The 115,343-nt window shown below is 53.6% G+C and carries 95 protein-coding genes and 1 tRNA gene (1 of these 96 running past the window's edge); 79 read left to right on the top strand and 17 right to left on the bottom strand.

The window, feature by feature from the left end; translation table 11 throughout:
• From pcrA to rlmD, 8 genes are all read left to right on the top strand, one after another.
• Positions 1-2,120: the 3' portion of a DNA helicase PcrA gene (gene pcrA / locus V8I28_RS10090; RefSeq protein WP_341779997.1), read on the top strand. 133 nt of this gene lie to the left of the window's left edge; only the last 2,120 of its 2,253 coding nucleotides appear in the window; its start codon lies beyond the left edge, outside the window; the stop codon is at positions 2,118-2,120.
• A 23-nt stretch (positions 2,121-2,143) separates the two neighbouring features.
• Positions 2,144-4,177 carry an NAD-dependent DNA ligase LigA gene (gene ligA, locus V8I28_RS10085; protein ID WP_341779996.1) on the top strand — a complete coding sequence of 678 codons (2,034 nt, stop codon included), beginning with the start codon at positions 2,144-2,146 and terminating at the stop codon, positions 4,175-4,177.
• A complete protein-coding gene (locus tag V8I28_RS10080; protein WP_341779995.1) occupies positions 4,177-5,346 on the top strand; it encodes a CamS family sex pheromone protein in 1,170 nt (389 codons plus the stop codon). Before ligA ends, V8I28_RS10080 begins: the two co-directional genes overlap by 1 nt.
• A 363-nt stretch (positions 5,347-5,709) precedes the next feature.
• Positions 5,710-6,018 (top strand): Asp-tRNA(Asn)/Glu-tRNA(Gln) amidotransferase subunit GatC, encoded by a 309-nt coding sequence (gene gatC / locus V8I28_RS10075; protein ID WP_341779994.1) that lies wholly within the window; start codon positions 5,710-5,712, stop codon positions 6,016-6,018.
• 3 nt (positions 6,019-6,021) lie between these two features.
• Positions 6,022-7,491: an Asp-tRNA(Asn)/Glu-tRNA(Gln) amidotransferase subunit GatA gene (gatA, locus tag V8I28_RS10070; RefSeq protein ID WP_341779993.1), complete on the top strand. Its 1,470-nt coding sequence runs from the start codon at positions 6,022-6,024 to the stop codon at positions 7,489-7,491.
• The gene (gene gatB, locus V8I28_RS10065) at positions 7,491-8,912 is read left to right on the top strand and encodes an Asp-tRNA(Asn)/Glu-tRNA(Gln) amidotransferase subunit GatB (protein WP_341779992.1); all 1,422 of its coding nucleotides are present in this window, start codon (positions 7,491-7,493) and stop codon (positions 8,910-8,912) included. Before gatA ends, gatB begins: the two co-directional genes overlap by 1 nt.
• Before the next feature lie 17 nt (positions 8,913-8,929).
• The gene (locus tag V8I28_RS10060; protein ID WP_341779991.1) at positions 8,930-9,943 is read left to right on the top strand and encodes a diacylglycerol kinase; all 1,014 of its coding nucleotides are present in this window, start codon (positions 8,930-8,932) and stop codon (positions 9,941-9,943) included.
• 63 nt (positions 9,944-10,006) lie between these two features.
• The gene (gene rlmD, locus V8I28_RS10055; protein ID WP_341779990.1) at positions 10,007-11,380 is read left to right on the top strand and encodes a 23S rRNA (uracil(1939)-C(5))-methyltransferase RlmD; all 1,374 of its coding nucleotides are present in this window, start codon (positions 10,007-10,009) and stop codon (positions 11,378-11,380) included.
• A gap of 309 nt (positions 11,381-11,689) precedes the next feature.
• On the opposite strand, the gene V8I28_RS10050 is transcribed toward rlmD, so the two are convergent.
• Both V8I28_RS10050 and V8I28_RS10045 read right to left on the bottom strand, forming a co-directional pair.
• Positions 11,690-13,402, bottom strand: coding sequence for an MFS transporter (locus V8I28_RS10050; RefSeq protein ID WP_341779989.1), 1,713 nt, complete (start codon positions 13,400-13,402; stop codon positions 11,690-11,692).
• A 153-nt stretch (positions 13,403-13,555) separates the two neighbouring features.
• Positions 13,556-14,617 carry an IS30 family transposase gene (locus tag V8I28_RS10045; protein WP_445928204.1) on the bottom strand — a complete coding sequence of 354 codons (1,062 nt, stop codon included), beginning with the start codon at positions 14,615-14,617 and terminating at the stop codon, positions 13,556-13,558.
• Positions 14,618-14,780: 163 nt separating this feature from the next.
• Between V8I28_RS10045 and V8I28_RS10040 the strand changes: the two genes are divergently transcribed.
• The 4 genes from V8I28_RS10040 (at position 14,781) to V8I28_RS10025 (ending at position 21,399) form a co-directional block, all read left to right on the top strand.
• Positions 14,781-15,332, top strand: a complete 552-nt coding sequence (locus V8I28_RS10040; RefSeq protein WP_341779988.1) for a PadR family transcriptional regulator — start codon at positions 14,781-14,783, stop codon at positions 15,330-15,332.
• Between the two features lie 390 nt (positions 15,333-15,722).
• Positions 15,723-17,933: a lectin-like domain-containing protein gene (locus V8I28_RS10035; RefSeq protein ID WP_341779987.1), complete on the top strand. Its 2,211-nt coding sequence runs from the start codon at positions 15,723-15,725 to the stop codon at positions 17,931-17,933.
• Between the two features lie 616 nt (positions 17,934-18,549).
• The gene (gene nrdJ, locus V8I28_RS10030; protein WP_341780100.1) at positions 18,550-20,796 is read left to right on the top strand and encodes a ribonucleoside-triphosphate reductase, adenosylcobalamin-dependent; all 2,247 of its coding nucleotides are present in this window, start codon (positions 18,550-18,552) and stop codon (positions 20,794-20,796) included.
• A gap of 36 nt (positions 20,797-20,832) precedes the next feature.
• Positions 20,833-21,399: a cob(I)yrinic acid a,c-diamide adenosyltransferase gene (locus V8I28_RS10025; protein WP_341779986.1), complete on the top strand. Its 567-nt coding sequence runs from the start codon at positions 20,833-20,835 to the stop codon at positions 21,397-21,399.
• Positions 21,400-21,404: 5 nt separating this feature from the next.
• Here V8I28_RS10025 and V8I28_RS10020 read toward each other — a convergent pair whose 3' ends face one another.
• A complete protein-coding gene (locus V8I28_RS10020; protein ID WP_341779985.1) occupies positions 21,405-21,551 on the bottom strand; it encodes a hypothetical protein in 147 nt (48 codons plus the stop codon).
• A 337-nt stretch (positions 21,552-21,888) separates the two neighbouring features.
• Between V8I28_RS10020 and V8I28_RS10015 the strand changes: the two genes are divergently transcribed.
• From V8I28_RS10015 to V8I28_RS09985, 7 genes are all read left to right on the top strand, one after another.
• Positions 21,889-22,782, top strand: coding sequence for an energy-coupling factor transporter transmembrane component T (locus V8I28_RS10015; RefSeq protein ID WP_341779984.1), 894 nt, complete (start codon positions 21,889-21,891; stop codon positions 22,780-22,782).
• Positions 22,770-24,458 (top strand): ABC transporter ATP-binding protein, encoded by a 1,689-nt coding sequence (locus V8I28_RS10010; protein ID WP_341779983.1) that lies wholly within the window; start codon positions 22,770-22,772, stop codon positions 24,456-24,458. Before V8I28_RS10015 ends, V8I28_RS10010 begins: the two co-directional genes overlap by 13 nt.
• Positions 24,459-24,475: 17 nt before the next feature.
• On the top strand, positions 24,476-25,123 hold the full coding sequence (locus V8I28_RS10005; RefSeq protein WP_341780099.1) for an ECF transporter S component: 648 nt from the start codon (positions 24,476-24,478) through the stop codon (positions 25,121-25,123).
• A gap of 7 nt (positions 25,124-25,130) precedes the next feature.
• A complete protein-coding gene (locus V8I28_RS10000) occupies positions 25,131-26,183 on the top strand; it encodes a fucose-binding lectin II (RefSeq protein WP_341779982.1) in 1,053 nt (350 codons plus the stop codon).
• Between the two features lie 25 nt (positions 26,184-26,208).
• The gene (locus V8I28_RS09995; RefSeq protein WP_341779981.1) at positions 26,209-26,934 is read left to right on the top strand and encodes a DUF4430 domain-containing protein; all 726 of its coding nucleotides are present in this window, start codon (positions 26,209-26,211) and stop codon (positions 26,932-26,934) included.
• A 3-nt stretch (positions 26,935-26,937) separates the two neighbouring features.
• On the top strand, positions 26,938-27,387 hold the full coding sequence (locus tag V8I28_RS09990; RefSeq protein ID WP_341779980.1) for a EutP/PduV family microcompartment system protein: 450 nt from the start codon (positions 26,938-26,940) through the stop codon (positions 27,385-27,387).
• A gap of 851 nt (positions 27,388-28,238) precedes the next feature.
• Positions 28,239-28,946, top strand: coding sequence for an MIP/aquaporin family protein (locus tag V8I28_RS09985; RefSeq protein ID WP_341779979.1), 708 nt, complete (start codon positions 28,239-28,241; stop codon positions 28,944-28,946).
• A gap of 631 nt (positions 28,947-29,577) precedes the next feature.
• On the opposite strand, the gene V8I28_RS09980 is transcribed toward V8I28_RS09985, so the two are convergent.
• Positions 29,578-30,672, bottom strand: a complete 1,095-nt coding sequence (locus tag V8I28_RS09980) for a helix-turn-helix domain-containing protein (RefSeq protein WP_341779978.1) — start codon at positions 30,670-30,672, stop codon at positions 29,578-29,580.
• A 309-nt stretch (positions 30,673-30,981) separates the two neighbouring features.
• Between V8I28_RS09980 and V8I28_RS09975 the strand changes: the two genes are divergently transcribed.
• The 28 genes from V8I28_RS09975 to fucP all read left to right on the top strand — a co-directional run bounded on the left by V8I28_RS09975 (position 30,982) and on the right by fucP (position 57,023).
• Complete coding sequence (locus tag V8I28_RS09975; protein ID WP_208908458.1) at positions 30,982-31,260, top strand: BMC domain-containing protein; 279 nt, start codon at positions 30,982-30,984, stop codon at positions 31,258-31,260.
• A 22-nt stretch (positions 31,261-31,282) separates the two neighbouring features.
• Entirely contained in the window at positions 31,283-32,095 is an 813-nt protein-coding gene (gene pduB, locus V8I28_RS09970; RefSeq protein ID WP_341779977.1) for a propanediol utilization microcompartment protein PduB, read from the top strand.
• A gap of 17 nt (positions 32,096-32,112) precedes the next feature.
• Entirely contained in the window at positions 32,113-33,789 is a 1,677-nt protein-coding gene (locus V8I28_RS09965; protein WP_341779976.1) for a propanediol/glycerol family dehydratase large subunit, read from the top strand.
• Between the two features lie 21 nt (positions 33,790-33,810).
• Positions 33,811-34,506 carry a propanediol/glycerol family dehydratase medium subunit gene (locus V8I28_RS09960; RefSeq protein ID WP_341779975.1) on the top strand — a complete coding sequence of 232 codons (696 nt, stop codon included), beginning with the start codon at positions 33,811-33,813 and terminating at the stop codon, positions 34,504-34,506.
• Between the two features lie 11 nt (positions 34,507-34,517).
• The gene (locus V8I28_RS09955; protein WP_341779974.1) at positions 34,518-35,030 is read left to right on the top strand and encodes a diol dehydratase small subunit; all 513 of its coding nucleotides are present in this window, start codon (positions 34,518-34,520) and stop codon (positions 35,028-35,030) included.
• Between the two features lie 14 nt (positions 35,031-35,044).
• Complete coding sequence (locus tag V8I28_RS09950) at positions 35,045-36,883, top strand: diol dehydratase reactivase subunit alpha (RefSeq protein ID WP_341779973.1); 1,839 nt, start codon at positions 35,045-35,047, stop codon at positions 36,881-36,883.
• The gene (locus tag V8I28_RS09945; protein WP_341779972.1) at positions 36,876-37,232 is read left to right on the top strand and encodes a glycerol dehydratase reactivase beta/small subunit family protein; all 357 of its coding nucleotides are present in this window, start codon (positions 36,876-36,878) and stop codon (positions 37,230-37,232) included. The genes V8I28_RS09950 and V8I28_RS09945 overlap by 8 nt, the downstream gene beginning before the upstream one ends.
• 10 nt (positions 37,233-37,242) lie before the next feature.
• Positions 37,243-37,827: a BMC domain-containing protein gene (locus tag V8I28_RS09940; protein ID WP_341779971.1), complete on the top strand. Its 585-nt coding sequence runs from the start codon at positions 37,243-37,245 to the stop codon at positions 37,825-37,827.
• A 49-nt stretch (positions 37,828-37,876) separates the two neighbouring features.
• A complete protein-coding gene (locus tag V8I28_RS09935) occupies positions 37,877-38,167 on the top strand; it encodes a BMC domain-containing protein (protein ID WP_341779970.1) in 291 nt (96 codons plus the stop codon).
• A 29-nt stretch (positions 38,168-38,196) separates the two neighbouring features.
• Positions 38,197-38,826 carry a phosphate propanoyltransferase gene (locus V8I28_RS09930; protein ID WP_341779969.1) on the top strand — a complete coding sequence of 210 codons (630 nt, stop codon included), beginning with the start codon at positions 38,197-38,199 and terminating at the stop codon, positions 38,824-38,826.
• 23 nt (positions 38,827-38,849) lie between these two features.
• On the top strand, positions 38,850-39,362 hold the full coding sequence (gene pduM, locus V8I28_RS09925; RefSeq protein ID WP_341779968.1) for a PduM family microcompartment protein: 513 nt from the start codon (positions 38,850-38,852) through the stop codon (positions 39,360-39,362).
• Positions 39,344-39,616 (top strand): EutN/CcmL family microcompartment protein, encoded by a 273-nt coding sequence (locus V8I28_RS09920; protein ID WP_341779967.1) that lies wholly within the window; start codon positions 39,344-39,346, stop codon positions 39,614-39,616. Before pduM ends, V8I28_RS09920 begins: the two co-directional genes overlap by 19 nt.
• A gap of 18 nt (positions 39,617-39,634) precedes the next feature.
• The gene (locus V8I28_RS09915) at positions 39,635-40,216 is read left to right on the top strand and encodes a cob(I)yrinic acid a,c-diamide adenosyltransferase (protein ID WP_341779966.1); all 582 of its coding nucleotides are present in this window, start codon (positions 39,635-39,637) and stop codon (positions 40,214-40,216) included.
• Entirely contained in the window at positions 40,213-40,692 is a 480-nt protein-coding gene (locus V8I28_RS09910) for a GlcG/HbpS family heme-binding protein (RefSeq protein ID WP_341779965.1), read from the top strand. The genes V8I28_RS09915 and V8I28_RS09910 overlap by 4 nt, the downstream gene beginning before the upstream one ends.
• Before the next feature lies 1 nt (position 40,693).
• A complete protein-coding gene (locus tag V8I28_RS09905; protein WP_341779964.1) occupies positions 40,694-42,121 on the top strand; it encodes an aldehyde dehydrogenase family protein in 1,428 nt (475 codons plus the stop codon).
• A 3-nt stretch (positions 42,122-42,124) separates the two neighbouring features.
• Positions 42,125-43,246, top strand: a complete 1,122-nt coding sequence (locus tag V8I28_RS09900) for a 1-propanol dehydrogenase PduQ (RefSeq protein WP_341779963.1) — start codon at positions 42,125-42,127, stop codon at positions 43,244-43,246.
• Between the two features lie 58 nt (positions 43,247-43,304).
• A complete protein-coding gene (locus V8I28_RS09895; protein WP_341779962.1) occupies positions 43,305-44,495 on the top strand; it encodes an acetate/propionate family kinase in 1,191 nt (396 codons plus the stop codon).
• A 14-nt stretch (positions 44,496-44,509) separates the two neighbouring features.
• A complete protein-coding gene (locus V8I28_RS09890; protein WP_341779961.1) occupies positions 44,510-44,854 on the top strand; it encodes a BMC domain-containing protein in 345 nt (114 codons plus the stop codon).
• 14 nt (positions 44,855-44,868) lie between these two features.
• Positions 44,869-45,933: an oxidoreductase gene (locus V8I28_RS09885; protein ID WP_341779960.1), complete on the top strand. Its 1,065-nt coding sequence runs from the start codon at positions 44,869-44,871 to the stop codon at positions 45,931-45,933.
• A gap of 11 nt (positions 45,934-45,944) precedes the next feature.
• Positions 45,945-46,742, top strand: coding sequence for a tyrosine-protein phosphatase (locus V8I28_RS09880; protein ID WP_341779959.1), 798 nt, complete (start codon positions 45,945-45,947; stop codon positions 46,740-46,742).
• Between the two features lie 849 nt (positions 46,743-47,591).
• Positions 47,592-48,281, top strand: coding sequence for a deoxyribose-phosphate aldolase (gene deoC, locus V8I28_RS09875; RefSeq protein WP_341779958.1), 690 nt, complete (start codon positions 47,592-47,594; stop codon positions 48,279-48,281).
• A gap of 30 nt (positions 48,282-48,311) precedes the next feature.
• On the top strand, positions 48,312-49,499 hold the full coding sequence (locus tag V8I28_RS09870; RefSeq protein ID WP_341779957.1) for a phosphopentomutase: 1,188 nt from the start codon (positions 48,312-48,314) through the stop codon (positions 49,497-49,499).
• 23 nt (positions 49,500-49,522) lie between these two features.
• Complete coding sequence (gene deoD / locus V8I28_RS09865) at positions 49,523-50,230, top strand: purine-nucleoside phosphorylase (RefSeq protein WP_341779956.1); 708 nt, start codon at positions 49,523-49,525, stop codon at positions 50,228-50,230.
• 157 nt (positions 50,231-50,387) lie between these two features.
• A complete protein-coding gene (locus V8I28_RS09860) occupies positions 50,388-51,353 on the top strand; it encodes a sugar-binding transcriptional regulator (protein ID WP_341779955.1) in 966 nt (321 codons plus the stop codon).
• 32 nt (positions 51,354-51,385) lie between these two features.
• Positions 51,386-52,684 carry a pyrimidine-nucleoside phosphorylase gene (locus V8I28_RS09855; protein ID WP_341779954.1) on the top strand — a complete coding sequence of 433 codons (1,299 nt, stop codon included), beginning with the start codon at positions 51,386-51,388 and terminating at the stop codon, positions 52,682-52,684.
• A 651-nt stretch (positions 52,685-53,335) separates the two neighbouring features.
• Positions 53,336-54,868 carry a gamma-glutamylcysteine synthetase gene (locus V8I28_RS09850; protein WP_341779953.1) on the top strand — a complete coding sequence of 511 codons (1,533 nt, stop codon included), beginning with the start codon at positions 53,336-53,338 and terminating at the stop codon, positions 54,866-54,868.
• A gap of 344 nt (positions 54,869-55,212) precedes the next feature.
• Complete coding sequence (gene rbsD / locus V8I28_RS09845; protein ID WP_341779952.1) at positions 55,213-55,608, top strand: D-ribose pyranase; 396 nt, start codon at positions 55,213-55,215, stop codon at positions 55,606-55,608.
• 59 nt (positions 55,609-55,667) lie between these two features.
• Entirely contained in the window at positions 55,668-57,023 is a 1,356-nt protein-coding gene (fucP, locus tag V8I28_RS09840; protein ID WP_341779951.1) for an L-fucose:H+ symporter permease, read from the top strand.
• A gap of 253 nt (positions 57,024-57,276) precedes the next feature.
• Here the strand turns inward: fucP and V8I28_RS09835 are convergent, their stop codons facing one another.
• From V8I28_RS09835 to gntK, 3 genes are all read right to left on the bottom strand, one after another.
• Positions 57,277-58,551 carry an APC family permease gene (locus tag V8I28_RS09835; protein WP_445928207.1) on the bottom strand — a complete coding sequence of 425 codons (1,275 nt, stop codon included), beginning with the start codon at positions 58,549-58,551 and terminating at the stop codon, positions 57,277-57,279.
• A 583-nt stretch (positions 58,552-59,134) separates the two neighbouring features.
• On the bottom strand, positions 59,135-60,493 hold the full coding sequence (locus V8I28_RS09830; RefSeq protein WP_341779949.1) for a gluconate:H+ symporter: 1,359 nt from the start codon (positions 60,491-60,493) through the stop codon (positions 59,135-59,137).
• 166 nt (positions 60,494-60,659) lie between these two features.
• Entirely contained in the window at positions 60,660-62,210 is a 1,551-nt protein-coding gene (gene gntK, locus V8I28_RS09825) for a gluconokinase (protein ID WP_341779948.1), read from the bottom strand.
• A gap of 304 nt (positions 62,211-62,514) precedes the next feature.
• Here gntK and V8I28_RS09820 point away from each other — a divergent pair, with 304 nt between their 5' ends.
• Together V8I28_RS09820 and V8I28_RS09815 are read left to right on the top strand one after the other, a co-directional pair.
• On the top strand, positions 62,515-63,327 hold the full coding sequence (locus V8I28_RS09820) for a MurR/RpiR family transcriptional regulator (RefSeq protein WP_341779947.1): 813 nt from the start codon (positions 62,515-62,517) through the stop codon (positions 63,325-63,327).
• Positions 63,328-63,423: 96 nt separating this feature from the next.
• Positions 63,424-64,185 (top strand): GH25 family lysozyme, encoded by a 762-nt coding sequence (locus tag V8I28_RS09815; RefSeq protein WP_341779946.1) that lies wholly within the window; start codon positions 63,424-63,426, stop codon positions 64,183-64,185.
• A 146-nt stretch (positions 64,186-64,331) separates the two neighbouring features.
• On the opposite strand, the gene V8I28_RS09810 is transcribed toward V8I28_RS09815, so the two are convergent.
• Positions 64,332-64,700, bottom strand: coding sequence for a DUF4828 domain-containing protein (locus tag V8I28_RS09810; protein ID WP_341779945.1), 369 nt, complete (start codon positions 64,698-64,700; stop codon positions 64,332-64,334).
• Positions 64,701-64,866: 166 nt separating this feature from the next.
• On the opposite strand from V8I28_RS09810, the gene V8I28_RS09805 reads away from it, so the two are divergent.
• The 3 genes from V8I28_RS09805 (at position 64,867) to V8I28_RS09795 (ending at position 67,355) form a co-directional block, all read left to right on the top strand.
• Entirely contained in the window at positions 64,867-65,868 is a 1,002-nt protein-coding gene (locus tag V8I28_RS09805; RefSeq protein WP_341779944.1) for a Gfo/Idh/MocA family protein, read from the top strand.
• A gap of 14 nt (positions 65,869-65,882) precedes the next feature.
• A complete protein-coding gene (locus V8I28_RS09800; RefSeq protein ID WP_341779943.1) occupies positions 65,883-67,226 on the top strand; it encodes a DEAD/DEAH box helicase in 1,344 nt (447 codons plus the stop codon).
• Between the two features lie 56 nt (positions 67,227-67,282).
• Positions 67,283-67,355, top strand: a tRNA-Arg gene (locus V8I28_RS09795).
• Positions 67,356-67,563: 208 nt separating this feature from the next.
• On the opposite strand, the gene V8I28_RS09790 is transcribed toward V8I28_RS09795, so the two are convergent.
• Positions 67,564-68,100 carry a hypothetical protein gene (locus V8I28_RS09790; protein ID WP_341779942.1) on the bottom strand — a complete coding sequence of 179 codons (537 nt, stop codon included), beginning with the start codon at positions 68,098-68,100 and terminating at the stop codon, positions 67,564-67,566.
• A gap of 318 nt (positions 68,101-68,418) precedes the next feature.
• Between V8I28_RS09790 and V8I28_RS09785 the strand changes: the two genes are divergently transcribed.
• From V8I28_RS09785 to V8I28_RS09775, 3 genes are all read left to right on the top strand, one after another.
• Complete coding sequence (locus V8I28_RS09785; protein ID WP_341779941.1) at positions 68,419-68,643, top strand: hypothetical protein; 225 nt, start codon at positions 68,419-68,421, stop codon at positions 68,641-68,643.
• 125 nt (positions 68,644-68,768) lie between these two features.
• The gene (locus tag V8I28_RS09780; protein ID WP_233670355.1) at positions 68,769-69,221 is read left to right on the top strand and encodes a universal stress protein; all 453 of its coding nucleotides are present in this window, start codon (positions 68,769-68,771) and stop codon (positions 69,219-69,221) included.
• A 164-nt stretch (positions 69,222-69,385) separates the two neighbouring features.
• On the top strand, positions 69,386-70,741 hold the full coding sequence (locus V8I28_RS09775; RefSeq protein ID WP_341779940.1) for a gluconate:H+ symporter: 1,356 nt from the start codon (positions 69,386-69,388) through the stop codon (positions 70,739-70,741).
• Positions 70,742-71,460: 719 nt separating this feature from the next.
• On the opposite strand, the gene V8I28_RS09770 is transcribed toward V8I28_RS09775, so the two are convergent.
• Positions 71,461-72,402 carry a glycosyltransferase family 2 protein gene (locus tag V8I28_RS09770; RefSeq protein ID WP_341779939.1) on the bottom strand — a complete coding sequence of 314 codons (942 nt, stop codon included), beginning with the start codon at positions 72,400-72,402 and terminating at the stop codon, positions 71,461-71,463.
• 504 nt (positions 72,403-72,906) lie between these two features.
• Here V8I28_RS09770 and wecB point away from each other — a divergent pair.
• Genes wecB through V8I28_RS09755 form a run of 3 tightly spaced genes read left to right on the top strand, consistent with a single transcriptional unit; the run spans position 72,907 to position 75,820 of the window.
• Positions 72,907-74,040 carry a non-hydrolyzing UDP-N-acetylglucosamine 2-epimerase gene (gene wecB / locus V8I28_RS09765; RefSeq protein ID WP_341779938.1) on the top strand — a complete coding sequence of 378 codons (1,134 nt, stop codon included), beginning with the start codon at positions 72,907-72,909 and terminating at the stop codon, positions 74,038-74,040.
• Positions 74,033-74,884: a nuclease-related domain-containing protein gene (locus tag V8I28_RS09760; RefSeq protein WP_341779937.1), complete on the top strand. Its 852-nt coding sequence runs from the start codon at positions 74,033-74,035 to the stop codon at positions 74,882-74,884. The genes wecB and V8I28_RS09760 overlap by 8 nt, the downstream gene beginning before the upstream one ends.
• Positions 74,885-74,908: 24 nt before the next feature.
• Positions 74,909-75,820 carry a YihY/virulence factor BrkB family protein gene (locus V8I28_RS09755; protein ID WP_341779936.1) on the top strand — a complete coding sequence of 304 codons (912 nt, stop codon included), beginning with the start codon at positions 74,909-74,911 and terminating at the stop codon, positions 75,818-75,820.
• Between the two features lie 662 nt (positions 75,821-76,482).
• Here V8I28_RS09755 and V8I28_RS09750 read toward each other — a convergent pair.
• Positions 76,483-76,932 (bottom strand): flavodoxin, encoded by a 450-nt coding sequence (locus V8I28_RS09750; protein ID WP_341779935.1) that lies wholly within the window; start codon positions 76,930-76,932, stop codon positions 76,483-76,485.
• Between the two features lie 195 nt (positions 76,933-77,127).
• On the opposite strand from V8I28_RS09750, the gene recX reads away from it, so the two are divergent.
• Complete coding sequence (recX, locus tag V8I28_RS09745; protein ID WP_341779934.1) at positions 77,128-77,928, top strand: recombination regulator RecX; 801 nt, start codon at positions 77,128-77,130, stop codon at positions 77,926-77,928.
• A gap of 35 nt (positions 77,929-77,963) precedes the next feature.
• Positions 77,964-79,145, top strand: coding sequence for a serine hydrolase domain-containing protein (locus tag V8I28_RS09740; protein WP_341779933.1), 1,182 nt, complete (start codon positions 77,964-77,966; stop codon positions 79,143-79,145).
• A gap of 614 nt (positions 79,146-79,759) precedes the next feature.
• On the opposite strand, the gene V8I28_RS09735 is transcribed toward V8I28_RS09740, so the two are convergent.
• Positions 79,760-80,005: a YdeI/OmpD-associated family protein gene (locus V8I28_RS09735; RefSeq protein ID WP_341779932.1), complete on the bottom strand. Its 246-nt coding sequence runs from the start codon at positions 80,003-80,005 to the stop codon at positions 79,760-79,762.
• Between the two features lie 168 nt (positions 80,006-80,173).
• Here V8I28_RS09735 and ntdP point away from each other — a divergent pair, with 168 nt between their 5' ends.
• The 5 genes from ntdP (at position 80,174) to V8I28_RS09710 (ending at position 85,582) form a co-directional block, all read left to right on the top strand.
• Positions 80,174-80,725: a nucleoside tri-diphosphate phosphatase gene (gene ntdP, locus V8I28_RS09730; protein WP_020089703.1), complete on the top strand. Its 552-nt coding sequence runs from the start codon at positions 80,174-80,176 to the stop codon at positions 80,723-80,725.
• Between the two features lie 107 nt (positions 80,726-80,832).
• The gene (locus tag V8I28_RS09725) at positions 80,833-81,945 is read left to right on the top strand and encodes an AI-2E family transporter (RefSeq protein ID WP_341779931.1); all 1,113 of its coding nucleotides are present in this window, start codon (positions 80,833-80,835) and stop codon (positions 81,943-81,945) included.
• Positions 81,946-82,169: 224 nt separating this feature from the next.
• Positions 82,170-82,589 (top strand): glycerol-3-phosphate cytidylyltransferase, encoded by a 420-nt coding sequence (tagD, locus tag V8I28_RS09720; protein ID WP_341779930.1) that lies wholly within the window; start codon positions 82,170-82,172, stop codon positions 82,587-82,589.
• Positions 82,590-82,658: 69 nt separating this feature from the next.
• Positions 82,659-83,543, top strand: coding sequence for a hypothetical protein (locus V8I28_RS09715; RefSeq protein ID WP_341779929.1), 885 nt, complete (start codon positions 82,659-82,661; stop codon positions 83,541-83,543).
• Positions 83,544-83,557: 14 nt separating this feature from the next.
• Entirely contained in the window at positions 83,558-85,582 is a 2,025-nt protein-coding gene (locus V8I28_RS09710) for a CDP-glycerol glycerophosphotransferase family protein (RefSeq protein ID WP_341779928.1), read from the top strand.
• 663 nt (positions 85,583-86,245) lie between these two features.
• Here the strand turns inward: V8I28_RS09710 and V8I28_RS09705 are convergent.
• Positions 86,246-86,800, bottom strand: a complete 555-nt coding sequence (locus V8I28_RS09705; RefSeq protein ID WP_341779927.1) for a hypothetical protein — start codon at positions 86,798-86,800, stop codon at positions 86,246-86,248.
• 179 nt (positions 86,801-86,979) lie between these two features.
• Here V8I28_RS09705 and V8I28_RS09700 point away from each other — a divergent pair, with 179 nt between their 5' ends.
• The 3 genes from V8I28_RS09700 to V8I28_RS09690 all read left to right on the top strand — a co-directional run bounded on the left by V8I28_RS09700 (position 86,980) and on the right by V8I28_RS09690 (position 92,857).
• Positions 86,980-88,557, top strand: coding sequence for a peptide chain release factor 3 (locus V8I28_RS09700; RefSeq protein WP_341779926.1), 1,578 nt, complete (start codon positions 86,980-86,982; stop codon positions 88,555-88,557).
• A gap of 202 nt (positions 88,558-88,759) precedes the next feature.
• Positions 88,760-90,250 (top strand): glutamate/gamma-aminobutyrate family transporter YjeM, encoded by a 1,491-nt coding sequence (gene yjeM / locus V8I28_RS09695; protein WP_445928203.1) that lies wholly within the window; start codon positions 88,760-88,762, stop codon positions 90,248-90,250.
• Between the two features lie 498 nt (positions 90,251-90,748).
• Complete coding sequence (locus V8I28_RS09690) at positions 90,749-92,857, top strand: lectin-like domain-containing protein (protein ID WP_341779925.1); 2,109 nt, start codon at positions 90,749-90,751, stop codon at positions 92,855-92,857.
• 263 nt (positions 92,858-93,120) lie between these two features.
• Here the strand turns inward: V8I28_RS09690 and V8I28_RS09685 are convergent, their stop codons facing one another.
• Positions 93,121-94,479 carry an FAD-dependent oxidoreductase gene (locus tag V8I28_RS09685; RefSeq protein WP_341779924.1) on the bottom strand — a complete coding sequence of 453 codons (1,359 nt, stop codon included), beginning with the start codon at positions 94,477-94,479 and terminating at the stop codon, positions 93,121-93,123.
• A 230-nt stretch (positions 94,480-94,709) separates the two neighbouring features.
• Between V8I28_RS09685 and V8I28_RS09680 the strand changes: the two genes are divergently transcribed.
• Positions 94,710-96,143 (top strand): C69 family dipeptidase, encoded by a 1,434-nt coding sequence (locus V8I28_RS09680; RefSeq protein ID WP_341779923.1) that lies wholly within the window; start codon positions 94,710-94,712, stop codon positions 96,141-96,143.
• Positions 96,144-96,357: 214 nt separating this feature from the next.
• On the opposite strand, the gene V8I28_RS09675 is transcribed toward V8I28_RS09680, so the two are convergent.
• Entirely contained in the window at positions 96,358-97,062 is a 705-nt protein-coding gene (locus V8I28_RS09675; RefSeq protein ID WP_341779922.1) for a matrixin family metalloprotease, read from the bottom strand.
• Between the two features lie 317 nt (positions 97,063-97,379).
• Here V8I28_RS09675 and V8I28_RS09670 point away from each other — a divergent pair, with 317 nt between their 5' ends.
• Both V8I28_RS09670 and asnS read left to right on the top strand, forming a co-directional pair.
• Entirely contained in the window at positions 97,380-99,989 is a 2,610-nt protein-coding gene (locus tag V8I28_RS09670; protein ID WP_445928206.1) for a cation-translocating P-type ATPase, read from the top strand.
• 664 nt (positions 99,990-100,653) lie between these two features.
• Positions 100,654-102,045 carry an asparagine--tRNA ligase gene (gene asnS, locus V8I28_RS09665; protein ID WP_341779921.1) on the top strand — a complete coding sequence of 464 codons (1,392 nt, stop codon included), beginning with the start codon at positions 100,654-100,656 and terminating at the stop codon, positions 102,043-102,045.
• A 401-nt stretch (positions 102,046-102,446) separates the two neighbouring features.
• On the opposite strand, the gene V8I28_RS09660 is transcribed toward asnS, so the two are convergent.
• Together V8I28_RS09660 and V8I28_RS09655 are read right to left on the bottom strand one after the other, a co-directional pair.
• Complete coding sequence (locus V8I28_RS09660; RefSeq protein ID WP_341779920.1) at positions 102,447-103,550, bottom strand: MucBP domain-containing protein; 1,104 nt, start codon at positions 103,548-103,550, stop codon at positions 102,447-102,449.
• 202 nt (positions 103,551-103,752) lie between these two features.
• Positions 103,753-105,981, bottom strand: coding sequence for an ATP-dependent Clp protease ATP-binding subunit (locus tag V8I28_RS09655; RefSeq protein WP_341779919.1), 2,229 nt, complete (start codon positions 105,979-105,981; stop codon positions 103,753-103,755).
• Positions 105,982-106,294: 313 nt separating this feature from the next.
• On the opposite strand from V8I28_RS09655, the gene V8I28_RS09650 reads away from it, so the two are divergent.
• The 8 genes from V8I28_RS09650 to V8I28_RS09615 all read left to right on the top strand — a co-directional run bounded on the left by V8I28_RS09650 (position 106,295) and on the right by V8I28_RS09615 (position 114,788).
• On the top strand, positions 106,295-106,495 hold the full coding sequence (locus tag V8I28_RS09650) for a hypothetical protein (protein WP_341779918.1): 201 nt from the start codon (positions 106,295-106,297) through the stop codon (positions 106,493-106,495).
• 168 nt (positions 106,496-106,663) lie between these two features.
• A complete protein-coding gene (locus tag V8I28_RS09645) occupies positions 106,664-106,930 on the top strand; it encodes a phosphocarrier protein HPr (RefSeq protein ID WP_168900605.1) in 267 nt (88 codons plus the stop codon).
• Positions 106,930-108,660: a phosphoenolpyruvate--protein phosphotransferase gene (ptsP, locus tag V8I28_RS09640; protein WP_341779917.1), complete on the top strand. Its 1,731-nt coding sequence runs from the start codon at positions 106,930-106,932 to the stop codon at positions 108,658-108,660. The genes V8I28_RS09645 and ptsP overlap by 1 nt, the downstream gene beginning before the upstream one ends.
• A 353-nt stretch (positions 108,661-109,013) precedes the next feature.
• Complete coding sequence (locus V8I28_RS09635; protein ID WP_341779916.1) at positions 109,014-110,192, top strand: glycosyltransferase family 4 protein; 1,179 nt, start codon at positions 109,014-109,016, stop codon at positions 110,190-110,192.
• 12 nt (positions 110,193-110,204) lie between these two features.
• Complete coding sequence (locus V8I28_RS09630) at positions 110,205-111,227, top strand: glycosyltransferase family 4 protein (protein ID WP_341779915.1); 1,023 nt, start codon at positions 110,205-110,207, stop codon at positions 111,225-111,227.
• Positions 111,228-111,232: 5 nt separating this feature from the next.
• Positions 111,233-112,258 (top strand): lysylphosphatidylglycerol synthase transmembrane domain-containing protein, encoded by a 1,026-nt coding sequence (locus V8I28_RS09625; RefSeq protein ID WP_341779914.1) that lies wholly within the window; start codon positions 111,233-111,235, stop codon positions 112,256-112,258.
• Between the two features lie 86 nt (positions 112,259-112,344).
• On the top strand, positions 112,345-112,581 hold the full coding sequence (locus tag V8I28_RS09620; protein WP_341779913.1) for a YkuJ family protein: 237 nt from the start codon (positions 112,345-112,347) through the stop codon (positions 112,579-112,581).
• Between the two features lie 143 nt (positions 112,582-112,724).
• Positions 112,725-114,788 (top strand): LTA synthase family protein, encoded by a 2,064-nt coding sequence (locus V8I28_RS09615; RefSeq protein ID WP_341779912.1) that lies wholly within the window; start codon positions 112,725-112,727, stop codon positions 114,786-114,788.
• The last annotated feature ends 555 nt before the right edge of the window (positions 114,789-115,343 follow it).

Raw genomic sequence — 115,343 nt, 5'->3', positions numbered from 1 at the left:
ACCTCATTGAGCACAACAACGTGATGCCGTGGCGGATTCTGGCGATTACCTTTACCAATAAGGCCGCCAAGGAAATGCGAGAACGGGTGGCCAAGCTGCTGGGACCGGACGGCAATGACGTCTGGGTCTCCACGTTCCACGCCCTGTGTGTCCGGATTTTACGGCGCGATGCCGACAGATTGGGGTACAACCGGGCCTTCACCATTGCCGATACCGGCGAGCAACGGACGCTAATTAAGCGGGTCTTACAGGAGCTGAACCTGGACGTCAAGAAGTTTGACCCCCGTTCGGTGCTGGGAGCTATTTCAAATGCCAAGAACGCGTTGCAGACGCCAGCCATGATGCGTGAGACCGCGGGGAATCCTTTTGAGACCACGGTCGCCGACGTTTACGAAAACTATCAGCGGCAATTACAGGCCAATCAGGCGATGGACTTTGACGACCTGATCATGCTGACGATTAAATTATTTAACGACAATCAAGACGTCTTGGCCCACTACCAGGACAAGTTCCAATACATCCACGTGGACGAATACCAGGATACCAACGATGCCCAGTACATGCTGGTTAACATGCTGGCCAAGAAGTACCAGAACCTCTGCGTTGTGGGGGATGGCGACCAAAGTATTTACGGTTGGCGGGGGGCCAACATGGAAAATATTTTGAACTTTGAGCACGACTATCCGGACGCTCACGTCACCTTGCTGGAACAGAATTACCGGTCCACCAAGACCATCTTAAAGGCGGCTAACGACGTCATTCAACGCAACGTGAACCGGAAGAAAAAGGACCTCTGGACGGAGAATCCGGAGGGCGAACCCATCTCGTATTACCGGGGGCAAAATGAAAACGATGAGGCCCATTACGTGGTGGCCAAGATTCAGGAAGAACGGGAGAAGAACCATCACGATTACGGTGACTTCGCCATCCTGTACCGGACCAACGCCCAGTCTCGGGTGATTGAAGAAACGCTGGTCAAGGCCAACATTCCGTACACCATGGTCGGGGGCCACAAGTTCTACGACCGCAAGGAAATTCGGGACGTCTTGGCCTACCTGACGTTGATTGCCAACCCGGCGGACTCCATGAGCCTGGAACGGATTATCAACGAACCTAAGCGGGGGATCGGTGCCACCAGCCTGACCAAGCTCCGTGACTTCGCCGACTTTAACGGCTGGAGCGAGCTGGAGGCTACGCAAAACATCAGTTTGGCCACGAACCTGGGCGCCCGGATTCGCAATGCCATGGAAAAGTTCGGTTTGACCATCAAGGCGGTGCAGGACCAAGCGGCCACGGCCAGCGTGTCGGACATCACCAGTCAATTACTGGACCAAACCGGCTACATGGCGGCCTTGAAGGCGTCCAAGTCGTTGGAAGCCGAGACACGTATCGAAAACATTCAAGAATTCCTGTCCGTCACGCAAAAGTTCGATGACAGTTGGGATAACGAGGATCACGATGAAAATGACGACCGTTTGGTAGAATTCCTCGCCGATTTGGCGTTGGTTTCGGCCCAAGACGACGTCGACGAAGAACCCGCCGAAGTGACCTTGATGACGTTGCACGCCGCCAAGGGGCTGGAATTCCCGGTCATCTTCCTGATGGGACTGGAAGAGGGCATCTTCCCGCTGTCACGAGCCCTGCTCGAAGACGACCAATTGGAGGAAGAACGGCGGTTGGCCTACGTGGGGATCACGCGTGCCCAACAGAAACTGTACCTGACCAACGCTTATTCACGGATGCTCTACGGTCGGCGGCAGAATAACCCTGAGTCGCGGTTCGTGACCGAAATCGCGCCGGAATTGTTGCATCTGGACTACAGCGAAAGCAAGTCGGGCCTGACGCCAAGCCGGCGAGATGTGCCATTTGCTCGGCGAACTGCCAGTGCCGTGGCACAACCGTACCATGGCAAGACCGGTCGGATCACGGAACCCACCGGCACCGGTGCCGGCAAGGTTGCCTGGAACATTGGCGACAAGGCCAGCCACAAGAAGTGGGGCGTTGGGACCGTGGTCAAGGTCAGTGGGACTGGCGAAGACGCGGAATTAGACATTGCCTTTCCAGAACAAGGCGTTAAGCGGCTGTTGGCCGCCTTTGCGCCCATCAAGCGGGTTGACTAACTAAGTTAACGTGGGAGGATAACATGACTGATAAGCCCATTAATACTTTAACGGAACAACAGGCTGCCGAGGAAGCAACCGATTTACGCCCCCAACTACTCAAGTGGGGGAAACAATACTACGATGCCGATGCGCCGGCCGTGGAAGACGACGTCTATGACCGCGTCTATGCCCGGCTGGTCGCCTTGGAGACGGCCTTTCCTAACATTGTGACGCCGGATTCTCCGACCCAACGTGTGGGAGGGACGACGCGCGGCGACCTGCCCAAGGTCACCCACGAGATTCCCATGCTGTCGCTTGGCGATGTCTTTTCACTAGAAGAGCTGGGCGAATTTGACGAGCGCCTGCGAGCCAACGTCGACGAGGACTTCGACTATAATTGTGAGCTGAAGATCGACGGCCTGGCCATTTCGTTACGTTACGAAAACGGTGAATTCGTGCAGGGCTCCACGCGGGGCAACGGGCAGATTGGTGAGGACATTACCGCTAATCTGAAGACGATTAAGTCGATTCCCCAGACGCTGAGTCGACCGCTCACCATCGACGTACGGGGCGAATGTTACATGCCCAAGGCGGCCTTTCTGGCGTTAAACGAACGCCGCGAAGCCGCGGGGAAGGCACCGTTTGCCAATCCGCGGAACGCCGCGGCCGGTTCGCTACGGCAACTGGACGTTCAGGTGACGGCCGACCGGCAACTCGCCACGTTCATGTACAACATCGCCGACTACGAGCCACTCAACACCCGAACCCAGAGTGGGTTGTTGGATGAACTGGCCGAGCTGGGCTTTACGACCAACCCAACCTATCAGGTGGCCCACAATATGACCGAAGTGGGGGCCTACATCGACCAGTATCAGGCCAAACGGGCCGACCTGCCTTATGGAATCGACGGGATCGTCATCAAGGCCAATCCGTTGCCGCTCCAGCGGTCGTTGGGGGCCACGGTAAAAGTCCCACGGTGGGCGATTGCCTATAAGTTCCCACCGGAAGAGGTTCAGACCAAGGTTCTCGACATCGAATGGACCGTGGGCCGCACGGGGATCGTGACGCCCACGGCCGTAATGGAGCCCGTGGCGTTGGCCGGTAGTACGGTGGCCCGTGCCTCACTGCACAATCCGGATTATCTGGAAGCCAAGGATATTCGCCTGGGCGATACTGTCCTGCTTCACAAGGCCGGCGACATCATTCCGGAAATCTCGCAGTACGTGCCGGACAAGCGCCCGGCCGATGCGCAAGCCTATCCGATTCCAACGGTCTGCCCGTCCTGTGGCGCCAAGCTGGTTCACCTGGACGAGGAAGTCGCCCTCCGGTGTATCAACCCGAACTGTCCGGCACAACTGGCCGAGGGGATGAATCACTTTGCCTCGCGGAATGCGATGAACATCGCCGGGCTGGGACCGCAGATCGTGGCCCAGTTGTTCGACCGCAAATTAGTGACCAACGTGGCCAGTTTGTATCGATTGACGGCCGATCAATTATTAACTTTAGATAAATTTGGGGAGAAGTCAGCCCAAAACCTCTTGACAGCAATCGATAATAGTCGCAATAATTCATTAGAACGTTTGCTATTTGGTTTGGGGATTCGTCACGTGGGGGCCAAGGCCGCCCGGTCGATTGCCGCGAAATTCGGCGACCTGGACAGTCTGATGGCTGCTGACAGCGAGACGATTGCGGCCATCGACACCATCGGCGGGATTATTGCCGACAGCGTGGTGACCTACTTCAGCAGTGATCAGGTCCGCGACTTGGTTCAAGAGCTCGCCGATTTAGGCGTGAACTTGACCTATACCAGCGGTCCCAGCACCCCGGTTGATCCCGAGGGCCAGTTTGCCGGTCAACGCATTGTGTTAACCGGTAAGCTTCAGGAGTTGACACGGCCGGCGGCAACGGCCTGGCTGGAACAGCACGGCGCCACGGTTACTGGGTCCGTTTCCAAGAAGACGGACCTCCTGATCGCTGGGGAAGCGGCCGGTAGCAAGCTCACCAAAGCCCAGAGCCTCAACATTCCGATCTGGAACGAGGCCCAGTTGACGGCGGCAATGAATGAGAACAAATGATGACCTTTAGGAGGAAACAAGTCGTGAAACGGTTACGAACTTTTATCGCGTTGGCCGCGGTACCATTATTTCTGGCTGCGTGTGGTAATTTAAGTAGTTCCAGCATGTCTTCCGGTTCCGGGAGCAGCAAGTCCGGGGGTACCCAGCTGACTGGGCAGACCACGGACGGGGACTACGAAGGGGTCATTAAGAGTGGCCACTATCAGACCAGCAAGTCGCGGGGGGTCACGAACAGTCAGGACTCCGGTAACACTTATAATTTAAAGAGTTTTGAGAACGGAATGCTGAGCGTTTCCAAGAAGGTCTTCTCAACCAAGAAGTACGTCTTCCAGGAAGGCCAGTACCTGAGTAGTTCCACCGTGCAGAACTGGCTAGACCGCAAGTCCAAGTCCAATCCAGACGGCTTGAACCCAACCAGTAACGGGTCCACGTCGCCAACCAAGCGGAACCCCGTTTACATTCAGGCCTTAGAAGAACAGGACTACATGACCCAAAAGAACAATAAGTTGTCGCTAGGCGGCGTCACGATTGGGATTGCCGTGAACTCGGTCGACTACTACAAGAAGACCCAGTACGGGGCCACCTATGAGACCAAGATTGACAAGGCGACCGGCGAGGCTTACGCGAAGAAGGCCGCTAACACGGTCTTACAACGGCTCCGGAAGAAGTCAGCCTTGAAGAACGTGCCGATTGTGATTGCGGTTTACCGCCAGGCCTCTAACGATAGCTTGGTCGGGGGAACCTTCCTGGCCTACTCGAATAACAAGGCTGGGACTACCAGCGTGAAGAGCTGGACGGCCTTGGGCGATAAGAACTACGTCTTCCCAATCGAGAGTGGCTCCAGTAGCCCGAACAGTAACGACGAAAGTTCCTTTACGAACTTCAAGACGCAGGTGGAGAACTTCTTCCCTAACCTGAGTGGCGTGACCGCGCAAGCCCGATACAACGGGAAAACCTTGCAAGGGATGCACGTCAACATCACGATTCAATTCTACAGTCAGACCGAAATCATCAGCTTCACGCAGTACCTGCAAACGGCGGCCCAGAAGTATCTGCCGTCCGGGGTGCCGATTGATATCACGGTCTCCTCGACGGATGGGGTCCAAAGCTTCCTGTCGCGGTCGACCGGCGCGAAGAAATTCACGAGTCACGTCTTTAATAGCTACTAAAATTGAACAAGTTGGTTTATCAAGTTGTGGGTTATTTGTGTCGGTGGGATACAAATGACCCACAACTTTTCGCTAACGCACCCATTGTGACCGCGAGTTATTCGGCAGAAAATGAGTTGTCAGCCTCGAGTTGAACTGGTATGATAGGCTCTCAGCAGTCCACCATTGCCGCCTCTTTACCGCTGAAAACCACGACCACTTCGCGTTTGACCACTGGGTGAGCGCCGATCCACGAAAAAGCCGTCATTTTCTTGTCAGAATCTTTGGTGGCTCGCGGATATATGGTAGAATGTTATTGTGTGTTTATCTTCTGAATTGCGAGGGTAAACGGTAAATGCGGATAACTTAGAAAGAGGGATATTGATGGCTAATCGAATTAATCGAGACCAAGTTCAACACGTTGCTAGCTTAGCAAAGCTTGAATTTACGGATGCCCAATTGGATGCTTTTACGCCCCAACTGGATGACATCATTGGCCTTTTTGAAACGCTCAGCGAAGTTGATACCGACGGCGTTGAAGCAACAAGCAGTGTTTCTGATCAATTAAACGTAATGCGCGAAGATGTCGCCGACAATTGGGGACAGAGTCAAGCGCTCCTTAAAAATGCACCGGATGCCGCTCGCGGCTTCGTTAAGGTACCAGCCATCATTGATGAAAGCGAGGATAACTAACAGATGAATTACTTCAAACAAGATCTCGCCAGTCTCCACGCCGATTTGGTGGCTAAAAAGTACAGCGCCAAGGAACTGACCCAGGCGACCTTTGACAACATCAAGGCGACCGACCCTAAGATCGATGCCTTCTTGGCCTTAAACGAAGATGCTGCCCTGGACCAGGCCGCTAAGATTGACGCGGCCGGCATTCAAGACGACCAGCCCTTAGCCGGGATTCCAGTCGCCATCAAGGACAACATCGTTACCAAGGACTTAACCACCACGGCGGCTTCGAAGATCTTAGCGAACTTTAAGCCCGTTTACGACGCCACGGTCTCAACCAAGTTGACCAACGCGCAGATGGTGACGATTGGGAAGACCAACTTAGATGAGTTCGCCATGGGGGGCTCGACCGAAACGTCAGCCTTCAAGCAGACCAAGAACGCCTGGGACCAAACCAAGGTTCCCGGTGGGTCTTCGGGTGGTTCCGCCGCGGCCGTTGCTTCCGGGCAAGTCGTCGCAGCCTTGGGAACCGATACCGGGGGTTCCATTCGTCAACCAGCGGCCTTTAACGGTGTCGTGGGGATGAAGCCCACGTACGGTCGGGTTTCCCGGTGGGGCCTGATTGCCTTTGGGTCTAGCCTGGACCAAATCGGCCCGTTGACGCGTGGTGTCAAGGATAACGCCACCGTCTTGAGTGCCATTGCCGGTCACGACGATCACGACCTTACCAGCTCTACTCAAGCCGTGCCAAGCTTTGCTAGCGACCTGACCGACGCTGCCAGCGTGAAGGGTCTGCGGATTGGTCTGCCTAAGGAATTCCTAGGCGAAGGGGTCGATGAAGACGTCAAGAACGCCATCCTGGCCGCTGCGGACACTTACCGCCAGCTGGGGGCCACGGTCGATGAGGTCTCCTTACCACACAACAAGTACGGGGTCGCCGCTTACTACATCATCGCGTCCTCCGAAGCCTCATCTAACTTACAACGTTACGATGGAATTCGTTACGGTTACCGGGCCCAAGACGTTCAGAACCTGGAAGACGTCTACGTGAAGTCCCGTTCCGAAGGCTTTGGCGACGAAGTCAAGCGGCGGATCATGTTGGGGACATTCTCCTTATCCGCTGGGTTCTACGACGCCTACTTCTTAAAGGCGGCCAAGGTGCGGACGGTCATCATCAATGACTTCAAGGCCGTCTTGAAGGACCACGACTTCATCATGGGGCCGGTTGCGCCAACACCAGCCTTCGATTTGGGTGCCGAAATCAAGGACCCAATCACCATGTACATGAACGATATCCTGACGATTCCGGTCAACTTAGCTGGCTTACCCGGTCTGTCCTTACCAGCCGGATTCAGTAAAAACCTGCCAGTCGGTATGCAGCTGATTGGGCGGCCATTTGACGAAAGCACGCTGTACAAGGCGGGCTACGTCTTCGAACAAAACACCGACTTTCATTTACAAGTCCCAACGTTAGGAGGTCAAAACTAATGAACTTTGAAACGACAATTGGACTAGAAGTCCACATTGAGTTAAAGACCAATTCAAAGATCTTTAGCCCATCTCCCGTGGCGTACGGGGCCGATCCTAACGCCAACACCAACGTGATCGATTGGGGGTACCCTGGGGTCTTACCAACGACCAACAAGGGCGTGGTGGCCGACGGCATTATCGCGGCTTTAGCCCTACACGCGACCGTTGAACAACACACCCACTTCGACCGGAAGAACTACTTCTATCCGGATAACCCGAAGGCCTACCAGATCACCCAATCCGACAAGCCAATTGGCCACGACGGCTGGGTTGAAATTGACGTGGATGGCGTGAAGAAGAAGATCGGGATTTCTGAAATGCACATTGAAGAAGATGCCGGGAAGAACACCCACGAACGGGACTACTCCTATGTTGATTTGAACCGGCAGGGGACGCCACTTATCGAAATCGTGTCCAAGCCAGACATCGCTTCACCCGCTGAAGCCTACGCCTACTTGGAAGCTCTCCGGCAACGGATTCAATTCACCGGGATTTCCGATGTGAAGATGGAAGAAGGGTCCATGCGGGTCGACGTCAACATTTCCGTGCGTCCCGTGGGCCAAGAGAAATTCGGGACCAAGACCGAGCTGAAGAACTTGAACTCCTTTAACTACGTGCAACGCGGGTTGGAGTACGAAGAAAAGCGGCAACAACAGGTCTTGATGTCCGGCGGTTCCGTTCAACAGGAAACGCGGCGGTTCGACGAAAAGACCGGCGAAACGATTCTGATGCGGGTCAAGGCCGGCGCCGATGATTACCGGTACTTCCCAGAACCAGACCTGCCAGCCTTGAACATCAGCGATGACTGGATCAAGGAATTGGGCGATGCCATGCCAGAAATGCCAACCAAGCGGCGCGAACGTTACGTTAACGACTTGGGCTTGACGGATTACGACGCCATGGTCATCACCCAGACCAAGGAAATGTCCGACTTCTTCGACGCCACGGTGGCCTTAAAGGCCGATCCGAAGATGGCCGCTAACTACCTGCAAGGGGACGTTAACGCCTACCTGAACGATAACCACGTTGATTTACAAGCCACGAAGTTAACACCAGCCAACCTGGCCGGGATGATTAACTTGATTTCCGATGGCACGATTTCCAGTAAGATGGCTAAGAAGGTCTTCAAGGCGATTACCAAGGGCGAGGAACCTAAGGCCTTCGTTGAGAAGAACGGCTTGGTTCAACTGTCCGATCCAGCCAAGTTACAACCCATCATCGATGATGTTTTGCAGGCAAACCCGCAATCCATCGAGGACTTTAACAACGGGAAAAAACGGGCCGTTGGGTACCTGGTTGGTCAGATTATGAAGCAAACACACGGGCAAGCTAACCCGCAAGTCGTTAACAAGCTGTTAATGACGGCACTACAGCAATAGAGCAATGGAGGCACATCATGCGTAAACGGGCACGGGTCATTTATAATCCAACTTCAGGTCGTGAAGCCCTGAAGAAAGACCTGATTGACATTCTAGCGGTGTTTGAACAAGCGGGGTACGAGACCAGTGCCTTCGCGACCACGGCCGACCCTAATTCGGCACAAAACGAAGCGACTCGCGTGGCGAAAGCCGGGTTCGAGCTGATCGTGGCGGCCGGGGGCGATGGGACGATCAATCAAGTCGTGAACGGGATTGCTGGATTACCACATCGTCCTAAAATGGCCATTATTCCTGCCGGTACCACGAATGATTATGCCCGGGCTTTACACATCCCGCGCGAAGATCCGTTGGCGGCAGCGAAGGTGGTCTTAAAGGACCAGACCATTAAGATGGATATTGGCCAGGCGGGCGATTCATACTTCATCAACATCGCCGGTGGGGGACTGCTGACGGAGTTGACCTATGACGTTCCGTCCAACCTGAAATCCATCTTTGGCTACTTGGCTTACCTGTTGAAGGGGGCCGAGTTGTTGCCACGAATCAAGCCAATCGATATGGATTTAACCTACGATGGCGGGCATTTCCGTGGTAAGGCGTCCATGTTCCTACTGGCGCTGACCAATTCCATCGGAGGCTTCGAGCAGATTGTGCCCGATGCCGCCTTGGATGACGGGAAATTCACCATGATTATCGTCAAGACCGCCAGCATGCCGGAGATTCTCCGGTTAATGGGCTTGGTCTTAAACGGCGGTAAGCACATCAACGATCCGCACATCATTTACAAGAAGACCAGCAAGGTGGTTGCCAAGCCGGTCGAGGAGCGGATGATGATTAATCTGGATGGGGAATACGGTGGGGATGCCCCCATGAAGTTCCGCAATCTGGCGCAGCATATCGAGATGTATGCGAACCTGGATGCCATTCCGGATTCGGCGGTCACCAGTGAATCGCCAGAGGTTCTGGAAGCAGAGCAACGGTTCGTCAAACAGGTCGAAAGCTTACCTGATGGCGACCAATCAACGGAAGACTAAGATACTGAAGGGATTTTGCGCGAAACTTGAGGGGCAAAATCCCTTTCTCATTAAGGAGTACACATGAAAATTAAAGCACCAGTAACGAAGAATGAACGGCTTGACGTGACGATTGCCGACCTGACTTATCAAGGCATGGGCGTGGCAAAAGTTGACGATTTTCCATTGTTCATCGAAAACGCCTTACCCGGCGAAAAATTAACGATTCAGGTCACCAAGGTTCAGAGCCACTACGGCTTTGCCCGGGCCATTTCCTGGCAGACGGAATCGCCCGACCGGGTCAAGGACGTGGACAAGACGTATCGCCAAACGGGGATTGCGCCCCTGCAGCACTTGGCTTACCCAGCCCAACTGAAGTTCAAGCAACACCAGATTGCCGAACTCTTCAGTAAGGCCCACCAAGACGTTGAGGTCGCCCCAACCTTGGGGATGGCCAATCCGACCCAATACCGGAACAAGGCGCAGGTCCCCGTTCGGATGATTAAGGGCCAGCTGGAAACCGGCTTCTACCGGCAACACAGCCATGACCTGATTCCCTTGACCGACTTTTACATTCAAGATCCCGCTATTGACGCGGCCATCGTGAAGGTCCGTGACTTACTCCGTCAATTTGAGATTCCGGCTTACAACGAAATCAATGATAAGGGCGTCATCCGCAACATCATGGTGCGGCGCGGGTACTACAGCCATGAAATGATGATTGTGCTGATTAGCCGAACTCAAAAGTTGCCGAGTCAGGCACAACTGGTTGAGCAGATTCACGAGGCCTTGCCGGAAGTGACCAGCATCGTGTTGAACGTCAACGCTAAGAAGACCAACGTGATCATGGGGAACGTGACGCGGACGCTGTACGGCAAGCCAACGATCGAGGACAGCCTGTTAGGCTTGACCTTCGCAATTTCGGCGCGGTCCTTCTATCAGGTGAACCCACAACAGACCGAAAAGCTCTACCAGATGGCCATCGACAAGGCCGGCCTGACCGGCGAGGAGACCGTCATCGATGCCTACTGTGGGATCGGGACGATTTCGCTGGCGTTGGCTAAGCATGCCAAGCAGGTCTACGGGGTCGATATCGTTCCCGAAGCCATTGAGGATGCCAAGGTGAACGCGCAGAAGAACCATTTGACCAACGTGACCTTCGAAGTCGACAAGGCCGAAGACCAGATGGCCAAGTGGCAAGAGGCCGGCATCAAGCCCGACGTCGTCGTGGTTGACCCACCACGCAAGGGCCTGGCTGAAAGCCTGATTGATTCCACGGCGAAGATGGGCCCGCAGAAGGTCGTCTACGTCAGCTGCAACCCGGCCACGCTGGTCCGCGATGTCGCCCGGTTCCAAGAACTCGGTTACGCCATCGACGGCCCCATCCAACCCGTTGACCAATTCCCACAGACGCCACATGTTGAGTCAGTTACGGTGCTTGAACGTACAGACAAATAGGTCATAAACGCCGGTATTAAGGCATTCATCAGTGATTTAAAGTGTACTTTTTCCTTTCTGAATGATTGGAATTAGTACGCTTTTTATTTTTGGAGCCAGCGGTTCGAGTGTTCAATGTCCTATTTCGCTAGTCGAGTATGCGAATGTCCAGTATGGCAGGTCGAGTTGATTAGAGTGCTAATACAAGATTTAACAATTTTGCCCAAACAAAAAAACATGATCATCAATAAGATGAGCATGCAGTATATTAATAATCACGATGCTTCTTTCAATGTTTAGCCATTTGATTCTGCTAACGAAGCTCTTGTACTAAGCGTTTTCAGCAGAATGCAGTTTTCTTTTACTTTTAACTTTTTTCTTTGGGAAAAGGAAACTTACAAATGTGGAAAGAAAGACAAAGATAATTGAGTTTCTATATAGTTTGGTAAATGCTTTTCCATATTCGTTAACGGCAAAGCTTTTTATTTTTGCAATGGCAGCATTGGTATTCTGATTTATAGTTTTCAGTTTTGAATTTACCTTTATTGAGACTTGAGCATGAATTTGGCGTTTTTCGACATCTGAAATTGAACTAGGTTGCTCTTTCAATACCTGATAATAATTTTCTTGAATAATACGTTTCTTTTCCACTGAGGTAAAATGATTTTTTGGTGTACTAGTAGAAGTGTTTGACAGTGAATGAATAGCTTTTTGGATAACAGTCGTTTTCTTTTCTTCTGGAATATTTAATGCTATTACTTCATTTTTAATGTATTGTATAGAATGATTCTTCGCAGTAACCAAATTACCATATAAACCTGTAACGTAGACTGCAATTGCTAATGAAATCCCAATTTGACGAAGAACACCAGCCACACTCTGAGAAGCATTTAACAATGACCCCTTAAAATCTGAAGCGGCTAGCACAGTAATTGGACCAGTTATAATTCCATAACCTGTTCCTAAGATCATGCAGGTAATGACAACGAGAAATAGATTTTTCATATTGATTATGGAAAAAAGGATAAAACTCATTGTCATCAATATAAAACCGGTGGAAATAACTATTCGAGCTCCCAATTTATCAATAAGGATGGCGGCCAAGGGTGAAAAAATAAAAATCATTCCGGTAATAGGGGTAATTAATAAAGCAGCCTCTAGTTCAGTTTTACCTTGGATCTTCACAAAATAGGTTGGTAAAACCACAGTCACAGCGACAAGAAAGAGATTGCTGAGGAGAATAGTAATAGCGGAACCGGTAAATTCTCGGTTTTTAAATAGTACTAATGGCATCATTGGATGGGATGATTTGTATTCGCAAATGATAAATAAAAGTAGTGATATTCCTGATAACATAAATAAGCAAATAATAACTGAACTATGCCATCCCCATACCCTTCCTTGTACTAGGCCTAAAGTTAACGAAAAAAGAGTTATCATGCTTAGCAGAGAACCAACAAAGTCGATGGCTTCTGGTTGAGTAGGTTCATTCAATTTAAGTGTATATAAGCAAATAATAACAGAAATGATGCCTAGCGGTATGTTAATGATGAAAATCCATCGCCAAGAAAGGAAATTAGTTAAGCAACCACCGATAATCGGTCCTAATGCCGCAGCTAATCCCTGCGTGATTCCTAAAACTGCGATAACTTGTTTTCTAACACTTAGATCAACGCTATTGATACCAATAGACATTGATAAGGGAAATACGAGTGCGGCTCCAATACTTTGAACTGCACGTCCAATAATTAACATGGTCAGGTTATGAGCGAAGCTAGAAATAGCAGATCCGCTAATAAAAACAATAAAACCTAGAATATAGGATTTATGGGTACCGAAATGTTCAGCAATTTTGCCAAGTGGAATAGTTAACGAGGCAAATAAAATTGTGTAAATGTTCAATGCCCAAGATATATTGTTTAACTGAATTCTTAAACTGGATTGAATTGCCGGTAAAGCAACATTCATTACGGTAGTATCCAGCATACACAGAAAAATACCAATTGACATAGCGATAATGATCATGACTTGTTTAAATTTCATTATTTATAGCCGCCTCCTATATTGATGACATTAATATAAATTAAATTAGTATAGATGTCAATTATATAAAAGCGCAAATTGCAAGAACAAGTTAGCCACCCGATAGAATGCCACTACCAAGCGGTTCTTTCTGTCATTGGAGCTGATTAATGTTTAGCGCTGAGCCAAGTCAGCGGCGACGGCGAAGCGTTCGGCAGGAGTTTCGTAACCAAATGCCCGCCTAGGCAGTTTATTAAGACGGTCAGACACGCTAGTCACTTGGGCTGGACTGATGGTATCAAAGGACATTCCTTTGGGAAGATCCTGTCGAATCATACGGTTATGAACTTCATTAGTGCCACGCTCATTAGAGGTATATGGATGTGCGAAATACACCGGTGCCGTGTCAGCCATAACAGCCGTAAGCGTGGTGAACTCAGGGCCATTATCCGAAGTGATTGATTTAATGACGGAGCCGTACTGACGCTTAATATCACGCATTGCGTAAGCCACCGAATCGGCTTCGCGGCTATCAATCAAGCGCATGATTTCAAAACGTGATTGGCGTTCAATCATTGTGAGAATTACGTTTTCTTGACCATTACGGTGACCAACAACCGTATCGATTTCGAAGTGACCGAACTCTTTACGATCAGCGACATTTGCCGGGCGTTCATCAATGCTACGTCCACGCAGTCGATGGTGTTTGATCGACTTATGAACCGGCCGTCGCCGACTAGTTTTCTCCGTCAATTCGATGTTACGAACTTCCAGTCGTTGTTCATCAATGTAACGGTATAAAGTCTTCGTGCAGACCATCTCATCAGCTTGAAATTTTTTCAAATAGCGAGCGCGACCTACCGCGGCATCTGGCGACCACTTGTCAGTACGAAAATGGTTAATAAAATAGGCCAAGAAGTCTTTGACCTGACCGAACTTAGAAGGACGGTGACAAGACTTACGACAAGCTTCATACCGGGCTTGAGCGGCTTCCGGAAAGTACTTAGTAGTGAATTTACGCTTTCCATTAGCCTTCTTAACTTGGGACACAGAGCCACGCTTGAGCTCATTGTTAATAGTTTGCGGACACACACCAATTTCAGCGGCAATTTTGCGATTTGAAAGTCCCAAATGATGGAGTTCATCAATTTTTCCGCGTTCCATCTCAGTTAAATGGTGACCTTTAACATGTGGTGTGGTAGGCTGTTCTTGCATCAAGACGAAAACCTCTTTCATTGTTTGTGTAGGAACTTCAATGATGCCTGAGATTTACGTCTTGGTGTTTTTATTTTGTCATTTTTTCAAAGTGGCTAAGTTGATTTTACAACGCGCGAATTATATAAAAGATGAAAATAATAGAGGTAAATGATATTATTAGAGAAAAAGGCGGGAAATAGTGATGAAGGGGAAAGATGTTATTCTTGGCATTCTACAAAAGAAGCCACGTACAGGTTATGAGATTAATGATATTCTGCAAAATCAAATTTCGTATTTCTATGATGGAACTTATGGGATGATTTATCCGACGCTTAAAAAGCTGAAAAAAGAAGGTAAAGTTGAGAAAAAAACTATCATTCAGAGTGATAAACCTAATAAGAATGTTTTTTCTATTACCGATAAGGGTGAAGATGAGTTAAACAAATATTTAAACTCCGATAGTGTAAGCGAAGTATTTAAATCTGATTTCTTAATGAAACTCTTTTTTGGCGAGAATTTAAAAAAACAACAGGTTATAAAATTAATTAATAACGAAATTGAAAATAAAGAAAAACAAATAAGAAAGTTAACAATTAGTTTAGAACAATGGGAAGACCAAGGAATCAGTAAGTTACAAAAGATGACGGTTGGTTATGGACTTACTGAATATAGGGCTGTAGTTGAGTACTTGAAAGAACAGTTAAAATTCTTGGAAGATGATAATAAAACAACGGCACCCAGCCAAAATAGCTGAGTACCGTATATATAAATTACACTTACATATTAATCGGTTCTATGATATTTGGTGTTGATGGAGAAATCCATCGACACCATTTTTGCATAAAAAAGAGGCCCAATTCGTAAATGAATTGAACCTCTCAAATTCTCCCCATCAACACCGGTTGACAAAGAGCCGTTTTTTTACGCGAAATTGCAGTCTCACACTATTTAACGGGTGGATAATAATTAGCCGGTATAATTATTGCAGGTACGCTGACACAGCTGAGAGTAACCGACATACATGATTCATCAACGTTTTCTCCCATAAACTGTTCTAATCATAATCGTTTAGTAGTATAATATTACCTGGACCTGGTTGTTTAACGGGCGACACGAATGTGAGACTGGAATTGAGGGATTGCGAATGAAACGACGAATAGGATGGTTAGCCGTTGGGGTGACGGCACTGCTGTTAGGGCTGAGCGGCATTCAGCCGGGGTATGCGGCTTCAGATAAATTGGACTTGGAGAGCGGCTTGAATACAGTTCCGCAAGGCTTGTCGCTTAGCGGTTATTTTAAGGCTGGGACTTCCTCGAATAACGATGCGCAAGTCGTTGATGGAACGAACAGTGACTCGCCCAACACGCAGGTGGTTGAGTTGACAACGGGTGGGAGTCAGGTGGGATCGATTTGGTCGCAACCGGATTTTAAATTTAACTTAGGAGAAAAGCAGGTCGCTTCCATGTGGCTTAACTTTGGGTCGAAAGGGTATATCGGGACAACCAATCAAAATGATCTTCCCGGCGATGGCATGGCGCTGGTCTTACAAAACGCCAGTGATGCGATGGCGGCCACACCCAATTTTGGAACGAATTCACCATACGGGGAGACGCTAGGGGTCTGGGGGGTCGCCAACACCGGCGGGACCGATGCTTCGGCGATCGCCAAGACGGCTATTCAAAATAGTTGGGCGTTGGAGTTTGATTCGTATTTGAATCAGTCGACCGCGCTGGCTGACGCCAAGAATGCGGCGTCATTTGATGCGGATACCACGGGTGGTAAGTTGACCGCTCCCCACCTCGCGGCCAATTATCCAGGACAGCCGTCAACGTATACGCCCGTGACGAAGACCGAAGGCGGAATAGATATCTTTGGGCATAACGTTGGTGGGACCACGGGGACTTACATACAGATGGTCCACAAGGGCGTCATCCAAGGGAGCAATTTCAAATTCCTCTCCGACGGTGCCTGGCATCATTTAACGCTGACCTACACGCCCAAGTCTGGGACAACCTCCGCGAAGATGACCTACACCTTTAACGACAAGGACCCGGCCACCGGTGCCAGCCAACCTGGGCAGACCAACAGCATGGACGTGGACCCCAGCATTATCGATCCGGATAACACCGGCAAGGCCACGTGGGGCTTCACCGGCGCCACCGGGACCTACAGCGAGGCCAACATGGTGGCCTTCGAGCAGATTCCCAACCTGGTTAACGCCACGGCCACCGCGGATCTGACGGCCAACGGCCAGGCCGTCAGCGATGGCGATACCGTTAAGGCCAACGCCCCGGTCAATCTGACCTACAACGCCACCTATGACAGCGGGACGGCGGATTGGCAGGACATTCAAGCCGACCTCAAGATTCCCGCTCACCTGACGATCACCAAGGGCGTCGTGACCTATGGCAACGGCGAGTCGACCACCTTGGGGGCGGCCGACCTTACCGCCATCAATCAGGGTAACGGCGTTGGTCTAAAAGATCTGAGCAAGACCAATCCGACCGCTAAGATTTCGCTGACCGGGACGGTGGACAGCGTGACCAGTACCACCACGGTTCCGGCCACCGTGAGCGAATTCAAGGGGAGCAACGCCATTGTCCAGGCCACATTGCCAGGGTTTTCCATCACGCCATCGACCCTGCATCTGGCCACGGATCAGACGACCCTCACAGCCGATGGCACCACCGCTGTGCCGGTGACCGGGACCGTTACGGATTCCGTGGGCGCTGTGACCAACAGTCACCTGACGATTCACGGGACGTTGAATGACGCGAAGTTAGCCGATACGGCGCTGTCCACCAGCGATGCGGCGGGGAAATTCACCGTTTCCGTGCCCGCCGATAAACTACAACCGGGCGCCAACGTCCTGGACCTTACCGCCGAGGATCAGACCACGGGGGCGCTGTCCAACGTGGGCGAGGTGGTCATCACGGTCGGCGAGTTGAAATTTCAATCGGTGAGTGGCACGGCCGCCTATCAGGCCCGGCTCACCGGTTCGCGGCAATTGGTCGCGCGCGACAGTGCTAGCGACCTCAGCATCGTGATTCAGGATACCCGCGCCAAGGGCAACCACTGGCAGCTGACGGCCGCGGCCACGCCGCTAATGGCCGGCAGCGACCCACTCGCGGGCCGACTGGTCTACGTCGATGGGAGCCAACAGACCACGCTGTCCACCGCGGCGGCTCCGGTGATGACCCACACCGACGACGGCGATTCCGCCACCACCGATGTCACCGGGGACTGGACGGCCAACCAGGGCCTACTGCTGGACCTGGACGGTGACGCCCGTCAATCCACGGCGACCTACAGTAGTCAGGTTACCTGGGCGCTGATTAATTCCGTGGCGTCTTAAGATTTTGGCCAAATGAGTACGGTCTTTAGTCGTTCACCGTTGAACGGCCGATTGGGGATTTTTAAATAAAGTGGGTAAGCCGGGAGAAATTTCCCGGCTTTTTTGCGTCACCTTTACATAGCTGAAACGTGCGCAAAAAGGCAGCTGGTTCCGCTTAAAACTGATAACCAAACAATCCAAACCCGGGATTATTCGGTTATCAGCCTTAATGCTCGCCGGCTAATCGCTTTTTGTCACACTCTCTTTTTTCGTTCGCTGCCCCCAACATCTAGGGGGGGATTTTCGACCAATGCGAGGGCGGCCAAAATAATTAAAATTTTTCCGAGGGGTGATTGAAATTATGACCAATTGAACGATCTCAGCGGTCGGTGGTTTACTGGTTAGGGGACTTCCCATTGCCGATGGCGTGAGCTGGCCGGTTAAATGGATTTAGCCATTTTTACCCACTTACAATTAAGCGCTCGGAAAGAAAACTTGAGTCGCACCCGTTAACTATGTTACATAGCGGCTGGATTTGAAATGTCTAGGGACAATCCTAAAATTCTACATATTGTATTTTACTTGGCAACCTGATACCATATGTAGTGCATTCTTGATGACGGGAGCGATGAACATGATGGAAACAAAAACAGCCGCAACGATTTCGTTGTCGGCGGACTTTATTGATCAAGTAACTCGGGAGGTGACACCGCACTGGGGCGAGCTGGGTTGGGTAACCTACAAGCGGACCTACGCACGGTGGCTACCGGACCAGCAACGGACCGAGGAATGGCCCGAAACGGTGAAGCGAGTGGTTGAGGGTAACATTAACCTCGACCCCCGGCTACACGAGGCGCCCGTGGACGCCCAGGTGGTCGCGGACCTAACGCAGGAGGCCCAGCGCCTCTTCAAGTTGATCTATGGCTTGGCCGCCACGCCGTCCGGTCGGAACCTCTGGATTTCCGGAACCGACTATCAGCACCGCAACGGCGATGCCCTGAACAACTGCTGGTTCGTGGCGATTCGGCCGCAAGCCTACGGGGACAGCCACATCGTCCCCGGTTACCTAGCGCCCGACCAGCCGGCGGTTTCCATGCCTTTTTCCTTCATGTTCGATCAACTCATGAAGGGCGGCGGGGTCGGCTTCTCCGTGACCCCTGACAACGTCCGGCAGATGCCGCGCGTCGACCAACGAGTGGACCTGACCATCCTGATTGACCCGGACAGCGTCTCCTACGACGCGTCCGTGGCCCTGGGTGCCGAGGACCGGACCCAATGGCTGGCCCGCCATTCCCTGGCGGATACGCGCTACTACCGCCTGCCAGACACCCGCGAAGGCTGGGTTTTGGCCAACGCCAATTTAATCGACGCCCATTTCACCGGCAGTAATCCCACCCGGCAAACGCAGGTGGTCCTAGATATCAGCGACATCCGGCCCAAGGATGCGCCGATTCACGGGTTTGGCGGGACCGCCTCCGGTCCCATGCCGTTGGTCGAGATGCTCTTTGACATCAACGGGATTCTAAATGCCGCGGTCGGCCGCGACCTGACCGCCGTGGACTGCACCGACATGGGCAATCTAATCGGCAAGACCGTGGTGGCCGGCAACGTCCGCCGCTCGGCCGAACTGGCCCTGGGTGGTGCCGAGGACCAGGACTTTATTACCATGAAACAAGACAAGGACAAGCTCTACCATCACCGCTGGGCCTCCAACAACAGTGTTGCCGTGGACCAGCAATTTAACGACTACCAGCCCGTGGCCGACGCCATTCAGCGCAACGGGGAGCCGGGGATCGTTAACCTCGAGTTGTCCCGCAATTACGGCCGGTTAGTCGATGGTTACCAGCCCGGCATCGATGCCGCCGTTGAGGGAACCAATCCCTGCGGCGAAATCTCATTGAGTAACGGTGAACCCTGCAACCTCTTCGAAGTCTTTCCCAGTGTGGCCGAAGACCAGGGCTGGGCGCTCGAGGACGCCTTCGGACTGGGTGCGCGGTACACGAAACGCGTGACGTTTAGCCACTACGATTGGGAAGTTTCCCGCCGCGCCATTCAGAAGAATCGCCGGATCGGCGTCTCCATGTCGGGGATTCAGGACTGGATTCTCAAGACCTTCAAGCAACGCGTCGTCACCGGTTTTACGCCGCGACGGCTAGCCGACGGGACCACCGTGAACCAGCCTGTTTACAATCAAGCGGCGGTCAACCGGGTGAACGCGCTGTATCAGGCGGTCGTGGACGCCGACCGAACCTACTCGCAAACGCTGGGGTGCCAGCCGTCCATCAAGCACACGACGGTCAAGCCCTCCGGTACCGTGGCTAAATTGGCCGGTGTTTCCGAGGGGATGCACTTCCACTACGCGCGCTACCTGATTCAGCGGATTCGTTTCCAGGACAGCGACCCCTTACTGCCAGCCTTGAAGGCCTGCGGATACACGGTCGAACCGGACGTGTACAGTCAAAACACCATGTGCGTCGAATTTCCCGTGAAGGCCGCCCACGCCGACGAACCGGCCTTCGCCTCCGCCGGTGAGGTGTCCATGGCCGAACAGTTTGCGACCCAAGCTTTCCTCCAGAAATACTGGTCGGACAACGCCGTCAGTTGCACGGTGACCTTCCAGCCGGAAGAGGGGGCCGCAATCAGTGGGCTGCTGCACCAGTACCGCAATGCCATCAAGTCCACGTCCTTACTGCCTTACAGCGGCGCCGATTTCAAACAAGCCCCGAAGGAACCCATCGACGCGGCGACTTACCAACAACATCGCGCCCAGATTACCGAGGACGTGGCTGAGAAATTTGCGGCCCTAACGAATCACCACGACCAGAAGGATGTCGAATTGGTCGACCAGTCTGATTGTGAAAGCGGCGCCTGCCCAATCCGGTAGGGTACCGAGAAATTTCCGAGACGAAAGGTGAAGACGATGACGAAAATTTATACGCGAGTCGGCGATCACGGGCTGACCAAACAAGTGAGCGGCAAGATGGTGGCCAAGACGGACGCCCAGATTGTGACGTTGGGCGAGGTTGATGAGCTCCAATCCTACCTAGGCGTGGTGATGACCAGTTTCGGAGAGACGCACGCCGATCTGGTGGCCGAGTTGGCCGACGTCCAGAGAAAGCTGTACGTCTTGGAGGCCGATATCAGTGTCAAACGCCATCAGGATATGACGCCGGAAGATACTACGTGGTTGGAAGGACGGGTGGATGATTTCACGGCCCACACGCCCGACCTCAAGGAATTTATCCTACCAGGTGGCTCACCGGCCGGGGCCCATCTGCATTACGCTCGAACGGTGGCCCGGCGTGCGGAGCGGTCCGCGGTTGCCCTTAATGCGGCGCAACCCCTGGACCCCGCCATCTTGACGTATTTGAACCGACTGTCGGATTATCTCTTCGCCATGGCCCGGTACGTCAACCATTTGGATGGTTACGTGGAGGTTCCCAGCAATCGGGAAAAGGCGGCTCGGGCGGCTAAACGCCAGTCTTAGGTGGCTTACCGCTGACGTAGTGTGGGCTGGACGCCTTGCCGTTCGCCCACCGCGTTCCAGCCCATCTGGCGCGAACGGTAGGCGGCAGTTAGAACCGGAGTTGCTGGAAAACACAGGTATTTAATGAACACGATTCGTGAATGATCCAACAAGTTAAGTGCGTAACCGCCAAGAGGCCGGGATTTTTTCCTGGTCTCTTGGCATGCAGGGCGGCTTTTTTACCCCGAATGATCACAGATTTTCCGGCGTTGCCCCGATTAAGACTATTTTGAATGAATAGGAAAGGCCGTAACGATGGGGCTTAGCAGCTGTGGACTAGACCAAATAGCGAACTATTTGGCACGGAAACGGTCGTTTTTGACCCGAGCGCGAAATCCTACTAAGACTAGTAGAAAATAAAGCCAACTTTGCAAGATTTTCGAAGGGCAGACGGGTTACGAGATGATATGATGACAACTGTTAGCGGTTACAAGAAAGGTGGTCGGTGCTGTGAACGGCGGTACTGTAGCAAGTCAAACGTTTTTCAACCAGCTTCATCCGGCGACGCTGGCCGGCTACTTTGTGGCGTTGTTTACAATCTTACTGCTCTTTAACCATTTAATTGTGGCCGGTACCTTATTTCTCAGCATCGTCGGCCTGAATAGTTGGTATTTTAGTTGGCAACGGGTACGCGGCCTGCTCAAGGGAACCGGCGCATTCATGCTGACGATTCTACTGTTCAACGTCCTCCTGAATCAGCGAGGGTCGGTGTTATGGCAAGCCTCGCTAGGCCCGGTGAGTTTCCGACTGACGCGGACCGGCGTCCTCTACGGCCTGACCATGGCCATCATGCTGGGGGCCATGATTCTCACGTTCGTGTTGCTCAACGGTATCCTGACCACGCCGAAGATTAGTTACCTGCTCTTTCCTGTCGTGCCGCGGCTGGCGATGCTGCTGACGATTTCGATGCGGCTCGTGACGCTCTTCACCCAGAAGTTTCACCGGTTGATGATGCTTCAGAAGACGCGGGGGCTGATCGTCACCGAGGGGGCCTGGACGCAGCGGATTCGCAAGACAGGAAAGTTGATGCGGATTCTGCTGATTGATTCCATCTCCGGGTCCATGGAAACGGCGGTGTTGATGGAAGCACGGGGATTCGGGGCGCGTCGACGGAGTCACTACCAGACCTACCACTGGCGCGCGGCCGATGGCTGGTTTCTCGGTGGGGCCCTCATCCTACTGGTCATCGCGATTTACTTGCGGTGGGCAGGTTGGGGCTGGACCACCAACGTTTATCACCTGTCACTAAGCGTCACGACGGATTGGCTGCTGACCCTCCCAGTGCTGGGACTGGCCGGCCTACCGTTACTCGGCGAAGGAGTGTATCACTTATGGGAAAATTAATGACACTGCAGCACCTCTCCTTTCGCTATCCGGAGAGCGCGGCGCCCACGCTAGACGACCTGTCGTTTACGGTGGAGCGCGGCGACTTCATCACCCTCGTGGGGGCCACCGGGAGCGGGAAGACCACCTTATTAAAGCAACTCAAGCCGGAGCTTCAACCGGCCGGCACCCGCACCGGGCAACTGCGCTTAGACGGGCAACCCCTGAGTGCGCTGACCGGGCGAGAGAGTGTGCAGCGCTTGGGTTACGTGGCCCAGGACCCGCAAACCCAGCCCATCATGGCGACCGTGATCGAGGAGCTCGCCTTTTCTCTGGAAAATCTGGGACTGGCCACCGCCGACATCACCACCCGAGTGGCCGAGCTCGCCAACTTCCTAGGCCTCGACCAGTTGCTGAACCGGCCAATCGACGACCTGTCCGGCGGCCAACTTCAGCTGGTTAATTTGGCCTCGGTGTTGGCGCTCAAGCCGGACATCTTGCTTCTGGACGAGCCGACCGCCCAGCTGGACCCCACGACCGCGCAGCACTTTCTGGCTGTGCTCCAGCAGGTCCACGACGAGCTGGGGCTGACGATTATCCTGACGGAACACCGGCTCAGCAGCGTCTTGGCGATGAGTAATCGGCTGATGTTGCTGCGAGACGGTCGACTGGCCTATGACGGGCCGGTCGCCGCCGGGCTGGTGCAGATGAATCAGCTCCCGGAGCTCCAAGCGTTCGTGCCACCGGTGCCCGAGTTTTTTCTGGCTCACGACCTGGCCGAAGACCAACTTCCCCTGACGGTACAAACCGGGCGGCAGTTGATTCGCCAAGCCGGCTGGGCCTTCGACCTGGTCGAGCCGACGCCACACCTCCAGCTGGCCGCCGAGCCCCTGGTCACGGCCAAGGGCTTGGTCCTCAGCTATCCCGAGCATACGCCGACCCTGCAGCAACTCAATCTGACGGTGGGCCAGGGCGATTGGCTGGCCATCATCGGCAAGAACGGGTCGGGGAAGTCCACGCTGCTGTCGATTCTGGCTGGCCTGCGCAAGCCCCAGCACGGGCGCGCCCGGCTGGGTAAGACCGTGATTTGGCGGCTGAGAAATGCCGACCGCCTTGCTCGGATCGGTTACCTGTCGCAGAACCCCACCGAGCAATTCAGCGGGGAAACGGTGGCCGCCGAACTCCGGCAACAGGCCGAGTTGGTCGGGGTGTCGGCGGTGGAGCCGACCGTAGCGGCCATGCTTCGGCGTCTCCAACTGACGGCGGTGGCCGACCGGAACGCCTTTGACCTCAGCGGTGGGCAGCAACAGTTGCTGGGGTTGGGATTGGCCCTCATCGGGGAGCCCCAAGTGCTCCTCCTCGACGAGCCGACCAAGGGGCTGGACCCCACGACCAAGCAACAGATTGGTCGCGTGCTCCAACAAGCCCATGCGGCCGGCCTGACGCTGATCATGGCCAGCCACGACATGGACTTCTGTGCCGAGTTCGCCACGACCTGTGCCTTCATGTTTGACGGGCGGCTCTCGCAGCAACAGCCCACCCGAACCTTTTTCACCCATAACTTTTTAGCCACCACGGCGGTTAACCGCCTGCTACGGCAACAGGTTCCCCAGGCGCTGTTCTGGCGGGACGTGCACATCACATTGAAGGGAGGTGATTGTTTATCGAAGAACGACGACAATTTGACTGGCGCTTAGCGGTGGCGGTCTTGCTGATGGGCGGACTCTTAGCGGGGATGCTCTTACTCAAGGGCAAGCACTATCTGGCCTTTAGCTTTGGCTGCCTGATCTGTAGCCTGTTGCCGGCCTACTGGCACTTTGAAAAACGCCAGATGACCACGCGGCTACTGGTCTTTCTGGCCGTCATCGTGGCCCTCGGCGTCCTCGGTCGGGTGCCACTCGCGGCCATTCCCAACGTGCAACTCACCAGTTTCGTGGTGATTGTCAGCGCCATTACGCTGGGGCCCGAGCTGGGGTTTGTCAGCGGGTCCATGATGGCTTTGGTCTCCAATTTATTTCTCGGCCAAGGCCCCTGGACCCCATGGCAAATGCTGGCGTGGGGCCTCATGGGACTGACGACCGGCTTGATTTACCGGGGAAAACTCAAGGATAGCGTCTGGTTGTTGGTCATCTGGGGTGCCCTGTGGGGATTCTGGTTTGGCTGGATTCTGGACTTATGGTACGCCCTAGCTTACGTTCGACCCCTGCGCGGCACCAGTTTCTTTGTCGCCTTTGCGGGGAGCTTCATGTTTGACGCCCTTCATGCGGCGACCAACGCGGTGAGTTTAGCCATTCTCTACCGACCGTGGCGGCAGCTGATGAAGCGTTTAATGACGAAATACCAAATTTTACCAAAAGGATGATGGGATAATGTTTAAGACAAATAAAGTAATCGTAGCTTCAATGACCGCCGTAATGATGTTAGGTGCCGTGGTGCCCGTGGCAGATGCCAGTGCGGCCAGCTTGAAGACGGCCGGGAAGAGCTACCGGACCAGCCACCTCAAGAAAGCCAATACATACGCCAAGAAGATGATGAAGGCCAACAAGGATGGCCTGAACAGTCAGGCGAAGATTTTCAGCAAGTCCGCTTACCCAACCACTGGGGCCGCGGCCGGTTACTCTGACTTCCTTTTGGGCTTGAAGAAGCAGGGGTACAAGTTCACCAAGAGCCAAAAGACGCTGGTTAAGAAGAACCTGGTCGTTTCCAAGAAGAGCGATCCGGCCGTTCTGGCCAACGCCATCATCGGCCTGCAAGCCATCGGCGTTAACCCAACCAAGTACAAGCCAGCTGGGGCCAAGAAGAACCTGAACCTGGTCAGCACGCTGTACAAGAAATCTATGAACAAGCAGACTGTCAATGTGCAAAGCACGGCTTTAATCGCGGTTTCTTCCAACAAGACCTTCAAGAAGCCTAGCAAGGCAGCCTTCTCCAAGGCTTCATTGAGCCTGAAGATTGCTAAGAACCAACAATCCAATCACGGCTGGGCTTACAACAACACCGTAGCCAGCGTGGACAGCGATACCACGGCCGTGGCGGTTAACGCCTTAGCCATGGGCAAGAGTAAGAACAAGAAGGTGACCGCCGCAGCCAAGGCCGGCCGCAGTTACCTCAAGAAGGCCGTTTACAAGAACGGGGCCTTTGGTTACGTCTACAACGGTAAGACCAACCCGAACGCCAACTCCACGGCCGAAGCCATCCTGGGCTTAGCCACGAACAAGACGGCCTTTAACTTCCTGAACAAGAAAGCCATCAAGAAGGGCCAGACGGCAACGCCACTGCGGACCATGCTGAGCTACGTGAAGAGTGACGGTACGGTCAAGGACGCCTACAGTATGACGCTGGCTTACGGTCAAGTGAGTCTCGCGGCGAGTGCCTACCACAACGGCAAGTATTCATCGAAATTGGTTTACACGTTTAAATAAGACTGAAAGGTAAGGAGCGTCTCTCATGAAGAAGTCGGTAGGGATCATCGTCGCAGCGGTCGTCACCATCCTGATTATCGGTGGTGGACTGGCTGTTCAGCAGCATCGACAACGGGCGAACACGCCGCCCGCGCAAGAACGGGTGGCCACCAGTTCCACGGCTACGACTCAGTCGGAATCGGCCGGGGATCAGGCCACCACGTCATCGAAACAGGCGCATCGGAAGTCCTCGTCCGCTGCGGCGAAATCGTCCCATCGGCGGCACGCGACTTCCGTGAAGGCGGCGTCTAGTCAGGTTGCCAGTTCGCAGCGCCGGTCGTCCTCACGGGCCGCGGCTAAGCGGACGTCGGCAAGCCGGCAGAAGACCGCAACGTCCACGGCTAAAGCCACCACGACCCATCGGACCAAGCGTTCGGCCACGAGTACGACCGCTAAGAAGCGGACCACGGCGACCGGCAAGGCCTACCTGGTGGTCTCGGGCTACAAGAAGACCTTCTTCAAGGGCAACGTGACCCTCAACGCCCATTCGACGGCCTTCTCCGTGCTCCAGTCGGCCAAGCTTAAGCTGGTCTACCAGAACGGTGTGGTGGTCTACGTCAGCAGCATTAATGGCTTAGCCGAGAACGATGTGAAGACGGGGAGCGGCTGGAAATACCGGGTGAATGATAAATTCATTGATCAGGCGGCCAACCTCAAACACATTAAGAACGGTGACCAGGTCCACTGGTACTTTACGACAAAGGGGTATTAGACCATGCAACGGGCGATGTTTATCGGGGCCATCGGCTGTGGTAAGACCACACTACTACAGCGCTTGAAGGACCTCACCATCCATTACGACAAGACGCAAGCGGTGGAATTCTATCAAAATATTATTGATACGCCGGGCGAGTACATCGAGCACCGCCGGATGTACACCAACATTGCCACCACCGCGATGGATGCGGACGTGGTGGTCATGTTGCAAAGCGCCACGGATCAGCGGCTGATTTTTCCGGAAGCCTTCAGTACCATGTTCGGTCGTCCCGTGGTGGGGGTGGTGACCAAGATTGACGTGGCCGCCGACCAACACGCCATCGACTGGTCTAGCGAGCAACTCAAGCGTGCGGGCGCCCAGCGAATCTTCACGGTTTCGGCGCTGACCGGTGAACACACGGCGGTGCTACGCGAGTTTCTGGAGGCCGAACCCGGCGTTAAGCCTTGAAACCGTAGTGTCAACTGGCGAAGTTTGAAGCCATTCCTTTGGTCGTTGCTGGTCACCTGCGTCTGTCAGAGATTCCGGTGCTGTGGGAACCGCCTGCGGCCTGAGGCGCGGTCCTCCGGCTCGGTTTGAAGCCTAGCAAAGTTCGCCAGTCTCCAAACGCGTCCCGCGCTGTAAGCTGACCCAGAACGTCAGCTAACACCGCCGTCACGGCTACCTCCATCTCTGACTGCCTCCGGTGATGATGGTTAAAACCCACAAGGATTGTGCAACTATCGCTGATCTAATGGCATTTAGCCACATTAATTGGGAACTTCCTGCGTAGCCGTGAGTGAGTCAAATTTGGTCTCAGCCGTGGGATTTTCCCAAGCGGTTCACTTGGGAAAATGGCGACTTTGAGACGTGGTCTATCGGCTCAAAGCGAGTGACGAGACCGATTCTCAGGCTCGGCGCGTCCTGCCCACCGCGATCCAGACTAAATTTGGCGAACGGTAAGGCGGCCAGTTCAGACTGAGCTGCCGAGAATAAACGATTCCTGTATGACAAGCAAATGAAGAGCCTTACAACTGGTAGACGGGTAAGTCTAGTGGTGGTAGGGTTCTTTTTGTGACCAGCGTGCGACTTTTTTGGCGCGGGCGGGGTCACAATATTCTTAGGATTGAGAAAAAACGCCAGTCATCTGTCCTTTCTTATTAGCGCTTACACGACTGAGCAAAATATTTCCCGTGCTAGTCAAAAATGGTGCGGTGAGCCTATGCTACACTACGTTTGTTCAGAATTCACAGAGCACGAGTGAACGGCTGTGCCGGTACTTGTGTAGCAACTAACAAATTAGTGAAGGCGGGTGTTTGGTAATGAATGGTTTTATTGGCGAATTCTTTGGAACGTTGATTCTGATTCTACTAGGGGCGGGGACTTGTGCGGGGGTTAACCTGCGGAAGACATACGGGACCGGGTCCAACTGGGCTTACATCAGTATCGCCTGGGGTTTAGCGGTGACAATGGGGGTCTATGTCGGTGGGGCATTGGGCTCCGACGGCCACCTGAATCCGGCGGTCACGATCGGCTTTGCCGTGTTTGGTTTCTTCCCCTGGGGCGATGTCGTCCCGTACTTATTGGGACAATTTCTGGGGGCGTTTGTGGGTGCAGCGTTAGTTATTATTCAATTTTATCCCCACTTCAAGGCCTCCCCGGACGAGGCTTCGGGCAATATTGTCGGGATCTTTGCCACGCGGCCGGCAATCTCCAGTCCGTTGTTTAACTTCTTCTCCGAAGTGATTGCCACCTGGGGCTTTACCTTTATCCTCTTAAATCTGGGAGACTTCACGCAAGGCCTCAAGCCGTTCATCGTGGGGACGCTGATTACCGTCGTCGGGATGGCGCTGGGGACCACGACCGGTTTCGCGTTGAATCCGGCGCGTGACTGGGGTCCCCGGTTGGCTCACACCGTTCTGCCGATTCCCAACAAGGGGTCGAGCGAGTGGGGCTACGCCTGGGTACCGATGTGCGGGCCCATCGTGGGCGGCGTGCTCGCGGCCGGACTCCAGGTCCTAGTCGCTTAGTTCCACCCGTTAAATACAGACCAAAAGTGCCGGCAACTGTGACTTTTCACAGTTGCCGGCACTTTTATGTCTAGTGGGTCTGGCCGCCTTGCCGTTCGCGAAGGATGAGCTGGAACGCGGTGGGCAGGACGTCCCGAGCCAAAGAGCGGTCTCGGAACTCGCTTGGAACCGCCACAGACCGGCGTTTCCAAGTCGCCATTTCCAAGTAGACCACTTGGAAATCCCACGGCTGAGCTCATCCTTCGCTTCACTCTCGGCTCCGATAGCAGCGAGCAATGCCTGGTGAGTTAATTCACCGGGCCAGTCACAGCCTGACAAGGAGATTACAGTTTCTGGATGATGAGTGTTGACCGTCACTGTGCCGGAGGAGGCCAGGGATGGAGCCAGCCGTGATAACGGTGTTAGCTGGCGTCTTGGGCAGCTTAGACCGTGGGACGACTTGGGAGACTCGGGTTCTTCGAGGCTTCCAAGCGAGCCGGAAGCCCGCCTTTTGGCTGCAGGCGGTCCCCACAGCAGGCGGAATCCCTGGCAGCCGCAGGCACATGCTGCGACGAACGGCAAGGCGGCAATCAAAGGACAAAGTAAATCGTTTTACTAGTGTCAAAGAACCAGGCGATTCGCTGGCCTGGCGTTACCGGTTGGCGTAGTCGGTGTAGACCCACTGAATGACGGACTTGTCGTGAACCGTAATCTCGTCGGCCGACTGCTTGGGCTGCTGCCCGTCGACCGTGTAAATCCAGCCGCGTTCACCGTCCGCATCGCTTAAATCGCCGATGCTATTGACATAGGTCGCGCCCTCGGCGGATTCGGTGTGGTAATCGATGTTATGGGCTTTGAAGTAATCCTGAGAAATATCGATGATGGAGCCCTGTTCGTTCCAGTCGAGTTCGCGCGGAATCGTGTAGACCTTCTGAATAGAGTGATTGCGCTGACGGTACTCGGACGGGGTCAGCCCCGTCTTTTTCTTAAAGATCTTCGTGAAGTAACTGGTCTGTGTAAAGCCAATTTGACTCGAAATCTGGTTGATCGGCGTCAGCGTCATGGAGAGCTTCTCCTGGGCGAGCGCAATCTTTTGGTTGTTCACGTACTCAATGAAGTTGACGTGTAAGTATTTCTTGAAGAGGCGACTGAGGTACGAGGCCGAGAGAAAGGCGTGCTGGGCGACCTCGTTTAGCGAAATCGGTCGCTGAATGTTCTTACGTATGTAGGCAATGGCCAGGCTAATGCTGTGAAAGGCCTCATCGTTATCGATTGGCTGGCCGGCGATGCTGGCGGTCGGCGGCACGAACTGCGCGGCGGGCCGATTGCTCTCGGCGCCCATGCGAATGAAGCCGTCGAGACTGCCAATCTGATCGACCTGATCGGAGGTGAGGGGTTCCCACACGCTGACGGTCCCGAGGGTTTCTTCGGTAAAGATTTGCCGCATCAGGTTTTCTAGGTACGAGCGCGACAGGAACAGCCGCTTCTTGGAAACGTTGGTGCTCTCACACATGATGGCGCCCCACAGCTGAATATTCCGGCTAACCGGAAAGAGGGCGTACTCGTCGAAACCGTTGTTGCTTAAATTATCTTGAATGACGGACTGGTTCACGTAGACAAAGTCATCCTTCAACAAAATCCCCGTGAAGTCGAAAAAGACGGTTTTAATCTGAGTCAGACTGGTAAACGTGGCTAGTGAATGCGCTAGCTCGCGGTAGTTCGCTTGACTTGGTGAATAAGTTGGCATATTCGATCCTCCCCATAAGGTGCTGGACGCCTGGTATAAATAAAGCGTCCGATTTATCTGAGTGCCGACAAAATAGTAATGAATCCGCTATCATTGCATAATTGTAGTTGATTCTAATTCTAACATCAAGCGAAATTTCCAAATTTTTTGTATTATTTTGAGCTTTTTAATCTGCGCGGGTCGATTCGAACTATCTTGTCATAAATAGTGCCAATCTGAGAGAAATAGTGCAAATCACTTTTTTTATACTGAAAGCGTTTTAAAAGTTCAGGCGGTCACGATCGCCTACCACAAATGGAGGTTTTCATCATGGAACAAGAAGCACTGGGTTTAATCGAAACAAAGGGTTTAGTTGCCGCAATCGAAGCCGCAGACGCAATGGTTAAGGCCGCTAACGTTGACTTAGTCGGCCAAGAAAAGATTGGTCACGGGTTAGTCACCACCATGGTTAGAGGTGATGTGGGTGCCGTTAAGGCCGCTGTTGATGCCGGGGTTTCTGCCGCCGAAAACATTGGCGAAGTGCTGTCGAACTACGTCATTCCACGTCCCCACACCGATGTTGAAAAGATTCTACCAACGAAGAAATAACCGCTCGGACGGGTAATGAACGATGACCAATCAGCGAGTTATTAACGAAATCGTCGCGCAACTTCTGCGTCACGGGGTGAGCGTCACACCGACCCCGCAGTCATCGGGAGGAAAAACAATGGATAATTTTTTAAATACCACCAGCGTGGTTCCAGAATTTGTGGGAGCCAGCGAAATCGGCGACACGATTGGGATGTGTATTCCCAGCGTTGACGCCTTACTGTTAGACCACTTACACGTTCAAAAGCGCTTTTCCGTGATTGGCGTGCTGAGTTCCCGGACGGGGGCCGGCCCACAAATCATGGCGATGGACGAGGCGGTCAAGGCCACCAACACCGAGGTCATCGACATCGAAATGCCACGGGATACCAAGGGCGGTGCCGGTCACGGCGTGCTGATGCTCATCGGCGGTTTCGATCCGTCAGATGTTCGGTCGGCCATCCAGGTGGCCCTAGACAATCTGAGCCGCACATTTGGTGACGTGTACAATTCACCGGCCGGTCACTTGGAACTTCAATTCACCGCCAGAGCCGCGGGAGCCTGCCACATGGCCTTCGGCGCACCCGAGGGAAAGGCGTACGGCCTCATCTGTGGCGCACCTTCCGGCATTGGCGTGGTCATGGCCGATACCGCCATCAAGACCGCCGGCGTGGACGTCTTAACCTTCGCGTCACCCGGTCACGGGACCAGCTTCTCCAACGAAGGGATCGTCCACATCAGTGGGGATTCCGGCGCGGTTCGCCAGGCCGTCATTGCCGGTCGTGAGGTGGGCTTAAAGCTCCTAGCCCAACTCGGCGAGACACCCGTCAACGATTTTCCATCGTACATCCGATAGTGAAGGGGGATATTTAAGTGAAACGTCAAAAGAGATTCGAAGCACTTGAGAAACGACCAATCCATCTGGATGGTTTCGTCAAGGAATGGCCCGAAGAAGGCTTTGTTGCCATGATGGGCCCCAACGACCCGAAGCCTAGCATCACCATTGAAAATGGTGTGGTGACCGAACTGGACAGTAAGAAGCGAGAAGATTTCGACCTGATCGACCTCTACATCGCCAATTACGGGATTAAGTTGGAAAACGCCGAAAAGGTCATGGCGATGGATTCTACCAAGATTGCCAACATGCTCTGCGACCCCAACGTGAGTCGTCAGGACATCGTGGCGCTGACCACGGCGATGACCCCGGCGAAGGCCGAAGAGGTCATCAGCAAGCTGAACTTTGCCGAAATGATTATGGCCACCCAGAAGATGCGGCCACGGCGGACGCCAGCCACGCAATGCCACGTCACCAACATCCGGGATAATCCGGTTCAGATCGCCGCAGATGCTGCGGATGCCGCACTGCGGGGCTTCCCCGAACAAGAAACCACCACGGCCGTGGCCCGCTACGCCCCACTGAACGCCATTGCCTTGATGGTTGGCGCGCAGACTGGTCGTCCTGGCGTCATCACCCAGTGTTCCGTCGAAGAAGCGCTGGAACTGAGCCTGGGGATGCGGGGCTTCACCGGCTATGCCGAAACCATTTCCGTTTACGGTACCGACAAGGTCTTCACGGATGGGGACGACACGCCTTGGTCCAAGGGCTTCCTGGCTTCCTGCTACGCCTCACGGGGGCTGAAGATGCGGTTTACATCCGGGTCCGGCTCAGAGGTCATGATGGGCTACACCGAAGGCAAGTCCATGCTGTACTTAGAATCACGTTGTATCTTCATTACCAAGGCTTCCGGTGTTCAAGGCCTCCAAAACGGTGGGGTTAGTTGTATCGGGATTCCGGGGTCCGTACCTTCCGGGATTCGTTCCGTACTGGGCGAAAACCTCCTGTGCATGATGCTTGATTTGGAATGTGCTTCGGCCAACGACCAAGCCTTCTCTCACTCAGACATGCGGCGGACGGAACGGTTACTCGGCCAATTCATCGCCGGGACCGACTACATCTCCTCCGGATACTCCTCAACGCCGAACTACGATAACACCTTCGCCGGCTCCAACACCGACGGCCTAGACTACGATGACTACTACGTCATGGAACGCGATTTGGCCATCAACGGTGGGATTCACCCGGTCGAAGAAGAAACGATTATCAAGGCGCGGAACCAAGCCGCACGGGCGTTACAAGCCGTTTTTGCCGATCTGGGTCTGCCAAAGATTACCGATGAAGAAGTCGAAGCCGCTACCTACGCCAACACGTCCAAGGACATGCCGGAACGGAACATGGTGGAAGACATGAAGGCCGCCCAAGATCTGATGGACCGCGGGATTACCGGTGTCGATATTGTGAAAGCGCTTTATAACAATGGCTTCAAGGAGACTGCCCAAGCTGTTCTTGACCTACAGAAGCAAAAGGTTTGTGGCGACTTCCTCCAGACTTCCGCCATCTTCGATGAGAAGTGGAACGTCATTTCTGCCGTGAACGATGCCAACGACTACCAAGGTCCGGGCACCGGCTACCGGTTGGAAGAAGATACGGACGAATGGGAACGGATCAAGAATTTACCGTTTGCCATCGATCCACAGAACATGCAGCTGTAGAAAGAAAAGGGGGTCAATCCTGTGGTTCAAGAAATTGATGAAAAATTATTGCGCAGTATTATTCGAAACGTCATTGCCGAGACAAATCAGGTCGACACACCGATTTCCTTTCAAAACGAGACGGCCGAGGCGTCACCGGTCAACGGTGACCAGCCGGAACCGGAAAAATCCGTGGACTGGTTCAAGCACGTGGGGCCAGCCAAGCCGGGCTATTCTCGCGATGAGGTCGTGATTGCCGTGGCGCCGGCGTTTGCCGAAGTCCTCGACCATAACCTGACCGGTATCAGTCACAAGGAGATTCTCCGCCAGGTCGTTGCGGGCATTGAAGAAGAAGGCTTGAAGGCCCGGATCGTTAAGGTTTACCGGACGTCCGACGTGTCCTTCTGTGGGGCCGAGGGGGATCACCTCTCCGGGTCCGGGATTGCCGTGGCCATCCAGTCCAAAGGAACCACGATCATTCACCAAAAGGACCAAGAACCGCTGTCCAACCTGGAACTCTTCCCGCAAGCACCCGTGATTGACGGCGACACCTACCGGGCAATCGGGAAGAACGCCGCCGAATACGCCAAGGGTATGTCGCCTAGCCCGGTGCCGACGGTGAACGACCAGATGGCGCGGGTTCAGTACCAGGCGCTCTCAGCCTTGATGCACATCAAGGAGACGAAACAAGTCGTGATGGGCAAGCCCGCCGAACAGATCGAAGTTAACTTTAATTAGGAGGAACGGTTATGAGCGAGATTGATGACTTAGTAGCAAAGATCGTCCAGCAGATCGGGGAGACCGCGACTGCGACGACCGTTAAACCCCAAGCACCGACGACCCAAGCGGCGCTGACCAAGAAGGACTATCCCCTCTACTCGCAACACCCCGAGCTGGTACATTCGCCATCGGGCAAGCAGTTGAAGGATATCACGCTGGATAATATTTTAAGCGACAAGATTAAGTCCAATGACCTGCGGATTACGCCGGATACCCTGCGCCTGCAAGGGGAAGTGGCCAACGATGCCGGTCGGGATGCCGTTCAACGGAATTTCCAACGGGCCTCAGAGTTAACGGCCATCCCGGATGACCGGCTCTTGGAAATGTACAACGCCTTGCGGCCATATCGGTCGACCAAGGCGGAGTTACTCGCGATGTCGGCGGAATTAAAGGACAAGTATCACGCTCCAATCAACGCCGGGTGGTTTGCCCAAGCGGCCGACTTCTACGAATCCCGGAAGAAGTTGAAGGGTGACAATTAGTTAGGAGTCTTCGCATGCAAAAGGTGATAGGCGTTGACATTGGTAATTCCTCGACAGAAGTTGCCTTGGCCAACATCTCTGAGCAGGGGTCAGTCGAGTTTATCAATGCGGATATTGCAGAAACGACAGGGATTAAAGGAACCAAACAGAATCTGATTGGGATTAAGAAGGCCATCACCCAGCTACTCAACAAGAGCCGGCTGGGCCTGGGCGACATTGACCTTATTAGAATCAACGAAGCCACCCCCGTGATTGGGGACGTGGCCATGGAGACCATCACGGAGACCGTGATTACGGAATCCACCATGATTGGTCACAACCCCAATACACCGGGTGGGGTGGGGATCGGCTCGGGTTACACCGTGAACCTCCTACAATTACGACAAGAGGCAGATAAGGACCGGCCCTACATCGTCTTGATTCCGGCCGAGGTGGACTTTGAGGATGCGGCGCGCCTGATTAACCTGTACCAGCACGCCGGCTACACCATCACCGCGGCGATTCTGCAAAACGATGACGGGGTGCTGATCGACAACCGGCTGGACCACATGCTACCTATCGTGGACGAAGTCGCCCGGTTGGACAAGATTCCACTGGGCATGATGGCCGGGGTGGAAGTCGCTGGAAAGGGTCAAGTCATTTCACAGCTCTCCAACCCGTACGGCATCGCCACGCTATTTGACCTGACGGCCGAGGAAACCAAGAATATCGTGCCGGTCTCGCGGGCGTTGATTGGCAATCGCTCGGCGGTGGTCATCAAGACGCCGAAGGGGGATGTCAAGGCCAGAGTCATTCCGGCCGGAAGCATTCAGATTCAGGCGGTCAACGGTTCCGACAAGGTTAACGTCGCGGCCGGGGCGGACGCTATCATGCAGAAGATCAATCAATTTGATCGGATTCAAGACATCACGGGTGAGGCCGGGACCAACGTCGGCGGCATGCTGGAAAAGGTCCGCCAGACCATGGCCGATCTCACGAAGAAGCGTAACCACGAGATTGCGATTCAAGACCTGCTGGCTGTGGATACGGCGGTGCCCGTAAAGGTCCAAGGTGGATTGGCCGGTGAATTCTCGACCGAACAAGCCGTGGGAATCGCGGCCATGGTGAAGTCGGACCACCTGCAGATGCAGCAGATTGCGGACGCCATCCAGGCCGAACTCAAGATTCCCGTAGAGATTGGCGGGGCCGAGGCCGAAGCCGCTATTCTTGGTGCGCTGACCACGCCGGGGACCACCAAGCCGATTGCGATTCTGGACTTGGGGGCGGGCTCCACAGACGCCTCGATCATCAACCAACAGGACGAGATTGTAGCGATTCACCTGGCCGGTGCCGGCGACATGGTTACGATGATTATCAACTCGGAGCTGGGCCTGGACGATGTCTACCTCGCAGAAGACATCAAGAAGTACCCGCTGGCCCGCGTGGAGAACCTCTTCCAGATTCGCCACGAGGACGGGGCCGTCGAGTTCTTCGATGAACCGCTTCCTTCCGAGATTTTCGCCCGGACGGTGGTCATCAAGCCCGATGGCTACGTGCCACTGCCGGGGAACATGAACATCGAGAAGGTCAAGCAGATTCGCCAGACCGCTAAGAAGCGGGTCTTCGTGGAAAATGCGCGGCGGGCCCTGCAGCACGTCAGCCCGACCGGCAACATCCGTGACATCCCATTCGTCGTGATTGTCGGCGGGTCGGCCTTGGACTTCGAGATTCCACAACTGGTGACCGACGAGCTGTCCCATTATAGTCTGGTCGCCGGTCGAGGGAACATCCGGGCCGTGGCGGGTCCACGGAACGCCGTAGCTACGGGGTTGATTCTCTCGTACGCGCGGGAGAGGAGTGCCGCTCATGGTTAAACCGATGGAAAAACCGGCCATCCTGATTGCGGTGCCGGGCGACACCAGCCGAATTCCCGCGGGTTTACAGCCGTTACTCAACGGGATCGAAGAGGAGGCCATTCCGGTTCAGACCAAGGTGATTACGGAAGCCGACGTGGTCACGCGCGCCTACCAGGCGGCGCTGGCCTCGCGGTTGTCCGTGGGCATTGGCTTTGCGGACCAACGGGTGGTCATTCACTACAAGAACCTGAAGCCCGACCGGCCGCTCTTCTCGGTGGTGACGACCTCGACCGATCAGCTGCGACGGCTCGGTGCCAATGCGGCCCGGTTGGTCAAGGGCGTTCCCTTCAAAAAAATAGACGATTAGGTGGTTAGAAATGATGGACGCAATTGGATATTTAGAAACGGCGGGCCTGCCTAACGCCATCGTTGCCGCGGACAAGATGCTCAAGACGGCTTCGGTCGGCTTACTGGGCATCGAGAACACCAAGGGTGGCGGCTGGGTCACGGTCGGCATTCACGGGGACGTCGCGGCGGTCTCGGTCGCCGTGGAAACGGCGCGCCAGGCTCTGGGCGCCGCCTACGTGGGTTCGACGGTGCTGGCCAACCCGGCATCAGGCGTACAAACGCTGAGTCACACGCCGATCTTCCCTCAAGCATCGGCGTCAGTCGCAGCGCCGGACGTGTCCGCCCCCACGGCCACGTCCGCCAGCCCGGCAAAATCGCAAACGGCGGTGGCCAAACGCCCGACTGCCCAGCCGGTAGTACCAACGCCCGCTCAGTCGACGCCCCCAACGTCAATTGAGCAATCGGCCAAGCCAGCGGCTAAGCCGTCAGCCAAGCGGTCGGCCACCCAGCCGGCCACGTGTAACCTGTGTAACGACCCGGATTGCCCCCGCAAGCTCGGTGAGCCCCGAAAGAAGTGTATCCACTACCAGGAACTCTTTGGGAAGAAGAAATAGGTCACGACTAGAAGTCAACACGCGTCAGCCAAATTTAGGAGGAAATAACATGAATAACGCATTAGGAATGATTGAAACCAAGGGTCTCGTCGCATCGATCGAAGCAGCAGATGCCATGGTAAAGGCCGCTAACGTTGAAATGATGGGTCAAGAAAAGATCGGGAGCGGCTTAGTCACCGTCATGGTTCGTGGTGACGTGGGTGCCGTCAAAGCCGCCGTCGATGCCGGAGTCGCCGCTGCCGAAAACATCGGTGAAGTGATGAGTTCCTACGTCATCCCTCGTCCGCACGCCGAAGTGGAAAACATTTTACCCGCAGCGAACAAGCCGGTCGCAAAATAAATTAAGTCGTAGTGAAGGTGGCAATAGACATGGACGAAACAGCTCTGCGCGCGTTGATTCAACGCGTCATTAAAGAAGAATTGGACCCCGATCGCATCCCAATTGGGGTGTCCAATCATCATATTCACTTAACTCAGGCGGACTTCGCCACGTTATTTCCCAATCAGGAGATGACGGTGCTCAAGCCGTTGAAACAACCCAATGAATTCGCCTCTAAGCAAACGGTCGACATCGTTGGACCCCAGGGAACGATCGAACACGTCCGGGTCCTCGGACCTTGCCGGGCACACTCTCAGGTGGAGATTGCCCGTTCCGAAGCGATTCGCATCGGTGTGGACGCACCCATCCGGTTATCCGGGCATTTAGACGGCGCCCCATCCGTGAAGCTGGTCACGCCCAACGGTGAGGTCACGGTTCAAGGCGTCATCATTGCCAAGCGCCACATCCATATGAGTAATCAGGATGCCGCGCGCTTCGGGGTGAAGTTAGGCGATACGGTCGCCGTCGAGATTAGATCGGCTGATCGGCGAACCATCTTCGACGATGTGATTGCCCGGCCCCGCGAGGACTTTGTCTTGGAGATGCATATCGATACCGATGAAGCCAACGCGGCGAACGTGAACGGCGACACCATCGCCCGGATCGTCAAGGCCAAGTAACGCCGACAACCGAAAACGAGGGAGTGAACGATTTGGAACAGTTAGTGGCGCAAGTCCTGACGAAGTTAAAGCAACGGGAACGCCAAACCTACGACTGTGTCTACGATCGGCAGGCGGCGGCTCCGGACACGCAGGTCTTCTTGGACCACGCGACCGTCACCGTAGCCAACCTCTCGATTGAACTCATCGCTCGGCTGTACCGATTGGATACGGCCGATCCCTGGGTGGCCTGGCTGCTGCAGGCCATCGACTATCGCGTCGAACTCCGACTGGTGGTCAACGACCTCAGCCTGGCGTTTATTCCGCGACCGATGCTGCTGGACTGGCCCGTCATCTTCATGACGCCGGAATTCCGGCAGGTTCGTGCCGTGTATCCACACGCGATTGCGCGGTCGGCGGTGGCCGGTCTACCGGACCGGACGATTCTGGTCGTGACGCCCACGCAGCGGTTGACCGCGGAGGCCCACGACGCCCTGAGTAAGAAGCAGATGACCCTACAGATGAGGACTGATGAAGCATGTATATGGCAAAAGTAATTGGCAGCGTCGTGTCGACGCAGAAAGATCCGTCGCTGGTCGGGCGTAAGTTAATGATTGTCCAGCCGGTGAATTCGGATGGCCGCGCCGTTCGTCATCAGGAGGTCGCCGCTGACTCTGTTGGCGCGGGGATTGGCGAGTACGTCTTGCTGGTCCGCGGGGCCGGGGCCCGGTTGACGAACCATAAGGACGCCACGATGGTCGACGTCAACGACTGCGCCATCGTGGGCATCATTGACCGATTTGATCAGTAAGAGAGGGGTGACGGCGGGATGCCGATTTATACCAAAGGTGGCGACAAGGGCTCGACCAGTCTGTACGACGGTACGCGGGTGAAGAAGGATTCGCTGCGGGTCGAAACGTACGGGACCTTCGATGAGCTGAATGCCAACGTCAGCCTCGCCGACAAGTTTTGTGTCAAGCCGGAAAATCAGGAGATTCTCCGGCAGATTGAATACAAGATGTTCTTTCTCCAAGGCGAGGTCGCCACGCAAGAAGCAGCGAAATTTAACATGAACAGTCGAATCATTACGGACGAAGACGTCTTGCAATTGGAACGGATTATTGACCGGTACACGGCGGAACTACCGCCGGTGACCAGCTTTATCCTGCCTGGAGCCAGCGTGGCCGGGGCCCAACTGCACGTCTGCCGGACCGTCTGTCGGCGAGCGGAGCGGCTCTTTGTCCGCTTTGCTAGCGAAAACGCGGTGCGGCCAGTCCTGGAACGTTACATCAATCGACTGTCAGATTTCTTCTATATTATGGCCCGCTCTGAGGACTATAACTATCAAATTAACGAGCTCACTGATCGCGTCATCGCGCAGTACGCTCAAGCAATGGGGCGAAAACAATGAATGAAGAACAACTCAAAGAATTGGTCCGCGGCGTCTTGGCCGGCCAAGGTGAGCCCGGCAACAACCTCTTCGACCGTCACAAGATGGAACGCGTGATCGACGCGGCGGTGGCCAAGGCCGATGAACTCAAGGTCGGCGTGACCATCTGCATCATGGACCAGGCAACTACGCCACAGATGATATACCACATGCCCAACGCCAACCTGGTCAGCGTCACGTTGGCGCCCAAGAAGGCCTGGTCGGCGATTGCCATGAAGGAACCCACCAAGAACATTAGTCGCGACATCCAGCCGGGGGGGCCACTCTACCAGATGGAAACCATGCTGGACGGTCGACTGGTCTCATTTCCCGGGGGCATTCCGCTAGAGATTGGCGACATTGCCATCGGCGCGATTGGCGTCAGTGGTGGTCTGATTGAAGAGGACCAAGCAATTTGTGAAGCAGCGGTGGCTGCCTTTCTAAAGGAGAGTAACTAGTATGCAAACAGAAGAAATCGAACAAGCAATCCGCAAAATTTTGTCTGAAGAATTGAGCCACAAGCCAGGGGCCAACGCGGCCGCTGCGCCCGGCGAAAACGGTATCTTTAAGACGGTTAACGAAGCCATCGCGGCGGCCAAGGCGGCCCAGATCGACTTCGGCGACCAGCCGATTGCCGTGCGTAACCAGGTGATTGACGCGATTCGCGAGGGCTTCCGGCCCTACATTCAGACCATGGCGGAACGGATTCACGAGGAAACCGGCATGGGGACGGTCAGTGCCAAGGTAACCAAGCTCCACAATGCCCTGTATAACACGCCCGGTCCCGAACTGCTCCAACCAGAAGTGGAAACGGGCGACGCCGGCCTGGTGATGTACGAATATGCCCCATTTGGCGTGATTGGCGCCGTGGGTCCTAGTACCAACCCGTCCGAAACGGTGATTGCCAACGCCATCATGATGCTGGCCGGGGGCAACACGGTCTTCTTCGGCGCCCATCCCGGGGCCAAGAATATCACGCGTTGGACCATCGAAAAACTCAATGAGTTCGTGGCCAAGGCAACCGGCCTGCACAACCTTGTGGTGTCTTTGGAAACGCCGTCGATCGAATCCGTTCAAGAGGTCATGCACCATCCGGACGTGGCGATGCTCTCCATCACCGGGGGTCCCGCGGTGGTTCACCAGGCCCTGATCAGCGGCAAGAAGGCCGTGGGTGCCGGTGCCGGAAATCCACCGGCCATGGTCGACGCCACGGCTAACATTGCCCTGGCCGCCCACAACATCGTGGACTCGGCCGCCTTTGACAACAATATCCTTTGCACCGCCGAAAAAGAAGTGGTCGTGGAAGCCACGGTCAAGGAAGACCTGATGACTCGGATGCAAAATGAAGGCGCCTTCTTGGTGACGAAGCCGGCCGACATTCAGAAATTGGTCGACATGACCATTGGGCCTAAGGGTGATCCCGACCGGAAATTTGTCGGCAAGGACGCGACCTTTATCCTGGACGAAGCGGGGATTGCCTACACGGGTAAGCCAACGCTGATCATTCTCGAAGCCGCCAAGGACCATCCTCTGGTGACGACCGAAATGTTGATGCCTATCCTGCCGGTCGTGACCTGCCCCGACTTTACCGCCGTGCTGGCAACCGCCACCGAAATCGAAGGCGGCCTGCACCACACGGCCTCCATTCACTCTGAAAATCTCCCACACATCAATCAGGCTGCACACCGCCTGAATACGTCCATCTTCGTGGTCAACGGGCCAACCTACTGTGGGACCGGGGTGGCCACGAACGGCGCGCACAGTGGGGCCTCAGCCCTGACGATTGCCACGCCAACTGGGGAAGGGACCGCCACGTCCAAGACCTACACGCGTCGGCGCCGGCTCAATTCGCCAGAAGGGTTCTCACTACGGACTTGGGAGGCGTAAGTTATGGAAAAATTTTCACTCGCAACAACGGTCTATTCGGGTAACGATAGCCTGTCGCGGCTGGGTTTATTGAAGAACGAAACCATCTTCCTGGTCTGCGATGCCTTTCTACCGGATACGCCGGCCTTAAAGCGGATCTTATCTAAGATTGACGGCAGTAATCAGGTCGCCGTCTTCGCCAACGTCAAGCCGGACCCGCCGTTAGAGACCATCGTGGACGGCGTCAAGCAGTACGTGCCGGTGGCGCCCACCATCGTGATTGGGATTGGCGGGGGCTCGGCCATCGACACGGCCAAGGGCATTCGCTTCTTTGGCGACAAGCTCCGGCAGGAAACGATTAAAAAGTTCATCGCTATCCCTACCACGAGTGGGACCGGGTCTGAGGTCACCCAACACTGTGTGCTCTCGGATCCGGAGAATCATCGGAAATACCCGATCATGGAGAATTACCTCCGGCCCGATGAGGCCCTCCTCGATCCGCAACTCGTCATGACGGCGCCGAAGTCGGTCACGGCATACTCCGGCCTCGATGTCTTAACCCATTCCCTGGAATCCCTGGTGGCCGTGGACGCTAACGTGCTGACCGATGGCTTGGCCGAGAAGGGCGTCGACGTCATCACCCACGATCTGGTGACCTGCTTTAAACACGGGGACGATGAGGCGGCGAGAAAGCGGGTGCACGAGATCTCCTGTGCCGCCGGAATGGCCTTTAGTAACGCCGGACTGGGGATTTGCCACTCGCTGGCGCACCAACTCGGGGCAAACTTCCACGTGCCGCACGGCCTGGCCAACGCCATGCTCCTGCCTTACGTGGTCAGCTACAACGCTGCGCACGACAAGACGGCCTGCGCCAAGTACGCCCAAGCCACACGGAAGGCCGGTCTGGCCGCCAACGGCATGGGTGATCGGGTCGCCGTTCGCCGGCTGATCAGTCATATTCACCAGATGATGGTGCAGATGGATTGCCCGCAGACGTTACAGGCTTTCGGCGTGGACTTGAAGGTCGCCGTGGAGATGACCGAGACGGTGGTCGTCAACGCCAAGCTGGACGCGACCTTCCCGGGAAACCCGGTCGTGCCCACGGATGAAGATTTAGCCAAGATTTACCAACAAATTATCAAGTAGGTCTGACTCGCGGCGCGCCCGGCGTGACCGCCAGTTGACTAGAGAGGGAATTGATTTTATGGCAGAAAAAATTCTTGCAATCAATGCCGGTAGTTCTTCATTAAAGTTCAAGCTCTACGCGATGCCGGCCGAAACCGTGATGATGAGTGGTCAGCTCGACCGCATCGGCACCAAGACCAGTTCGTTTACCTACGTGATCGCGGGGAAACAGAGTAAATTGGTGAGTCCCATCGCGGATTTTGTCGCGGCCATTCAAATGGTGATTGACACGCTGCTGAGCAGTCACGTCATCGCCAGCAAGACCGAGATTGTCGGCGTGGGGCACCGCATCTCCCACGGGGGGAAATACTACTCGCAGCCGGTGTTGGTTGACGCGGATGTCAAAGCCAAAATCCACGAACTCTCGGTGCTGTCACCGCTACACAACCCGGTCAATTTGCTGGGAATCGAAGCCTTTGAGAAGTTGTTGCCCGCCGCCAAGGAGGTCGCCATCTTCGATACGGCCTTCCACCATACGATTCCCGCCAAGGCCTACATGTACGCGCTACCGTACAGCTACTACGAGGATCACGGAATTCGGCGGTACGGCTTTCACGGCCCGTCGCACGAATACATCGCCCAGCGTGCGCCCGAACTCTTTGGCCGCGAGCAGACGCGTCGGATGATCTCCTGTCATCTTGGCAACGGTGGGAGCTTAACGGCCTTGTTGGACGGCCAATCCGTCAATAGTTCCATGGGCTTCACGCCACTCGCAGGTATCGTGATGGGCACGCGTTCCGGCGATATTGATCCGGAGATTATTCCTTACATTGAAGAGGAGCTTCACCTGGATTCCCATGCCGTGCGGGAGATGCTGAACCAGGATTCCGGGCTCCTGGGACTGTCGGGCATTTCCAACGATATCCGGGACCTCGACATTGCGGCCGAGGCGGGGAATAAACGGGCGCAGCTGGCCCTCGACGTCTACGTCCACCAGATTCAGCAGTACATCGGTGCCTATACGACCGACCTGCAGGGCTTGGACACGCTGGTCTTTACGGCCGGCATCGGCGAGCACTCCGCATTGATTCGTCAGCGGGTCTGTGAGAACCTGGGCTACCTGGGCGTCCGCATCGATCCAGTCAAGAACGAGGCCAATGCCCTGAGCATCGAGGCCGCGGACAGCCGGGTCAAGGTGGCGGTCATTCCGACCGATGAGGAAATTGTGATTGCCCGTGACGTGGTTCAGGTCTTAGGCGACCAGGCCTAAAGGAGGCGATGAAGATGAGTCGAGAGATTGACCGAACCATTCAGGAGTATGTGCCAGGGAAACAGGTCACGCTGGCCCACATTGTGGCGAATCCCACGGCGGATATTTATGAAAAGCTGGGTATTCAGACGCCAAAGAATGCCCTGGGAATTCTCACGATTACCCCAAGCGAGGCGTCGATTATCGCCGGGGATGTCGCGACCAAATCCAGCAACGTGAAGCTGAGATTCATTGACCGATTCAGTGGGTCGGTGGTCATCGTGGGGGAGGTCTCTGAGGTGGAGGCGGCCCTGCGGCAGGTGATTGCTACGCTCCATAGCCTGCTGGACTTCGATATCCCAGAAATTACCCGGACGTAAGCGAGGTGGAGACCGTGCAACAACCCTTTAGTTTTGATCGGCCGCAGACGCTGGGGGCCTTGGCCCTGCGCAACGGCTACTGCTTGGCGCCGTTAGAGACGCGTACGGCGTTGTTCGATGGGGAGGTCAGTCGTGACGACTGCTACTTTCATCAGGAACACGCCCAGCACGTGGGCCTCGACGTGGTCGGGTCCATCTACGTTCACGCCAGTGGGGCCACGGTGACCGGATCGCTCAGTGCGGCCGACGACGCCATGATTCCCGGTCTGCGACGGTTGGCGGCCAGCATTCATGCTTCCGGCGCCAAGGCCGTGGGTCAGCTGGTTCACGCCGGGCGGATGACTAACCACGTGGCCACCAACGGCGCGTCGGTGGTCGCACCCAGTGCGGTACGCGCCGCCCATGGCGTGGTGGACGCGCCGCACGCCTTGACGCGTGCCGAAATTTTCACCATCATCGATCAATTCGGGGCGGCCACCCAGCGTTTGATTCTGGCCGGCTTCGATGGGGTCGAGCTCCACGGTGCCAATAGCATGCTTCTCCAGCAGTTCCTCTCGCCGCTGTCCAACCAGCGGTCAGACGACTTCGGAGGAGAGCTGTTGAACCGGTTGCGGCTCCCATTACTGGTGGTCCAGCGGGTTCTGCGGGTGGCTAAGCAGGCCCAACAACCGTTCGTGGTGGGTTACCGTCTCTCGCCAGAGGAGGTGGAACCCGGCGGCCTGCAACTGTTGGACACGTTAGTCCTGAGCCGCGTGCTGGCGCAACTCCCGGTGGCCTACCTGAGTCTGTCGCTACACCACTACGATCAGACGGCGGTGACCAGCTCGGCCACGGGACCCGTGCGTAAGCTCTTTAAGACCCAGATTGGGGAGTTACCGTTGATGGTGGCCGGTGAGATTGCGCGGGCCGAAGACGTCCAACGCCTGGACCAGCAGGTAGATTTCCTGGCGTTAGGCCGGCAGCTCATGCTGAATCCGCAGTGGCCTGTGGCGTTTCGCTTCCCGGCGGCCCTGCACACCGCGGCCGATTTAACGGCGACGCGGGTGGGGGTCCCCCAGGCAATCTTTAAATACTTGTAAGGGGTGATGTGATGACGGCAAGGGTTCTACAACTTCAGGGCGGTTTTAACTTTCGGGAGTTGGGTGGCTACCTGGGGGCCCAGGGACAACCGGTGCGCTGGCATCGCCTGTTTCGTACGGCCCACCTCGCCACGCTCACACCGGCGGACTGGACCGAACTCCAGACCCAGGGCGTCCGGATGGTGATTGACCTCCGCTCCACGGCCGAGACGCTGGCGGCCCCGGATCGCTTGGGCCCGCAGATGCACTACTGCCATTTGCCGGTCTTCGACGATGATGAGGCCGAGAGTGCCGCCTCGGTGGCCGAACTCCAACGGCGTTTCAGTCGCGACCCGCACAGCGGTTACCAACGGATGATGCGGGTTTACCGGCGCCTGGTGACGGCCCCGCAGGCTCAGGCAGCCTATCGGCGATTGTTTCAAATCCTGCTGACGGTTCCGGCGAGCGATGGGGTAATCTTTCACTGCTCGGCCGGTAAGGACCGCACGGGGATGGCCGCCATCTACCTTCTCGCGGCCTTAGGTGTGGCCCCCGCACAGGTGAAAGCCGACTACCTCCTGACCAATCCGGCCTCGGCCGACCACATTGCGCGGCGCGTGGCCGCCGTGAAGCTGGGGAATGGCCGCGTGAACTTCCAGCACGCGGTCCACGACCTGGCCTCGGTGAACGTGGATTACTTCGATCAGGCGTTGACGCTCATCAATTACGGGTACGGGGGGCTGATGCCGTACCTCCACGACGTCCTGGGTCTAACCCCAGCCGCCCAGCAGGCCCTGCAACAACGGTACTTGGAGCCACGCTCACGATAACCAGCGATAGGTCACTTTGGGCAAACCATGGCCTGCGGCTGCCAGGGGTTCCACCTGCTGTGGGGGACGGCTCCAGCCAAAAGGCGGGCTTCCACCTCGCTCAGAAGCCTTGCCAAGATCGCAAGTCTTCTGAGTCGCCCCATGCTGTAGGCTGGCAAAAGACGCCAGCTAACACCATCGACACAGCTGGCTCCACCCCTGGCCTCCTTCGGCTATGTTGGCGGCGATTGCTGGAAAATGTGTGAGCGGTGACTGCAGATCGGTGAAGCCGGGCCGACTGTATGGTGCGATTAGCCTTCGCCGTAGCCGTGAGTGAAGCGAAATCTAGGCTCAGCCGGGGAATTTGGTCGTGATTTTTGCGACCAAATTGGTGACTTTGAGACGGTGACTTTCCGGCTCAAAGCAAGGCCCGAGACCGCTCTGTGGCTCGGGGCGTCCTCTCCCAGCGATCCAGCCTAGATTTCGCGAACGGTAAGGCGGATGGGGTGGCGTTCCTGTCCGCCGCAGGCCATAACCGTATGATTACGGATTAAACCCAATAAGTTTTACCATGACGAGCTATCGGTCGCGGCGGGGAATCCTGCCGGGCGGTGGCTTTTTTGGCGTAATATTAAAAAATTTTTTCGACCGACCAGGGGGTTAATTGTGAGCGAACTATCAGAAAACGGCCGGTGCACAAAGCTTGCTAGAATACGCTTTCATAGGTAAAACGTTTAACAAGAAACTGAAATATAAATTTGTTAATTAAAGCACAATGAGAAGCTGAATGAACATAATTTCAAAAATAGGCTTTACAAACGTGCACGAATTCGGTATGCTAATTGTGATAAATGAAAGGGGTTTCATACTATGACATTAACGACTGCACAATTAGCAAAATACATTGATCACACCAACTTAAAGGCTGACGCTACCGAAGCCAGCATCAAACAAACTTGTGACGAAGCTAAGCAATTTGATACAGCTTCCGTTTGTGTTAACTCCTACTGGATTCCGTTCGTTACTGAGCAATTAAAGGACAGCGACGTTAACCCAATCGCCGTTGTCGGCTTCCCACTAGGCGCCATGGCTACGGATAGCGAAGTCTTCGAAGCCAGCAAAGCCATTGATGATGGTGCCGAAGAAATCGACATGGTCATCAACGTCGGCGAATTGAAAGCCGGGAACAACGATAAGGTGGGTAATGACATCTTAGCCTTGGCTAAGACCGTTCACGCCAAGGGTAAACTCCTGAAGGTTATCTTGGAAACTTGCCTGTTGAACAACGAAGAAATCATTCGTGCCTGCAAGTTAAGTGAACAAGCCGGTGCCGACTTCGTGAAGACCTCGACTGGGTTCTCCACGGCGGGTGCCAAGATTGAAGACGTTAAATTAATGCGTGAAACCGTTGGCGACCGGTTAGGCGTCAAGGCTTCCGGTGGGATTCACAGCAAGGACGAAGCCTTAGCCATGATCGATGCGGGTGCTAGTCGTTTAGGTGTCAGTGCCACGGTGGCCATCTTAACGGGTGAAGCTGCTGGGACGAAGTCGGGCTATTAAAATTTAGCAAGTGAAAGTGGGGATACGGATATGAAGTTTAAACGCATTTTCGGTTTAGTTATGGATTCTGTCGGGACGGGGGCCGCACCGGACTCTGTGAACTACGGTGACGAGGGGGCCGATACCCTGGGTCACGTGGGTCACTACTACGCGGGCAAGCTAGCCTTACCGAACCTGGCTAAATTGGGGATATCCAATCTCCGGGAGACACCGATCGAAGGCGTTCCCGTCGCTGACGCCCCTCAGGCTTACTACGGTAAGATGCAAGAAATCTCTGCCGGCAAGGACTCAATGGATGGTCACTGGGAAATGATGGGCTTACCCGTACGGAAGGCCCTGAGCACCTACCCGAATGGTTTTCCGGCCGATTTAATCAAGAAATTAGAAGACTTCTCCGGGCGCAAGGTGATCGGTAACCGGCCCGAATCCGGGACCAAGATCATTGCCGAACTCGGGGAACAACAGATGGCCAAGGGCGACCTAATCGTTTACACGTCCGGCGACTCGGTCTTACAGATTGCGGCGCATGAAGAAATTATTCCGCTCGACGAACTCTACAAGATCTGTGAGTACGCGCGGTCACTGGTTAACGGGCCAGAAAACCTGATTGGCCGGGTCATCGCGCGGCCATACGTGGGTCCGGACGCCGAACACTTTACGCGGACGGCGAACCGGCGGGACTTTACGCTGGAACCGACTGGCGAGACCGATATGGATCGCTTGCAAGCCGCTGGCATTCACACGGTCGGTGTGGGGAAGATTAACGACATCTTCTCCGGCCACGGGATCGACGAAGGCTACCACAACGAAAGCAACATGGACGGCATGGACCACGTGGATCACGTCATGCAAGAAGACTTCACCGGTTTTTGCTTCATTAACTTGGTGGACTTCGACGCGATGTACGGTCACCGGCGGAATCCGGAGGGCTTCGGTCAAGCTCTGATGGACTTCGATCGGCGCCTCGGCACCGTCATGGCCAACATGCACGATGACGACCTGTTGATGATTACCGCGGACCACGGGAACGACCCAACCTATACTGGGACGGACCACACCCGTGAATTTGTGCCATTACTGGCCTACTCACCAAGCTTCAAGCAAGGGGGCAGTCTGGGCATCCGGTCACCATTCTCGGACTTTGGCGCAACGGTGTTGGATAACTTTGGCGTGGCCGGCAACGACGCGGGTCACAGTTTCTTAGCTGACTTGAACTAGCACAACCAAGGAGGAAAACCATCATGAGTAACCATTTGGAAGCAAAAATGGGTGATATCGCCGACACGGTCTTAATGCCTGGAGATCCATTGCGGGCCAAGTACATTGCGGAAACATTCCTGGAAAATCCGGTATGTTACAACAAGGTCCGCAACGCCTTTGGCTACACGGGAACTTACAAGGGTCATCGCATCTCCGTTCAAGGAACGGGGATGGGAATTCCCTCTATCTCCATCTACGCGCACGAGTTGATTAACGAATACGGCGCCAAGAAGCTGTTTCGGGTGGGGACTGCCGGCGGAATGAGCCCCGATGTTCACGTGCGTGACGTGGTGCTGGCCCAGGGGTCGACGACCGATTCGGCCATCATTCACAACACGTTTGGCGGCGGCATCTACTACGCGACGTTGAGTGACTTCGGCTTGCTGGACGCGGCCTATCATGCGGCCAAGGACCTGAAGATTCCGGTGAAGGTGGGAAACATCTTGGCCGAGGATCGCTTCTACAATGATGAAATGGATCGGCAAAAACTGGTGGACTACGGGGTTATCGCCACGGAAATGGAATCGGCAGCCCTATTCCTAATCGCGGCGAAGTACCACGTCAAGGCGCTTTCCGTGCTGACCATCAGCAATCACTTGGTGACCGGTGAATCAACGAGTCCCGAAGAACGCGAGACGTCCTTTGGGGACATGATTAAGGTGGCTTTGGAAGCCGCCATTGCGGAATAAGTCACAGTTCAAGCGTGACCAGAATAAAAGTTAAAGCGTTGCGAAACTGGTAGGGACACATGACGATTGACTGGTGACCAGTTCATGACATGCGGTCCTGCCAGTTTTCGCCAGGTGGACTACCGGGCGCGCAACGTTTAGTCAGGAGGGCAAACCCATGGCGGAGACCACAGATCAGCGGCTATCGCAGAGCTTAGCCGTTGCGAAAATGTATTACCAATCCGATCAGAGTCAAAGTCAGATTGCCCACCAACTCGGCATTTCTCGCCCAACCGTATCACGGTTGCTTCAGTTTGCCAGAGAGCAGGGCTTGGTCCGGATTCAGATTGTGGACCCGGTTGAAGACGTTCAGACGTTGGAACAGGCCCTGACGCGTGCCTACCACGTGACGGTTCACGTGGTCCCGACCCAATTAACTGCCGCCAGTGAGCTGCTCAACACGGTCGGTCAGTACGCGGCACACTATCTCGAGGAAATCGTGACCGAACACGACATTATCGGGATCGGTTGGGGGAAGACCATCTATGCCATCGGATCGAATTTACAACCAGACACGCTAACCGGCGTCGAGGTGATTCAACTCAAGGGGAGTGTGAGTTATTCCACGGAGCACACGTACGCGTATGAAAGCATTGACGCCTTTGCCAACGCCTTTCACGCCGTGCCCCAATACTTACCGTTACCCGTGATCTTTGACCACCAACAAACTAAGGAATTGGTGGAAGCGGAACGGCACATTCAATATCTCCTCGAGTTGGGACGCAAGGCCAACATTGCGATTTACTCCGTCGGAACGGTGCGGAGTTCGGCGCTCGTCTTTCAGCTGGGGTACCTGCAGGATCAGGAGAAAGATTTTTTGCAGGCTCACGCTGTGGGGGATATCTTCTCCCGGTACATCGACGAAAATGGTGAAGTCGTCGATCCCAAGTTAAATCAGCGCACGATTGGCATTGACCTGGAGAACCTCCGTCAAAAGGAACATTCGATTCTGGTGGCGGCCGGTGACGCTAAGGTGCCGGCGGTCCGCGCGGCCTTACTGGGTGGTTACCCAAATTGCTTAATTATTGATCAGCACGCAGCAGCACAACTACTGAAGGTTACCCCGGCAGTCAAGTCGCGGTAAACGCATCCAATTAGAAATGGAGTGGCTGAAACATGAGAATGGTTGATATTATTGATAAGAAACGTAACGGTGGCGAACTGACCAAGGAAGAAATTCAAACTTTCGTGGACGGCGTCGTTTCCGGTGAGATTCCTGATTACCAAACCAGTGCCTTTTTAATGGCAACTTACTTCAAGGATATGACCGATGCCGAACGTTCCGAACTGACGATGGCCATGATGAAGTCTGGGGATCACTTGGATCTGTCCAGCATTGATGGCCTCAAGGTGGACAAGCACTCGACCGGTGGGGTGGGTGACAAGACCAGTATTCCGCTGGCACCAATCGTTGCGGCGTTAGGTATTCCGGTACCGATGATTTCTGGCCGGGGGCTTGGACACACGGGTGGCACCTTGGATAAATTGGAAGCGATTCCAGGCTACCAAGTTGAAATCAGTGAAGCCGACTTTATCAAGCAGGTTCAGAACCAGGGCCTGGCCATCGTGGGTGCTACCGGGAACATTGCGCCGGCGGATAAGAAGATCTATGCGCTGCGGGACGTGACCGACACGGTGGATTCGATTCCGTTGATTGCCAGTTCCATCATGAGTAAGAAGATTGCCTCCGGCACGGATGCGTTGGTCATCGACGTTAAGACCGGGTCCGGGGCCTTCATGAAGACGTTGGACGACTCCCGTGAATTGGCGAAGGCCTTAGTGGGTATCGGTAAAGGGGTCGGCATGAACTGCATGGCCATCATTTCCGACATGAACCAACCGCTGGGGAACGCCATTGGGAACGCCTTGGAAATCAAGGAATCCATTGACCTGTTGAAGGGTCAAGCCCCGGCCGACATCACCGATCTGGTGCTGACCTTAGGCTCTTACATGGTGGTCATGTCCGGCAAGACCGACAGCATGGCCGAAGCCCGGAAGATGTGTGAACGGACCATCGAAGACGGCTCGGCATTGAAGAAGTTCGGCGACATGGTGGAAGCCCAGGGCGGCGACCGGCGTGTGATTGACCATCCAGAAATCATGCCACAGGCCAAGTACAAGATTCCACTGCCAGCCAAGACCAGTGGGGTTGTCAGTCGGGTTGAAGCTGATGAAATGGGTGTCGCTAGCATGCTACTCGGCGGTGGCCGGCAAAAGGCCGACGACAAGCTGGATTACGCCGTGGGGATCATGATGAACAAGAAGGTCGGCGACCAAGTGGAAGCCGGCGAACCACTCTTGACGATCTACAGCGACCGCGAAAATGTCGACGATATCAAGGACCTGTTATACGCCAACATCGAAATCAGCGATTCGGCGGAACCATTTACGCTGATTCACGAGACGGTGAGATAGGAAAAGAGTGTGAAGCGAGGCGGTTAGAAGCTGAGCATTAACGTCATTCGGGGAAAAATCCCGGGTTTGGATTATTTCCCGAATGGGGTTAAGCGCAGGCTTCTGCCTTGGTGAACACGTTTCGGCCAGGTTGCCAGCTACGCCCCGCGTCACCCAATCCCCCCCGGTCAGCGAACGAATTCTCGGCTGAACACCATGAATTCGCTGACCGGCGGCTGACAAAGGTTGGGCAAACGGGCACGGATCTGACGACTCGTCGATTATCAACGAAAACCACACACGATTTTGGAAGAGTCTGGGACACGTCCTGGGCTCTTTTGTGATTTTGCGAGAGCAGGACACGGCCCCTCTACTTATTACTAATGTTAAAACGATGGATTTTGTTGCAGAAAATTGACGAGAATCGTTTTAACATAATAGTAGTTAATAGGAAGAAAAAGTAATCGAAAGAATACTTTGCAGGTAGAAGAGTGGGTTCGCCGGCGAGAATTTGATGGTTGGAATGGCGAGTCTACCGCGTAAAGTTTGCTGAATTTAACAAGTTTTGGTTTATTCGGTGGAATGCGAACAATATCAGTGACAGGCGGGGGATTTTTGTTTAAACTTTAGGGTAATAGACAAACCATTCGAACGACAGGGGATGTTACCGCCATGCTGGACAATTTATTAGCGGTTATTCAAGAAGAAAATTTATCAGAACAGTTGTATCACAGCCTCGTGGGCTTGGAGATTGAAGAGCAACGCATTGACCAGCACGGCCGGTTGAGTCGCCGACCGCACCCCAGTAAATTTGGGTCGCGGACCTTCCATCCGTACTTTCAAACGGACTTTACGGAAAGCCAATTGGAGGTCATTACCGACCCCAATCCCAACATTGGCGGGACGCTCGACCAACTCGACACCTTGCAGACGGTCGCTTACCGGACGCTGGAGGGGGACGACCGCATCTGGCCGTTGAGCATGCCCCCGGTCATGGACGACACGGACCTGCAGTTTATCGCCGACCATTTTGACCGACCGGCGATTAAGCCGTACCGGGAGTATTTGGTGAAGAAATACGGGTTGCAGCACGGCTGTCTGACCGGCGTCCACGTGAACTACAGCATTCCCGATCCGGTGATCCACCGGCTATTCAGCCATTACACCACGGAATTCGACACGATTGTGGCGTTTAAAAACGCGCTGTACTTCCGGATTGCCCAGAACTTCGTGCGCTACCAGTGGCTACTGACCTATCTCTTTGGGGCCAGTCCCATTGCTGAAAAGGGCTTCTTTGACCCCCTGCCCGCCGAGCTTAAAACGCCGGTCCGCAGCATTCGCAACAGTCGCTTTGGCTTCGTGAACCGACCGGAAGAACAGGTCACCTACACGTCACTGACCCGGCACCTCGAGCAACTCCAGCAGAAGATCGACGCCGGAACGTATTTCTCGGCCCACGAATTCTATGGACCGGTGCGGCTCAAGGGCCAGGCCAACGCCAAGGACTTCCTGACCGGAGGAATTCGCTACCTGGAGTTGCGGGACTTCGACAACACGCCGCTGGCCCGCAACGGGATTAGCCGCCACGCGTTGTACTTTTTGAAGATTTTTATGATTTATCTGATGACCCAGCCGTTGCCGGCCGACCGGACGCGAGAACTCCTGGCTACCGGACGCCAGCGCAATCAGACGGTTGCCCTGGAAAATCCCTTACAGCCCACGCAATTTCAGGCCGATGGGCAGCGCGTCTTCCGTGAGATGCGCGCCATGGCCGACCACCTGCAGGCGCACAACGAGCAGTGGGGGGCTATCGACGATTTGGAAGAAGTCTTGATGCATCCGGAGCTGACCCCGGCAGCCAAGTTGCTGGCGCATATCGAGCAGGGCAGTCTGATGAAGTACGGCCAAAAGGTGGCGCGGCGGTGGTATCACGATCGCATCTCGGCGCCCCAGCTGTTGCCGCAGTTGCCGCGGCTGAGTGAGGCCACCCAGCGGCTGATTCTGACGGCTTTACAACTGGGTATCAAGTTCTACCAGGTCAGAGACGAGGACGGGGAGGATATGTTCATGTTTACTTTCGATGGCATTACCCAAGTCCTCCAAGAGCGGGATACCCAAGGGAAGGTGCCGGAAGCACTCTTGCGGCGACTCTTTCCCGACCTGCCAGATTTACCCGCACCGCTAGATTACGGTCAGGCGCAATAAAAAAATTGGTAATTAAAAAGCAAAGAAATGGTTAGACCTTGAAAAAAGTTTTCATCGCCTGACTGATAGTCATGACGGCTTTAGCGCGCGTCCACGTTGGTTTCGTGGGCGCTTTTTTGTTGCGCTTTCTGAAAATGAACAACTTCACAAATTATAAAAAGTTCTTGAAAGCCTTTTAGTTTTATGATAATGTAAACGATGTCGCTTAACGTAAAACGGTTTACATACGATTTCTAGTCAACTAATTCGTCAAATGCAACGGGTTGCGCTCGTCATTTGCCGACCGGCTGAAAAGGATTGCACGTGTACCAGTGATCAATTTAGTTTAAAAGGAGAAATATCTGATGAAAAAGACGACCGTTATTAATTCCGAATTATCTACGGTAATTGCCGGCATGGGCCACATGGATTGGTTGAGTATCGGTGATGCTGGGATGCCAGTGCCGATGGGGACCAAGAAGATTGATTTGGCCTTAACCAAGCAATTGCCTAGTTTCCAAGACGTCTTGAAGAACATCTTGGCCGAACTCGAAGTGCAAAAGATTTACCTGGCCGAAGAAATCAAGACGGAAAACCCGGAACAATTGGCAGCCATCAAGGAACTTATGCCTAACGTGGAAATTGAATACATGCCACACAGTCAATTGAAAAAGGATCTGGCTCAAACCCACGCCTTCGTCCGGACGGGGGAAATGACACCATTCTCCAACATCATCTTGGAATCCGGCGTCACGTTCTAAGGTTAATTTTAGTCTTCATAAAACGTTTTACTTAAATTCACAATAAAGGAGTCTTTACCATGCAAGCAGTTGAATCGAAGCACGGTTGGACCCAGTTGGCCGATGGCTATCTGAGCAAAACCCCGCTTTTCCAATTTATCCTAGTGTCTCTGATCTTCCCACTGTGGGGGACCGCCGCTAGTTTAAACGATATTTTAATCACCCAGTTCAAGACGGTTTTCATGTTAAACGATGCCGCAACGGCTTTCGTTCAAAGTGCCTTCTACGGGGGTTACTTCTTAATTGCCATTCCAGCCTCATTAATCATCAAAAAGAACAGTTATAAATTTGCTATTATGACCGGGCTGATTTTCTACATCGTGGGTTGTGGGTTATTCTTCCCAGCTTCTCACCTGGCAACCTACAGTATGTTCCTGGTCGCTATCTTCGCGATTGCGATTGGCTTGAGCTTCCTGGAAACGTCCTGTGATACTTACAGCTCCATGTTGGGGCCGAAAGCCAACGCAACGATGCGGTTAAACTTCTCACAAACCTTGGTGCCCCTCGGTGACATCATGGGGATCGTCTTAGGGAAGTACCTGATCTTCGGTTCCGTGGACAACTTGGCTAACAAGATGTCCACCATGCATGGCGCTGCCCGGTTGGCTTACGGGGAAAAGATGTTACAACTGACGTTACGGCCATACAAGTACATCTTGATTGTGCTGATTGTGATGTTCATCATCTTCGCCTTATCCCCAATGCCACGTGCCAAGGCAACGAAGACGGTTGAAGGTTCCGATGAAGCCGTTGAAGATCGTCCAAGCTTAGGCGAAACCATCAAATACCTGTCCCACAACAAGCGTTACATGAAGGGTGTTTTAACCCAATTCTTCTACGCCGGTTTACAGACGACGGTATGGTCCTTCACGATTCGGTTGGCGCTGAACTTGAACCATCAGATTACCGATAGTGCCGCTTCAACCTTCATGATCTACAGCTACATTGCTTGGTTCGTGGGTAAGTTGGTCGCTAACGTCTTCATGAGTAAGTTCTCCATCACCGGGGTCTTGACGTGGTTCTCCCTGTTAGGGACGTTAGCCCTCGTGGTTACCTTCACGATTCCGAACATGATTGCCGTTTACACGGCGATCCTGACCAGCTTCTTCTTCGGTCCAGAATGGCCAACGATTTACACCCACACGTTGGATGCCATCGAGGAAAAGCGTTACACCGAAACCGGTGGGGCAATCATCGTGATGGCCTTGATTGGTGGGGCGATTATCCCAGCCATCCAAGGATTGGTATCCGACGCTTCCGGTTCCATGCAGTTCTCCTTCGTGGTCCCAACGATTTGCTACGCGTTGATCACGTTATACTTCTTCTTAGAACACCGTTTCGAAAAGAAACACCCCGAAGAGGTTCAAGAACACTAAATCTATCAGTTAACTTTAGCCAGTCGGTCTCTCTGCCGACTGGCTTTTTTTACGCGTTGAATTGGGCACCACCCAAGGCCAGCGCTTTCGGCGCCACGAGAAGCCGCCGGCGACCGGATGAGAAGTTGAGTAGTGATAGTCCAAACGGCTATACGCGGCTAATAGTGGCTAATAGTGGCGTCATGAAGCTCGGCCCTCATGATAACCAAAAGGCCGCCAGCCGGACTATCCGGCTGACGACCTTGGCAATGCTTTAGTTCGTGCGGTTCTGACGCCGCCGTTGATGGATAAAGTAAATCGGTAAACCTACCAGCGTTAGGGCCAATCCTGTGACGGCTAAGCCGATCTCTGTGACCAGGGTGGTGACGACGATGAAGATTCCGCCGACCAGCGCGATAAGGGGCACCAGTGGAAAGCCAGGAACCTTGTAAGGCCGGACCAATTCCGGTTCACGTTTTCGCAGGACGAAGATGGCGATGAAGATGAGGCAGTTGAACAGCCACATGACGAAGACCAACATGTCGGTCAGAATGTCGAAACTGCCCATGAGCATCATGATCAGGGCAATCACGAACTGGACGATGCCGGCGAAATACGGCACGTAGGTTCGCCGAGACAGTCGGCCGAAGTATTTAGACAGGGGGAGGCTATCCTCGGTGGCCAACGCGTAAGGCACCCGCATCCCGGTCATGGTATAGCCGTTGATGGCACCGTAGACGGAGATAAGAATCCCAATGGTTACCAGCTTACCACCGAACTGACCAAAGAGTTTCATGGCCGCATCGGCCGCGGCGTTTTGGTTACCGGCGATTAGGTCGATGGGGAGCGTCCGCAAGAAGACCAGGTTAATCAGGGTGTAGACCACCGTGATCAGGGCCAGGCCTAAGACAATAGCGCGAGGGAGGTCTCGTTCCGGGTGCTTCATCTCACCGGCGATATTTCCGATGTTAATCCAGCCGTCGTAGGCAAACATGGTTGCCAGTAGGCTGGAGGCGAAGGCGCTACCGAAACTCAGGTGGTCACCGGTTGCGATGGGCCAGAACTGAATGGTCGTGTGTGCCGGGGCGAAGAGCCCGAAGACCACGATGACGGCGATGGGAATCAGCTTAAAGATTAAGGCGATCGACTGAACGCGCCCACCGACCCGGGCGCCAAGGAAGTTGAGTCCGGTAATGCTTAGACCACAGATAATGGCGATGGGTAATTTCCATGCGTTATCGAGGTGGAATAAATTCACGAATTGAACGCCGAAGATGATGGACAGCGCGGCGATATTAGCCGGGTAATAGACCAGCATCTGGGCCCAACCCATGAGGAAGCCCACGGGTTTGCCATAGGTGTACTCGAGGTAGCGCATGGCGCCCCCGGTGCGGGGGATGGCCGCAGCGAGTTCTGCGCTGGTCAGACCGGCACAGATGGTCAGGAAGCCACCCAAGACCCAGGCGACCAGGGTCATGTTAGCGGAGTGGTTGGCGGCCACCACGCTAGCGGTTTTGAAGAAGACCCCACCACCAATAACGGTTCCCATGACGGTGGCGAGGGCGGTAAACGTGCCGATTTCACGGCGTAACTCCTTTGCCAAAGTAAAGACTCCTTTTTCTCTCAAATGCTTAGATTTAACCATTATAGCACGGAACCCGTTGATTCGTACGGGTTTTGGGCAGAGAATTTTGGGGAGTCGAGGGTGACCGGGCGATGCTAAGGGCTGAACGTGCCGGTAGGAGCGAGGCTGATTGGCGTCTTAGGAGAAATTGTCAAGCGGTCAAGGATGGGGGTGACGTCGCTAGCGGTCGGCGATGGTCAGGGCTAAGACCAGTCACGTGAGGGGGCGGGAGCGCAACAACGGCGGACTTTCAATCTGCGTGGAAAGGGGGTAAGGGTCGTATGCCAGGTTATGGTCGATTTAGCAATCTATGTCACCCCATGAATTAATTTATAAGGCCGATTACGACCGATTTTCCGTCGATACGGGGCCTTAAAATTAATTAAATCGTGTCATGCCGGTTTGGACGAAAATAAAAATAGTTGGCAACTTAATCATACTAGTTACCAACTATTTTCGAATATAGATGTGAGCCTATGCGATTATTTTTTCTAGTGTGCTGGGGGGACTAGTGGAAGGCCATGTTCAGTAGCAGGACAATCAACAGCCCCACGACGGAAATCACGGTTTCCAACACGGTCCAGATACTCAGCGTTTGTTTCACGGTCAAATCGAAGTATTCTCGGAACATCCAGAACCCGGCATCGTTCACGTGAGAGGCGGCCAGCGACCCGGCCCCAATGGCGAGCACCATCAAGGCGGGGTCCACGCCGGCTTGGGCCATCAGTGGCGCCACTATCCCGGCGGCGGTCAAGGCAGCCACGGTCGCGGACCCGAGGGCCACCCGCAGAACCACGGCGACCAACCATCCCAGAATCAGTGGGGACATGTTGGAGTCGATGAAGATCTTGGCGACTTCCTTACCGACACCCCCATCGATCAGGACTTGCTTGAAGGCGCCACCACCCCCGATAACCAGGAGCAGCATGGCAATGGACTTCACGGCGTTTTCAATCGAGGCCATGATCTCGGAGGTCTTACGCTTCCGGCCCCAGCCCATGGTGAACATCGCCACCATCAGCGAGATCAGCATGGCGATGGCCGGGTCCCCAATCAGGGCCACGATCTGGTCGAGCATCGAAGCATTCTTGGTCGGCGTTGCACCGCCATCGACCGTCATCTTGTAGATGGTCGTGATGGCCATCAGAATAACGGGGAATAGCGACGTCAGAACGGACAGACCGAAGCTTGGTGATTCGGACGGCTTGAACGTTTTAACTTCACCCAGAGACGACAGATTACCCTTACGCTCGAAGGCGGCCGGCGCGTACCGCTGGGCCAGCTTGGTAAACATGGGCCCGGCGACGATCGCACACGGAATCGCGACGACTAACCCGAACAACAGGACCTTCCCATCATTGGCATTTAAAATCGCCGCGATGGCCACGGGTGCCGGGTGAGGGGGCAGAAAGCCGTGGGTGACGGACAGTGCGGCTGCCATGGAAATCCCCAAGTAAAGAATGGGCACGTCAGCCTCAATAGCAATGGCAAAGACGATTGGGATCAGCAGAACCATCCCAACTTCGAAGAAGAGCGCGATGCCCAGAATAAATGAAGCGAGCATGATGGCCATTTGCAGGCGTTTCTTCCCGAATTTATCGATTAATGTGGTCGCAATAACGTAGGCCCCACCGGCGTCGGCAACTAACCGACCCAGCATGGCACCAAATCCAAAGACCAGAGAGAGTTCGCCCAATTGGCTCCCAATTCCAGCCTCAACGGTCGTGGCAATTTTGGTAAGATCCATCCCCAGTAGAATCGCGGTGAGGACGGAGGTTAAGATCAGGGAGACGAAAGTATTGATTTTAAACTTGATGATCAAAACCAATAAAAAAATGACCCCGATGACTAAAGCTATAAGTTCCATAAGGTAAGCCCTTTCATTTTTAGAATTTTGAAAAGCCGATGCATCAGCATCGGCTTCTCACTGTAAGCAAACATTATTGTACCCAATCCGTCTAGAAAAAGCCACCATAACGTTTCATAAATTTATTAATTTGTTAGCTTACTTTCTGAAAACTTAAGGGGCTAACTTATTTCTCTTTGGAAACATTAACATGTGTCCGTTGGTATTCCGCAATGTTCTTGTATTCGGACTGCAATTGCCGACTCAGGCGAATGTAGATGGGAACCAAGGCCCGGTAAGCACTGAAAGTCTCGGGGTTCGGGTGGTGGACGTTCGCCACGCCGATGAAGTTCTTGACCACGTGAAGGTCGTCAACCATGCCTAAGGCGTACATCCCTAGGGTGGCGGCACCTAAGGCCGTTCCTTCAGGACTTTCTGGGATCGTGACGTCTTGTTCAAAGATGTCAGCGAGCATTTGCCGCCAGAGAGCGGACCGGGCGAAACCACCCGTTGCTTGAATGCTGGAAGGCTTGCCGACGACTTCTTCGAGGGCCAACATCACCGTGTAGAGGTTGTAGACAATCCCTTCCAGTGCGGCCCGAACCATGTGTGCCCGGGAGTGGGTCCGGGTCAGACCGAAGAAGGAACCGCGCGCGTTGGCGTCCCAGATTGGGGCCCGTTCGCCGCCCAAGAAGGGGTGGAAGATCAGGCCATCGGAACCGGCCGGAATCTTTTCGGCGATTTCCGTCAAGAGGTCGTAGGAATCCACGTGCATCTGTTCAGCGGTGATCTTTTCTGGGGCAAAGAGTTGGTCACGGACCCAACGGAAGACGATTCCCCCGTTGTTGACTGGTCCACCAACGACCCAGTGATCCTTGGATAGGTAGTAACAGAAGACCCGTCCCTTAGGATCAATCTTTGGCTTGTCGGTGACGACCCGCACGGCACCGGAAGTTCCGATGGTAACGGCTACGACACCGGGGTCAATGGCGTTAACGCCCAAGTTGGCCAGCGGACCATCGGAGGCCCCCATGACAAATGGCGTCTGGGGGTCCATGCCGATGACGCCGGCATAGTCGGCCTTCATGCCCGTGACTTGGTCGGTGGTGTCGACTAGCTTTGGCAGTTGGTCGCGGGTAATCCCGGCAACTTCCAAGGCTTGGTCGTCCCAGTCCATGTTGAAGATGTTGAAGAGTCCCGTGGCGTTAGCGATGGAGTAGTCTTCTTGTAAGACGCCAAATAACTTGTAGATGACGTATTCCTTGATGCCCACGAACCAACGTGCTTGCTTGAACAGGTCAGTCTTTTCGTGGCGTAACCAGATCAGCTTGCTCAGTGGGGTCATAGGATGAATCGGGGTCCCGGTCTTTTCGTAAAGTTGCTTGCCGACACCGTTTTCACGCAGTTCATCCGCGTATTTAACGGCCCGGTTATCCGCCCAGGTGATGGCGCGCGTCAGCGGCTTGTGGTTCTCGTCTAACAGAATCAGGCTGTGCATTGCTGCGGAGAAGGAGACGCCGTGTAGGTCGCCATTCTTCAAGTCGGCCTTCCGTAAAACGGTCGTCAACCCATCGAGAATCGCAGAAAAGATTTCTTCTGGATCTTCTTCGGCCATATCTGGGACGTCCTGGTAGAGAGGGTACAGGTTGTTTGAGTAGCCCTGCATCTTGCCCGCAGTATCGTAGAGAACGGTTTTAACACTGGTCGTCCCAATGTCGACCCCAATCATGTAATCCATAGTGCTCTTCCTTTCGTGGTGCCAAGTTATTAAATGAAAAAAATCATCCTGCTTTGAACGATAACGCATTGACGGTCAGAACGCAACGCTCCCGTCTTCAACCGGCCAAAAAAAGGCGGTCAAGTCACCAATTCGCGGCACGAATGTAAAATTTCCGTCTCGCCTATTATATGAAAAGAAGTTTCACTTTTCAAGCGAAATGTTGTAAAATGTTTACAAAAGGTAATCTTTTAAAAATTGTTGGAAGGGGGCGGCGACTATCGCACGCTCAACCATTGGAAAGATTCGGGGGACGTATGATCAGTTGTCTCGGACGGAGAAAAAGGTGGCCCAGCTGGCCTTGGATAACCCAGCCGTGGTCAGTGAAATGACGATTAAGGAATTGGCCAGTGCTACGGGTGTCTCGACCGCGACCATCTCTCGTTTCGTCAAGCGGATGGACTATGCTAACTATCGGGAATTCACGATGGCTCTGGCTCACACCGCAGCCGAGATGACGCCGCAACAAAATAGCTTCCCGGAATTGGCCGAGGGTGATTCGCTCGCCACGATTGCGAACAAGACCTTTCGTTTTTCGATAAATTCCTTGCGGGCGACTAATGAAGCGCTGAATGAGGACGACCTTGCGCGGGCCGTGATTAAAATTATTAACGCCAAGACGGTGGCCTTCTTTGGCTTAGGAGGTTCGGCGGTGGCGGCGTTGGACGGCTACCATAAGTTCTTGCGGACGCCGTTGAACGTGACCTACCATCCCGACTACGATATTCAATTGATGCAGGCGGCCCGGATGACGGCCCAAGACTGCGCGATTGTGATTTCCCATTCGGGTCGGAACCACGAGACGTTAGAAATTGTTCGTGAATTAAAACGCAATGGCGTGGCGATCATCGTGATCACCAGCTACAGTGGGTCCGAGTTGGCGCAGGCCGCGGCCGTCACTTTCCTGTCCTTAACGGATGAGGTCAAGTATCGGTCGGAGGGGATGTACTCGTTGATTTCACAGATGACGATCCTCGACAGTCTTTTTATGATGACCGTCTTGCGCAGTTCTTCACGTACTAAACCAGTCTTAACCCGGGTCAGAGATGTTATTGAACAGACCCGCTACGATTCATAAGAGTCATGGTATAATAGACGGCAACCCCCTTAGATCGGGGTGCCGCCTATTTTGGGTCAAGCAGGCAAATCCACGTAAGGAGAACGGTGATTAACGGTGAAACGGCGCGACTATCAACCCATATATGATAATACGTTTCGGCGCCGGCACCGTCATCGGCGGTGGCTCCTCATCGTGGCCGTGCTGGTGCTGCTCGTTGGTGGTGGCTGGGGCTGGTTCCAGTGGAATGCCCATCAGCGCGCCCAAGTGGCCAGTTACCCGGTGCGCGGAGTCACGATTAATCAGGATAGTGGCTACCTGGACTTTCAGCAGTTGGCCAAGCACGAGACCTTCGCGTACCTCCAGGCCACCTCGGGAGCGACCTATACCGATGATGATTTTAGCGATAATTATTCGCGGTCCCAGGGGGCGGATATCCAGATTGGGGTGGCCCATACCTTTAGTTTTACAACGTCCGCGCAACGCCAATATCGGCATTTCAGACGGACGGTCAAACGCAATTCGGGAACCTTACCAATCATGGTGGCCGTGAGTTATTATGGGAAATACAATAGTAGCAACTCGGACATGGCGACGCAGGGACAGAAGCTCAAGCGCTTGGTGCGGCTGTTGAATCAGCATTACCATCAGGGCGTGGTGATCTTTGCTAGCCAGTCCGTTCTGACCCAGTTTGTGAAGCCCGTCTTACCCCAGCAGGATTATTGGACGGCGGGGGGGAAGCTGTCGGGGCATACCCAACAGGTCAAGCTGATCGAGTACGATGCCGACGGGACGATTACCCAAAATGGTCAGGACCTGGCCGTTGCCAAGTCGGTGTTTAACGGGAGTCGGCGCGATTGGCACGCGTTTACGAAGTGATCTTGAATGAAGCTTAGATGTGAGGGCTTAATCCGGTGTGGGTTAAGCCTTTTTTGATTGATGTTGCGTAAATAAAAAAGGTCAAGACCAGCGTCTCAACCCGAAAAAACAGGATCTATGAATGAAATGGCTAAATCGTTATCCGCTTAGTCCGAAGAGTCTAGCGGTTTCATGGCATAAGTACAGTCGTCGGCTTCGTCGAAAAAGGAAATTGGTTGACGTTCGTTGGCGTGAATCGTCAGGTGGTAGCCGAACTTATCCTGAAAGGTAAGCTGCGTGTCGTTCAGATTCTTTACGGAAACCTGAAGTGGATGGTTATCGATCTGCACGTCAAGATTAGGACTAATTTCTAACCGGTGACGCCGCTGGTTGTGGGGGTCAACAAACTGCCACGTTCCGACATAAAAGAGTGGCGACTCACTGGGCTGGGGTTTCTTCTTCTTACGTAATGAGAATCCACTAGTTAAACCAGCCATGAGTGAAATGCCAAATAATGCGATCTCCCGACCTTTCACCGGTAATCCCTCCCTTGAATTAGTTGTTACTCTCAATATAACATTTTTGGACAGAAAACACGCAATATTTCCCCCGGATTTGGAAGAAATTTAATTCATTGCTATCTCTTAGGCGACCCGACTGTTAGAATAAAGTTAACGACAGATAATTGATGGAGGGATTGCAATGATTCGCATTGGAACTGTAGGAACGAACTGGATTACGCAGCAATTGGTTGAGGCGGTGGCCTTATCTCACCGTTACACGTTAGCCGGGGTGTTCTCACGGCACGAGGAGACGGCGACGGCCTTCGCCGACAAGAACCACGCGGAAAAAGGCTATACCGATTACGAAACGATGCTCGATCAAGCCAAGTTGGACGTGGTTTACATTGCCTCACCGAACAGCTTACATTTCAAGCAAGCCATGGCGGCCATCGACCGGGACATTTCCATCATCGTGGAGAAACCGGCCTTCAGTAATCGCCGCGAAATGGCCGCGATTATGGCGGAATTAAAGCAACACCCAGCTGTGAAATATTTTGAAGCCGCGCGGCATGTGCACACGCCAAATTTCAAGGCGATTGCCAAGGCCTTAACGGCACTGCCAACGGTTCAAGGCGCGGCGTTGACCTACATGAAGTATTCGTCCCGGTACGACAAGGTTCTGGACGGCGAACAGCCTAACGTGTTCACCAAGGAATTTTCCGGCGGCGCCCTGCAAGACCTGGGCGTTTACCCGTTGTACCTGGCCGTGGCGCTGTTTGGCCAGCCCGAAAATGTGGCGTTTTTCCCAACGATCATTGCCACGGGCGCCGATGGCAAGGGCTTAGCCGTCCTGCGTTACGGTGACTTTGACGTGACCGTGAACTTCGGGAAGACCAGCAACTCCTACGCCTTATCTGAAATTTACGGCTTGAAGGAAACTATCACTATCGACAGCGCCGGGGAATTAACGCACGTGGAAGAACGCGATGCCACCGGCAAAGCCACGGACTTGAGCGCGGCGGAATTGGCTAACCCTATGTTACCGGAAGCCGAGGACTTTGCGCGCATCTTGGAAGACCCAGAGAATGCCCAGAATGCCGCGGATTACCAACGCTGGTTACAGTGGAGCCTGACGGTTAACCAAGTGCTGTACGATCTCCGGGTCTCCGCCAACCTGAAATTCCCAGCCGATCAACACTAGAAAGAGGACAAAACATGTTAAAACAATTCGAGGCTCATTTTAAAGACTTGGGCTACACTGAACCGACCGCAATTCAAACGGCAGTCTATGAGCCGCTAGCGGGAGACCAGAACGTCCTGGGCCTCGCCCCAACGGGTTCCGGCAAGACGGTCGCCTTCACACTGCCGGCCTTGGCCAACCTGCTACCGGGGGATGGCATCCAGCTGATTGTGCTGGAACCTTCCCAGGAGTTGGCGATTCAGACCAGCCGGGTCATGCGTGACTGGGCCAAGCTGCTGGATTTAAAGGTCGTCGCCTTGACCGGTGGGGCCAACGTCAAACGGCAGACGGAGCGCCTGAAGAAGCGGCCGGAAGTGGTCGTGGGGACCCCGGGCCGGGTGCTCAACCTGGTCAGCGACCGCAAGCTTAAACTCCATCTGGTCTCGCTACTGATTGTCGATGAGGCCGATGATCTCTTGACGGGGGATACCCTGGACACGGTCCGGTCGATTGCGCAAAACATGCCGGCCGACGTGCAGCTGGGCTTCTTCTCTGCCACCGATACGCCGATTCTTCACGAACTGGACCAATGGTTTGGTCAGACGGTCAACCGGATTGACGTGCGGCAGGAGGACCAGACCCAAGGAGAAGTCCGCCATGGGCTACTCCAAGTCGGGATGGGCAAACGTGATCAGATGCTCAAACGCCTGCTGGCGATGCCGAATTTCCGGGCGCTGGTCTTCTTCAAGCAAGCCAATACCTTACGGCAGACGGCCACGCGGTTCTACCACGAGCACATGTCCGCGGCCAGCCTGACCAGTGACTTACGGCAGGTTCAACGGGAAAAGGCGTTGCAAGACTTTCGCTTGGGGCGGACGCGGTTACTCCTGACCACGGATGTCGCGGCGCGGGGATTGGATATTCCCAAGCTCCCGGCCGTCATTAACTACGACCTGCCTACCTCGGTGAATGAATACGTTCACCGGGTCGGGCGGACCGGACGGATGGGGGAACCGGGTCAGGTCATCAGCTTAGGCGATGACCACGACCTGCGGGACCTGAAGAAGCTGTTGAAGGATACCGATTACGATCTGGTTCCGCTGTACTTTAGCGGACGGACGTTGACGACGGAAAAGCCCGTCGCGGTGGCAACGCCGCAGGAGGCTCCTGCAGAGAAGGCGACCCCGGCGACTGCAACGGCGGCCGCAGGAAAGACCTCGGCGGCAACGTCACGGGCCACCGGGAACAAGAGTAAGGGGAGCACCGCGCCCGCCCGGCAACAGCAATCCAATCCTGGCAAGAAAAAGAAACATAAGAATCGTCACACCAAGAACAAGGGCATGCGCAAAAAGTGGCGTGACCGCGATGCCCAACAGTAATTAGACTTTTGAAAATAAATAATCCGTGGTAAACTTAATAGCGGATTATTTTTATTGGCCCTATAGCACAACTGGATAGGGCACTCGCCTCCTAAGCGAATGATCCCGGTTCGAGTCCGGGTGGGGCCATTTTAAAAGAGTGCGGTACCAGACGGTTAGTCAGTGAGCATTAACGTTACTAAGTGAAGAATCCCGGGCTTGGATTGTTTGCTTAGTGGCGTTAAGCGGAACTGGCTGTCTGGTACCGCACGTTTCGTCTACATGATAGCAACGACAATCGTCAATCAAAACAAGACGCGCCAGGGCCATTGCCTAGCGCGTCTTGTTTTCGCGTTCACTATTTTTCGTAATTGATGACCCATTTGCCGTTGCTAGCCAGTCGGTACCAGAGGTAGGCCGGCAAGTTCTGGCCACTGTAGTTGTACAGCCAATACTGATTGCGGTAGACGTGGGTCTTGGCTTTTAACATGACCTTGCTGGGTTGGTTAGGTTTAACCGTCGAGATGAGCTTCTTACCGCTGCGCCAAGTGTTGTAGCGGTAGAGGTGGGTATCGTAAGTATTCATGTAGTAATAGGTCTTTTGATAAATAATTTCGTAAACACGTTTGTTGGCCGTCTTCCGGGCGTAGAAGACCTGTCGATTGGAGATGGTTTTGCCGGTGTCCGAGGTTCGGTGCACGGCGTTATCCTTGGTGCGGTACAGTTCCATAAACTCATGGTTACCGTACATAAAGGCGCGGGCAAACGTCTGCCGGGAAAATGAATTGGATGGTGTGACCGAATAATGCCAGGTTTTAGCCGCCGCCTGACCAGGGCTGACTAGCAAGAGTGCGATCGCTGCGGTGAAGAGAAGAACCAACTTTTTAATCATCAAGATCCAGACCTCCCTTGTTTGAGTTAAGCATATCAAATTTTCAGGGGTTTAGCATTATTTTTTTGATATTAAATCCTAATTATCAGTGATCACATGTGGTGGTCCTAACCAGGCGACTTGAAGCGTCACATTCAACGCCGAGAAGCCCCGGATCACGCGGTGTTTGATCGTAAAAGCGCTTTACTTTTAAAAAATTCCGTGCCAAAATGTAAGATAAGTTTAAGCACCAACTAACTGAATTTAATTAAGTGAGTTGTGAAAAAATTCTGTTGCTGTACATATAGGAACAAAAATTATTAAGAGAGCGGGTTATTTAAAATGGGTGTGGGTTACAAACTGTTATTTCGAGCAATTTTTTGGTCGGCGCTGACGTGGTACTTCTGGTTCTTTAGCGGCGCTCAGGCTTCCGGCGGTGTCGGGATTATTCAAATGATCTTTGCTATCTTCTCCACGGTGGCGGCCGCCTTTTACATCATCATGTTCCTTATCGGTTGGATGAAGAGCTGGGGCATGTTCCAAGGCAAGTCGAAGAAAAAAGAATAGGTCCGTCGGAGGCGCGATGCTTTCCCGGTCGCTTCAAACGGTATTGAACGGAAATTTCTCAGAAATTTCGCGTTTGGTACCGTTTTCCTTTATAATGGGGGTAGCAAACAAGAGGAGGATTTTCGATGGAAAATTCAGAATCAATGAATCCTAAGAAATTTAGTCGAATTTTAGTTGGGGTAGACGATTCCCCCGATGCACAGCTGGCGTTCCGCTACGCGATGAATCGGGCCAAGTTTGACGAATGCGAGTTGGTCATCTGTTCCGTTTTGGAATCGGATAACATGAATATTTACCAGGCACTGAGCAAGAATTACGTGCATGGACAACGGGCCGACCTACAAAAACATTTACAACAATATCAAAAATTAGCCGAACGTTTCGGCATCGCTAAGGTCAGCATTATCATTGGCGAAGGTGATCCGGGCGAGACGATTGTGAAGACCATTATTCCCGAAGTTAAGCCGGACCTGTTAGTGATTGGGTCGCTGTCCCAGACCGGGGTGCGGAAGTACTTTGGGAGTCAAGCGGCTTACATGGCAAAATATTCTCCAGTTTCCGTAATGATTGTTCGTTAGGCGTTTTACCGGGCTTTATGGCGTTGCATGTGAAAATTATATACAAGTAAGCCCTTGCATTGGGAAACTTTTTTTCATACAATGGGTTCTATGCAAAAAGATTCTCCCAGCTCGGTTGAGGTGGGAGAATCTGAATCGAGCATAGGAAAAGAGAGAAAATTAGCATGCAGTTCGTCGTTTTGATTTTAGGTATTTTACTTTTACTCTTTTTGATCATTCGGGTAAAGTTAAACACCTTTGTTTCACTGATCGTGACCTCAGTGCTGGTAGCGCTAGGGCTGGGGATGAACCCCGCCAATATCGCGACCTCGATTAAAGACGGAATCGGTAGCTCCATGGGCGAACTGATTATCGTCTTTGGTTTCGGGGCGATGATTGGCCGGTTGGTTGCCGATGCCGGGGGTTCGTACCGAATCGCCCGGACGTTAATCAACTTATTCGGGAAGAAACGCCTTCAGATTGCCATCGTGGTGGCGTCCTTCCTCATCGGGATTTCCTTACTGTTTGAAGTGGGGTTAGTTCTGGTAACGCCAATCGTCTTCGCCGTTGCGCTGGAAGCCGAAGTGCCATTCCTCTATCTGGGGATTTCAATGGCGGCCGCACTGTCGGCCACGCAAGGCTTCTTGCCACCACAACCGTCTCCTACGGCCGTTGCCACGGTCTTGGGCGCTAACATCGGGGAAATGTTGTTAGTCGGGATCATCGTGGCCATTCCGTGTGTGATCGTGGCCGGTCCTATCTGGACGCGCGTGATTCGCCGGTTCAACCCAGACTTATTCGTGATCAAACGTTCTTTACCAGCCTTCGGGGAAGTTAAGGAATTTGATTTGAAGGAAACGCCTGGTTTTGGCTTGTCCGTCTTGACGTCACTGTTCCCAGTGGTCTTCATGGCTGCTGCAACGATTTACCAGTTGGCGGTTGATGGTGGGACGACGCCGAAGAATCCGCACGGTTTGGATGCCATCGTGGCGATGCTGGGGAATCCCGTCATTGCCATGGTCATCGCGTTACTATTCGCCATCTGGTCCATGGGTTTCCACCGTCAACGGACGATGAAGGAAATCAGTGCGACCCTGGAAGACGCCATCAAGTCGATCGCCATGTTACTGATGGTTATCGCCGGTGGGTCAGCCTTCAAGGAAGTCCTGATCGATGGTGGGGTTGGTAAGGCCGTGCAACAATTGATGATGCACTCCAAGCTGTCACCCATCCTGTTGGCCTGGTTAATCACCGTCATCTTACGGATCTCTTTGGGTTCCGCAACGGTTGCTGGGATGACCTCCGCCGGGTTGGTCTTACCGCTGATGAACACCTTGAGTGCCGATCCCGTCATGGTGGCCTTGGCCATCGGGGCCGGGTCTTTGGCGGCATCCCACGTGAACGATGCCGGGTTCTGGATGTTCTCAGAATACTTTGACCTGAGTGTTAAGCAGACCTTCCAGGTTTGGACCACGTTGGAAACCGTCATATCGGTGGTCGGACTGGGCATGGTCATGCTCATGAACGTCATTATAAATTAGCTTAAAATCAAGCCGAGTCGCCAATTGTTGGTGGCCCGGTTTTTTTGGACCTAAATTGTAAGAGACAGACCGGCAGTACATTATTTAAAAGGTATAAGTATTCACTTATTCAAGCATACGTTGCGGGCGCTTTTTCACAAATTTAATCGGCTGATCTGGCGCCTTATCGTTCGCCAAATTTGGTCTGGATCGCTGTGGGCAGGACGCGCCGAGCCTGAGGAGCGGTCTCGGCACTCGCTTTGAGCCGAAAAATCACGTCTCAAAGTCGCCATTTTCTCAAGCGAAACGCTTGAGAAAATCCCACGGCTGAGACCAAATTTGGCTCACTCACGGCGACACGGCAGATAACCAACTATTTTGGATGAAAGTTACTCTGCCAGCAAGCGTCGCGCAGATCTTATGATCGTTACCCGTCATATAATCGGAACTTTTGCCAGGCGCAGGTGGCTAGAGACCATTAGTCTAATGTTTTTGAACATTAACAGACGGTAGACGGTAAGGCGACCAGCCAAGTCAGGTTAATATCAAAGCCACTGGCAATTAACGAAAAAAAGAGCCTGAGATAAAAATCTCAGACTCTAGGGCAGCTACTTTAGCCGAAACGTGCACCAAAAGGCAAGTGGTTCCGCTTAAAACCGGTAGCCAGGCAATCCCAACCCGGGATTATCCGGCTATCGGTCTTAATATTCGCCAGCTAATTGCCCTCTGGCGCACTTTGCTTACTTTTCTTCACGAATAATATACTTTGGTCGATGCTTGGTTTCGAGGTAGATCTTACTGATGTACTGTCCCAGAATTCCCAGGCAGAACAACTGAATGCCCCCCACGGCGAGTAGGATGACCACCAGAGATGGCCATCCCGCTACGGCACCACCGACCGTTAATGCGCGGACAATCACGAAGATTAGGGCCACGATAGATGCCAGGAAGGACAGACTGCCCACCCAGGTCGCCAACCGTAACGGCGCATTTGAGAAATCGATGATGCCCTCGATGGAGTAGGCGAAGAGTTGCCGCAGACTCCAGTGCGTAGTTCCGGCGGCTCTGGGCTGGCTCTCGTAGGTCAGATAGGTGGTCTTAAAGCCCACCCAACTGAAGATTCCTTTGGAGAACCGGTTGAATTCGGGCAGTGACAACACCGTATCCACGAATTGCCGGGTCATCAGCCGGTAGTCGCGGGCGTTGGGTTCAATCCGCACGTCCGAAATCCAATTGATGACGCTGTAGAAGCTCCGCGAGAGAAATGCTCGCAGGCGACTTTGGCCGCGGCGTTCTTTTTGAATCGTCCCGACACAGTCGTAATTCCGGTTTTCAATCAAGTCAACCATTTCTGGTAGGAGCTCCGGTGGATCTTGGAGGTCAACGTCCATCACGGCTACCATATCCCCGGTCGTGGCTTGTAACCCCGCGGCGAGCGCTGATTCCTTTCCAAAGTTCCGTGAGAACGACCGATAGTGGACGGTCTCCGGATGTTCCTCATGTAGCTGTTTCATTTCCTCTAAGGTGTGGTCGCTGGACCCATCATCCACGAAGATATACTCCGGTGTTACCGTCGGAGTAGGGGTGTTCATGGCGTTGATCACCTTGCTAACGGTTCGGTAAAATAATGGAATAGACTCCTCCTCGTTATAGCAAGGAACGACCAGACTAAGCTTTTTCATCACAGACATTCCTTTCACACAACGATACCATCTTACCTCAAATATAGGGGGCTTGCCATTAAATTTTCCTTACAGTCAGAAGTCATTTCCGGGTGGCAGCGGCTTCAGCGTCTTGGATCAGGGCGCAGTGGAAACGTTGTGGGCCGCACTCTCGATGGGGGCTTGACCAATTGCGGTTTAAGTCGTCGACTGCGACGACAGTTGTCTGACTAGATACGAAAAAGGTTGTCGTTCGGCGTAAGATCAGGTATGGTTTTCTTTAAACCCCTGTAAATGGTCTGCAAGGATTCTGAGCTTAAGCTTAGCCGAATGCCATTGCAGAAGCCAGTTTAAGGCCTGAGATAGTTAGGACAGCAAGTCTTGTGGGCGAGACACCGATGAGTCGTTGAAGACTGCCGGAAATCGGTGCGGTTCTGGTAAAATTGTTCCCGTTTCAACGTACAAGTCGCCCCGGGTCTGCTATAATTGACCGTAATTGAGTAACATTAACCTGGAGGGAATATCGTGACGAAACCAATTAAAGTAATGACGGTCTTTGGAACCCGTCCGGAGGCCATTAAGATGGCTCCCATCATTTTAGCCATGCAGCAGCGGCCCGCAGAGTTTACCCCGATTACGGTCGTAACGGCCCAACACCGAGAAATGCTCGATCAGGTGCTCGACATCTTCAAGATCACGCCCGACTACGACTTGAACATCATGCGGCCCAAGCAGACGTTAAGCGACATCACCACTCGCGTCTTGACGCAACTGGACGCCGTGCTGAGTGAGGCGAAGCCCGACATCGTGTTGGTTCACGGGGACACCACCACGACCTTTGCGGCCAGCATCAGCGCCTTCTATCATCAGACGTTACTGGGCCACGTTGAGGCCGGATTGCGGACTTGGAACAAGTATTCCCCGTATCCGGAAGAGATGAACCGCCAGCTGACGGACATCCTAAGCGACCTGTACTTTGCGCCCACGGACTTGTCCAAGGAGAATCTTTTGAAACAAGCCCATCCACTGGCTGACATTTACGTCACGGGGAATACCGCGATCGATGCTCTGAAACAGACGGTGAGTGCCGACTATCACCATGCCGTGTTGGATCAGGTTCAGCCGGGCCACCGGTTGATTCTGCTGACGATGCACCGGCGGGAAAATCAAGGGGCACCCATGCACGCCGTCTTTAAGGCCGTGCGGGCCGAAGTTGAGGCACATCCGGACGTTGAGGTCATTTACCCCGTCCACCTGAGCCCCGCCGTACAGACGGTTGCACACGAGGAATTAGGGGGCATGGACCGGATTCATTTGATCGATCCGCTGGACGTTTTGGACTTCCACAACTTGGCGGCCAAGAGTGACTTTATCATGACCGATTCTGGTGGGGTTCAAGAAGAAGCCCCGTCGCTGAACAAGCCGGTCTTGGTCTTGCGGGACACGACGGAACGGCCGGAAGGGGTCACGAATGGCACGCTGAAGCTAGTCGGTACCGACCCCAAGCGCGTGACTGCGGCCATGGAAATGTTACTGACGGACCAGGCGGCGTACGACCGGATGGCCCAAGCGAAGAATCCATACGGGGATGGTCACGCGTCTGAACGGATTCTGGCAGCAATTCAAGCAAAAATTAATGGAGGCAATGTTAATGGGTGAAACGGCGTATGACCGGGCCGAGATCAAAACGACCGAACAGTTATATGAAATTATGCGAGAAATTCACCAGAGCGCCGCGAAGCGTCATGAGCGGTTCGACTATAAAATCCTGCGCAATGTGCATTTTGCCAACAAAGTAAAGAATCCTGTCACGCAAGAGATGAACGAGGGGGATTCATGGCGGGTGATGCAGATTGACAATCTGTTGGTGACCTCATTTGGGGTTATCAACGTGGAGAGTAAGTATTGGCGGGGCATGATCTTCCACGATCTTTCGGAAGAAATCTTCTCCTCCAGTCTGGATGACTTCTCCGGCGTGAACCTCAGCGGCAAGGAAAAAGAAGTGCCCAAGGCGTTAGCCAGTCATCTGGACCGCTTCTTCCTGCCGAATCTGTCGGAGGAAAATGAGTCGCTCACGCAGGGATACACCATGAGTCTGGAACAGGAAGGCCGCGGGCAACGGTCGATTACGTTGCATACGGGGATCAGTAACCCCGCCACGCAGGCCGAATTGTCGTCCAAGCTGCTGGTGCGTTACATCAACAGTGAAATCACCATGCACCGGCAACTGGAAAATAAAAACGACCGGATTATCGACTTTGTGAAGCCGTTGGTTTACTATAATTACTACGACCGTTACAATCACAGTAACTCGTTAGTGGTCGGCAATAAAACCAAATTGAATCCGCACGATGCTTATAATTGTACGGCGGTGGCCAACTATGATGACTTGGCCACGTTTATCGAGACCTTCCGTCAGGCCAAGCGGGTGCGGTTCAGCAGAAAGACCCTGGAAAAGATGATCGGCACCTTGAAATTTGCCGAAGATTACGGGTCATTTTAGGGGAGACGAAAGGGGTCACAACTCGTGTGGAAGAAATGGCGTCCGCATTTAGCGGGGATTAATCGGATTATCCAAACCATCAGTAAGCATTATCAAATGGCGAATGTGTCCGATTCGGCGGCCGTTTTGGCGTACTATACGCTGCTGTCCTTATTTCCGGCACTGTTGGTTCTGGCCAGCCTGTTGCCGTTCTTCCATATTGAGACCAGTACCGTGATGGACGGCATCGAGCCATTCTTGCCCGACAACATCTATGACATCTTGGCGCCAATCATTCACTCGTTTCTAAATAATCGAAACGGAAGCGTGCTGTCCATTGGGGTTATCGTGGCCATTTGGTCATCGTCTCGGGCCGTCGCGGCTTTCCAGCGAACGGTGAATGGGGCGTACGGCGTGGTTCGTAAGCAAAACGCGATTGTCAATCGAGTCATGGCCTTCTTCTGGATGGTGGCGCTGATTGCCTTTCTGTTTTTGATGATGCTGTTTTTCAGTGTGGGCCAAGTGGTTCTGGAACGGTTGACGCCGCTCCTGCAGTTGCCCACCCAGATTCTGTCGTACGTGAATGCCGCCAAGTGGCCGGTAACGTTTATCATGACGTTTCTGCTACTGATGATTCTCTTTTACTTTGTGCCCAGTGTAAAATTAAAATTACGCTACGTCTGGCCGGGTGCGTTGACCGCTACGCTGGGTTGGTTGCTCTTATCCCAGGCCTTTAGCTGGTATCTGAAGTTCTTTGTCCACAATATCGATAGTTATAAAACCATTGGAACTTTTATCGTCCTGATGTTCTGGTTGGACTTCACCGCGCTCATCTTGATGTTTGGCGCGGTCTTGAATGCCGCCATTCAGGACTTAATCGAGGGAACCATTGAGGAGCAGGCCGTCTTCACGTACATCCTGCGTAATCGGCTGAAACGCAATAACCGGGGCAAGTGAGACCTTGTCCAACGAAAAAGCTACGCCTCACCGCCAGAATGGGTGGTGGGACGTAGCTTTTGGTCACAAATAGCTGTACAGCGCCTGTGGTTGTCAGAAGTTCTGGTTCTAGCTGTCGACTACCGTTCGCGCCAGATGGGCTGGATCGCGGTGGGCGGACGTTGCGAGCCAAAGGGCGGTCTCGCAACTCGCTTTGAGCCGGAAAGGCACGTCTCAAAGACGCCATTCCCTAACCGGCAAAGTTCGTGCCGCCAAGGGAATCCCACGGCTGAGCCCAGCTGGCACTTCACTTTCGGCTACGTTAGAGCTGAACCGCAGCGATTGCGTAAACTGACCTAATCAGCTACTGTTCACGCTAACGTTGTATCAGCAGACCGTCTAGTTGATCGCCTCGCCGGAGGAGGTCAGGAGTGGAGCCAGCCGTGTCGATGGTGTTGGCTGACGTTCTTTGTCAGCCTACAGCATGGGACGACTCGGGAGACTTGCGGTCTTGGCAAGGCTTTCGAGCGAGGTGGAAGCCCGCTTCTCAGGCTGGAACCGGCCCCACAGCAGGCGGAACTCCTGACAGCCGCAGGCAATGTCAGATGTTTCAGCCTGTTAGGCGCGAACGGCAGGCGGCCAGTTCGGACAAGGTTGCTTGATCAGCACAAGCCGCTGTGTGGTTAGGCCTGGGCGTGGTGGACCAACTGGGTGGCGAAGGCGTCCAGCTGGGTGATGGCCGCCGCATCCGGCTCGAGGTTAATCTTCACGCTGGGCGCGCCCAACGTCGCGCCCGTTTGCCGGAAGGCCGCTTCGAAGTGATCCACGGTCGTGTTGTAATACTCGCCGTAGAAGGTATCGCCCGAACCGGCGACGCCAAACGTCTTGCCGTGCAGGTCGAGGGCTTGGAGGTCTTCGTAAAAGTCGAGGCCCTCGTCGGGAAGGGATCCCTCATCGTAGGTGTACGCGCAGACCACGCAGATATCGGCCTGTTGAAATTCGGCGGCATCCGTTTGGGAGATTTCCGTCTCGGTGACCTGGCACCCCAGATCCTCTAATTTTTCCGTGACGATGTCGGCCACGTCTTCGTTATTTCCGGTGATGGTGGCAAAAACTACGTGTGCTGTTAGCAAATCACTCACTCCTTAAAATCGTCTTGATTGCCGTTAATTATAGCAGGCCGTGGTGATGGTGACTAGGGAAGGTTCTTCTGGAAAATAGTGGCGACGCGAAAAGATGATTGACTAACTAAGGTGTCACTGGGGTCGTCATCCCCGGGGCAAAACTGTTAAAATAATGACAGATAACGAGAAAAGGATGTGACCTGAATGGCCGTCATTACCATGATTGAGGCGCAAAAGCGCAGTGGCCGCTTTAATATTTACGTTGATGGACACTATGCATTTCCCGTTAGCGATAGCGTTTTGGTCGACTTTCGCCTGTACAAGGGCATGGAGATTGATAAGGACCTCGAAGAACGGCTCACCGCGGCCGATGATGTGGCCAAGGCGTACAATCGCGCGTTGGACTACCTGTCGCATCAGTTGCGAACGGAAAAAGAAGTGACGGATAAGCTCGTGGCATTGGAAATTCCGGAAGAAACGATTGCGCTGACGATGAAAAAGTTGCGGGACTTCTCGCTGGTGGACGATGCCCACTACGCCGCTAGCTACGTCCGCACCATGATGCACACGGGAGATAAGGGTCCCCGGGTGATTCGTCAGCACTTGCGGCAAAAGGGCGTTGGCGAAAAGGTGATTGATGACGCGTTGGTTCTGTACACACCGGCGGATCGGTTGGCCGTGGGGACGGCCGTGGCCGAAAAGCTAGCGAAACGCTACCGGCACGCCTCGACGCGTAATCAGGAACAGAAGATGCGGCAAGGGTTGATGGCACGAGGCTTCGGTGGCGATGAGATCAAGGCGATGCTCGATGCGGTTGATTTGACGCCGGACGAAGACGAGCAGCAGGCCTTATTGGCGAAGCAGGGCGAGAAGTTCCTGCGGCGCTACCATGCGTTGAGTCGCTCGGAACAACAGTATAAAACGAAGCAGGCACTGTATCGTAAGGGATTCAAACTAGATGATATTAGTCAGTGGCTAGCCGATTTAGGGGAATCGGCCGACTAATTCACGTCATCGGATTAGGGTAAGGGGGAGTAACCATGAATTCTAAAGCTTGGGGAACAGTCTTAGCGTTTGTCACCGTCTTGGGGCTCAGTGGTGGTCTGGCTTGGTGGTTCAACGACCAGGCCAAGACGCAAGCGGAGCCTAAGGCCAGCAGTAGTTCGGTGGTTCGGCAGGTCAAGCCGAAGAAGAAGGCTAAGCCGGTCGTCAAAAAGGTCGTGGCGAAGCCGAAGCCGACCGCGGCCACCCGCGAGATTGACGCGGTCCTGCGCGCCAACCGCTTCGTGGGAACGGCGCTAGTGGTCCACAACAACCAGGTCATTTACCAGAAGGGCTGGGGTTACGCGGACGCCGCGGCGCATGTCAAGAATGGACCACACAGCGTTTACCAGTTGGCTTCCGTGCAAAAGTCCTTCACGGCCGGGCTGATCATGCGGTTGGCCAGCGAGGGCAAGTTGAACCTGACGGACCCGTTGTCTAAATACTACCCGACCATTGCGGGGTCCGATCAGATTACCCTCCGCGACATGCTAGACATGAAGAGTGGGTTAACGCTGACGGCCTTTCCGACGAAGGTCCATTCCGAGAAGGGCATGATTAAATTTATTCTGGCCAACGTTATCAGTCGGCCGGACCGCATCGGCAAGTGGGACTACGCGCCGGTCAACTTCATGCTACTATCGGGGATTATCGCCAAGGTCAGCGGGCAAAGTTACCGCCACTACTTCACGACCAACATCACGGATGCTTGGCACCTGAAGCACACCGGGTTTGTCTTTAACATGGACCAGCAAGCCACGTATTCTCGGGGCTATCAAAACGCCAATAACGCCGACGTCACGGCCAACTATGGCGCCTTGTTCGGTGAATCCAAAGAATCCATGTACTATCAATTTGGGACCGGTCAAGTCTACATGTCAGCGCGCGACCTCTACACGGCACAGCGGAACATGCTACAGGGCCAGCTCTATCCACAAAGCGACGTCAACGTACTGTTGGTTCCCGGGTCCTCGTCCATGTACGGTGGGGGGATGTACGTCTATCCCGGCTATATCCGCACCCACGGGCTGGCCTATGGTTACGAGGCCACGACGCTGTTGAGCAAGGACGGTACGGATGGCGTGGTTCTCTTGAGTAACTACTACCGCGTCAACCAGCTGTCCCAGACGCCGGCTATTCAGATTTGGAACTTACTCCAGGCCGGCGAGTTGGGCAAATAAGCGTCATCTGCTGCTTGGCAATATGCCTGCGGCTGTCAGGAGTTCCAGTTCTAGCTGCCGCCTACCGTTCGCGCCAGATGGGCTGGATCGCGGTGGGCGGACGTTGCGAGCCAAAGGGCGGTCTCGCAACTCGCTTTGAGCCGCAAGACCACGTCTCAAAGACGCTATTCCCTAACCGGCGAAGTTCGTGCCGCTAAGGGAATCCCACGGCTGAGCCCATCTGGCGCTTCACTTGCGGCTACGTTAGAGTTGGACCGCCGCGATTGCGTAAACCAGCCTAATCAGCTACTGCGCACGCTATCGTGGTGTGAACAGATCCGTCTGGCTGGCCACCTCGCCGGAGGAGGTCAGGGGTGGAGCCAGCTGTGTCGATGGTGTTGGCTGACGTTCTTTGTCAGCCTACAGCATGGGACGACTCGGGAGACTTGCGAATTCGGCAAGGCTTCTGAGCGAGGTGGAAGCCCGTTTCTCAGGCTGGAATCGGCCCCACAGCAGGCGGAACTCCTGACAGCCGCAGGCGACTGAGTACAATTCAAGTTAATCTAAAAACCAGCAAGCCCGTCAGCGGATGTTCCGTCTGACGGGTTTGCTGGTTTTAACGTTAGGTCCACGGCCTAGGCTTTCGGCCGGCTGCCGTAAGCCCGTTTGGACTTGTAGCCAGCGGCCAGAATCTGGCGCATGTCGGCGATGTGGCGTTCCTTCGTTGCCTCGGCTTTGACGCCGAAAATGTAGCGGGCCCATTCTCGCTGGTAGCCCACCGTCAAATCGTTGAAGAAGGCGGTTAACTGGGCATCGTCGGCCAAAAGTTCGGCCACTTGGGGAATCAGGGGCTCAAAGGTACTGAGTGGTGCTTGGGCCATACGGGGTCACCTCGTTCATAGAATTCTTTTAGTTTACCTTAAATTTACGGGGCACCCAAGGATTTTGTTCAGGAATGTTGCAGGGGCTATTCAATAATAGGGCTGAATCTGGTATAATATTGATTGAATTTTTATAGTTACCCGTTACTTAGAAAGTAGGGTTAAGACATGACGCGCGAAGCTAGAGGACCTAAGGAAGGCGACTTCATTACGATCAAAAGCTACAAGCACGACGGAAGTTTGCATCGAACTTGGCGCGACACGATGGTACTCAAAACAAGCGAAAATGCCCTCATTGGCGTCAATGACCACACGTTGGTCACCGAAGACGATGGGCGGCGGTGGGTGACCCGCGAACCCGCGATCGTTTATTTCCACAAGCATTATTGGTTCAACATTGTTGCAATGATTCGGGATAACGGGGTGTCGTATTACTGTAATCTGGCGTCCCCGTATGTTTTAGATAAAGAAGCGCTCAAATACATTGATTACGATCTGGACGTCAAGGTCTTTCCGGATGGTGAGAAACGCCTACTCGATGTTGACGAATATCAAGATTTTAGTCAACGCTGGCAGTATGGCGAGGAGACCGACCGGATCTTAAAGGCGAACGTCTTGACCCTTGTCGATTGGATTAATCATCACAAAGGCCCTTTTTCTAAAGCCTATGTCGATCTATGGTATCAACGGTATCAGGAGTTATTACGCCGCTCGAATTAGTGCGGTACAGACCTGTAAGAGTTGTCTTCCGTATCACCAGGAGCAAGTCATTCGTGGCTCGCTCCTTTTTTTAAAAAACGAAGCACGCTGACGAAAGGGGCTTGCCCATGAAATGGTTTGCAAATTCCCGGCTGATGTTTTGGTCCGTGGAACTGTTGATTGTTGCCGCGTTAATCTGGGTTTGTACGCAGATTAGCTTTCTGTTTTCGCCAATCGGAATTTTTCTCTCGACGATCTTTGCGCCGCTGCTGATTTCGGGCATTTTATTCTACTTACTTAATCCGGTGGTGAAGCTGCTGGAAAAGGTCCGCTGGAAGAAATTCCATATCAATCGGACCGGGGCGGTGGCCCTGGTGTTCTTATTACTGGTCCTCGTGCTGGTGGCCGGGGCGATGTGGGTGATTCCGCGGCTGGTGACCCAGGTGACCACGCTGGTCGGCAATATTCCGGATTTTGCCAAATCCAGTGAGGCCGTCTTAAGAAAGCTGATCGACCATCCTCTATTAAAGGAGATCGACTTTTCTAAATACTTAACGCAGCTGCAGACAGCCCTGTCAAAGTACGCGCAGAGCTTTATGAGTGGGCTGACGACCGGCATCGGCAGCATCATCGGCACGGTGACCACGGTCACGGTGACGGCCGTGACGGTGCCCGTCATGCTGTTCTACATGCTTAAGGATGGCGACAAGTTCATGCCGGCCATTCGGCGCTGGTTGCCTAGCAAGCACGGCGAGCAGACGGCGGAACTATTGGGGCGGATGAACAACACGATTGCCCGGTACGTGGGCGGTCAAATTGTCGAGTGCCTCTTCGTCGGGAGTTTTACGGCGATTGGCTACTTCTTCGTCGGCGAGAAATACGCGCTGCTGCTGGGCTTTTTCGCCGGCATCTGTAATCTGATTCCGTACGTCGGTCCGTACATTGGGATTCTGCCGGCGCTGATCGTGGCTTTTGCCACCAGCACGAGCCTGATTATCTACGTGATCATCGTGGTGGTTGTGGTCCAGCAGATCGACGGCAACCTGGTTTATCCCAACATCATCGGCAAGAGCCTCCAGATTCATCCGTTAACGATTATCATTATTTTATTGGCGGCCGGCAATATCGCCGGGCTGCTGGGGATGATTCTGGCCATTCCGCTGTACGCCGTGGTGAAGACGGTGGTGCAGTACCTCTACAGCATCTGGCAACTGGAACACGCCGAAAAGAAGTCGCTGTGAGGGCGGGGTTTGTAAGGTGAAATGGTGGAACTACGGTAGAAACCGAATTCATCCCTGACCAGCCGGAAAGGTTGCCCGGAAATTCTCAAGAAATCACTAACGTTTGTGGTTTGAAGTTGACGTGGCCGCTCAATATGCTACTATTTAGATTGTTATTGGATTTTTAAAATTGACCCCCGGGTGCAGTCTCGGGGGAATTAACCAGATAAAGTAGGAGATTCTACATGAAAAAAGTAATTACTTATGGGACGTTCGACCTGATACATAAGGGTCACATTCGGTTGTTAAAACGGGCCGCAGCCTTGGGTGACGATCTCACGGTTTGTGTGTCTTCCGACGAATTCAACGCGGAGAAGGGCAAGCGGGCCTACACGTCTTATGAAGACCGGAAATACATCCTGGAAGCCATCAAGTACGTGGACCACGTGATTCCCGAAACGACTTGGGACCAAAAGATTCGCGACGTTCAGGAAAACAACATTGATGTTTTTGTAATGGGTGATGACTGGAAAGGGAAGTTTGACTTCTTGAAGGATTACTGTGAAGTCATTTACTTACCCCGGACGGAAGGCATTTCCACGACTAAAATCAAGCATGACCTTGGTCTTTCCGATGAAAAGACTTGGAAGGAAGACGCGAAGTAGTGCTGGCAATGAAATCCTTAGTCGCAGACTAGGGATTTTTTCTTAGGATACGTAGACGGAGGCAAATACATGCAGCAGTTTATCTTTTTATTGACATCGTTAAATGGGATGCACAAGCCCAACTTCTCCATCCAGCTTCAAAAGGCCCTGCAACGCGGCGTCCAAGTCAGCGTGCTGGTGGCCATGGTTGACTTTGAAGCGGTCTGGACCGTGCGTCAATATCTCAATCAATTGGCGAGAAAGGACGCGCGCGTCAAGTCGGTGCGGCTGATCACACTGGCCGAAATGTTCGCTAAGGAACCCGGACTGGCGTTAACGGCTGCGGAACGACATGCCGTGCAGCTAGACCGTTACGAACAGCGGCTGTTCGCCGACAATCAGGAACAGGTCAAACGGTACTTGGACGCCGGACACATGGTCGCGGAGCTCCGACAGATTGACGACGAGACGCCGATGGTGTTGCGCCAGTACCAGGAGGACCAGCTCACCCAGGTCGATACGTATGGACTGGACGGCACGGTCGTGGGCATCGAGAAAATTCAAAATGAGGTGGCCACGACCAGTTACCTGCTTAACCAGCACGGAGAGGCTGTCTTACGCTTTGTTCGGCATGAACGGCCCGTGGAGCACGTTTACAACTTAAGTGCCACCTCGGCCATGCTAGCGACCGAATTTGAGGACGCTAAGCAGGTGGCTAACGCTGCCACCATGTCTAAGCGCCAATTGGAAAGAGCGGAAGCCAAGGCCATCGATAAGACCCAGGTCATTACGGCCACGGAGGCCTACTATGGCGTGCTCGCCTATTCCAATTACCGGCGCTTCAGCGACATCTATGCCTTCTACCAGGCGGTCTTGAGCCGGCTGCTTACCCCGCAGACGCGACTGTACATTGATTTAGCCGTCAACGCTCATTTCTCGCCACAAATGCCGAATCAGCTGATTTTTAACTACTAAGGAGTTTTTCCATCGTGCGTGCGATTTTATCTGGATTACATCATAAAAAGAATTTACAGGAACTCGAGCTTGAATTGATCGATGTGCCGGAGCCGTTTGACGATCTTGCGGTCACCTTCTTGGAAAAGCAAACCAAGGCGTCGATCACGATTCCCATCAGTAAGGTGCTCAGCGCCCAGGTCGTCCGGTTACGCCTCAGCGCTAGCGACCTGCAATTTCCGGCGGAGGGCCAAAGCGAATTTAGCTGGGAGCTGTACTTGAACTTGCAGCAGCAAAATACGCGGGGCCTGATTCAGGTGGAAAGTGAATACCTGAGTGACCGGCACCAACTGACTCTGACCAGCTACTATCAATTAAATAGTGATGCCAACGGGATGGCTCTCTTCAACATGCATACGGAGCAGGCGCAGGACGAATTCACCATCAACGCGATTAACCTGCAAGACGACCAGCTCCAGGTGATTGGGCCGAGTCGGATCAACAACCAACCGATTACGAACCAACGGCTGGTGCTCAAGAACGTTCAGGCCGATAGCTCGGCGGAATGGCCGATTGCCCACATGACCCTCCACGGTTTGTTCACCGGGTCGATTCCTTTGTCGGATCTGGCCGCGGACAGCACCCAGCAACTCTTTATCCGCTCAACGGTGGGTGGTGAGGACCTCGAACAACGCGTGGTTCTTGCCAAGTCGTTGGCCGGACAAGTCACGCAGGCGATTACGGCCGATCACCGGCTCGTGATCATCGACAAACGTTTCGATAACGGGATTCGCGTGCAGGAGACGGCGGCGCCAACCTTGCCACAACGGCTGGCCAATGTACCGGCCAAGGTCGGTGGGGCGACCAAGTTGCTCTCCATGTTAATGGACAAGGCCAACCTGTTCTACATGCGGCGGTTATTTAAGCGTGGGCACCGGGCCTTCGACCAGCCAACGCTAATCTTCGAAAGTTTCGGTGGTCGCCAAGTCAGCGACTCCCCATACGCGATTTACCGCTTATTTACCCAGCTCTACCCGGGCTTTACCTTCATCTGGTCCATCGACCGGTCGCAGAAGAAATTCTGTAAGGAAAATGGCATTCCGTACGTGATTCGCCGGACGTCTAAGTGGGTGCGGACACTGGAAAAGGCCAGTTTCTGGATCAGTAACGCGCGGTTCCCAGCCTGGGTGAAGAAGCCTAATTACGTTACCTACATTCAAACGTGGCACGGGACGCCGCTCAAGAAGTTGGGACTGGACATCGAAAATGTCTCCATGCCCGGCACCACGACGACCAAGTATCACGCCAACTTCGTGCGGGAAGCCAACCGCTGGGACGCGTTGGTCTCGCCTAACGACTATTCCACGCGAATTTTCCGGTCGGCCTTCGGGTTTAATAACCAGATCTTAAAGGTCGGTTATCCGCGAAACGACGAACTCATTAATAGTACCCGTGAGGACGTGACGGCTCTGAAGCAGGAGCTGGGGATTCCGTTGGATAAGAAGGTCGTGCTCTACGCGCCAACCTACCGGGACAATCAATTTGCCGAGAAGGGGAAGTACACCTTCGAACTGCCATTCTCACTCGATGAATTCCGCGACCGGTACGGCAAGGATGCCGTCTTGGTACTGCGGATGCACTACTTGATTTCCAACGCCTTGGATATCAGTGGGTACGAAGGGGTCGTCTTTGACTTCTCCAACCATCCAAACATTTCGGACTTGTACCTGATCAGTGACATGCTGATTACCGACTACTCTTCCGTCTTCTTCGACTTCGCCTACCTGAAGCGGCCCATCCTGTTCTATCCGTACGATTACCACATGTACAAGGATGAATTGCGCGGGTTCTACCTCGATTACGAGAAGGATCTGCCGGGTGAGATTGCCCACAACGAGCAACAGTTGTTGACCATGATTGGCGAGAAATTAAAGACGCCGGACATGAGCCAAAACCAGAAGTTCATGGACTTCTACCAACGCTTCTGCTCGATTGACGACGGGCTGAGTTCCCTGAAGATCGTGAACTACGTGGTTCAACAGATCGAAAAGCACGGTTAAACGGCTGGATAGCCTGCGCCTGTCAGGGGTTCCGCCTGCTGTGGGGAACCCCTCCAGCCAAAGGGCGGGCTTCCGGCTCGCTTGGAAGCCTCACCCAGACCGTGAGTCTCCCAAGTCGTCCCATGCCGTAACCTGGCAAATAACGCCAGCTAACGGCATCGACACGGCTGGCTCCACCCCTGACGATCTCCGGCAGGCAGCGGTGGTTGTGACGTTGTCCGACTGGGTCACTTGGATCAGAATGTCCGTACACGTGAATCGTTTGAAAAATCCTGCGGCTGAGGCCAACAATTACTCTGGGTGTAGACGGGCATCGATGCTTTAGTGGCCTGATATTGACTGGCTTCACCGTTTCAGTTGGCATCGTCCCTGACGATTTTCGGCAAGTAGTGGCGGTAGTGACGCGATGTTGGTCATTGTGTCGCTTGGGTTAGCCAATCGTAGTGGCTAGCCATTATCGTAGCCGAGAGTGAAGCCCCAGATGAGCTCAGCCGTGGGATTATCTTAGCGGCGATAGCCGGTTAGATAATGGCGTTTGGAACCGCGTTCCAGCTCATCTGGGGCGAACGGCAAGGCGGTCGGTTCACGACTAGCCCTAGTGATTAAGCTGAATAGACTAAGAGGAGCTCGAGACCGCGGTCTCGAGCTCCTCTGTATTAAAAGTTAGTTGTGAAAGTGCGTGGCCTGTCGATAGGCGTGAGCGCTCAAGCGTTGGGCCACGTGGTCCGGCCGCACGGCGGCCTGGAAGTAGTCGTCTAAGATGAGCCGGTAGTTGTGCTGAACCAGCTTGATGTTGGGCTGCTTCTTGGTCGTCAACTCGCGCTGCGCCGTTTGGGCCAACTGAATGGCCGACTTCGACTGGTTGGTATGCTTAATTAGATAGGTGACGTTCTTACTGGCCTTCTTGGCCGTGGGAGTCACCGGTTGGTCGCTGGCCTGGCTGCTAGCCAGGGAGGCGTGCATGTTGGCCGTGAGGCTGGTAATCTCGTAGTACTGGTTCTTCTTGACCTGGACGTGATCGTAGGTCTTGAACAGCAAGACGTTCAGAAGGGCCGCAATGATGATGAGCCCCGCGCCACTGATGATGACGGCCATGGCCGGGCGGAGGGCTCGGTGCTTGGCCTTGGCCACGAGCAAGCCGACCAGGCCACCCACGGCGACCAGCGCGCCTAGGCTGAAGACTATTTCAATAATGATGGCTTCGGTACTCGCCGACATATTTTCACCCGATTCTCAATGAATTCATTCTTTAATGATACCACGAAATGACGAGGGTGCGGGTTAAAATGGGGCTAGACCGTGAATTGTAACGGTAAATGTGTTAAAATCAAAACGCTGTGCAATTAAAATTTAACGACTATTTAAACTAAAAAAGACTTTGTGAGGAAAAAACAATTATGAGTGAAAATAAATTAGCATCTGCGGTGGATAAGCGCCGGACCTTTGCCATCATTTCTCACCCTGATGCCGGGAAGACCACGATTACCGAACAACTGCTGCTCTTTGGTGGCGTTGTCCGGGAAGCCGGGACGGTTAAGGGGAAGAAGAGCGGTAACTTCGCGAAATCCGACTGGATGGAAATCGAACAGAAGCGGGGAATTTCCGTGACGAGTTCCGTCATGCAATTTGACTACCAGGGCAAACGGATTAACATTCTGGATACCCCGGGACATGAGGATTTCTCGGAAGATACCTACCGGACGTTGATGGCCGTGGACTCCGCGGTCATGGTCATTGACTCCGCCAAGGGGATTGAACCGCAGACCAAGAAGCTGTTCCAGATTTGTAAGATGCGGGGCATTCCCATCTTTACCTTTATGAACAAGCTCGACCGCGATGGCCGCGATCCGCTCGACCTGATTGCCGAATTGGAAGATGTCTTGGGCATCGAAGGCTATCCGATGAACTGGCCAATCGGGATGGGGAAGGAATTAAAGGGGTTATACGACCGCTACCATCACCGGGTTGCCCTGTTCCGGCCTCAGGATCAGGACCACCAATACCTGCCCCTGGACGACGAGGGCGAGTTGGTCACGCACAATGATTTGGAAGAGGACGGCTGGTACCAAGATGCCCACGACAACATGGCGTTGATCAGTGAGGCCGGTAACCAGTTTGACGAGGCCAAGATTGCCAGTGGGGACCAGACCCCCGTCTTCTTCGGGTCGGCGCTGGCCAACTTCGGAGTGAAGACGTTCCTGGAAACCTATCTGGAATACGCTCCACAACCAGCTGCCCACCACACCCAGGAGGATACGGACGTGGCTCCGACCGATCCCGAGTTCTCTGGCTTTGTCTTTAAGATTCAGGCCAACATGAACCCTAAGCACCGTGACCGGATCGCCTTCGTGCGGGTCTGCTCCGGGGAATTTGACCGCGGCATGGACGTCACGCAGGAACGGACCGGCAAGAAGCTTCGGCTGTCCAACGTGACGGAATTCATGGCCGATACCCGTGAGAACGTGGAAAAGGCCGTGGCTGGCGACATCATCGGGCTGTACGATACCGGGAACTTCCAGATTGGCGATACCATCTATACCGGGAAGCAGGCCATCAAGTTTGAGAAGCTGCCGCAATTTACGCCGGAACTCTTCGTGCGGGTGGCCGCTAAGAACGTCATGAAGCAGAAGTCCTTCCACAAGGGGATCAATCAGCTGGTTCAAGAAGGGGCCGTGCAGCTGTACACGTCCTATTCGACCGGCGATTACATCCTGGGTGCCGTGGGACAACTGCAGTTCGAAGTCTTCCAGTTCCGGATGCAAAACGAATACAATTCGGAAGTCATCATGGAACCGATGGGCAAGAAGACGGCACGGTGGATTGACCCCGACCAACTGGACGAACGGATGTCGTCATCCCGGAATCTGCTGGTCAAGGACAACCACGGCGATCCGCTGTTCCTGTTCGAAAACCACTTTGCTGAGCGCTGGTTCCAAGATAAATATCCGGACGTGAAGTTAACGTCTAAGCTATAAACGGACGAGAGTTTGGGGGCAGCCCTGAACTCTTTTTTTATAGGTTAGCCGCGGGCCGTGACGTCGTATGAGAAAAAATTGGATTATCACACGAAAATCTAAGCGGGCTATTACTAAATTAACAGGCGATTGTATGGTTCCTCGGATAAACTGATAAAAGCGCCTTCAATTGGGCAGTTTATAAGGTTTGGGGAGAAATATAATGGCGGAAAATAACAATAAAATCACATTAATGGCGTTAGTCATGATGATTTTTACCACCGTGTTTGGCTTTGCGAATAGTACGGTGGCCTATTTCTTAATGGGATATTCATCCATCCTGTTTTACTTAGCAGCGGCGGTTCTGTTCTTTATTCCGTTTGCCTTGATGATGGCGGAGTACGGTGCCGCGATTAAATCCGATGAGGGGAGCGGAATGTACCAGTGGATGGAAGTGAGTGTGAACCCCCAGTTTGCGTTTATCGGGACGTTCATGTGGTTTGCCTCCTACATCATCTGGCTGGTCTCGACCTCGGCTAAGGTCTGGATTCCATTTACCACGTTATTCTTCGGGACGGATCAAACGCAAAAATTTGCGATTGCCGGGCTGAATGCCACCCAAGTGATTGGGATTCTGTCGTGTCTGTGGATGATTCTGGTCACCTGGGTCTCGATCAAAGGGGTCAAGGGCATCGTCCGGGTGACCAGTCTGGGTGGTCTGGCGGTGATGAGTTTAAATGCCATTCTGTTGGTGGTTTCCGGGGTCGTATTGGCTTTGCGGCATGGCCACATGGCCCAACCGCTTCAACACTTTATGACCTCACCTCATCCGAACTACCAACAACCGATGGGGATTATGAGTTTTGCCGTGTTTGCCATCTTTGCCTACGGGGGCTTGGAAGTCCTCGGGGGGATGGTCGATAAGACCAAGAATCCTGAAAAGACGTTCCCGAAGGCCATCGTTATCTCGGCCATCGTGATTACGCTGGGCTACGCGATTGGGATTCTCTGTTGGGGGATTAGCACCAACTGGAATTCGGTCTTATCCGATCCGTCGACCAATATGGGGAATATTAGTTACGTCATGATGCGGAACTTAGGGGACGTGTTGGGCGAATCCCTCGGCTTGAGCGCCGCCACTAGCACCACGATTGGGCTGTGGTTCGCGCGCTACACGGGGCTGGGAATGTTCCTAGCATACTCCGGGGCCTTCTTCACGCTGACGTACTCGCCGCTCAAGACCTTAATCTTGGGGACGCCGAAGTCTATGTGGCCGAAGAAGTTCACGAAGCTAAACGAAAACGACATGCCTAGCTACGCCATGAAATTACAGTGTGCCGTGGTGATTGTCATCATCCTGTTGGCGTCGTTCGCGTCGACGGACCCATCGGCCTTCTACAATATCTTGACGCTGATGGCCAACGTTTCCATGACGTTGCCATACCTGTTCTTGGTTTACGCCTTTCCAAAGTTCAAGCACAATCACGACATTCAAAAGCCGTTCGAAGTGTACAAGTCACCGGCTTGGACGACCGTGATCAGTTGGGTCGTCTTCATCGTGGTGCTGGGCGCCAACACCTTTACGCTGATTCAACCGGTCTTGGAAAACAACGACCTGCAGAGTACGCTGTGGATGCTGGTGGGGCCAATTCTGTTTGGTTTGCTGGGGGTTATTTGGTACCACGTCCGGCAGCGAAAGGCTTCGCAGGACTAGGCTTGTATAGCTAGGAAAGTTAGGGTTAGTCCGGGATTAAACATTAAAATTCAAATTGATGGATGGTGTTAATTGCTTATTTTGGGGTGATTAACGCCATTTTTCTTGATGATAGGAGCTGGCTTAACGTTCTCAAGTAAGGTTTTAAGCCACCGACCGGCATATTGAGTGCTTTAGAAGTACTACAAAATCAGAGAAATATCCGCAACGTGATCTAAAAGATCACGTTGTTTTTTATTACGATGTTCTGACTGGCCTGTGACCGTCAGTAATTCCGACATCCATGGAACGGCTCCCTTTGCTGGCAGCCTCGGGTAACCCATTGGTCAATCTATCCCCGCCAAAAGCTAGGCATTCATTTTTCGAAGCAAAGTCTTGAGAATTTGACCAATTAGCCAACCAATGGTGAAGGCGTGGTATTCTTTAAGCGAGGAAGTATAGCGTTGTTTAAGCGATTGAGGATCAACACCGTTTGGGGGCGGAAAGGAGCGTTTACCGATGAAATGGAAAACTTGGTTAGGCGTCTTCGCGGGTCTGGGGGTCATCCTCTTAGGGGGTGGAACCGCGCACGCTGATACGGATTACGATAATGCCTTAAAGGCGGCACCCCAGGGGATTTCCCTGGAGAATATTTTCACGCCGGGTACCACGACGACCAATCAGGCGGCGGTAGTGGACACCCCGACCGCCGGGACGCAGGCGGCTAAGGTGAATAACGGCAAGAAACAGTTCGGCGCGCTATGGTCGACCGCCGACAATGCTTTTGATCTGACTAAAAATGAAACGGCCTCCATGTGGCTGTACTTCGGCAATAACGGCAAGAAGGCGGCGGACGGCATGGCGCTGGTTCTGCAAAACGATGATAACGGTCTGGCCGCCACGCCAACGTTTGGCAAGACCGTTTCCGGTGAAACGCTCGGCGTCTGGGGCGTGGATACCGATAAGAAACAAGCCACGGCGGACAAGCTGGCGGCCAGTGCCATTCAGAATAGCTGGGCGCTGGAGTTCGACACGCATTTAAACAGTTCGACGAATTATTCGAATGCCGGAAGTGCCGACTCCTTCGATGGCAAATTGACGGGGCCGCACCTGGCCTACAATTACCCGGGTGAGGTGAGCACCTACCAGATGGTCAAGGCTTCCCAGCTACTCCCATTGCCGGCCTCGGGGTATTACGCCACGCAGACTCATGAAGGCGCTATCACCGGCGACTACACGCTACTGTCCAATGGCGCGTGGCACCACTTGACACTGGATTGGGACGCGGCTGAGCAGCAGATGACCTACACGTTTAATGACAAGGATCCGGCCACGGGCCACAAGCAGGCCGGCATCAGTAAGACGGTCGCCATCGACCTGGCCAAGATTGACCCAGAGAATACGGGTCAGGTTCGCTGGGGCTTTACCGGGGCGACCGGGGACAGCTACGAGAATAATTTAGTCGTGATGGAAAAGATTCCCGGGCTGGTCAACGCGCAGGCCACGACCAAGCTGACGGATGTCACCACCAATCAGGTTGTGGGCAACGGTGACGTCCTCAAGGGCACTCACCAATTCCGCCTGGACTATCGCGATGGTAAACAGTCCTGGAAAGACGTAGCGGCCGCGATTCAGCTGCCGACCGATCTAACGTATGATGACTCGGCCACGATTCACTACCAGAACGGCCAGACGTCCACGGTGAATCTGGCGGGAATGACCGACAATCAGGTGGCCGTGACCCTGACGGAAGCGTTGAACGCGGAAAACGCGACGGCCACGATTTCATTTACCGGAACGGCCGATGACCTGAAGGCGGCGACCACGGTGGCGGCGGATACCAGTCGTTTTACCGCGGTGAACGGTGTGGTCACGGCGGATACGCCGTCGTTTACCGTGACGCCAACGTTGGAATTGAATCTCTTCTCGCTCTCGGGCAGTAGCGTTCAATTGGAGTCCGGCGAAGATGCCATTTTCAAGGGCTTGGTGGTGATTCCGGAAGGGGTTAACCTGCACAACACGGACATGACGGTTAATCCGACGCTGAACGGTCAGGCCCAAGCCGATTTTACGATGGCGGCGGGCGACGACAATAGCAGTGGCCGGTTCAACTATACCGTCCAAGCGGCCAACCTGAAGGCGGGGGCGAACACGTTGAAACTAAACGTTGAGGACCCCTACGGTAACGTGTCGAATACGGTAACCTACACGATTAATGTGCCGGGACAGCTGTTGTTCCAGGAAGTTTCGCCGAACAGTTCCTTTGAAAGCACGAGTCTGACCGGTCAAAAGCAAACGATCAAGCGGACGAAGGATTGGCAAGTGAAGATTTTAGATACCCGCGAAGCCGGTGCCCAGTGGTCGTTGCAAGTGGCCGGAACGAAATTCACGACGGCGGACGGCCGCGAGCTGGCCGGCGACCTCTACTACTACGATAGCGATCAACGCAGTGTGGTCACGACCACGCCGATGACCGTGATGAGCGGAACCTCCAGCGCCAACGATGACGTCACCGATGTGGTTGGCGGCTGGGATGATGAGGCCGGATTGATGCTGGAAGTCAATAGTGACGCCGTCCAAGGGCAGTATGACGCGCAGATCACATGGTCACTGAACAATGTTCCCTGACTAGGGCGACACCGTGGGGACGATCGCCTTTGGGTCGTTGCCAGGTCGATAAAGCCTTAACACAAGCCTGGGCAGGCAATGCTCAGGCTTTTTTCGTCGGTATGGCGTTGACGGTCGGCAAACGCTGGTATGACGATTAAACGGTTAACGGGTGATAAGTAAAACCGACATTTAACGACTGTCGGTGGTCGGAAGGCAAGCAAAAAAGCCATTGTCACGTTAAATCGTGAGCAATGGCTTTGTGGGAAATTTAAGATTCATTTTTACTCGGTAGGGGTCAGCTTAGCCGCCTGTGCCTGTGCGGCCTGGGCCACAATGTTGAGGTAGTTGAACGGCCGGTCGAAGTTTGGCTGGAAGAGCATGTCGACCATGGCCAGGTCGTCAATCGTGTTTTCGTTTTGGATGCAAACGGAAAGGGTGTTGGCGGATTGGGAAACGTCGTATTTACTCATCAGGGCGCCCCCCAGAATCCGGCGTGTCTCTGGATCGTAGACCAGCGACATCAGGACGGGTTCCGTGGTCGGCATGAACTCTGGCCGGTAGTTATCCTTCACGATGACCTGTTCGGCGCGGAGCCCCTGTTGTTCCGCAGCGGCCAGGGTCAATCCGGTGGACACGATGGTCCGGCCGTACAGTTCCAGCCCGGAAGAGGATTGGGTCCCCATGTATTTGACGGTTGGCTTGACTAAGTTCTTACCGACCAGAATGCCTTGCCGAACCGCGTTGGTGGCCAGCGGGATGTAGGCGTTCTGGTGGGTCGGGTTGTAATGGACCGCGGCACTATCGCCGGCCGCGAAGATGTCCGGATTGGAGGAACGCATGTAGTCATCGGTAATGATGGCGCCGTTCTTGGCCATGTCGACCTTGCCCTTCAGCAGGTCGGTGTTGGGCCGGAACCCGATGCATAAGATGGCCAAATCGGTGTCGTAGCTGCTCTGGTCGGTCGTGATGGTCAACCGGCCATCGTCACTGTCGGCGAAGCTTTTGACCGTCTCACCCAAGGCCAATTGAACGTGATTATCCCGGTAGTCCTGTTCGATGACGTCGGTGAACTCGCGGTCGAAGTACTTCGGCATGACGCGGTCCATGGCATCAATCAGGGTAACCTCGTGGCCGGTGGTGGAGTAAGCCTCGGCTAGTTCGGCGCCGATGTAGCCGGCGCCAATCACCGTGATGTGCTTAGCACTCTTGGCTTCTTCGATTAAGGTTTGTGCGTGAGCCCAGTTCTTGCAGAGCTTGACCTTGGCGTTGTCGATGCCCGGAATCTTGGGAACGATCGGCCAAGAGCCAGAGGTCATCACGAGCTTGTCGTAGGTCTCGGTTGTTTGTTCGTGAGTGTTCAAGTCTTCTACCGTAACCGTTTTCTTTTCGGGGTCAATGTTCAGGACGTTATGGTTCATCTGAACGTTGGCGCCTAATTCGGCGAGTTCCTCGGGACTGGAATAAAACAGGCCCTGAGGATCGGCGACCTTGCCGCCTAAGTAGAGCGCAATCCCGCAGGATAGGAAAGAAATGACATCGTTTCGCTCGTAAACGGTGACCTCGGCATCCGGATTCTCAGCTAAAATTTGTTTGATGGCAAAGGTACCAGCATGCGTACAACCAACTACTGTGACTTTCATGATGTAGCCTCCTAGACAAGTTTTAATGATTGAAAATTTCTTCACAAACTGCTTCAAAAAAATATGAATCAGTTGGTTACAACTCTATTTTAGACAATATTGCGTAAATGTCAACACTTTCGTGAAAGTGTTACCATTTTTGACAGAAAGCGCGTGGGTGCACGCTAGCCTTCAGCGGGGGTTAGGCGTACACTAGATTTTGTAAGTTTAAATAAGGAGTGGTCATTCCAATGAAAGCAGCAAAAAATTTAACCGCTTGTACCACGGTATTAGTCGGTAAGCAGGCGACGGTCGACGGATCAACGTTAATCGCTAGAAATGACGATACGTTCTTAGCCCTGACGCCCCAACGGTTCTACGTGCACCCGGCCGAACACGACCAGCCCCAGCGAACCTGGGTTTCCAATCAAAATGGGTTCACGGCCCCAATTCCTAGCGATGGGTACCGTTACCTGGCGACGCCGAACGTGGAAACGGATAAGACAGGGGAGTACGCCGAAAGTGGAATCAATTCACAAAACGTGGCGATGAGTGCCACCGAAAGTGTTTACGGCAATCCGCAAGCCTTGGCTTTTGATCCCCTCGTGGCCAACGGTTTGGCCGAAGATTCTTTGCAAACCATGGTGTTGCCGTACATCAATTCCGCGCGTGATGGTGTGCGCTATCTGGGCAAGCTGATTAAGCAATACGGCTCGCCGGAAGGCAACGGCGTGTTGTTCTCCGACAACGATGAGGTCTGGTACATGGAAATCGTGACGGGCCATCACTGGGTCGCCCAACGCATTCCCGACGATGCTTACGCGGTAGCCGCCAACCAAGTCGCTATCCAACAGGTCACCTTCGATGATCCCGATAACTTCATGTATTCGGAGGGTATCCAGGAATTTGTCGCAACTAATCACTTGAATCCGGACCAAGACGGCTGGAATTTCCGGCACATCTTTGGGACCAGCACCGAAAAAGACCGGCACTACAACACGCCGCGGGTCTGGTTTGGCCAACGTTATTTAAATCCCGAGATTGAACAGGACCCGCAATCCAGCGACCTGCCATTCATCTGCCGGACCAGCCATAAGATTAGCGTGGAAGACGTGGAATATATTCTGAGCTCCCACTACAACGAAACTAAGTACGATCCGTTAGGTCCCGGTGATGACGCCGATCGGCTGAAATTCCGGCCAATTTCCATGAATCGGACGCAGAACTCACACGTCCTTCAACTGAGAAACGACGTGCCTAAGGAAAGCTCCGCCATTATGTGGCTGTGCTTCGGGGTTCCGGCCTTCAGTCCTTACGTGCCGTTCTTCGCTAACGCCACCGACACGGATGATTCCTACAGCCACACGCCGGTTCACCTGGATGACGTGAGTGCTTACTGGATGTACCGGAAGTTGTCGATGATCGTGGAATCCCACTACGTTGACTTCATCGAACAGGATACGGATTACGTTACGGCCGCTAAGGAAAGTCTGCGGACGCACGTGGCCCAAGCCTTGAAGGGTGCCGAAGGTCTGAGCGGCGATGAGCTGACGACCTACCTGACGAAGCAAAATCACCAAGTCACTGCCGACATGCGAAAGGTCACGACCAAGTTCACCAACGACTTGATTGAAAAGGGCTTAACGCTGTCACGGCTGACGTTCAACATGGATAAGAACCTCTAACCTTAAAAAGCGTGTCGCCGGGAATTGACCGGGCGGCACGCTTTTTGTCAGGTGTTCGGCGTTTTTTTAATGTGTGGGACGCCAATCAGCTTAGCCGAATTGCGGTTTCAATTTTTAACAGGGTACAAAATAGACGTGGTCACGGAAACTTTTCCGGTGAGCACGTCTACTTTTATGGGTTTTGCTATTTTGATTGCGTTTGGCAAACACTCGCCTAGCTCTTCTCATAAATCGCCCGGAGACTCTTGAGGTCGGCCGCGGATAGTTGGGTGCGGCCCTGATCGACCGGGGTCATCACCGAGGTCCGATCGGAGCTGTGATCCAGGCCCAGGGCGTGTCCCAGCTCGTGGACGGCCACGGAGAGGTGGTAGGACTGTGGGTAGGTGGCGTTGAGCTTGGCCGTGGCCATATTGGTGGTGAGAATGCCTTGCCAACTGATGCGCTGCGTAATCTGCGGCCCGCCACGCCCCAGCTCAATTAGGCTGCGGTCGCCGGTCTCCTGGTGGTGGTAGACGCCCAGCGTGATGTGATTGGTCGTCTTGCGATGGGCTCCGGCCACGAGCCGCACGATGCCGGTTTGGTTGTAGACGGCGATGGCCCGATTGAAGACCCGCTTCACCCGCGAATCGGTATTGGCGGCGTAGCTGTAGGTGTATTTACGCTGTAGCAACACGCCCTGCATGGCCGTTTCCACCGGGGTGTCCTCGGCGCCGGTCTTCGTGGTGGCGTCCTTGAGGTTGCGGAGAATGTAGCCACTGCTCTGGTAGTTATCGGCCTTCTTTGTGGTCGCGGGCGCAAGAATCGTGGTGAATGCCGAGCGATAATAGGTGAACTGGGTGGAGAGGGTCTGCCAATTGCTCAGAATAAAGAGGCCCACTGCCAGGAGGGTCACAATGAGTAGCCGCCTAATAAGTTTCACGCCAACGCTTCCTTTCCAACCCCGTTGTCTGAACGGGGGAGTTATTTAGCTTGATTCTAGGGGATCTCGTGGACCCTGACAAGCAGTTTGCCTTATAAATTTAGCCCCATCACCGTTTATCCCCGATTATAAATTATTTTATCCCGTGTCGGCCGTAGAACAGCGATGATTCGTCAAAATAGCGTATACCCTTAATAGAAAATACATTGTTCAATCTTTCTTCACAATTTGCCCGTAGTCTGACTAAATTTATCCTGTTTAATAAGAGTATAGTAATTAAACCGATAACTTATTCAATAAACGGAGGCCCATTCATGATGAAGAGAAAAGAGATGACGAACTTAAATTTAACGGCCCAGCAAGGGCTAAACGCGCAAGAAGCGCAGCGGCGATTGGCCGAATACGGCAGTAATCAACTGGTGGCGGCCAAACGACCGAGTATTTGGCGGCAAATCGGGCACCATCTGGCGGACGTCTCCTCACTCGTCCTGCTGTTTGCCGTGGCGTTGGCCAGCTACATGGCACTCTTTCAGGGTGGCGGCTGGACCAAGTCGATTGTGATCGGGTCCATCCTGGTGATTAACGTCATCATTGGGATGTACCAAGAAGCCTCGGCGGAAAAGGCTTTAGCAGCGTTACAGTCCATGAGTTTACCCACCACGACGGTTCGGCGAGAAGACATCGCCCAGACCATTGACGCCAAGGATGTCGTGCCCGGCGACCTGGTCTTATTGAAGGCTGGTGACCAGGTTCCGGCCGACGGGGTGGTCCTGTCCAGTACTAATTTAGCCGTAGACGAGGCCGTTCTGACCGGCGAAAGTGTACCGGTGGATAAGCAGGCCTTACAGACACCGGCGGGCGTGAAAGACGAGCAACAGGTTTTCTCCGGGACGGCGGTGACAGCGGGAACGGCCGTGGTTCAGGTCGTCACGACCGGGATGGCAACTGAATTGGGCCAAATCGCGGGCCTACTGAACAAGACCAAGAAGCGGGCCACACCGTTGCAGGGCCGCTTGAATCGCTTATCCGGCTGGCTGACGACCTTCGCCGTGATGGGTGGACTGGCCATCTTTGCCCTGAGCATTTGGATGCAGAACCAGGGGCTGGCGGATAGCCTGATGATTGGGATTTCACTGGCCGTGGCGGCCGTGCCGGAAACGTTGCCGATCATTGTGACCATCAGTCTGGCCCACGGTGTCAAACGGATGGCGAAGCGTAACGCCATCATGCGGCGGGTCAACGCGGTCGAAACGATTGGTGGCGTCGATGTGATTGCCTCCGATAAGACCGGGACGCTGACGCAGAATCAAATGACTATCACTCACTACTGGACGCCGCAGGACCGGGCGGCCACGCCCGCCGCGGAGCTGACGCATGCCGGTCGGAAGCTGTTACGCTACCTGGGACTGGCCACCAACGCCGAGATTCAAGTGGTCGACGGCGAGGAGCAGAAGGTGGGGGACCCCACGGAATTAGCGATTGTGCGCTGGCTAGGGCAACACGCGGCGAGTCGTGCTGCACTGGAACAGGACGCTCCGCGGTTGGCCGAAGATCCCTTCGACTCAACGAAGAAGACGATGGCCACGCTCCACCAGTTGCCGGATGGCCGGCGTCTGGTCGTGGTGAAAGGGGCCTTTGATCGGCTACCGGTCGATTGGCAAGCGACCGACTACGCACAAGCCAAACGCATACACGATGAATTTGGGCAGCAGGCGTTGCGGGTTCTGGCCGTGGGCTACAAGGTGGTTCCGACCGGTCAGACGGTCGACTGGACGCAACTCACGCAAAACCTGACGTTTGCCGGCATCGTGGGGATGATTGACCCACCACGGCCGGAGGTGATCACGGCGATTCGGGAGGCCAAGGCCGCCGGAATTAAGCCGATCATGATTACCGGGGACCACATGGTGACGGCCGAGGCCATTGCCAAAGAAATTGACCTGTTAACGCCGGGGCAGTTGGTGATGTCGGGCGATGAGCTCCGTACCCTGACGGACGAAGAATTGGCGGCTCAGATCAAGCAGATTGCCGTCTACGCCCGGGTGTCGCCGACCGATAAGATTCGTATCGTTCAGGCTTGGCAACAGACTGGGGCCACCGTGGCCATGACCGGCGATGGCGTGAACGATGCGCCCGCGCTGAAGGCCGCCGATGTGGGGATTGCCATGGGCATCACCGGGACGGAAGTGTCCAAGAGTGCAGCCGACATGGTCCTGACGGATGATAATTTTGCCACGATTATCTCGGCGGTCAAGGAAGGCCGGACCGTCTACCAGAACATCCTCAAGGCCGTGGAATTCCTGGTGGGGGTCAACTTCGCGCAAATCTTCCTCATGGTGGGTGCGGTACTGATGGGCTGGGGCGCGCCACTATTGGCGGAACAACTCCTGCTCATCAACGTCCTGGCCGATGGGATTCCGGGCTTCTACCTGAGTCGCGAGCCCGGCGAAAAGTCGGCGATGCAACAGCCGCCGGTGGCCAACGAGGAAAGTTTATTCGCTCGAGGTCTGGGTGGCCGGTTAGCCACGCGAGCCGTGACGTTTACGTTGCTCACGCTGGGGGCTTACGCCCTGGGCCGCTTCGTCTTATCCGCTAACCAGCCCGCGGTCGGCATGACGGTGACCTTCCTGATTCTGGCGATTGGGTCGATGATTGATATCTACGCCATCAAGGACCGCCAGCCGTTGCGTTGGGCCAGTCTTAAACGGAATCCGCAACTGAATCGGGCGCTAGCCGTGACGATTGGCTTAGTCGTCCTGGTCGCAGTGACACCGGGTCTGCAGGGTCTCTTCGGCTTAGTAAGCTTGCCGCTGAGCGCTTGGATCGTGGTCGGAATCGGCGTCTTCATCCCCACGGTGGTCTTGGAAATCAAGAAGCGCTGGGGTCGCCGCCAGCCGGTACAGTCCAGCCAGTTGTTAGAGGATTAATTAAAGCGTGAAAGCAGAATTAATGCGCTGATTTTCGGAGCAGCTGTCTATCTGTCCACTAAAATTAGCGAAACCAGGAGCCTGCGCTTGCCAAGGATTTCGTCTGCTATGGGGGCCACCTCCAGCCTGGAAAGCGGGCTTCCGGTTCGCTTGGAAGACTTGCTAAACCCGCAAGTCTTCCAAGTCGTCCCACGATAAGGCGGTGAGATCCCGTTATAAAATTGCAAATAACTAAGCGTAACGTCATGAGTCGCATAATGACCATAATTCTAGTCAATTTCGGACGAAAAGTGACCGTAACCCGCGGACAACTGAAATTCTAGTTGTATGCCGCTCCAACTTGTGATACGCTGACAACAGTTGAATAAAGATAAAAACAAGTGAAACGGACAATGCCAAATGGGCAACGCGTGTTCAGCGAACTAAGGGTAGTGCAAGCTTAGTGACGCGTCCAATAGGGCGAACCCCGATTTCGTTGCAGGCTGAAATGCAAAGAGTAGGCCCCGCCGTGACCGACACGTTATCAACCGGAGCGTATGTTTGTACGCTAGTTTAAAGTTGGTTTTGAGTTAAAAACAATTTGGGTGGTACCGCGGAAAGATCTTTCGTCCCTAGTTTTAGGGATGATGGGTCTTTTTTTATGGTTCCGCAGAAGGAGAGTACGATGAAAGAAATTTTAGTAAAAGATTTATTTAGCGATCAACACTTTGCCGAAGACGAACAAGTCGTCTTACACGGCTGGGTGAAGACGGTGCGGGGTTCCAAGCGTGTTGGGTTTATCGAATTAAACGATGGCTCCTGCTTGAAGCACGCCCAGATCGTCATGAAGAGCGACCTGGAGAACTATGCGGAAATGACGAAGTTACCGTTGAGTTCCACGATTAAGGTCGTGGGGACGGTCGTTTACACGCCGGATGCCAAGCAGCCTTTCGAAATTCATGCGGATGAAGTCGTTCTGGAAGGGGCTTCCGACAACGATTACCCATTACAAAAGAAGAAGCACTCCTACGAATACCTGCGGACGTTGGCCCACTTACGGCCTCGGACGAACACGTTTTACGCGGTCTTCCGGATTCGGTCACTGACGGCCTTCGCTATTCACCAATATCTACAGGAACACGGCTTTACCTACGTGAACACGCCGATCATCACCAGTAGCGATAGCGAAGGGGCCGGGGAAATGTTCCGGGTAACCACGCTGGACATGAACAACCTGCCCAAGACTGACGATGGCAAGGTGGACGATAGCCAGGACTTCTTCAAGAAGGAAACCAACTTGACGGTCAGTGGTCAGCTGCCCGTCGAAGCCTTTGCCTTAGCCCTGCGGAACGTCTACACGTTTGGCCCCACTTTCCGGGCTGAAAACTCCCACACGGCGCGGCACGCTTCAGAATTCTGGATGATTGAACCAGAAATGGCCTTTGCCGACCTGCAGGACGTGATTGACGAGTCCGAAGGCTTGCTGAAGTACGTGGTCAACTACCTGTTGGCCCACGCCAAGGATGAACTGGAATTCCTGAACGGCGCGGTCGACGATGACCTGTTGAACCGACTTCACCAGACGACGAGTGAGAAATTCGCTCAGATTACCTACACGAAGGCAATCGAACTCTTGAAGGAAGCCCCCGTTAAGTTCGACGTTCCCGTTTACTGGGGGCTGGACTTACAGGCCGAACACGAACGGTACCTGTGCGAACAGATCTACAAGCGGCCAACCTTCCTGACGGACTACCCACGCGAAATCAAGGCCTTCTACATGCGGGACAACGACGATGGCAAGACGGTTGCCGCCGCCGACCTGCTGGTGCCACGGATTGGGGAACTGATCGGTGGAAGTCAACGTGAGGAACGTCAAGCCGAAATGGCCAAGAAGATCAAGGACAACCACTTACCACAAGAAGAGTATCAATGGTACCTCGACCTGCGGAAGTACGGGGAAACCAAGCACTCCGGTTACGGTATCGGGTTCGAGCGGTTGCTGATGTACGTCACGGGGATGGAAAATATCCGCGACGTGATCCCTTACCCACGGACGCCAGGCAACGCCGAATTCTAAGACAATCTGTTTTACCTGCGACTGCCAGGGATTCCGCCTGCTGAGGGGCCGGTAAAAGCCTGAGAAGCGGTCTTTTACCTCGATTGGAAGCCGCAAACCACGTCTTCCAATCGTCCGGTGAAGTAAGCTGGCTAAAAACGCCAGCCAACTTCACTCTCACGGCTGGCTCCATCCCTGGCCGCCTCCGGTAACGATTGTCGGTCGATCTTCTCGTTCGGGTTGCCGTAGAAGTGGCCGGGTGACATCGGCGAGGGTGTTTCCAGTTAGGTGAACAGTCAAAACGGTGTTGCCGGAGTGCGCCATGCATCATGCGCCATCAAGACGCCTAAGAACGATAGCGAAATCAAAAGAAGCCTCCCAAACAATCTCAACGGATTGTTTGGGAGGCTTTTCGAGTTCCTTTATAGCGTTTCAGTGGGGACCAGGCGGGCGTAACGGGCGTTGATGTAGGCGGTTGGGCCAATCTGATACCAGGTTAGGTGCTGGTCGTCCACGATTCGACCGCGGATATCCAGCGTTTCGCCGTGGGCCAATTGCCCAGCCGTTTCGCCGTACGGTTCAGTGTAGATGGAGACCGCCGCTCCTGGGACGTAATCCACGGTGCCCAGTCTAGCGTAGGGCTCGGGATGCCACAGCCGCTTTTGCGGGAGGGCCGGTTGCGCCAAGCGGTGGTCGCGTCGGCGGGTTTCTTCGGCACTCAGCCATTGATTGCCCCCAAGATTGTACCAGACGGACCCGTCCGTCAGCGTGATAATCATGAAGAGGCGCCAAAGCGAATCCGCCGGGAATTGGTAGCCGTAGTCGCGGCCCTTAGGTTCATCGTAAACGGCGTGATCCGCCTGAAGAAAGACGTACTGGTGAACGCGTTGGACGGTCTCCCAACTATCCCGACGATAGAAGTAGACCACGCGTTTGGCTTGGCTGGTAAAGGTTCCACGCTGGGGGCCTTGCGCCTGAAAGATGTGGTAGCCGGGGACCGTGGGCGGCGTGAGGGTGTACGTTAACCCTAATTTGCCACGATGGATTTGCGGCAATTCGAGTAGGCGACCGGAATCGAAGTCTACCAGGTAGCCGACGATTGGCTTCCCCAGTAGTCGCCGGTAAATCACCGTCGTTAGGCCGTATTCACTGATAAAGTCCTGTGTAAAGCCGTGAATCCGCGAGAGTGCATACCCCGGGATATCTGGAAAACGGTAATTTACGGGGGTGTTGAGCGGCCCCGTGATGACCAACGCCGGTTGAAGGGCGCGGTCGTGTTCATCGACTAGGCGAACGACCAACGTTGCGGTGGGTGCCGGCGCGGCTGCTTGTGGCGTCGGGGGTAAGGTAATGATCGGTGTGGTCAGGACCACCGGCGGTTCGACGGATTGACTGGGTTTTACTGGTTCAATTGGCGGTTGAACCGGCGGGACGGCCGGATGGCGACGTGAGACGACCGGCTGCGAAACGGCTTCGCGCCGGGGCTTAGGTTCAATCAAACGCCGTAACCAGTCAAAAAATGCCATACCATTCACCTCCAGAAGTTTCCTTTAAAATCTAGTATACCATTTTTACCCGTCACGCCAACATGTGAACGCTATCAGTTTTGTCTTTCGACAATGGTTGCGGGGCGTTGTTGACAGTCTTGGTAGCCGTGAGTGGGTCAAATGGGGACAAACTAAAAGGGTGCGCAACCGCTGTGGCTGAGCACCCTGGAAAAATCAGAAATTAAGCTTTAGTTGTATCGGTCGTCGATGCGGTGGCTTCATTGTCAGCAGCCAACGTAATCTTACCGTCTTCAATCTTGGCAACGAGATTGAAGACGTCCCCGTGGTCCAGGTAGAAGTCGGCAATCCGGTCTTCAATCTCTTCTTGGATGACCCGGCGAAGTGGCCGTGCCCCCATGGTTGGATTGTAGCCCTTTTGGACCAATTGTTCTTCAACAGGTTCGGTGACGTGGATGTGGAGACCTTGACCGGCCAGCATCTGGTTAACATCATCGATCATTAAATCAACGATGTGCATCAGATTATCCTTGCTCAATGAATTGAATTCAATGATGTCATCGAAACGGTTGAGAAATTCCGGCTTGAAGTAGTTGGTTAGGTTACCCAGAACGGAGTGGGTGGTTCCTTCGGCAGCGGCTCCGAAACCAACATTGGCTTCGGCATCGCCGGTCCCGGCGTTACTGGTCATGATGATCAGCGTGTCCTTGAAGGAAACCGTCCGCCCTTGCGAATCGGTCAACCGGCCATCGTCAAGAATTTGTAAGAACATGTTCATGACGTCAGGGTGGGCCTTTTCGATTTCATCCAACAGAATCAACGTGTATGGATGACGCCGAACTTGCTCGGTGAGTTGACCAGCTTCTTCATAGCCAACATAGCCAGGCGGTGACCCGATCAGCTTAGAAATGGAATGTGGCTCCATGTACTCGGACATGTCGAAACGAACCATGGCGTCCGTGGACCCGAACATTTCATTGGCTAATTGCTTGGCCAATTCCGTCTTCCCCACACCGGTTGGTCCGACGAAGAGGAAGGAGCCGATTGGCCGACCAGTGCCGTTTAACCCAATCCGGTTCCGGCGAATGGCGCGGGCAACCTTATCGACCGCTTCGTTCTGGCCGATGACGTGCTTTTCAAGGTCGGCACCCAAGCTCTTGAGCTGGTGTTGTTCCTTGGCCTGTAATTCACCGACCGGAATGTTGGTCTTTTCTTCAACGATGTCTTGCATGTCCTTAACCGTGACTTCGGCGGAAGCATTTTGGTCGGCGTCCTTGGCATTTTCCTTGGACTTCTCCAGCTTCGTGACTTGATCACGGTAGTAGGCGGCCTTTTCGTAGTCTTCCTGCTTCAGGGCAGCCTGCTTCTGATCCTCGGCCGACTTGATCTTTTCATCAATGGCCTTCGGATCGGCGACATTAATGGTTAAGTTCTTGCGTGAACCGGCTTCATCCAACAGGTCGATGGCCTTGTCGGGTAAGAAGCGGTCTTGAATGTACCGATCGGATAACCGAACGGCCGCATCAATCGCATCGTCCGTGTAGTGGACGTGGTGGTAGTCCTCGTATTTCTTTTGGATACCCTTTAAAATCTTAACGGCTTCGTCAGCACTCGGTTCATTGACCGTGACCGGTTGGAACCGCCGTGCTAAGGCTTGGTCTTTTTCAATGTCACGGTACTCACTCAGAGTCGTGGCCCCGATTAATTGAAAATCACCACGGGCGAGGGCTGGCTTTAAGACGTTGCCAGCGTCCATCCCGCCTTCGGCATTCCCGGCACCCATGATTTCATGGATTTCATCAATAAAGAGGATGATGTCGGGGTTAGCCTGAACCTCTTTCATTAACTGTTGCATGCGTTGCTCGAACTGGCCACGGATACCCGTACCCTGGACCAGTGAGACCACATCTAGACGAATAATCTGCTTGTTGGCGAGCTTTTGAGGAACGTTGCCTTCGACAATGCGTTCCGCAAGGCCCTCAACAACCGCCGTCTTCCCGACACCGGCTTCCCCAATTAAAACGGGGTTGTTCTTCGTCCGCCGGTTCAAGATTTCAATGACTTGAGCGGTTTCCTTATCCCGGCCGATCACGGGATCGACCTTGCCATCCTTGGCCATCTGGGTCAGATTCAGACCATATTGGCTGAGTAAGCCGTTGCCTGAACCGCCCTGATTGCCGGAAGGTTGGGTTGGACGCCCTTGACCAGACGCTTGTCGGAAATTAGCTTGGCTGTTGTCGCCGCCTTGCATTGCCCGGAAAATATCATCCAGGTTATTAAAGCCGAATGGATCTTGTGCCATACGGCCACCTCCATTTCCAGAATCGTTTGATTGCTGTTGCTTCAGCAGCTGGTAACAATTTTGGCATAGGTCAACTTGTTGCCGCTGCCCATTTACACTCATGTAAAGGTGAATCGTTGCTTCATTGCGGTGGCAATTTTGACATAGCATCTTGTCGTCTCCTTTCTTGCCTGGAGTTCTCGTAGGAAATTCCCACGCGGTCGACGAAAAGCCTTTGACCTTTCTTGACCATTGACCACATTATACCGCGTTCAGCTGACCGTGCAAGTATTTTGTTTGCACGAAAGATGCGCGGTGTGGCGGGCGATTTCCAGCGAACGACTACATTTTAGCACTCTCGGCCATAGAATGCTAAAATGACTATCTCAAATTGGTCAAAAAGTTAAAAAAGTTTTGACCGCTACGGATTTTGACCGTAAGATAGGGAAGAACGTTTTGTTTAGAATTAGGAAGGGGGCACGCTATGGATCGCGACTTTACGGATTTAATGAATCAATTAAAGGATAAAAAAATCGACCAGTTTGAAGTTACGCCGGAAGACTTTCCCGCTTTTCAAAAGGCGTTTATGGCATTTGAGACGCGCAAACGGGTGGTTGGCCAGGCCGAAAAGAACGGTAAAATCATCTATCACTACGATCATGACGCCGGAAATAGCGGTGAATAATGATTTTTTGATGAAAGCGGTTCATGTATAACTTGTAATTTCTCGCTTAGATTGATATTCTTAATAGGTAGGCGTGACTCGTTGAATGGTTGTTTGATCAATGCGCAAGGTCAAGGCGAGTGACGTTCGGTAAGTAGTCAACCTAAGCTTAAAGGAGATCGATCAATTATGGAAAAACGCGAATTTCATGTTACAGCAGAAACAGGTATTCATGCACGTCCAGCGACTTTATTAGTTCAATCAGCAAGCAAGTTCAATTCTGAAGTTAGCTTGCAATACCAAGACAAGTCCGTTAACTTGAAGTCTATCATGGGTGTAATGTCCTTAGGTGTTGGCCAAAACGCCGACATCACGATTACGACTGATGGTGACGATGAAGCTGACGCTATGACTGCCATTGCTGAAACGATGACTAAAGAGGGTTTATCTGACTAATGAAGGCGATGCTCAGGGGGATTGCTGCCAGTGATGGGGTGGCTTGTGGTCGGGTCTACCGACTAGATGAGCCAGACCTGCACGTTTCTCAGCAGACAATCACTGATCTTGATTACGAATTAAATCGTTTCCATCAGGCCCTTGCAGCAACCGTCTCGGAGATCGAGACGATAAAAACTCGTGTAAATAAAAACCTGGGTGCTGACCGTGCCCAGGTTTTTATTGCGCAAATGGCGATGTTAAAGGACCAGGATTTGGTGGGAAACATTGAACAGCGGATTCGCGACCAGCACGTCAACGCCGAATTTGCCGTGGCATTGGTCTCGACGACCGTGCGAGACGAGCTGGCGGAGTTGGCGGACAACCCCTATCTACAGGATCGGCTGACTAATTGGCAACAGGTGGCCAAACGACTGACAGCCCACTTACTCGGCGTCACGCTACCCGATTTGGCGTTGGTTAAGACGCCGGTGATTGTGGTCACCCATGACTTGATTGCCAGCGAGGCGGTGGCCACTAATCCCCAGCAGGTCTTAGGCTTTGTGACCGATGCCGGTGGGCGGACCTCGCATTCATCGATTCTGGCGCGGTCCCTGAATATCCCTGCGGTGGTCGGTACGCAAGCGGCCACCCACGAGCTGACTAATGGTGACCTCATCATCGTCAACGGAACGCAGGGGAACGTGATGGTCGGTCCGACCGCCGATGAGATTGCCGTGGCGCGGCGGACCATGGCCCAGCGGGTAAAGAACCAGCAACGGTTGGAAAAGCTCACGCATTACGAGACGGTGTCGAAGGACGGCGTGGGCGTCACGCTGGCTGCCAATATGGGGGCCGTTACCGATTTACCACGAGTTACCGCCAGTGGCGCCGAGGGGGTCGGTTTGTTGCGAACCGAATTTCTTTACCTGGACGCGCAGCACTTACCGACCGAAGATGAGCAATTTGCCATCTATCGGCAGGTGCTGACCGAACTTAGCCCCCGGCCAGTGGTCATTCGCACGCTTGACGTGGGTGGCGACAAGGATTTACCGTATCGGCCCATGCAAAACGAGGCTAATCCCTTCATGGGAGCCCGGGCCATTCGGCAAAGTCTGGCGCATCAACAGGTCTTTCGCAGTCAGCTGCGGGCGTTGATTCGGGCCTCGGCGTTTGGCGACCTGAAGATTATGTTTCCGATGATTGCCACGCTGGATGAATTGCGGCAGGCCAAGGCCATCTATGACGACGAGCGCTCGAAGCTCACGGCTAAACGTGTGCCGATGGGCAAGATTGCCGTGGGGATGATGGTTGAGGTTCCGGCGGCGGCTTTGCTGGCGGACCGGTTTGCCAACGAGGTGGACTTCATGAGCATTGGGACCAATGACCTGATTGGGTATACCCTGGCGGCCGACCGGACCAATCAGAATGTGGCCTATCTCTATCAGCCGTATCATCCTGCAATCCTGCGGCTCATCAAGCACGTCATCACGGCCGGCCACGCCGCGGGGATTCCCGTGGCCATGTGTGGCGAGATGGCGGGCGATCCGATTGCACTGCCGTTGCTGTTGGGCATGGGCTTAGACGAATTCTCCATGGCCCCCGGGTCCATTCTCAAGACGCGTCAGCTGATTAGTCAGCTGGATGCGCACGAGTTGACCTCATTAGCGGAGACCACGGTTAACTCGGCCAGCACCAGCCAAGAAGTGGTGACGATGGTCCAAGCGGCCGTACCGGATGTTTTGAAATGAAAATTAAGCGTTCGTGAAGAGTTTGGGCGTCTGGCCCAAGCTCTTTTTGCTTGGTAGCGATTGGGGGATGCGGACTGTGGTGGCTGGCTTCCGAGCGAGGTGGAAGCCCGTCTCTTAGGCTGGAACCGGCCCCCACAGCAGACGGAACCCTTGGCAGCCGCAGGCGTAGCACAAGAGTTACCGTAAAAATCAGCGGGGGAACGAGTAACCGGCGTGAATGGGCAAATGATGAGATTTTCTTGCGATAGCGGCTGACGTTTGCAATCCCCTAGTCAAACCCATATAATTGTGATGATTGTACAAAGCGAAGCTCCAAAACTTTTAGCCAAACACAGACGCAAGGGGGATTGGCGATGAACATTGGCTTATTTACGGATACCTATTTCCCTCAAGTGAGTGGGGTTGCAACTTCGATTAAGACGTTGCGTGATCAATTGGAAAAACAGGGGCATCAGGTCTACATCTTTACGACCACCGATCCGAACGTGGAACGCAACGTTTATGAGCGGAATGTCTTCCGTTTTTCGAGTATTCCGTTCGTTTCGTTTACGGAGCGGCGGATTGCCGTTCGGGGATTATTTCAGGCCTATCAGATTGCAAAGGAATTGAACCTAGATATTGTGCACACCCAGACTGAGTTCTCGATGGGGTGGATTGGAAAATTTGTGGCGCGGAACTTGGAAATCCCCTGCCTACATACCTACCACACGATGTACGAGGATTATCTCCATTACGTGGCCAACGGGAAGATTTTGAAGCCCGTGCACGTTAAACAGGGGACGTTGGCCTTTTGCTATCACCTGACGGGGGTCGTGGCACCGAGTGATCGGGTGCTGACGACGCTCACCGACTATGGGGTGAAAGCACCTATTCGGGTGATTCCGACCGGGGTCAACCTGCATCAATACGAACAGCCAGATACGGCTAACCTTCGGCGGGAGTTGGGGTACCGGCCGGATACGCCGGTGATTCTGTCACTGAGCCGGTTGGCCTACGAGAAAAATATCAAGGAAAGTATTGCCGCGATGCCGCGAATCTTAGCGGCCGTCCCCAACGCCCAGCTACTAATCGTGGGGGATGGACCGGCCAAAGAAGACTTGGAGCAACAGGTCCGAGACGCTCAGCTCACGGATCACGTGACCTTCACCGGGCAAGTCAACAACAATGATGTCTTTCGCTATTACCACATGGCGAATGTCTTCCTGTCGTCGTCCGATTCCGAGTCGCAGGGGTTGACCTACATCGAGGCCATGGCGGCCGGTACCAAGATTGTGGTCATGACCAGTCCGTATACGGATGAGTTGCTGTCTAGCCGAACCTTAGGGGTGACGTTTAAGACGGCCGACGAGATGATTGCCAACGTCATCGATTACCTGCAGCACGGGGATGAAGAGCAGGACCCGGATTTATTGGCCCGTAAATTGGCCGAAATCTCCGCGGATACCTTTGGCCAGCGGGTCATCTCGTTTTATCAGGATGCCCAGGCCAGCTATGAGGCCACGCACGAGGATACCCCGGACTTTAGTGATTAGAGGAGCAATTGAATGCTAAAAATTAACATGTTCTCCAAGGCCGATTCCGTTAAGGGACAGGGCGTGGGGAGTGCTTACAATGAACTGATGAATCTACTGGCAACGCGGTTAAAGGCCGACTTTCAGGTCACGGTTAACCGGTACGGGCGGGTCGATGTGACCCACTACCATACGATTAATCCGACCTATTATCTGTCGACTTTTTTACCGGGACGGGGCCGGAAGATTGGTTACGTTCATTTTTTGCCGGAAACGTTGGAGGGGAGTCTGAAGATTCCGCAACCGTTCCGGTCTATCTTTTATAAATACGTCATTGCCTTTTATCGCCGGATGGACCACATTGTGGTGGTTAATCCGACCTTTATTCCTAAGCTGGTGGGCTATGGCATTCCGGCAGAACGCGTGACGTATATTCCCAACTTCGTCAGTCGCAAGGAATTCTATCCCGTCGATCACGACCAGAAATTGGCGTTGCGCCGACAGTACGGGTACGATCAGCAGCGGTTTACGGTGCTTGGCATTGGCCAGATCCAGGAACGCAAGGGGCTGTTTGACTTCATCAAGTTGGCGCGCAATAACCCGCAGATTCAATTTATCTGGGCGGGTGGCTTTTCCTTTGGTCGCATGACGGATGGCTACGCGGCCCTAAAGAAGGTCGTCGATGATCCGCCGGCTAACCTGAGTTTTCCGGGCATCGTGCCGCGTGAAAAACTCGTGGATTACTACAACTTGGCCGATCTCTTTCTCCTGCCATCGTTTAACGAGCTCTTTCCCATGTCGGTGCTAGAGGCCTTTAGTACGGGGACTCCGGTTCTTTTGCGGGATTTAGACCTTTACCAGGCGATTATTGCTGGGGACTATCAACCGGCCGCGGACTACGATGAGATGAACGCACAGTTACACAGCTTGCCGAATGATCCGGCGGCCTTGGAACACTGGCACCAACAGAGTCTGGCCGCCGCCGACCGTTACTCCGAGGAACATTTAACGGAGATTTGGCGGAAGTTCTATACGCAGCAAGCAAAAGAGGGGTAAGTTGAATGTCACGACGAAATAAATGGGTACTAGCTTTAATGTTACTCTTGGGGATTGCCATTTTCGCTTATTCACTCCGTGACATTAAATTCTCCGTTTTGGTGAACGACTTTGTTCACATTAATTTCTGGTGGTTTGGGGTCGCCGTTTTATGTATGCTTTTGTACCTGGGATTGGAGGCGTGGATCGTCAAGGTCTTCATCTCCGATCGAATCGAAGGGTTTACGTTTAAAGACGCCGTACGGATTCCGTTGGTGGAACAACTATTTAACGGGATTACACCGTTTTCTTCCGGTGGTCAACCCGCACAACTATTTGCGCTGATGCAGACGGGGATCGATGCGGGAAAGGCCAGCTCGGTGCTGCTCATGAAGTTTGTGGTCTATCAGTCGATGATCGTCATTAACTTCATCATCGCCTTGGTGATTGGCTTCCAGCAGATTCAAGACAAGTTGCATGCGTTGTCCTGGCTGGTGATCTTTGGGTTTACGATTCACCTGGCCGTTATCGTGGGACTGCTGATGATTATGTTCTGGTATTCCTTTACCAAGAAGATGGTGGGCGTTATCTTGTATCCCTTCCATTGGTTCATGAAGGCCGAACGGTTCCACCGTATCGAGGATAACTTGAATAGTAAAATTGATTCGTTCTACGCGGAGAGTGTCCGCATCAGTGGTAAGGGAAAGCTGATGCTCCGCGTCTTCGTGATTACCTTTTTCCAGCTGATGTTCTATTACCTGATTCCATACTTCATTATGCTGTCGCTGGGGTATACCACGGCCAACATTGTCATGGTGACCAGTTTCCACATCCTCATTGTGATGGTGATTTCTTTGTTTCCAATCCCAGGGGGCTCTGGGGGCGCCGAGTACAGCTTTGAAATGATCTTTCGGAGTTATATCACGTCTAATAGTAAATTAGTTTTAGCCATGATTTTGTGGCGCCTGTTGACCTATTACTTTGGGATGCTGGCGGGCTTAGTGGCGATGGTGATTCGCCCAGACAAGGTGACGGAAGACTCGGATTTGTGAAATCCTTGAGTTTTTCTGTATTAGGGCGTGTCATCTAGCGCTAAGTTTGGTAAAATCATAAGGGAAAGCTAGAAAGGGGACCAACCATGGAAGAATCTCAACTGATTGGTATCATCAACCGCCTCAAGGCGATGCAAGAGGATGCCACCGACGAGCCACAACCCCGTCGTTTCGAAAAAGAAGGCGTGGAGCAGGCAACCGTTGTCTTTAACCAAGCCGCGCACACCTATACTTTAACTGAACACAATCCGGAAACAACTTTTGAATTTGATAACATCGACTTAGTTGCTATCGAACTGTTTGATTTATTGACGGATAACTAAGACAAAACTATGGGTGGCCATAGTTTTGTTTTTTTATAATGATGAAAGATTGAATTTTTTCCAAAGGTTCTGTAATCGGATTGATTACCTCGCAATATCCGCTATACTTGAGAGATGTTAATTATTATGTGGAGGCAGTCGTAATGGCGAACTTTTTTAAGCGAAAGACGAACTGGTTAAACACCCGCATGGGCTTTTTCCTGTTAATCGTCGTTTTATTTTGGGTAAAAACTTACATTGCCTATCAAACCGAGTTTACTTTAGGTGCTAAGGGGAGTGTCCAACAGTTTTTACTGCTGATTAACCCACTACCGGCCGCCCTGTTGGTGTTCGGGATCGCGCTGTATTTTCGAGGGCGATTAGCTTACTGGCTAATGTTGATTATCGATGTGTTGGAATCGACCTGGATCTTTGCCAACGTGGTATATTACCGAGAATTCTCGGACTTTCTGTCCTTTGGGATCATGAAGGGGTCGAGTTCCGTCGGCAATAACCTGGGGAAGAGTCTGGCCCAGATTACCCATCTCTATGATTTCTTCGTTTACGTTGATATTATTGTGTTAATTATCTTACTGGCCACGCACGTCATCAAGATTGACGCCCGGCCATTCAAGCGACGGTACGCATTTTCCCTGACCGTCCTGTCGTTTGCCCTGATGTTTGCCGAATTTGGGATGGCGAGTGCCGACCGGTCCGGCCTGTTGACGCGGACGTTTGACAATAACTATATCGTGAAGTACCTGGGACTCAACGAGTACGCGGCCTTCAACGCCTACCAGACGCAAAAGGAAAGTGCGACGCGGGCGAGTGCCAATGCATCGGATATGAAGAGTGTCCTGAAATACCTGAAGCAAAATCGGGTGAGCCCGAATGTGTCGTACTACGGCAAGGAGAAGGGGAAGAACGTCTTTATCATCCACCTGGAGAGTTTCCAGCAATTCTTGATTGACTATAAGGTGGACGGTAAAGAGGTTACCCCTACGCTCAATAAGTTCTACCATAACCAAAACACCCTGTCATTTGATAACTTCTACAACCAAGTGGCCCAGGGGAAGACGTCCGATGCCGAAATGATGCTGGAAAACTCGCTGTTTGGGTTGCCCCAGGGGTCGGCGATGACCACCTATGGGACGCAGAACACGTTCCAGGCGGCACCGGCAATCCTGAGTCAGGAGGCGGGCTACACCACGGCGGCCTTCCATGGGGATGTCCCGAGTTTCTGGAACAGAGATAACACCTATAAGTCATGGGGCTACCAGTATTTCTTTAGCTCCAGCTACTATACGGAGAAACCGGGGTATAGTGTCGGCTATGGCCTGAAGGATAAGATCTTCTTTAAGCAGTCGGCCAAGTACATCGAACAGCTACCGCAGCCGTTCTATGCCAAGCTGATTACGCTGACAAACCATTACCCGTACGAACTCGACAAGAAGAATACGGACTTCCCAGCTACCAAGACGGGGGATAAGACGGTTGATCCGTACGTTCAGACGGCCCACTACCTGGATCAGTCCTTTGCTGAATTCTTAGCCTACCTGAAGAAGGTCGGTCTGTACAAGAATAGTGTGATTGTGGCCTATGGGGATCACTATGGGATCTCGAATAACCACCGGCCGGCAATTGCCCAGTTACTGGGTAAGAGCAAGGTCACGAGCTATGACTTGGCCCAGTTCCAGAAGGTCCCGTTCATGATTCATGCCAATGGACTCAAGGGTGGCATCAACCATACCTATGGTGGTGAAATCGACGTTCTACCAACGCTGCTAGACCTGTTAGGCGTAAAGAACACGGATACGGTCCAGTTTGGGCAAGACCTGCTGGCTAAGAACCGTAATCAGACGGTGGCCTTTCGTGATGGGAACTTTGTCTCGCCGAAGTATACGAAGATTGGTAGCACCGTCTACGATACGAAGACGGGGAAAGTGCTGACCTTAACGGCGGCTCAGAAGAAGGCGGTCGCTAAGCTACAGAACCACGTGACGACCGAGCTGTCGCTATCCGATCGGGTGATCTACGGTGATTTGCTCCGGTTCTATACACCGAAGAACTTTAAGAAGGTCGATAAGACGTCCTTTACCTATAAGTTGAAACCAGCGATGGAACGTTTAGCCGATGCGGAAAAGTCTGAGAAGACGAGCGTTTTGGCTAAGAACGATGGGAAGAGTACCGTATCCGACTATAAGACGGATGCACCAGAATTGAAATAAGTTGTGAAAAGTCGTTATTGCCGCGGGGTGATAACGGCTTTTTTAGTGGGTTTAAGCGAGGCGATCTGTTGTCGGTGATCGGGTTTGGCGCAGAAATGGGTATTTTTACATTCGGCTAAACACTGATTTGACGGTGTTTCGTGGAAGTGGCGCAACAAATTTCAGTAAATATTCATTTTCCTCTTGACCATAGTCCCAGATATTGGTAAACTATTTTCTGTTGTCATTTACAGGACAAACATTGTAACAGCAACGAAAGATTGCAAATTAATTAATTTAAAAAAAGGCTTGACGGTCTGATTGATAATTGATATAGTAGTAATCGTTGTTGAGAATATTTATTCAACTGAGCTTCCAAAATTCAATATTTATTCAAAATATATTGAAAAAATCAGTTGACAGTAAATTGACAGCATGATATACTTTAAAAGTTGTCACGGAGCAAACACTTCATTAGATAACTTGGTAGACCTTTGAAAACTGAACATTGTTTCGACAAACCAAATATGTGTAGGGCGGTTTGAATTTATTCAAACCCAAACAATATTTGCGAAG

It is taken from the genome of Levilactobacillus sp. HBUAS70063 (assembly GCF_038374745.1).
Classification (GTDB): Bacteria; Bacillota; Bacilli; order Lactobacillales; family Lactobacillaceae; genus Levilactobacillus.
The sequence above is the reverse complement of the archived record's forward strand: the minus strand, read 5'-3'. Positions and strand labels throughout refer to the sequence as shown.

What these genes read in the sequence shown, in the direction of transcription:
- ligA (WP_341779996.1), top strand. Translation starts at nt 2,144, where the DNA reads ATGACTGATAAGCCCATTAATACTTTAACGGAACAACAGGCTGCCGAG.
- V8I28_RS10080 (WP_341779995.1), top strand. Translation starts at nt 4,177, where the DNA reads ATGACCTTTAGGAGGAAACAAGTCGTGAAACGGTTACGAACTTTTATC.
- gatC (WP_341779994.1), top strand. Translation starts at nt 5,710, where the DNA reads ATGGCTAATCGAATTAATCGAGACCAAGTTCAACACGTTGCTAGCTTA.
- gatA (WP_341779993.1), top strand. Translation starts at nt 6,022, where the DNA reads ATGAATTACTTCAAACAAGATCTCGCCAGTCTCCACGCCGATTTGGTG.
- gatB (WP_341779992.1), top strand. Translation starts at nt 7,491, where the DNA reads ATGAACTTTGAAACGACAATTGGACTAGAAGTCCACATTGAGTTAAAG.
- V8I28_RS10060 (WP_341779991.1), top strand. Translation starts at nt 8,930, where the DNA reads ATGCGTAAACGGGCACGGGTCATTTATAATCCAACTTCAGGTCGTGAA.
- rlmD (WP_341779990.1), top strand. Translation starts at nt 10,007, where the DNA reads ATGAAAATTAAAGCACCAGTAACGAAGAATGAACGGCTTGACGTGACG.
- V8I28_RS10050 (WP_341779989.1), bottom strand. Translation starts at nt 13,402, where the DNA reads ATGAAATTTAAACAAGTCATGATCATTATCGCTATGTCAATTGGTATT.
- V8I28_RS10045 (WP_445928204.1), bottom strand. Translation starts at nt 14,617, where the DNA reads ATGAAAGAGGTTTTCGTCTTGATGCAAGAACAGCCTACCACACCACAT.
- V8I28_RS10040 (WP_341779988.1), top strand. Translation starts at nt 14,781, where the DNA reads ATGAAGGGGAAAGATGTTATTCTTGGCATTCTACAAAAGAAGCCACGT.
- V8I28_RS10035 (WP_341779987.1), top strand. Translation starts at nt 15,723, where the DNA reads ATGAAACGACGAATAGGATGGTTAGCCGTTGGGGTGACGGCACTGCTG.
- nrdJ (WP_341780100.1), top strand. Translation starts at nt 18,550, where the DNA reads ATGGAAACAAAAACAGCCGCAACGATTTCGTTGTCGGCGGACTTTATT.
- V8I28_RS10025 (WP_341779986.1), top strand. Translation starts at nt 20,833, where the DNA reads ATGACGAAAATTTATACGCGAGTCGGCGATCACGGGCTGACCAAACAA.
- V8I28_RS10010 (WP_341779983.1), top strand. Translation starts at nt 22,770, where the DNA reads ATGGGAAAATTAATGACACTGCAGCACCTCTCCTTTCGCTATCCGGAG.
- V8I28_RS10005 (WP_341780099.1), top strand. Translation starts at nt 24,476, where the DNA reads ATGGGCGGACTCTTAGCGGGGATGCTCTTACTCAAGGGCAAGCACTAT.
- V8I28_RS10000 (WP_341779982.1), top strand. Translation starts at nt 25,131, where the DNA reads ATGTTTAAGACAAATAAAGTAATCGTAGCTTCAATGACCGCCGTAATG.
- V8I28_RS09995 (WP_341779981.1), top strand. Translation starts at nt 26,209, where the DNA reads ATGAAGAAGTCGGTAGGGATCATCGTCGCAGCGGTCGTCACCATCCTG.
- V8I28_RS09990 (WP_341779980.1), top strand. Translation starts at nt 26,938, where the DNA reads ATGCAACGGGCGATGTTTATCGGGGCCATCGGCTGTGGTAAGACCACA.
- V8I28_RS09985 (WP_341779979.1), top strand. Translation starts at nt 28,239, where the DNA reads ATGAATGGTTTTATTGGCGAATTCTTTGGAACGTTGATTCTGATTCTA.
- V8I28_RS09980 (WP_341779978.1), bottom strand. Translation starts at nt 30,672, where the DNA reads ATGCCAACTTATTCACCAAGTCAAGCGAACTACCGCGAGCTAGCGCAT.
- V8I28_RS09975 (WP_208908458.1), top strand. Translation starts at nt 30,982, where the DNA reads ATGGAACAAGAAGCACTGGGTTTAATCGAAACAAAGGGTTTAGTTGCC.
- pduB (WP_341779977.1), top strand. Translation starts at nt 31,283, where the DNA reads ATGACCAATCAGCGAGTTATTAACGAAATCGTCGCGCAACTTCTGCGT.
- V8I28_RS09955 (WP_341779974.1), top strand. Translation starts at nt 34,518, where the DNA reads ATGAGCGAGATTGATGACTTAGTAGCAAAGATCGTCCAGCAGATCGGG.
- V8I28_RS09950 (WP_341779973.1), top strand. Translation starts at nt 35,045, where the DNA reads ATGCAAAAGGTGATAGGCGTTGACATTGGTAATTCCTCGACAGAAGTT.
- V8I28_RS09945 (WP_341779972.1), top strand. Translation starts at nt 36,876, where the DNA reads ATGGTTAAACCGATGGAAAAACCGGCCATCCTGATTGCGGTGCCGGGC.
- V8I28_RS09940 (WP_341779971.1), top strand. Translation starts at nt 37,243, where the DNA reads ATGATGGACGCAATTGGATATTTAGAAACGGCGGGCCTGCCTAACGCC.
- V8I28_RS09935 (WP_341779970.1), top strand. Translation starts at nt 37,877, where the DNA reads ATGAATAACGCATTAGGAATGATTGAAACCAAGGGTCTCGTCGCATCG.
- V8I28_RS09930 (WP_341779969.1), top strand. Translation starts at nt 38,197, where the DNA reads ATGGACGAAACAGCTCTGCGCGCGTTGATTCAACGCGTCATTAAAGAA.
- V8I28_RS09920 (WP_341779967.1), top strand. Translation starts at nt 39,344, where the DNA reads ATGTATATGGCAAAAGTAATTGGCAGCGTCGTGTCGACGCAGAAAGAT.
- V8I28_RS09915 (WP_341779966.1), top strand. Translation starts at nt 39,635, where the DNA reads ATGCCGATTTATACCAAAGGTGGCGACAAGGGCTCGACCAGTCTGTAC.
- V8I28_RS09910 (WP_341779965.1), top strand. Translation starts at nt 40,213, where the DNA reads ATGAATGAAGAACAACTCAAAGAATTGGTCCGCGGCGTCTTGGCCGGC.
- V8I28_RS09905 (WP_341779964.1), top strand. Translation starts at nt 40,694, where the DNA reads ATGCAAACAGAAGAAATCGAACAAGCAATCCGCAAAATTTTGTCTGAA.
- V8I28_RS09900 (WP_341779963.1), top strand. Translation starts at nt 42,125, where the DNA reads ATGGAAAAATTTTCACTCGCAACAACGGTCTATTCGGGTAACGATAGC.
- V8I28_RS09895 (WP_341779962.1), top strand. Translation starts at nt 43,305, where the DNA reads ATGGCAGAAAAAATTCTTGCAATCAATGCCGGTAGTTCTTCATTAAAG.
- V8I28_RS09890 (WP_341779961.1), top strand. Translation starts at nt 44,510, where the DNA reads ATGAGTCGAGAGATTGACCGAACCATTCAGGAGTATGTGCCAGGGAAA.
- V8I28_RS09880 (WP_341779959.1), top strand. Translation starts at nt 45,945, where the DNA reads ATGACGGCAAGGGTTCTACAACTTCAGGGCGGTTTTAACTTTCGGGAG.
- deoC (WP_341779958.1), top strand. Translation starts at nt 47,592, where the DNA reads ATGACATTAACGACTGCACAATTAGCAAAATACATTGATCACACCAAC.
- V8I28_RS09870 (WP_341779957.1), top strand. Translation starts at nt 48,312, where the DNA reads ATGAAGTTTAAACGCATTTTCGGTTTAGTTATGGATTCTGTCGGGACG.
- deoD (WP_341779956.1), top strand. Translation starts at nt 49,523, where the DNA reads ATGAGTAACCATTTGGAAGCAAAAATGGGTGATATCGCCGACACGGTC.
- V8I28_RS09860 (WP_341779955.1), top strand. Translation starts at nt 50,388, where the DNA reads ATGGCGGAGACCACAGATCAGCGGCTATCGCAGAGCTTAGCCGTTGCG.
- V8I28_RS09855 (WP_341779954.1), top strand. Translation starts at nt 51,386, where the DNA reads ATGAGAATGGTTGATATTATTGATAAGAAACGTAACGGTGGCGAACTG.
- V8I28_RS09850 (WP_341779953.1), top strand. Translation starts at nt 53,336, where the DNA reads ATGCTGGACAATTTATTAGCGGTTATTCAAGAAGAAAATTTATCAGAA.
- rbsD (WP_341779952.1), top strand. Translation starts at nt 55,213, where the DNA reads ATGAAAAAGACGACCGTTATTAATTCCGAATTATCTACGGTAATTGCC.
- fucP (WP_341779951.1), top strand. Translation starts at nt 55,668, where the DNA reads ATGCAAGCAGTTGAATCGAAGCACGGTTGGACCCAGTTGGCCGATGGC.
- V8I28_RS09835 (WP_445928207.1), bottom strand. Translation starts at nt 58,551, where the DNA reads ATGGGAACCGTTATTGGTGGTGGGGTCTTCTTCAAAACCGCTAGCGTG.
- V8I28_RS09830 (WP_341779949.1), bottom strand. Translation starts at nt 60,493, where the DNA reads ATGGAACTTATAGCTTTAGTCATCGGGGTCATTTTTTTATTGGTTTTG.
- gntK (WP_341779948.1), bottom strand. Translation starts at nt 62,210, where the DNA reads ATGGATTACATGATTGGGGTCGACATTGGGACGACCAGTGTTAAAACC.
- V8I28_RS09805 (WP_341779944.1), top strand. Translation starts at nt 64,867, where the DNA reads ATGATTCGCATTGGAACTGTAGGAACGAACTGGATTACGCAGCAATTG.
- V8I28_RS09800 (WP_341779943.1), top strand. Translation starts at nt 65,883, where the DNA reads ATGTTAAAACAATTCGAGGCTCATTTTAAAGACTTGGGCTACACTGAA.
- V8I28_RS09785 (WP_341779941.1), top strand. Translation starts at nt 68,419, where the DNA reads ATGGGTGTGGGTTACAAACTGTTATTTCGAGCAATTTTTTGGTCGGCG.
- V8I28_RS09780 (WP_233670355.1), top strand. Translation starts at nt 68,769, where the DNA reads ATGGAAAATTCAGAATCAATGAATCCTAAGAAATTTAGTCGAATTTTA.
- V8I28_RS09775 (WP_341779940.1), top strand. Translation starts at nt 69,386, where the DNA reads ATGCAGTTCGTCGTTTTGATTTTAGGTATTTTACTTTTACTCTTTTTG.
- V8I28_RS09770 (WP_341779939.1), bottom strand. Translation starts at nt 72,402, where the DNA reads ATGAAAAAGCTTAGTCTGGTCGTTCCTTGCTATAACGAGGAGGAGTCT.
- V8I28_RS09760 (WP_341779937.1), top strand. Translation starts at nt 74,033, where the DNA reads ATGGGTGAAACGGCGTATGACCGGGCCGAGATCAAAACGACCGAACAG.
- recX (WP_341779934.1), top strand. Translation starts at nt 77,128, where the DNA reads ATGGCCGTCATTACCATGATTGAGGCGCAAAAGCGCAGTGGCCGCTTT.
- V8I28_RS09740 (WP_341779933.1), top strand. Translation starts at nt 77,964, where the DNA reads ATGAATTCTAAAGCTTGGGGAACAGTCTTAGCGTTTGTCACCGTCTTG.
- V8I28_RS09735 (WP_341779932.1), bottom strand. Translation starts at nt 80,005, where the DNA reads ATGGCCCAAGCACCACTCAGTACCTTTGAGCCCCTGATTCCCCAAGTG.
- ntdP (WP_020089703.1), top strand. Translation starts at nt 80,174, where the DNA reads ATGACGCGCGAAGCTAGAGGACCTAAGGAAGGCGACTTCATTACGATC.
- V8I28_RS09725 (WP_341779931.1), top strand. Translation starts at nt 80,833, where the DNA reads ATGAAATGGTTTGCAAATTCCCGGCTGATGTTTTGGTCCGTGGAACTG.
- tagD (WP_341779930.1), top strand. Translation starts at nt 82,170, where the DNA reads ATGAAAAAAGTAATTACTTATGGGACGTTCGACCTGATACATAAGGGT.
- V8I28_RS09715 (WP_341779929.1), top strand. Translation starts at nt 82,659, where the DNA reads ATGCAGCAGTTTATCTTTTTATTGACATCGTTAAATGGGATGCACAAG.
- V8I28_RS09705 (WP_341779927.1), bottom strand. Translation starts at nt 86,800, where the DNA reads ATGTCGGCGAGTACCGAAGCCATCATTATTGAAATAGTCTTCAGCCTA.
- V8I28_RS09700 (WP_341779926.1), top strand. Translation starts at nt 86,980, where the DNA reads ATGAGTGAAAATAAATTAGCATCTGCGGTGGATAAGCGCCGGACCTTT.
- yjeM (WP_445928203.1), top strand. Translation starts at nt 88,760, where the DNA reads ATGGCGGAAAATAACAATAAAATCACATTAATGGCGTTAGTCATGATG.
- V8I28_RS09690 (WP_341779925.1), top strand. Translation starts at nt 90,749, where the DNA reads ATGAAATGGAAAACTTGGTTAGGCGTCTTCGCGGGTCTGGGGGTCATC.
- V8I28_RS09685 (WP_341779924.1), bottom strand. Translation starts at nt 94,479, where the DNA reads ATGAAAGTCACAGTAGTTGGTTGTACGCATGCTGGTACCTTTGCCATC.
- V8I28_RS09680 (WP_341779923.1), top strand. Translation starts at nt 94,710, where the DNA reads ATGAAAGCAGCAAAAAATTTAACCGCTTGTACCACGGTATTAGTCGGT.
- V8I28_RS09670 (WP_445928206.1), top strand. Translation starts at nt 97,380, where the DNA reads ATGAAGAGAAAAGAGATGACGAACTTAAATTTAACGGCCCAGCAAGGG.
- asnS (WP_341779921.1), top strand. Translation starts at nt 100,654, where the DNA reads ATGAAAGAAATTTTAGTAAAAGATTTATTTAGCGATCAACACTTTGCC.
- V8I28_RS09660 (WP_341779920.1), bottom strand. Translation starts at nt 103,550, where the DNA reads ATGGCATTTTTTGACTGGTTACGGCGTTTGATTGAACCTAAGCCCCGG.
- V8I28_RS09655 (WP_341779919.1), bottom strand. Translation starts at nt 105,981, where the DNA reads ATGCTATGTCAAAATTGCCACCGCAATGAAGCAACGATTCACCTTTAC.
- V8I28_RS09650 (WP_341779918.1), top strand. Translation starts at nt 106,295, where the DNA reads ATGGATCGCGACTTTACGGATTTAATGAATCAATTAAAGGATAAAAAA.
- V8I28_RS09645 (WP_168900605.1), top strand. Translation starts at nt 106,664, where the DNA reads ATGGAAAAACGCGAATTTCATGTTACAGCAGAAACAGGTATTCATGCA.
- ptsP (WP_341779917.1), top strand. Translation starts at nt 106,930, where the DNA reads ATGAAGGCGATGCTCAGGGGGATTGCTGCCAGTGATGGGGTGGCTTGT.
- V8I28_RS09635 (WP_341779916.1), top strand. Translation starts at nt 109,014, where the DNA reads ATGAACATTGGCTTATTTACGGATACCTATTTCCCTCAAGTGAGTGGG.
- V8I28_RS09630 (WP_341779915.1), top strand. Translation starts at nt 110,205, where the DNA reads ATGCTAAAAATTAACATGTTCTCCAAGGCCGATTCCGTTAAGGGACAG.
- V8I28_RS09625 (WP_341779914.1), top strand. Translation starts at nt 111,233, where the DNA reads ATGTCACGACGAAATAAATGGGTACTAGCTTTAATGTTACTCTTGGGG.
- V8I28_RS09620 (WP_341779913.1), top strand. Translation starts at nt 112,345, where the DNA reads ATGGAAGAATCTCAACTGATTGGTATCATCAACCGCCTCAAGGCGATG.
- V8I28_RS09615 (WP_341779912.1), top strand. Translation starts at nt 112,725, where the DNA reads ATGGCGAACTTTTTTAAGCGAAAGACGAACTGGTTAAACACCCGCATG.